Source organism: Serinicoccus sp. JS2-9, from assembly GCF_059025165.1.
Window position 1 is genome coordinate 2,470,626 of record NZ_CM180091.1, and the last position, 109,317, is coordinate 2,579,942.

The 109,317-nt window shown below is 71.5% G+C and carries 116 protein-coding genes, 1 tRNA gene, 1 pseudogene and 1 riboswitch (2 of these 119 running past the window's edge); of the genes and pseudogenes, 74 read left to right on the forward strand and 44 right to left on the reverse strand.

The window, feature by feature from the left end:
- The 5 genes in view from secD to AC5PYY_RS11930 are tightly spaced (at most 60 nt apart) and all read left to right on the forward strand, a layout consistent with a single transcriptional unit that may run on beyond the window.
- On the forward strand, positions 1–910 hold the 3' portion of the coding sequence (secD, locus tag AC5PYY_RS11910; protein WP_493897020.1) for a protein translocase subunit SecD. 842 nt of this gene lie to the left of the window's left edge; 910 of the gene's 1,752 nt are visible here — the last part of the coding sequence; its start codon lies beyond the left edge, outside the window; its stop codon occupies positions 908–910.
- Positions 880–1,167, forward strand: coding sequence for a hypothetical protein (locus AC5PYY_RS11915; RefSeq protein WP_493897021.1), 288 nt, complete (start codon positions 880–882; stop codon positions 1,165–1,167). Before secD ends, AC5PYY_RS11915 begins: the two co-directional genes overlap by 31 nt.
- On the forward strand, positions 1,167–2,381 hold the full coding sequence (gene secF / locus AC5PYY_RS11920; RefSeq protein ID WP_493897022.1) for a protein translocase subunit SecF: 1,215 nt from the start codon (positions 1,167–1,169) through the stop codon (positions 2,379–2,381). Before AC5PYY_RS11915 ends, secF begins: the two co-directional genes overlap by 1 nt.
- A 36-nt stretch (positions 2,382–2,417) precedes the next feature.
- Entirely contained in the window at positions 2,418–2,954 is a 537-nt protein-coding gene (locus tag AC5PYY_RS11925) for an adenine phosphoribosyltransferase (protein ID WP_493897023.1), read from the forward strand.
- A 60-nt stretch (positions 2,955–3,014) separates the two neighbouring features.
- Positions 3,015–5,333: a RelA/SpoT family protein gene (locus tag AC5PYY_RS11930; protein ID WP_493897024.1), complete on the forward strand. Its 2,319-nt coding sequence runs from the start codon at positions 3,015–3,017 to the stop codon at positions 5,331–5,333.
- Positions 5,334–5,336: 3 nt separating this feature from the next.
- On the opposite strand, the gene AC5PYY_RS11935 is transcribed toward AC5PYY_RS11930, so the two are convergent.
- Together AC5PYY_RS11935 and AC5PYY_RS11940 are read right to left on the reverse strand one after the other, a co-directional pair.
- Positions 5,337–6,668, reverse strand: coding sequence for a M18 family aminopeptidase (locus AC5PYY_RS11935; protein WP_493897025.1), 1,332 nt, complete (start codon positions 6,666–6,668; stop codon positions 5,337–5,339).
- A complete protein-coding gene (locus AC5PYY_RS11940; protein WP_493897026.1) occupies positions 6,668–8,371 on the reverse strand; it encodes a DUF349 domain-containing protein in 1,704 nt (567 codons plus the stop codon). Before AC5PYY_RS11940 ends, AC5PYY_RS11935 begins: the two co-directional genes overlap by 1 nt.
- Before the next feature lie 140 nt (positions 8,372–8,511).
- On the opposite strand from AC5PYY_RS11940, the gene AC5PYY_RS11945 reads away from it, so the two are divergent.
- The gene (locus tag AC5PYY_RS11945) at positions 8,512–9,222 is read left to right on the forward strand and encodes an MBL fold metallo-hydrolase (protein ID WP_493897027.1); all 711 of its coding nucleotides are present in this window, start codon (positions 8,512–8,514) and stop codon (positions 9,220–9,222) included.
- A gap of 35 nt (positions 9,223–9,257) precedes the next feature.
- Entirely contained in the window at positions 9,258–10,277 is a 1,020-nt protein-coding gene (locus AC5PYY_RS11950) for a 1-aminocyclopropane-1-carboxylate deaminase (protein ID WP_493897028.1), read from the forward strand.
- A gap of 114 nt (positions 10,278–10,391) precedes the next feature.
- Here AC5PYY_RS11950 and AC5PYY_RS11955 read toward each other — a convergent pair whose 3' ends face one another.
- On the reverse strand, positions 10,392–11,072 hold the full coding sequence (locus tag AC5PYY_RS11955) for a GTP pyrophosphokinase (protein ID WP_493897029.1): 681 nt from the start codon (positions 11,070–11,072) through the stop codon (positions 10,392–10,394).
- A gap of 76 nt (positions 11,073–11,148) precedes the next feature.
- Between AC5PYY_RS11955 and hisS the strand changes: the two genes are divergently transcribed.
- Entirely contained in the window at positions 11,149–12,546 is a 1,398-nt protein-coding gene (hisS, locus tag AC5PYY_RS11960; protein ID WP_493897030.1) for a histidine--tRNA ligase, read from the forward strand.
- Between the two features lie 55 nt (positions 12,547–12,601).
- Here hisS and AC5PYY_RS11965 read toward each other — a convergent pair whose 3' ends face one another.
- Positions 12,602–13,294: a peptidylprolyl isomerase gene (locus AC5PYY_RS11965; protein ID WP_493897031.1), complete on the reverse strand. Its 693-nt coding sequence runs from the start codon at positions 13,292–13,294 to the stop codon at positions 12,602–12,604.
- 202 nt (positions 13,295–13,496) lie between these two features.
- On the opposite strand from AC5PYY_RS11965, the gene AC5PYY_RS11970 reads away from it, so the two are divergent.
- From AC5PYY_RS11970 to AC5PYY_RS12020, 11 genes are all read left to right on the forward strand, one after another.
- Positions 13,497–13,844 carry a YerC/YecD family TrpR-related protein gene (locus tag AC5PYY_RS11970; protein ID WP_493897032.1) on the forward strand — a complete coding sequence of 116 codons (348 nt, stop codon included), beginning with the start codon at positions 13,497–13,499 and terminating at the stop codon, positions 13,842–13,844.
- A 136-nt stretch (positions 13,845–13,980) separates the two neighbouring features.
- On the forward strand, positions 13,981–14,853 hold the full coding sequence (gene hisG, locus AC5PYY_RS11975) for an ATP phosphoribosyltransferase (protein WP_493897033.1): 873 nt from the start codon (positions 13,981–13,983) through the stop codon (positions 14,851–14,853).
- The gene (hisD, locus tag AC5PYY_RS11980) at positions 14,850–16,163 is read left to right on the forward strand and encodes a histidinol dehydrogenase (protein ID WP_493897034.1); all 1,314 of its coding nucleotides are present in this window, start codon (positions 14,850–14,852) and stop codon (positions 16,161–16,163) included. Before hisG ends, hisD begins: the two co-directional genes overlap by 4 nt.
- The gene (hisC, locus tag AC5PYY_RS11985; RefSeq protein ID WP_493897035.1) at positions 16,160–17,278 is read left to right on the forward strand and encodes a histidinol-phosphate transaminase; all 1,119 of its coding nucleotides are present in this window, start codon (positions 16,160–16,162) and stop codon (positions 17,276–17,278) included. Before hisD ends, hisC begins: the two co-directional genes overlap by 4 nt.
- Positions 17,275–18,345, forward strand: a complete 1,071-nt coding sequence (gene hisB, locus AC5PYY_RS11990; RefSeq protein ID WP_493897036.1) for a bifunctional histidinol-phosphatase/imidazoleglycerol-phosphate dehydratase HisB — start codon at positions 17,275–17,277, stop codon at positions 18,343–18,345. The genes hisC and hisB overlap by 4 nt, the downstream gene beginning before the upstream one ends.
- Positions 18,342–18,950: an imidazole glycerol phosphate synthase subunit HisH gene (gene hisH, locus AC5PYY_RS11995; RefSeq protein ID WP_493897037.1), complete on the forward strand. Its 609-nt coding sequence runs from the start codon at positions 18,342–18,344 to the stop codon at positions 18,948–18,950. The genes hisB and hisH overlap by 4 nt, the downstream gene beginning before the upstream one ends.
- Before the next feature lie 35 nt (positions 18,951–18,985).
- Entirely contained in the window at positions 18,986–19,741 is a 756-nt protein-coding gene (hisA, locus tag AC5PYY_RS12000; RefSeq protein WP_493897038.1) for a 1-(5-phosphoribosyl)-5-[(5-phosphoribosylamino)methylideneamino]imidazole-4-carboxamide isomerase, read from the forward strand.
- Positions 19,738–20,535: an imidazole glycerol phosphate synthase subunit HisF gene (gene hisF / locus AC5PYY_RS12005; RefSeq protein WP_493897039.1), complete on the forward strand. Its 798-nt coding sequence runs from the start codon at positions 19,738–19,740 to the stop codon at positions 20,533–20,535. The genes hisA and hisF overlap by 4 nt, the downstream gene beginning before the upstream one ends.
- On the forward strand, positions 20,532–21,143 hold the full coding sequence (hisIE, locus tag AC5PYY_RS12010) for a bifunctional phosphoribosyl-AMP cyclohydrolase/phosphoribosyl-ATP diphosphatase HisIE (protein ID WP_493897040.1): 612 nt from the start codon (positions 20,532–20,534) through the stop codon (positions 21,141–21,143). Before hisF ends, hisIE begins: the two co-directional genes overlap by 4 nt.
- A 127-nt stretch (positions 21,144–21,270) precedes the next feature.
- The gene (locus AC5PYY_RS12015) at positions 21,271–21,534 is read left to right on the forward strand and encodes a hypothetical protein (protein WP_493897041.1); all 264 of its coding nucleotides are present in this window, start codon (positions 21,271–21,273) and stop codon (positions 21,532–21,534) included.
- Positions 21,531–22,514 carry a hypothetical protein gene (locus tag AC5PYY_RS12020; RefSeq protein WP_493897042.1) on the forward strand — a complete coding sequence of 328 codons (984 nt, stop codon included), beginning with the start codon at positions 21,531–21,533 and terminating at the stop codon, positions 22,512–22,514. Before AC5PYY_RS12015 ends, AC5PYY_RS12020 begins: the two co-directional genes overlap by 4 nt.
- A 2-nt stretch (positions 22,515–22,516) precedes the next feature.
- Here the strand turns inward: AC5PYY_RS12020 and AC5PYY_RS12025 are convergent, their stop codons facing one another.
- On the reverse strand, positions 22,517–23,149 hold the full coding sequence (locus AC5PYY_RS12025; protein ID WP_493897043.1) for a hypothetical protein: 633 nt from the start codon (positions 23,147–23,149) through the stop codon (positions 22,517–22,519).
- Positions 23,150–23,381: 232 nt separating this feature from the next.
- On the opposite strand from AC5PYY_RS12025, the gene xerD reads away from it, so the two are divergent.
- The 5 genes from xerD to AC5PYY_RS12050 all read left to right on the forward strand — a co-directional run bounded on the left by xerD (position 23,382) and on the right by AC5PYY_RS12050 (position 27,957).
- Positions 23,382–24,371 (forward strand): site-specific tyrosine recombinase XerD, encoded by a 990-nt coding sequence (gene xerD, locus AC5PYY_RS12030; RefSeq protein WP_493897044.1) that lies wholly within the window; start codon positions 23,382–23,384, stop codon positions 24,369–24,371.
- Between the two features lie 246 nt (positions 24,372–24,617).
- Entirely contained in the window at positions 24,618–25,502 is an 885-nt protein-coding gene (locus AC5PYY_RS12035) for a ParA family protein (RefSeq protein ID WP_493897045.1), read from the forward strand.
- A gap of 4 nt (positions 25,503–25,506) precedes the next feature.
- Entirely contained in the window at positions 25,507–26,361 is an 855-nt protein-coding gene (locus AC5PYY_RS12040; protein WP_493897046.1) for a segregation and condensation protein A, read from the forward strand.
- Entirely contained in the window at positions 26,345–26,998 is a 654-nt protein-coding gene (gene scpB / locus AC5PYY_RS12045; protein WP_493897047.1) for an SMC-Scp complex subunit ScpB, read from the forward strand. The genes AC5PYY_RS12040 and scpB overlap by 17 nt, the downstream gene beginning before the upstream one ends.
- Positions 26,995–27,957 carry a pseudouridine synthase gene (locus AC5PYY_RS12050; protein WP_493897048.1) on the forward strand — a complete coding sequence of 321 codons (963 nt, stop codon included), beginning with the start codon at positions 26,995–26,997 and terminating at the stop codon, positions 27,955–27,957. Before scpB ends, AC5PYY_RS12050 begins: the two co-directional genes overlap by 4 nt.
- 17 nt (positions 27,958–27,974) lie before the next feature.
- Here AC5PYY_RS12050 and AC5PYY_RS12055 read toward each other — a convergent pair whose 3' ends face one another.
- Positions 27,975–28,205, reverse strand: a complete 231-nt coding sequence (locus tag AC5PYY_RS12055; protein ID WP_493897049.1) for a PIN domain-containing protein — start codon at positions 28,203–28,205, stop codon at positions 27,975–27,977.
- An 86-nt stretch (positions 28,206–28,291) separates the two neighbouring features.
- Positions 28,292–29,419, reverse strand: coding sequence for a class I SAM-dependent methyltransferase (locus AC5PYY_RS12060; RefSeq protein ID WP_493897050.1), 1,128 nt, complete (start codon positions 29,417–29,419; stop codon positions 28,292–28,294).
- Between the two features lie 178 nt (positions 29,420–29,597).
- On the opposite strand from AC5PYY_RS12060, the gene AC5PYY_RS12065 reads away from it, so the two are divergent.
- The 9 genes from AC5PYY_RS12065 (at position 29,598) to AC5PYY_RS12105 (ending at position 37,981) form a co-directional block, all read left to right on the forward strand.
- Positions 29,598–29,732 carry a hypothetical protein gene (locus tag AC5PYY_RS12065; protein WP_493897051.1) on the forward strand — a complete coding sequence of 45 codons (135 nt, stop codon included), beginning with the start codon at positions 29,598–29,600 and terminating at the stop codon, positions 29,730–29,732.
- Between the two features lie 5 nt (positions 29,733–29,737).
- Positions 29,738–30,571 carry a hypothetical protein gene (locus tag AC5PYY_RS12070; RefSeq protein ID WP_493897052.1) on the forward strand — a complete coding sequence of 278 codons (834 nt, stop codon included), beginning with the start codon at positions 29,738–29,740 and terminating at the stop codon, positions 30,569–30,571.
- Between the two features lie 27 nt (positions 30,572–30,598).
- On the forward strand, positions 30,599–32,269 hold the full coding sequence (locus tag AC5PYY_RS12075) for a bifunctional AfsR/SARP family transcriptional regulator/alpha/beta hydrolase (protein ID WP_493897053.1): 1,671 nt from the start codon (positions 30,599–30,601) through the stop codon (positions 32,267–32,269).
- 9 nt (positions 32,270–32,278) lie between these two features.
- Positions 32,279–33,034 (forward strand): (d)CMP kinase, encoded by a 756-nt coding sequence (cmk, locus tag AC5PYY_RS12080; RefSeq protein WP_493897054.1) that lies wholly within the window; start codon positions 32,279–32,281, stop codon positions 33,032–33,034.
- A 42-nt stretch (positions 33,035–33,076) separates the two neighbouring features.
- Positions 33,077–33,940, forward strand: coding sequence for a sulfurtransferase (locus tag AC5PYY_RS12085; protein ID WP_493897055.1), 864 nt, complete (start codon positions 33,077–33,079; stop codon positions 33,938–33,940).
- Between the two features lie 3 nt (positions 33,941–33,943).
- A complete protein-coding gene (locus AC5PYY_RS12090) occupies positions 33,944–34,417 on the forward strand; it encodes a SufE family protein (protein ID WP_493897056.1) in 474 nt (157 codons plus the stop codon).
- Positions 34,414–36,003, forward strand: a complete 1,590-nt coding sequence (gene der, locus AC5PYY_RS12095) for a ribosome biogenesis GTPase Der (RefSeq protein ID WP_493897057.1) — start codon at positions 34,414–34,416, stop codon at positions 36,001–36,003. The genes AC5PYY_RS12090 and der overlap by 4 nt, the downstream gene beginning before the upstream one ends.
- A gap of 87 nt (positions 36,004–36,090) precedes the next feature.
- Positions 36,091–36,167 (forward strand) — tRNA-Pro (locus AC5PYY_RS12100).
- A 194-nt stretch (positions 36,168–36,361) separates the two neighbouring features.
- Complete coding sequence (locus tag AC5PYY_RS12105; protein WP_493897058.1) at positions 36,362–37,981, forward strand: BCCT family transporter; 1,620 nt, start codon at positions 36,362–36,364, stop codon at positions 37,979–37,981.
- A gap of 12 nt (positions 37,982–37,993) precedes the next feature.
- On the opposite strand, the gene AC5PYY_RS12110 is transcribed toward AC5PYY_RS12105, so the two are convergent.
- On the reverse strand, positions 37,994–38,272 hold the full coding sequence (locus AC5PYY_RS12110; RefSeq protein ID WP_493897059.1) for a hypothetical protein: 279 nt from the start codon (positions 38,270–38,272) through the stop codon (positions 37,994–37,996).
- 486 nt (positions 38,273–38,758) lie between these two features.
- Positions 38,759–40,009, reverse strand: coding sequence for an aspartate aminotransferase family protein (locus AC5PYY_RS12115; RefSeq protein WP_493897060.1), 1,251 nt, complete (start codon positions 40,007–40,009; stop codon positions 38,759–38,761).
- Between the two features lie 77 nt (positions 40,010–40,086).
- On the opposite strand from AC5PYY_RS12115, the gene AC5PYY_RS12120 reads away from it, so the two are divergent.
- Positions 40,087–41,595, forward strand: a complete 1,509-nt coding sequence (locus AC5PYY_RS12120; RefSeq protein ID WP_493897061.1) for an NAD-dependent succinate-semialdehyde dehydrogenase — start codon at positions 40,087–40,089, stop codon at positions 41,593–41,595.
- Between the two features lie 50 nt (positions 41,596–41,645).
- Here the strand turns inward: AC5PYY_RS12120 and AC5PYY_RS12125 are convergent, their stop codons facing one another.
- The gene (locus AC5PYY_RS12125; RefSeq protein WP_493897062.1) at positions 41,646–42,323 is read right to left on the reverse strand and encodes a GntR family transcriptional regulator; all 678 of its coding nucleotides are present in this window, start codon (positions 42,321–42,323) and stop codon (positions 41,646–41,648) included.
- 90 nt (positions 42,324–42,413) lie between these two features.
- Here AC5PYY_RS12125 and AC5PYY_RS12130 point away from each other — a divergent pair, with 90 nt between their 5' ends.
- The gene (locus AC5PYY_RS12130) at positions 42,414–45,299 is read left to right on the forward strand and encodes an FAD-binding and (Fe-S)-binding domain-containing protein (RefSeq protein ID WP_493897063.1); all 2,886 of its coding nucleotides are present in this window, start codon (positions 42,414–42,416) and stop codon (positions 45,297–45,299) included.
- A gap of 134 nt (positions 45,300–45,433) precedes the next feature.
- On the opposite strand, the gene AC5PYY_RS12135 is transcribed toward AC5PYY_RS12130, so the two are convergent.
- The 3 genes from AC5PYY_RS12135 to AC5PYY_RS12145 are packed head-to-tail and all read right to left on the reverse strand — an operon-like array spanning position 45,434 to position 49,157.
- Positions 45,434–46,675, reverse strand: coding sequence for a M20 family metallopeptidase (locus AC5PYY_RS12135; RefSeq protein ID WP_493897064.1), 1,242 nt, complete (start codon positions 46,673–46,675; stop codon positions 45,434–45,436).
- A complete protein-coding gene (locus tag AC5PYY_RS12140; protein WP_493897065.1) occupies positions 46,672–47,949 on the reverse strand; it encodes an aminotransferase-like domain-containing protein in 1,278 nt (425 codons plus the stop codon). Before AC5PYY_RS12140 ends, AC5PYY_RS12135 begins: the two co-directional genes overlap by 4 nt.
- Positions 47,946–49,157, reverse strand: a complete 1,212-nt coding sequence (locus tag AC5PYY_RS12145) for a M24 family metallopeptidase (protein ID WP_493897066.1) — start codon at positions 49,155–49,157, stop codon at positions 47,946–47,948. The genes AC5PYY_RS12140 and AC5PYY_RS12145 overlap by 4 nt, the downstream gene beginning before the upstream one ends.
- Before the next feature lie 71 nt (positions 49,158–49,228).
- Here AC5PYY_RS12145 and AC5PYY_RS12150 point away from each other — a divergent pair, with 71 nt between their 5' ends.
- The 13 genes from AC5PYY_RS12150 (at position 49,229) to AC5PYY_RS12210 (ending at position 61,076) form a co-directional block, all read left to right on the forward strand.
- Entirely contained in the window at positions 49,229–50,221 is a 993-nt protein-coding gene (locus tag AC5PYY_RS12150) for a D-2-hydroxyacid dehydrogenase (RefSeq protein WP_493897067.1), read from the forward strand.
- Positions 50,218–50,421 (forward strand): hypothetical protein, encoded by a 204-nt coding sequence (locus AC5PYY_RS12155; protein ID WP_493897068.1) that lies wholly within the window; start codon positions 50,218–50,220, stop codon positions 50,419–50,421. Before AC5PYY_RS12150 ends, AC5PYY_RS12155 begins: the two co-directional genes overlap by 4 nt.
- A gap of 75 nt (positions 50,422–50,496) precedes the next feature.
- On the forward strand, positions 50,497–51,132 hold the full coding sequence (locus AC5PYY_RS12160) for a CDP-alcohol phosphatidyltransferase family protein (RefSeq protein ID WP_493897069.1): 636 nt from the start codon (positions 50,497–50,499) through the stop codon (positions 51,130–51,132).
- Entirely contained in the window at positions 51,129–52,037 is a 909-nt protein-coding gene (locus tag AC5PYY_RS12165; RefSeq protein ID WP_493897070.1) for a DUF881 domain-containing protein, read from the forward strand. The genes AC5PYY_RS12160 and AC5PYY_RS12165 overlap by 4 nt, the downstream gene beginning before the upstream one ends.
- Entirely contained in the window at positions 52,038–52,370 is a 333-nt protein-coding gene (locus tag AC5PYY_RS12170) for a small basic family protein (protein WP_493897071.1), read from the forward strand.
- Entirely contained in the window at positions 52,371–53,201 is an 831-nt protein-coding gene (locus AC5PYY_RS12175; RefSeq protein ID WP_493897072.1) for a DUF881 domain-containing protein, read from the forward strand.
- 58 nt (positions 53,202–53,259) lie between these two features.
- On the forward strand, positions 53,260–53,649 hold the full coding sequence (gene gcvH / locus AC5PYY_RS12180) for a glycine cleavage system protein GcvH (RefSeq protein ID WP_493897073.1): 390 nt from the start codon (positions 53,260–53,262) through the stop codon (positions 53,647–53,649).
- A gap of 124 nt (positions 53,650–53,773) precedes the next feature.
- Positions 53,774–54,235 (forward strand): FHA domain-containing protein, encoded by a 462-nt coding sequence (locus AC5PYY_RS12185; protein ID WP_493897074.1) that lies wholly within the window; start codon positions 53,774–53,776, stop codon positions 54,233–54,235.
- Positions 54,232–55,038, forward strand: coding sequence for a transcriptional regulator FtsR (gene ftsR / locus AC5PYY_RS12190; RefSeq protein ID WP_493897075.1), 807 nt, complete (start codon positions 54,232–54,234; stop codon positions 55,036–55,038). The genes AC5PYY_RS12185 and ftsR overlap by 4 nt, the downstream gene beginning before the upstream one ends.
- A gap of 75 nt (positions 55,039–55,113) precedes the next feature.
- Positions 55,114–55,602 (forward strand): bifunctional nuclease family protein, encoded by a 489-nt coding sequence (locus AC5PYY_RS12195; protein WP_493897076.1) that lies wholly within the window; start codon positions 55,114–55,116, stop codon positions 55,600–55,602.
- A 152-nt stretch (positions 55,603–55,754) separates the two neighbouring features.
- Entirely contained in the window at positions 55,755–56,330 is a 576-nt protein-coding gene (locus tag AC5PYY_RS12200; protein ID WP_493899371.1) for a MerR family transcriptional regulator, read from the forward strand.
- 46 nt (positions 56,331–56,376) lie between these two features.
- Positions 56,377–56,472: riboswitch (glycine riboswitch) on the forward strand.
- 79 nt (positions 56,473–56,551) lie between these two features.
- Positions 56,552–59,440, forward strand: a complete 2,889-nt coding sequence (gcvP, locus tag AC5PYY_RS12205; RefSeq protein WP_493897077.1) for an aminomethyl-transferring glycine dehydrogenase — start codon at positions 56,552–56,554, stop codon at positions 59,438–59,440.
- Between the two features lie 109 nt (positions 59,441–59,549).
- Positions 59,550–61,076: a glutamate-cysteine ligase family protein gene (locus AC5PYY_RS12210; RefSeq protein ID WP_493897078.1), complete on the forward strand. Its 1,527-nt coding sequence runs from the start codon at positions 59,550–59,552 to the stop codon at positions 61,074–61,076.
- On the opposite strand, the gene AC5PYY_RS12215 is transcribed toward AC5PYY_RS12210, so the two are convergent.
- Positions 61,073–61,696, reverse strand: coding sequence for a histidine phosphatase family protein (locus AC5PYY_RS12215; RefSeq protein WP_493897079.1), 624 nt, complete (start codon positions 61,694–61,696; stop codon positions 61,073–61,075). The genes AC5PYY_RS12210 and AC5PYY_RS12215 overlap by 4 nt on opposite strands.
- 19 nt (positions 61,697–61,715) lie before the next feature.
- On the opposite strand from AC5PYY_RS12215, the gene AC5PYY_RS12220 reads away from it, so the two are divergent.
- Positions 61,716–62,147 carry an OsmC family protein gene (locus tag AC5PYY_RS12220; protein WP_493897080.1) on the forward strand — a complete coding sequence of 144 codons (432 nt, stop codon included), beginning with the start codon at positions 61,716–61,718 and terminating at the stop codon, positions 62,145–62,147.
- Positions 62,148–62,319: 172 nt separating this feature from the next.
- Positions 62,320–63,267: an APC family permease gene (locus AC5PYY_RS12225; protein WP_493897081.1), complete on the forward strand. Its 948-nt coding sequence runs from the start codon at positions 62,320–62,322 to the stop codon at positions 63,265–63,267.
- Here AC5PYY_RS12225 and AC5PYY_RS12230 read toward each other — a convergent pair.
- Positions 63,172–63,894, reverse strand: coding sequence for a DUF421 domain-containing protein (locus AC5PYY_RS12230; protein ID WP_493897082.1), 723 nt, complete (start codon positions 63,892–63,894; stop codon positions 63,172–63,174). The two genes, AC5PYY_RS12225 and AC5PYY_RS12230, sit on opposite strands and share 96 nt — an antisense overlap.
- A gap of 72 nt (positions 63,895–63,966) precedes the next feature.
- Between AC5PYY_RS12230 and AC5PYY_RS12235 the strand changes: the two genes are divergently transcribed.
- The 3 genes from AC5PYY_RS12235 to AC5PYY_RS12245 are packed head-to-tail and all read left to right on the forward strand — an operon-like array spanning position 63,967 to position 66,521.
- Complete coding sequence (locus AC5PYY_RS12235) at positions 63,967–65,019, forward strand: GNAT family N-acetyltransferase (protein ID WP_493897083.1); 1,053 nt, start codon at positions 63,967–63,969, stop codon at positions 65,017–65,019.
- A 39-nt stretch (positions 65,020–65,058) separates the two neighbouring features.
- Positions 65,059–65,877: an alpha/beta fold hydrolase gene (locus AC5PYY_RS12240; RefSeq protein WP_493897084.1), complete on the forward strand. Its 819-nt coding sequence runs from the start codon at positions 65,059–65,061 to the stop codon at positions 65,875–65,877.
- A 23-nt stretch (positions 65,878–65,900) separates the two neighbouring features.
- Entirely contained in the window at positions 65,901–66,521 is a 621-nt protein-coding gene (locus AC5PYY_RS12245) for an L-threonylcarbamoyladenylate synthase (RefSeq protein WP_493897085.1), read from the forward strand.
- A gap of 4 nt (positions 66,522–66,525) precedes the next feature.
- Here AC5PYY_RS12245 and AC5PYY_RS12250 read toward each other — a convergent pair whose 3' ends face one another.
- The gene (locus AC5PYY_RS12250) at positions 66,526–66,783 is read right to left on the reverse strand and encodes a metal-sensitive transcriptional regulator (protein WP_493897086.1); all 258 of its coding nucleotides are present in this window, start codon (positions 66,781–66,783) and stop codon (positions 66,526–66,528) included.
- 54 nt (positions 66,784–66,837) lie between these two features.
- On the opposite strand from AC5PYY_RS12250, the gene AC5PYY_RS12255 reads away from it, so the two are divergent.
- A complete protein-coding gene (locus tag AC5PYY_RS12255; protein WP_493897087.1) occupies positions 66,838–68,241 on the forward strand; it encodes a rhodanese-like domain-containing protein in 1,404 nt (467 codons plus the stop codon).
- A 140-nt stretch (positions 68,242–68,381) separates the two neighbouring features.
- Entirely contained in the window at positions 68,382–68,990 is a 609-nt protein-coding gene (locus AC5PYY_RS12260; RefSeq protein WP_493899372.1) for a rhodanese-like domain-containing protein, read from the forward strand.
- Positions 68,991–69,032: 42 nt separating this feature from the next.
- Here the strand turns inward: AC5PYY_RS12260 and AC5PYY_RS12265 are convergent, their stop codons facing one another.
- Positions 69,033–69,356, reverse strand: a complete 324-nt coding sequence (locus AC5PYY_RS12265) for a hypothetical protein (protein WP_493897088.1) — start codon at positions 69,354–69,356, stop codon at positions 69,033–69,035.
- Positions 69,357–69,449: 93 nt separating this feature from the next.
- Between AC5PYY_RS12265 and tpx the strand changes: the two genes are divergently transcribed.
- The gene (tpx, locus tag AC5PYY_RS12270; RefSeq protein ID WP_493897089.1) at positions 69,450–69,947 is read left to right on the forward strand and encodes a thiol peroxidase; all 498 of its coding nucleotides are present in this window, start codon (positions 69,450–69,452) and stop codon (positions 69,945–69,947) included.
- Positions 69,948–69,978: 31 nt separating this feature from the next.
- Here the strand turns inward: tpx and AC5PYY_RS12275 are convergent, their stop codons facing one another.
- Genes AC5PYY_RS12275 through AC5PYY_RS12285 form a run of 3 tightly spaced genes read right to left on the reverse strand, consistent with a single transcriptional unit; the run spans position 69,979 to position 72,125 of the window.
- Positions 69,979–71,118 carry a methyltransferase domain-containing protein gene (locus AC5PYY_RS12275; protein ID WP_493897090.1) on the reverse strand — a complete coding sequence of 380 codons (1,140 nt, stop codon included), beginning with the start codon at positions 71,116–71,118 and terminating at the stop codon, positions 69,979–69,981.
- Positions 71,119–71,158: 40 nt separating this feature from the next.
- Entirely contained in the window at positions 71,159–71,671 is a 513-nt protein-coding gene (locus AC5PYY_RS12280; RefSeq protein WP_493897091.1) for a DoxX family membrane protein, read from the reverse strand.
- 55 nt (positions 71,672–71,726) lie between these two features.
- A complete protein-coding gene (locus AC5PYY_RS12285; protein ID WP_493897092.1) occupies positions 71,727–72,125 on the reverse strand; it encodes an HIT family protein in 399 nt (132 codons plus the stop codon).
- Positions 72,126–72,494: 369 nt separating this feature from the next.
- Here AC5PYY_RS12285 and AC5PYY_RS12290 point away from each other — a divergent pair, with 369 nt between their 5' ends.
- Complete coding sequence (locus AC5PYY_RS12290) at positions 72,495–73,202, forward strand: alpha/beta fold hydrolase (protein ID WP_493897093.1); 708 nt, start codon at positions 72,495–72,497, stop codon at positions 73,200–73,202.
- Between the two features lie 21 nt (positions 73,203–73,223).
- Here AC5PYY_RS12290 and AC5PYY_RS12295 read toward each other — a convergent pair whose 3' ends face one another.
- Entirely contained in the window at positions 73,224–73,994 is a 771-nt protein-coding gene (locus tag AC5PYY_RS12295; RefSeq protein WP_493897094.1) for an SDR family oxidoreductase, read from the reverse strand.
- A 193-nt stretch (positions 73,995–74,187) separates the two neighbouring features.
- Here AC5PYY_RS12295 and AC5PYY_RS12300 point away from each other — a divergent pair, with 193 nt between their 5' ends.
- Positions 74,188–74,610 (forward strand): DUF6578 domain-containing protein, encoded by a 423-nt coding sequence (locus AC5PYY_RS12300; RefSeq protein WP_493897095.1) that lies wholly within the window; start codon positions 74,188–74,190, stop codon positions 74,608–74,610.
- 171 nt (positions 74,611–74,781) lie between these two features.
- Positions 74,782–74,958: a hypothetical protein gene (locus AC5PYY_RS12305; protein ID WP_493897096.1), complete on the forward strand. Its 177-nt coding sequence runs from the start codon at positions 74,782–74,784 to the stop codon at positions 74,956–74,958.
- A gap of 8 nt (positions 74,959–74,966) precedes the next feature.
- On the opposite strand, the gene AC5PYY_RS12310 is transcribed toward AC5PYY_RS12305, so the two are convergent.
- From AC5PYY_RS12310 to AC5PYY_RS12335, 6 genes are all read right to left on the reverse strand, one after another.
- On the reverse strand, positions 74,967–75,158 hold the full coding sequence (locus AC5PYY_RS12310) for a hypothetical protein (protein ID WP_493897097.1): 192 nt from the start codon (positions 75,156–75,158) through the stop codon (positions 74,967–74,969).
- Between the two features lie 83 nt (positions 75,159–75,241).
- Positions 75,242–75,787 (reverse strand): hypothetical protein, encoded by a 546-nt coding sequence (locus AC5PYY_RS12315; RefSeq protein ID WP_493897098.1) that lies wholly within the window; start codon positions 75,785–75,787, stop codon positions 75,242–75,244.
- Positions 75,784–76,224 (reverse strand): HIT family protein, encoded by a 441-nt coding sequence (locus AC5PYY_RS12320; protein WP_493897099.1) that lies wholly within the window; start codon positions 76,222–76,224, stop codon positions 75,784–75,786. Before AC5PYY_RS12320 ends, AC5PYY_RS12315 begins: the two co-directional genes overlap by 4 nt.
- The gene (locus AC5PYY_RS12325; protein ID WP_493897100.1) at positions 76,221–76,694 is read right to left on the reverse strand and encodes a TIR domain-containing protein; all 474 of its coding nucleotides are present in this window, start codon (positions 76,692–76,694) and stop codon (positions 76,221–76,223) included. The genes AC5PYY_RS12320 and AC5PYY_RS12325 overlap by 4 nt, the downstream gene beginning before the upstream one ends.
- 136 nt (positions 76,695–76,830) lie before the next feature.
- On the reverse strand, positions 76,831–77,091 hold the full coding sequence (locus AC5PYY_RS12330) for a hypothetical protein (protein WP_493897101.1): 261 nt from the start codon (positions 77,089–77,091) through the stop codon (positions 76,831–76,833).
- Between the two features lie 415 nt (positions 77,092–77,506).
- The gene (locus AC5PYY_RS12335; RefSeq protein WP_493897102.1) at positions 77,507–78,634 is read right to left on the reverse strand and encodes a DNA-methyltransferase; all 1,128 of its coding nucleotides are present in this window, start codon (positions 78,632–78,634) and stop codon (positions 77,507–77,509) included.
- On the opposite strand from AC5PYY_RS12335, the gene AC5PYY_RS12340 reads away from it, so the two are divergent.
- Together AC5PYY_RS12340 and AC5PYY_RS12345 are read left to right on the forward strand one after the other, a co-directional pair.
- A complete protein-coding gene (locus tag AC5PYY_RS12340) occupies positions 78,618–80,459 on the forward strand; it encodes an AAA family ATPase (protein WP_493897103.1) in 1,842 nt (613 codons plus the stop codon). The two genes, AC5PYY_RS12335 and AC5PYY_RS12340, sit on opposite strands and share 17 nt — an antisense overlap.
- On the forward strand, positions 80,426–81,712 hold the full coding sequence (locus AC5PYY_RS12345) for a hypothetical protein (protein WP_493897104.1): 1,287 nt from the start codon (positions 80,426–80,428) through the stop codon (positions 81,710–81,712). Before AC5PYY_RS12340 ends, AC5PYY_RS12345 begins: the two co-directional genes overlap by 34 nt.
- Before the next feature lie 678 nt (positions 81,713–82,390).
- On the opposite strand, the gene AC5PYY_RS12350 is transcribed toward AC5PYY_RS12345, so the two are convergent.
- Together AC5PYY_RS12350 and AC5PYY_RS12355 are read right to left on the reverse strand one after the other, a co-directional pair.
- A complete protein-coding gene (locus AC5PYY_RS12350) occupies positions 82,391–83,206 on the reverse strand; it encodes a class I SAM-dependent methyltransferase (protein ID WP_493897105.1) in 816 nt (271 codons plus the stop codon).
- Positions 83,207–83,213: 7 nt separating this feature from the next.
- Entirely contained in the window at positions 83,214–83,609 is a 396-nt protein-coding gene (locus tag AC5PYY_RS12355; RefSeq protein WP_493897106.1) for a cupin domain-containing protein, read from the reverse strand.
- 119 nt (positions 83,610–83,728) lie between these two features.
- Here AC5PYY_RS12355 and AC5PYY_RS12360 point away from each other — a divergent pair, with 119 nt between their 5' ends.
- From AC5PYY_RS12360 to AC5PYY_RS12375, 4 genes are all read left to right on the forward strand, one after another.
- The gene (locus tag AC5PYY_RS12360) at positions 83,729–84,793 is read left to right on the forward strand and encodes a YihY/virulence factor BrkB family protein (protein WP_493897107.1); all 1,065 of its coding nucleotides are present in this window, start codon (positions 83,729–83,731) and stop codon (positions 84,791–84,793) included.
- A 9-nt stretch (positions 84,794–84,802) separates the two neighbouring features.
- Positions 84,803–84,952, forward strand: coding sequence for a hypothetical protein (locus AC5PYY_RS12365; RefSeq protein WP_493897108.1), 150 nt, complete (start codon positions 84,803–84,805; stop codon positions 84,950–84,952).
- A gap of 9 nt (positions 84,953–84,961) precedes the next feature.
- Entirely contained in the window at positions 84,962–85,786 is an 825-nt protein-coding gene (locus AC5PYY_RS12370) for an aldo/keto reductase (protein WP_493897109.1), read from the forward strand.
- 154 nt (positions 85,787–85,940) lie between these two features.
- Positions 85,941–86,294 carry a single-stranded DNA-binding protein gene (locus AC5PYY_RS12375; protein ID WP_493897110.1) on the forward strand — a complete coding sequence of 118 codons (354 nt, stop codon included), beginning with the start codon at positions 85,941–85,943 and terminating at the stop codon, positions 86,292–86,294.
- Here the strand turns inward: AC5PYY_RS12375 and AC5PYY_RS12380 are convergent.
- Positions 86,286–86,617: pseudogene (locus AC5PYY_RS12380) on the reverse strand (rhamnogalacturonan lyase family protein); the annotation flags it as partial. The gene AC5PYY_RS12375 and the pseudogene AC5PYY_RS12380 overlap by 9 nt on opposite strands.
- 78 nt (positions 86,618–86,695) lie before the next feature.
- Here AC5PYY_RS12380 and AC5PYY_RS12385 point away from each other — a divergent pair.
- Complete coding sequence (locus AC5PYY_RS12385) at positions 86,696–87,538, forward strand: D-hexose-6-phosphate mutarotase (protein ID WP_493897111.1); 843 nt, start codon at positions 86,696–86,698, stop codon at positions 87,536–87,538.
- Positions 87,535–89,082, forward strand: a complete 1,548-nt coding sequence (locus AC5PYY_RS12390; RefSeq protein WP_493897112.1) for an AI-2E family transporter — start codon at positions 87,535–87,537, stop codon at positions 89,080–89,082. Before AC5PYY_RS12385 ends, AC5PYY_RS12390 begins: the two co-directional genes overlap by 4 nt.
- 73 nt (positions 89,083–89,155) lie before the next feature.
- Here AC5PYY_RS12390 and AC5PYY_RS12395 read toward each other — a convergent pair whose 3' ends face one another.
- Positions 89,156–89,338, reverse strand: a complete 183-nt coding sequence (locus tag AC5PYY_RS12395) for a CsbD family protein (RefSeq protein WP_493897113.1) — start codon at positions 89,336–89,338, stop codon at positions 89,156–89,158.
- Positions 89,339–89,480: 142 nt separating this feature from the next.
- Between AC5PYY_RS12395 and AC5PYY_RS12400 the strand changes: the two genes are divergently transcribed.
- Complete coding sequence (locus tag AC5PYY_RS12400) at positions 89,481–90,869, forward strand: MFS transporter (protein ID WP_493897114.1); 1,389 nt, start codon at positions 89,481–89,483, stop codon at positions 90,867–90,869.
- Between the two features lie 126 nt (positions 90,870–90,995).
- Here the strand turns inward: AC5PYY_RS12400 and AC5PYY_RS12405 are convergent, their stop codons facing one another.
- The 4 genes from AC5PYY_RS12405 to lnt form a co-directional block, all read right to left on the reverse strand.
- Positions 90,996–91,355, reverse strand: coding sequence for an RNA polymerase-binding protein RbpA (locus tag AC5PYY_RS12405; RefSeq protein ID WP_493897115.1), 360 nt, complete (start codon positions 91,353–91,355; stop codon positions 90,996–90,998).
- A gap of 260 nt (positions 91,356–91,615) precedes the next feature.
- Complete coding sequence (locus AC5PYY_RS12410; protein ID WP_493897116.1) at positions 91,616–92,182, reverse strand: FxsA family protein; 567 nt, start codon at positions 92,180–92,182, stop codon at positions 91,616–91,618.
- Positions 92,179–92,979: a polyprenol monophosphomannose synthase gene (locus AC5PYY_RS12415; protein ID WP_493897117.1), complete on the reverse strand. Its 801-nt coding sequence runs from the start codon at positions 92,977–92,979 to the stop codon at positions 92,179–92,181. The genes AC5PYY_RS12410 and AC5PYY_RS12415 overlap by 4 nt, the downstream gene beginning before the upstream one ends.
- Before the next feature lie 9 nt (positions 92,980–92,988).
- Positions 92,989–94,506: an apolipoprotein N-acyltransferase gene (gene lnt / locus AC5PYY_RS12420; protein WP_493897118.1), complete on the reverse strand. Its 1,518-nt coding sequence runs from the start codon at positions 94,504–94,506 to the stop codon at positions 92,989–92,991.
- 448 nt (positions 94,507–94,954) lie between these two features.
- Between lnt and AC5PYY_RS12425 the strand changes: the two genes are divergently transcribed.
- Positions 94,955–96,430, forward strand: a complete 1,476-nt coding sequence (locus tag AC5PYY_RS12425; RefSeq protein WP_493897119.1) for a KamA family radical SAM protein — start codon at positions 94,955–94,957, stop codon at positions 96,428–96,430.
- 92 nt (positions 96,431–96,522) lie between these two features.
- The gene (ybaK, locus tag AC5PYY_RS12430; RefSeq protein WP_493897120.1) at positions 96,523–97,017 is read left to right on the forward strand and encodes a Cys-tRNA(Pro) deacylase; all 495 of its coding nucleotides are present in this window, start codon (positions 96,523–96,525) and stop codon (positions 97,015–97,017) included.
- 96 nt (positions 97,018–97,113) lie between these two features.
- On the opposite strand, the gene AC5PYY_RS12435 is transcribed toward ybaK, so the two are convergent.
- Both AC5PYY_RS12435 and AC5PYY_RS12440 read right to left on the reverse strand, forming a co-directional pair.
- Positions 97,114–97,575, reverse strand: coding sequence for an Lrp/AsnC family transcriptional regulator (locus tag AC5PYY_RS12435; protein WP_493897121.1), 462 nt, complete (start codon positions 97,573–97,575; stop codon positions 97,114–97,116).
- A 10-nt stretch (positions 97,576–97,585) separates the two neighbouring features.
- Positions 97,586–97,852 carry a hypothetical protein gene (locus AC5PYY_RS12440; protein WP_493897122.1) on the reverse strand — a complete coding sequence of 89 codons (267 nt, stop codon included), beginning with the start codon at positions 97,850–97,852 and terminating at the stop codon, positions 97,586–97,588.
- Between the two features lie 37 nt (positions 97,853–97,889).
- Between AC5PYY_RS12440 and AC5PYY_RS12445 the strand changes: the two genes are divergently transcribed.
- Both AC5PYY_RS12445 and AC5PYY_RS12450 read left to right on the forward strand, forming a co-directional pair.
- A complete protein-coding gene (locus AC5PYY_RS12445) occupies positions 97,890–98,840 on the forward strand; it encodes a 5'-3' exonuclease (protein ID WP_493897123.1) in 951 nt (316 codons plus the stop codon).
- Positions 98,841–98,881: 41 nt separating this feature from the next.
- Entirely contained in the window at positions 98,882–99,532 is a 651-nt protein-coding gene (locus tag AC5PYY_RS12450) for a phosphatase PAP2 family protein (protein WP_493897124.1), read from the forward strand.
- Positions 99,533–99,558: 26 nt separating this feature from the next.
- Here the strand turns inward: AC5PYY_RS12450 and AC5PYY_RS12455 are convergent, their stop codons facing one another.
- The 7 genes from AC5PYY_RS12455 to AC5PYY_RS12485 form a co-directional block, all read right to left on the reverse strand.
- Entirely contained in the window at positions 99,559–100,764 is a 1,206-nt protein-coding gene (locus AC5PYY_RS12455; protein WP_493897125.1) for an acetyl-CoA C-acetyltransferase, read from the reverse strand.
- Positions 100,765–100,882: 118 nt separating this feature from the next.
- Positions 100,883–103,828: a DEAD/DEAH box helicase gene (locus AC5PYY_RS12460; protein WP_493897126.1), complete on the reverse strand. Its 2,946-nt coding sequence runs from the start codon at positions 103,826–103,828 to the stop codon at positions 100,883–100,885.
- Between the two features lie 15 nt (positions 103,829–103,843).
- Positions 103,844–104,743, reverse strand: coding sequence for a diacylglycerol/lipid kinase family protein (locus AC5PYY_RS12465; protein WP_493897127.1), 900 nt, complete (start codon positions 104,741–104,743; stop codon positions 103,844–103,846).
- Entirely contained in the window at positions 104,740–105,567 is an 828-nt protein-coding gene (gene tatC / locus AC5PYY_RS12470) for a twin-arginine translocase subunit TatC (RefSeq protein ID WP_493897128.1), read from the reverse strand. Before tatC ends, AC5PYY_RS12465 begins: the two co-directional genes overlap by 4 nt.
- A gap of 37 nt (positions 105,568–105,604) precedes the next feature.
- The gene (gene tatA, locus AC5PYY_RS12475; protein WP_493897129.1) at positions 105,605–105,886 is read right to left on the reverse strand and encodes a Sec-independent protein translocase subunit TatA; all 282 of its coding nucleotides are present in this window, start codon (positions 105,884–105,886) and stop codon (positions 105,605–105,607) included.
- Between the two features lie 55 nt (positions 105,887–105,941).
- Positions 105,942–106,922, reverse strand: a complete 981-nt coding sequence (locus AC5PYY_RS12480; RefSeq protein ID WP_493897130.1) for a helix-turn-helix transcriptional regulator — start codon at positions 106,920–106,922, stop codon at positions 105,942–105,944.
- Complete coding sequence (locus tag AC5PYY_RS12485) at positions 106,922–107,938, reverse strand: helix-turn-helix transcriptional regulator (RefSeq protein ID WP_493897131.1); 1,017 nt, start codon at positions 107,936–107,938, stop codon at positions 106,922–106,924. Before AC5PYY_RS12485 ends, AC5PYY_RS12480 begins: the two co-directional genes overlap by 1 nt.
- Before the next feature lie 56 nt (positions 107,939–107,994).
- Here AC5PYY_RS12485 and AC5PYY_RS12490 point away from each other — a divergent pair, with 56 nt between their 5' ends.
- The gene (locus AC5PYY_RS12490; protein ID WP_493897132.1) at positions 107,995–109,284 is read left to right on the forward strand and encodes a DUF3866 family protein; all 1,290 of its coding nucleotides are present in this window, start codon (positions 107,995–107,997) and stop codon (positions 109,282–109,284) included.
- Positions 109,281–109,317 carry the 5' end (the start) of a cation:proton antiporter gene (locus AC5PYY_RS12495; RefSeq protein ID WP_493897133.1) on the forward strand. Its footprint extends 1,307 nt past the window's final position, so 37 of the gene's 1,344 nt are visible here — the first part of the coding sequence; the start codon lies at positions 109,281–109,283; the stop codon falls past the right edge of the window. The genes AC5PYY_RS12490 and AC5PYY_RS12495 overlap by 4 nt, the downstream gene beginning before the upstream one ends.

Here is a 109,317-nt window from a genome sequence, read left to right on the forward strand (position 1 = left end):
GGCCCAGATCACGCCCGAGCTGCAGGAGCAGTTCACCGCGCTCGACTGCGCCGTCGAGGACGTCGCCTCGCAGGTGTCGTCGGCCACCCTGGACGAACCCACGGTGGCGTGCGACGCCGAGGGCGCGGAGAAATACATCCTCGGCCCGGTCGAGCTCACCGGTGGCGCGATCACCGACGCCACCGCGAGCGCGGAGACGGTCCAGGGCGGCGCGCCCACCGGCCGGTGGCAGGTCGTCCTGAGCTTCGACACCGAGGGCGGCCAGACCTTCTCGGCCGTTACCTCGCGGCTCTACGGCTACCCCCAGGACTCGGCGCAGAACCGCTTCGCGATGGTGCTCGACGGCGCCGTCATCTCCGCCCCGTCGGTCAACAGCGTCATCTCCAACGGCGTGGCGACCATCACCGGCAACTTCACGCCCGAGGAGTCCCAGACGCTGGCCAACCAGCTGAAGTTCGGCGCGCTGCCGCTGTCCTTCGAGGTGCAGACCTCCGAGCAGATCAGCCCCACCCTCGGTGGTGAGCAGCTGCGCTGGGGCGTCATCGCCGGGATCATCGGCCTCGCGCTCGTCTTCGTCTACATGCTGGTGCAGTATCACGCGCTCGGTCTCGTCGCGATCGGCTCGCTGCTCATCGCGGCCGTGCTGGCCTATGGCTCGGTGACGCTGCTCGGCTGGGCCAACAACTTCCGCCTCACGATGGCCGGGGTCACCGGGCTCATCGTCGCGATCGGCATCACGGCGGACAGCTTCATCGTCTACTTCGAGCGCATCCGGGACGAGGTGCGGGCCGGCCGCTGCGGTATGCCGTCGACACCGGGTGGGAGCGCGCGCGGCGGACGCTCATCATCTCCGACGTCGTCAACCTCATCGCCGCCTCGGTGCTCTACCTGCTCTCCGAGGCCGGGGTGAAGGCCTTCGCCTTCGCGCTGGGCCTGACGACCGTCATCGACCTGCTCGTCGTCTTCATGTTCACCCACCCGCTGGTCAGCATCCTGGCCAACACCCGCTACTTCGGCGAGGGCAAGAAGTGGTCCGGTATGGAGCCCGAGCGCCTGGGCGCGAAGCGCTCGGCCTACCTCGGGCGGGGACAGGTGCGCGAGCCCGACGTCATCGCCCCGGGGCGCCGACGGCATACCCGGGAAGAACTGGAAGGCGGTGTGGTCTGATGTCGCGCTTCTCCCGCCTCGGCAACGACCTCTACTCCGGCGCGAAGTCCTACAACATCGTCGGTCGGCGCCGCTTCTGGTATGTCCTCTCGGCGGTGCTCATCGCGGTCTCGCTCGTCGGGCTGCTGGGCCGCGGGCTCAACTTCGGCATCGAGTTCAGCGGTGGCTCCGAACTCCGCATCAGCGGCGTGAGTCAGATGGAGGACTACGAGACCCGCGCCAGCGAGGTCGTCGAGGACGTCGCCCCGGAGGGCACCATCTCGGTGACCCAGATCGGCGACGACACGGTCCGGGTCCAGACGGGTCAGCTCGCCAACGCGGACGCCGAGGCGGCGCGCGCCGACCTGGCAGCGGAGTTCGGGGTGGACGTCGCCGACGTCACCAGCTCCTTCGTCGGACCCTCCTGGGGTGAGACCGTCACCCAGCGGGCGCTCATCGCCCTGGCGGTCTTCCTGGCGCTGGTGACGCTGGTGCTGACGCTCTACTTCCACACCTGGAAGATGGCGGTCGCCGCCCTGGTTGCGCTCATCCACGACGTGCTCTTCACCGTCGGGGTCTACGCGTTGCTCGGGATCGAGGTGTCGCCGGCGTCGGTCATCGGCTTCCTCACCATCCTCGGCTACTCGATCTACGACACGATCGTCGTCTTCGACAAGGTCCGGGAGAACACCGAGCACGCGTTCGACACCAAGCGGCAGACCTTCGGGGAGGCCGCGAACCAGGCCGTCAACCAGACGCTGGTCCGCTCGATCAACACCTCCATCGTGGCGCTGCTGCCCGTCGCCGTCATCCTCGTCGTCGGCCTCGCCCTCATCGGGCCCGGCACGCTGGTCGACCTGGCCTGGGCGCTGTTCATCGGCATCGCGGTCGGGACCTTCTCCTCGATCTTCATCGCCACGCCGCTCCTGGTGCACCTGCGCGAGGGCGAGCTGACGATCCGCAAGCACGACGCCGGCGTCAAGAAGTCCCGGGCACGGCGGGAGGCCCGCTCGGGCCGGGCCGACGACTCCGACGCGGACGTCGAGGGCGATCAGATCGACGGGCTGGGGGACGCGGACGACTCGGCCGTCCCGGTCGGTGCCGGTGTCGGCGCAAGCGAGGCGACCGGTGGCGAGGGCACGAGCGGCACCCGGCAGGCGGCCCAGGGGCGACAGCTGCACCCCTACGCCCAGCGCGGCCCGCGCAACCAGCCCAAGCGCAAGCGTCGCCGCTGAAACAGGCACCTCGACCCACCCCTAGGATCGGTGCCCATGGCGACCCCTGATGCCCAGCTGGCCGACGACGTCCTCGCCGGGATGCGTGACATCCCGGACTTCCCGGAGGAGGGCGTGGTCTTCAAGGACTTCACGCCCGTGCTGCTGGACCGCGAGCTGCGCGACCGCATCGTGGACGACGCGGTGCAGCGCCGCCGGGGCGCGGTCGACGTCGTCGCCGGGATCGAGGCGCGGGGTTTCATCCTCGGCGCGATGATCGCGCACGAGCTCGGGGTCGGCTTCGTGCCGGTGCGCAAGGCCGGCAAGCTCCCCGCGGCCGTGCACAGCCAGTCCTACACGTTGGAGTACGGCACCGCGACGCTCGAGATCCACCAGGACGCCGTCTCCCACGCGGAGCGGGTCCTCGTCGTCGATGACGTCCTGGCCACCGGCGGCACCCTCGCCGCGACCTGCGAGCTCATCGAGACCTGCGGCGCCAGCGTGGCCGCGATCGAGCTCGTGCTGGAGATCGGCGCCCTGCAGGGTCGGGACAAGCTGGAGGGCTACGACCTGCACTGCCTGGTCAGCGTCTGACCGGCTCCGCCGCAGGCCAGGGGATGTGTCGCGCTCAGCCGCACCGCCTATGCTTGGTCCATGAGCGACCCTGCCCCCAGCACACCCCCCACGCGGGTGGGTGGCGGGCTGCGGCCGCGGTGGGCCCGACTCGGGGGCACCCGGGCCAGCACCAACCCCGCCCTCGAGCCGCTGCTGCGCTCGGTCAGGGCGACCCACCCCAAGGCTGACCTCGCGCTCATCGAGCGGGCCTATGCCGTCGCCGACGACATGCACAAGGGGCAGCAGCGCAAGAGCGGCGACGCCTACATCACCCACCCGCTCGCGGTGGCGACGATCCTCGCCGAGCTCGGCATGACCCCCTCCACCATCGCGGCGGCACTGCTGCACGACACGGTCGAGGACACGCCATACTCGCTGAAGCAGCTGCGCTCCGACTTCGGTGACGAGATCGCCATGATGGTCGACGGGGTCACCAAGCTCGACAAGATGACCTACGGCGACGCGGCGCAGGCCGAGACGGTCCGCAAGATGGTCGTCGCGATGGCCAAGGACATCCGGGTGCTGGTCATCAAGCTCGCCGACCGGCTGCACAACGCCCGGACCTGGCGCTACGTGTCCGAAGAGAGCGCGGCCCGCAAGGCGCAGGAGACGCTGGAGATCTACGCGCCCCTGGCCCACCGGCTGGGGATGAACACCATCAAGTGGGAGCTGGAGGACCTCTCCTTCGCCCAGCTCTATCCCAAGGTCTACGACGAGATCGTGCGGATGGTGGCCGATCGGGCGCCTGCTCGGGAGGAGATGCTCACCCGGATCCGGGCGGAGATCTCCGAGGAGCTGCGCGGCTCCAAGATCAAGGCCACGGTGACCGGGCGGCCGAAGCACTACTACTCGGTCTACCAGAAGATGATCGTGCGGGGTCACGACTTCGACAAGATCTACGACCTCGTCGGGGTGCGGGTGCTCGTCGACTCGATCCAGGACTGCTACGCCGTGCTCGGCGCCCTGCACAACCGGTGGAACCCGGTGCCGGGGCGGTTCAAGGACTACATCGCCATGCCGAAGTTCAACATGTACCAGTCGCTGCACACGACGGTCATCGGCACGGGCGGCAAGCCCGTCGAGATCCAGATCCGGACCTACCAGATGCACCGCCGCGCGGAGTACGGCGTCGCGGCGCACTGGAAGTACAAGGAGCAGAGCCCGGACGGCACGCGCACGGCCGCCGGCGCCGACGGTGGTCCGGGGATGCCGGAGGGTATGCAGTGGCTCCGGCAGCTCATCGACTGGCAGCAGGAGACCGCGGACCCGGGCGAGTTCCTCGACTCGCTGCGCTTCGAGATGGGCGCGGCCGAGGTCTACGTCTTCACCCCGAACGGCGACGTCATCGCCCTGCCGGCCGGGGCGACGCCGGTGGACTTCGCCTACGCCGTGCACACCGAGGTCGGGCACCGGTGCGTGGGCGGCCGGGTCAACGGCAAGCTGGCGCCGCTGGACTCCGAGCTCGCCAACGGCGACGTCTGCGAGGTCATCACCAGCAAGGCGCAGGACGCCGGGCCGAGCCGGGACTGGCTGACCTTCGTCAAGAGCCCGCGGGCCCGCAACAAGATCCGGCAGTGGTTCACCCGCGAGCGGCGCGAGGAGATGGTCGAGTCCGGGCGGGACGAGATTGCCAAGGTGCTGCGCAAGCAGAACGCCCCGCTGCAGCGGCTGATGAGCCACGACAACCTCACCGCCGTGGCGCAGGGGCTCAACTACAAGGACATCGAGGGCCTCTTCGCCGCGGTGGGGGAGAACCACGTCTCCGCCCAGCACGTGGTCAAGCAGCTGCTCTCGACGCTGGGCGGCGAGGACGGCACCGAGGAGGACCTCGCCGAGGCGGTCCGGCCGCGGCGCGGGCGCGTGCAGCAGACCGATCCCGGGGTCACCGTGGTCGGCGCCGATGACGTGTGGGTCAAGATCGCCAAGTGCTGCACCCCGGTGCCGGGCGACCCGATCCTGGGCTTCGTCACCCATGGCAAGGGCGTGTCGGTCCACCGCACCGACTGCACCAACGCCGAGCACCTGCGGAAGGGCTCACCGGAGCGGATCATCCCCGTCGCGTGGGCGCCGACCTCGTCCAGCACCTTCCTCGTCAACATGCAGGTCGAGGCGCTGGACCGCTCGGCGCTCCTCTCCGACATCACGCGGGTGCTCTCCGAGCAGCACGTCAACATCCTGTCGGCCTCGGTCCAGACCAGCCGCGACCGGGTGGCGCTGAGCAAGTTCACCTTCGAGATGGCCGACCCCTCGCACCTCGACTCGGTCATCCGGGCGGTGCGGCGCATCCCCGCCGTGCTCGACGCCTACCGCGTCACCGGCACGACGAGCACCGACCCGCACCGGCGCGGCACCGCCTGAGCCTTACGCGGGGGCGAGGAAGGCGGCGAGGGCGGCGGCATACCCCGCCTGGTCGAGGGTGCCGCAGATCTCCCGGGTGGAGTGCATGGAGAGCACCGGCGCACCGAAGTCGACCGTCGTCGCGCCGGTGAGGGCCGAGGTCATGGGGCCGACGGTGGACCCGCAGGGCAGGTCGGAGCGGGTGACGAAGGTCTGCATCGGGACCCTCGCCTGCTCGCAGGCGAGCGCGAAGGCCGCGGCGCCGAGCGAGTCGGTGGCGTAGCGCAGGTTGGTGTTGACCTTGAGCACCGGCCCGCCGTTCATCGCGATCGGGTGCTCCGGCTCGTGCCGCTCGGCGTAGTTGGGGTGGGTGGCGTGCGCCATGTCGCCGGAAGCGATCACCGATCCGGCGAGCGCGCGCCAGTAGTCCTCTCGGGTGCCGCCCGCGGAGAGCACGATCCGCTCCAGCCAGGCCGGCAGGAAGGTCGACTGCGCACCCCGCTCGGAGGTGCTGCCGACCTCCTCGTGGTCGAAGAGCACGATGAGCGGCACGTGCGGCCGGTCCGAGGGCTCGGCGACGGCCTGGAGCAGGGCGCGCACGGCGGCATACGACGTCGCGAGGTTGTCGAGCCGGGCCGAGGCGATGAGCTCGCCGTCCCCACCGATCCGCCGGGCCGGCGTGAGGTCGTGGGTCATCGCGTCGACACCGAGGAGGTCGTCCGGCACGACGTCGACCTGGCCGGCGAGCCAGTCGCGGAAGGTGCTGGCGCCGTCACCGCCCGGGCTCCAGTGCGGCGCCAGGTGCTGCTGGTCGTTGAGCTTCAGGCCCTCGGTCCGCACGGTGCGGTCCAGGTGGATCGCCAGCTGGGAGACCCGCAGCAGCGGGTCGTCGCAGCGCCACAGCAGCTGGCCCACGCCACCCGGGGCGTCCGCGTCGCGCACGGCGACCCGGCCGGAGAGCCCGAGGTCACGGTCCAGCCAGGAGTTGGTCAGCGCACCGCCGTAGACCTCGACGCCGAGCATCTGCCACCCGGCGCGGGTCCAGTCCGGCTGCGGCTTGATCCGTAGGTTGGGGGAGTCGGTGTGCGCTCCCACGACCCGGTATGCCGTGTGCGCCGGTCGGTCCGCCGGCAGATGGGCGGTGGACCACGCGAGGAGCGAGCCGCCCCGGCGCACGACGTAGCTGCCGGGTTCCGAGGGGGTCGGGTCGGTCTCGTCCACCTCGGTGAAGCCCGCCTCGGTGAGCAGCTCCTGGGCCGCGTGGACCGCGTGGAACGGTGAGGGTGAGGCGTCGAGGTAGCCGCACAGCCCCTCGGCGACCTCGGTGACCTGGGTGGCGAGGTCGGCCGCCGGCATCAGGCGAGGCCGCCGCGGGCGGAGTCCAGCCAGAGCTTCTTGGTGGCGAGCTCGGACTCGAGATCCTTCGCCAACGTGTCCTCACCCGCGGCCTGAGCGGCAGCGAGGTCGGCCTCCAGGCCCTGCACGGCGCGCTCCAGCTGGTCGACCATCGACTGGGCGCGGGCGTTGAGCTCGGGGTCGCTGCGCTGCCACTGCGAGTCCTCGATGTCGCGGACCTTCTGCTCCACGGCGCGGAGCCGGTTCTCGACCCGCTTGATGTCGCCGCGGGGCACCTTGCCGGCCTCGTCCCACCGGTCCTGGATCTTGCGCAGCTCGGCCTTGGCCTGGTCCAGGTGGCGCTCGTCCACGGTGATCGCCTCGGCCTCGACGAGCAGCGCCTCCTTCACGGTGAGGTTCTCGGCGTACTCCGCCTCCTCGGCGGCGACCACCTCGTCCTTGGCGTTGAAGAAGGAATCCTGCGCGGCCTTGAACTTCGCCCACAAGGCGTCGTCGTCGGCGCGGGAGGCGCGACCGGCGCGCTTCCAGTCCTGCATGAGGCGCTTGAAGGCGCCGGCCGTGGCGCCCCAGTCCTTGCTCGTGGAGAGCGCCTCGGCCTCGCGCACGAGGCGCTCCTTGGTGGCCTTGGCCTGACCGTGCTCCTCGTCGAGCTGGGCGAACCAGCTCTTGCGCATCTTGTCGAAGGCCGAGCGGGCGTGGCTGAAGCGCTGCCACAGGGCGTTCTCGACGTCCTTGTCCAGGCGGGGCCCGGAGCGCTGGTGCGCCTTCCACTCCTCCAGCAGCTCGCGGACGCGGGCACTGCCCTGCTTCCACTGGATGCTGGACGGGTCGCTGGCGGCCAGCGTCTCGGCCTCCACGACGATCTTCTCGCGCTCGACGCCGGCCTCGGCCTTGGCGACCGCGCGCTGCTCCTGCTCCATGCGCGCCTTGGTCTTCACCTCGGTCTCGAGGTGGGCGACGGTCGCCTCGAGTGCGGCGATGTCACCGACGACGTGCGCGTCGCCGATCTGCTCCTTCAGGTGGTTGAGGGACTGCCGCGCGTCGTGGCTGGAGACCTCGGTGCCGGCGAGCCGGGCCTTGAGCAGGTCGGCGCCGGCGACGAGCTCGTCGTACTTGCGGGCGAAGTAGGCCAGGGCCTCCTCGGAGCTGGCACCGGGATAGGAGCCGACCTCCCGCTCGGACCCGTCGGCGGCGATGACGAAGACGGTGCCGTCCTCGGCGACGCGGCCATGCTTCATCGACTCGCTCGGGGTCGACGGCACGGGGGGAGCGGGGGGTGCCGCCGTGGAGGAGACGCTCGAGGGGCCGGACGGTGCGCCACCGCCGGGGGCGGCGGGACGCGGGGCCGCGGGCTTGCGGGCGGCGAACATCGCCGGCGATGGGGCGCCCGGCTTCGGGGCTGGCGGCTTCGGGGCTGGCGCCACCGCGGCGGGGGTCTGGGGCTCGGGCGCCGCTTCGGACTCCGGCTCGCTCGGCGTCGCCTCGGGGTCAGCCTCGCTCTGCTCGGGCTTCGGCTCGCTCGCCTCGGGCTCCGGCTCGCTCGGCGTCACCTCGGGCTCCGCCTCGCTCTGCTCCGGCCCGGGCTCGCTCGCCTCGGGCTCCGGGGCTGCAGGGGCCATCTCAGGTTCGACGTCCTCGGTCGCCACGACCTGCGGCTCGGCGCCCTCGTCGGGCTCGGTGGTGGACGACGTCTGCTCGGACACGATGGTGGCCTCTCTCCGGGGACCGCGAGCGCGACCATCGGGGCCGCCTCGACATGACATAGGTGCTCCGACCCTACCGGGCGCTGCACCGGCACACCCGTCGGTATGGGGCGCGCCTCGCCCGTGCGTAGGCTCGAGCCATGTTCGTCCGCAGCATCGTCGCCGACGCGTTCGCCACCAACTGCTACGTCATCGCCCACGCCGAGGGCGAGGAGTGCCTCATCGTCGACCCGGGCATCGGGGTGGAGCAGCGCGTGCAGGACGTGCTGGCCGAGCACCGCCTGCGGCCCGCGGCGGTGCTGCTCACGCACGGCCACCTCGACCACGTGTATGCTGTCACACCCGTCTGCGGCGGCGACACCGCGGTGGCGGCGCACATACACACCGACGACCGCTACCGGTTGACCGATCCGCTCTCGACCATGAGCCCCGAGCTCGTCGCAGCCTTGGAGCAGCAGTTCGGCCGGCGCGCCACGTGGACCGAGCCGGAGCGGATCGTGGAGTTCGGCGCCGCAGGCGACGACCACCCGACGCTCGAACTGGCCGGCCTGCAGATCGAGGTGGCCCACGCACCCGGGCATACCGAGGGATCGGTGCTCTTCTCGACGCACGAGGTGCCGGACGGCATACCCGCCGACGAGCTGGACCGGACCGTGCTCTCCGGCGACGTGCTCTTCGCCGGCTCCATCGGTCGCACCGATCTGCCCGGCGGCGACCCGGCTGCGATGCAGCGGAGCCTCCGCGAGGTGGTGCTGCCGCTGGCGGACAGCTCACTGGTGCTGCCCGGCCACGGACCGGCGACGACGATGGCCCGCGAGCGGGCGAGCAACCCCTATCTCGCCTCGCTCTGACCCGCACCCTGCGCCCCGACGACCAGGACGATGCCATGAAGCTGCACGACTTCCCCCGCCACCCGCTCACCTTCGGACCGAGCCCCGTCCACCATCTTCGCCGCCTCTCCGAGCACCTGGGCGGGGCGCAGGTCTGGGCCAAGCGCGAGGACGTCAACTCCGGCCTCGCCTTCGGCGGCAACAAGACCCGCAAGCTCGAATACATCGTGCCCGACGTGCTGGCCTCCGGGGCGGACACGCTGGTCTCCATCGGTGGTTACCAGTCCAACCACACCCGCCAGGTCGCGGCGGTGGCGGCGCATCTTGGGCTGAGGTGCCGTCTGGTGCAGGAGAAATGGGTGCCGTGGGAGGACCCCACCAACGACCAGGTGGGCAACATCCTGCTCTCCCGGATGATGGGGGCGGACTCGCGCCTGGACCCGGCCGGCTTCGACATCGGGATCCGCGACTCGTGGAAGGACGCGCTGGCGGAGGTCGAGGAGGCGGGAGGGACGCCGTATGCGATCCCCGCCGGCGCCTCCGAACACCCTCTGGGTGGCCTCGGCTTCGCCAACTGGGCCTTCGAGGTCGCCGAGCAGGAGCGTGAGCTGGGCGTCACCTTCGACACCGTGGTCGTGTGCACCGTGACGGGGTCGACCCACGCGGGGATGATCGCCGGATTCGCAGCGCTGGAGGCGGTCACGGGGGTGCGGCGCCGGATCCTGGGCATCGACGCCTCGGCGACCTTGGAGAAGACGCGGGCCCAGGTGGAGCGGATCGCGCGGCATACCGCAGACCTCATCGACCTGGGGCGTGACCTGCGGGAGGACGAGATCACCGTCCTCGAGGGGTGGGCCGGCGACCTCTACGGCATACCCGTGGAGTCGACCATGGAGGCGATGCGCCTCGGCGCCGAGCTGGAGGCGATGATCACCGACCCGGTCTACGAGGGGAAGTCGCTGGCCGGGTTGATCGACCTGGTCTCCGGCGGGGAGATTCCGGCCGACTCGACCGTGCTCTACGCCCACCTCGGCGGGCAGCCGGCGATCAACGCCTACCACCGGCTCTGGGGCTGAGCGGACCCACCGGCGTGTCGCGCACCGGGCGTCCATGCTCTGCGGCGTGTCGCACGCCCGGGCGTGCGGTGCGCGACAAGCGCCCCGCAACAAGCGCCCCGCAGCCCGACCGTCCTAGGCCCCGTGCAGCTCGCGGTGCAGCCGCTGCATCCGCGCGTCGAGCTCGGCGGCGCTGTCGGCCGCAGTCTTGAGCTCGTCGAGGAGCCCCGCGGGGACGTTGCCGTCGTACTTGTAGTGGATCTTGTGCTCGGTGCTGGCCCAGAAGTCCATGGCGATGGTGCGCAGCTGCACCTCGACGGCGATGTCGACGCGGCCGGTGGAGAGGAAGACCGGGATCTCGACGATGGCATGCAGGCTCTTGTAGCCGTTGGCCTTGGGCTCGGCGATGTAGTCCGAGACGCGGCAGACGCGGATGTCGTCCTGCTGGGTGAGCAGGTCGAAGATGCGGTAAGCGTCGGTGACGAAGCTGCAGGTGATGCGGATGCCGGCGATGTCGGTGATTTCGCGGCGGATCGTGTCTAGGTCGAGGGAGAGACCGCGGCGCAGCACCTTCTCGCGTAGGCTCTCCGGTGACTTGACCCGGCTGGAGACGTGCTCGATCGGGTTGTAGGCGTGCATGTGCGCGAACTCGTCGCGCAGGATCTCGATCTTGGTCTCGACCTCCCGGAGCGCGAACTCGTACTCCAGCAGGAAGCGCTGCAGCTGCCCACCGATCTCCCGCAGTTGCTCCGGCGTGATCCCCTGATTCGGCGCGAGGTCGAGCGAGGGTTGGCGGGCAGCGGCAGCGGTGCTCATACCCCCATCTTGCTGCACGCGGCTGGGGTCGTCCTGTGAAGCAGGTCACAGCGCGCCGCTCGTTAGACTCTCGCGGGTGATCTCCCCGCGCACGCCCTCCGGTGTCCTCGAGCTGCTCCCGCCCGAGCAGGTGGCCTTCCAGCGGATGCTGGACGCCATCCGGTCGGGCTACGAGCGGTTCGGCTTCCTGCCGATCGAGACGCCGGTCTTCGAGCGCTCCGACGTGCTGCTCACCAAGACCGGCGGGGAGACCGAGCGGCAGGTATACTTCGTGCAGTCCACCGGCGCGTTGGAGAAGGCGCGTGGAGAAGGCGGGGACGAGTCGCTGCCGGACATGGCGCTGCGCTTCGACCTCACTGTGCCGCTGGCACGCTACGTCGCCGAGCACGAGCACCAGCTGACCTTCCCGTTCCGGCGTTACCAGATGCAGCGGGTCTATCGCGGCGAGCGGCCGCAGCGCGGGCGCTTCCGGGAGTTCTACCAGTGCGACGTGGACATCATCGGCAAGGACGAGCTGTCGGTGCGGCACGACGCCGAGGCGCCCGCGATCATCAACGCCATCTTCACCGACCTCGCGATCGGCGACTTCACCATCCAGATCAACAACCGCCGACTGTTGCGCGGGTTCTACGAAGACCTCGGCATCACCGACCCGGAGGCGCAGGCGGCGGTGCTGCGCGAGGTCGACAAGCTGGACAAGCGGGGCGCCGACTACCTCCGGACGACGCTGACGGGGGAGGGCTTCGGGCTGTCGGCGGATGCGGTCGAGCAGATCCTCACCTTCGCGGCCTCCCGGTCGACCGGGCACGACGACGCCCTGGCGCGCCTGGACGAGGTCTCGGCGGCCTCGGCAGGGAGCCAGGCGCTGGCCGACGGCGTGGCCGAGCTGCGTGAGGTCCTCTCGCTGGTCCGTGCACTGGGTGTGCCGGAGAGCAACTACTGCCTCAACTTCTCGGTCGCGCGCGGGCTCGACTACTACACCGGCACGGTCTACGAGACGACGCTGGATGAGCACCCCGAGCTCGGCTCGATCTGCTCGGGCGGGCGGTATGACGACCTCGCCGGGCAGTACACCACGTCGCGGCTGCCGGGGGTCGGCATCTCGATCGGGCTGTCTCGGCTCTTCTGGCAACTGCGTGAGGCCGGCCTCATCGACGCCTCGGTGGGGGAGTCGACGGTGCAGGTGCTGGTGCCGCAGGTCGATGCCGAGCTGCTGGACGAGCAGCTCGCGCTGGCCTCGCAGCTGCGGCACGGCGGGATCAACACCGAGGCCGTGCTGGATGGCGGCAAGCTCGGCAAGCAGCTGAAGTATGCGGATCGCGCCGGCATCCGCTTCGTCGCCCTGCTGGGCCAGCAGGAGGTCGCCGACGGCACGGTGACGCTCAAGGACCTGAGGCGGCAGGACCAGTTCACCGTGCCGCGCGACGAGGTAGTCAGCGCGTTGCGGGTGGAGCTCGCACAACCCCAGGTCTGAGTCGGGCCAGGCGGCTGCGGAGAGGATCGGTCCTGGTGCACCGATCCTCTCCGGGTCACTCCTCGACGGTCACCGAGAGGATGCTGATCGGCTGAGCCGGAGCACCATCCCCGCCGCCGCCCGTGGTGCCCGCCTCCGCGACCGCCTCGACGATCTCGAGCCCACCGGTCACCCGACCGAAGATGCTGTAACCGCCGCCCTCGACGGGGAGCTGGGTGTCGTCATACACGATGAAGAACTGACCGCCGTTGCTCTCGGGGTCGGAGGTGCGCGCCATCGCGAGCGTGCCGGGTGGGTAGAGGCCGTCGGCCGGCGCGTTCTCGATGCCGTAGCCGTAGCCCGGGTTGCCGCTGCCGGACCCGGTCGGGTCGCCGCACTGCAGCACGTAGATGCCGCTCGTCGTGAGGCGGTGGCACGGGCTGTCGGCCCAGTAGCCCTCCGACCCGAGGAACGCAAAGGAGGCGACGGTCTGGGGCGCGTCCGCGGCGTAGAGCTCCAGATCGATGTCGCCGCAGGTCGTCTCGACGGTGGCCTCGATCGTCTCGGCGTCACCGCTCATCGGCGCCGGCAGGTCGTCCTGGGTGTATGTCGTCACGTCCGATGGCGCGGCCGGCGGCTCCGCGCAGGTCGCGGCGGGCGTGTCGCCGCTCTGTGTCTCGTCATCGTCGGCGCCGGGGTAGGTGGCCTCACCTCCGCATCCGGCGAGGATGACGAGGCTGGTGACGGCAGGGAGAAGGGCGCGACGCATACGCGTATCTTCGCACCGAGTGGTGAGCAACCATGCGCGACGCTCGGTGGGGAGGAGGGCAACCATGGGCGACGCCCGGTGGGGGTGGGGGAGGGGCCGGGTGGGCGTGATAGCGTACTAGTGCGTTGCTACACCAACGCAGCGAGTTGGCCACAGCCGTGGGGCCACCCAGCGACCTCGAGAGCACGCGGAAGGAGCAGCCATGAAGCAGCGGGACGCGACCGCGCGCGACGCGCGCACCCGTACGCAGCTCACGCGGGTGCTCGCCGCGCTGGATGACCCGGCGCGCGTGGACGCCTTCCTCGAGGACCTGTGCACCCCTGCCGAGATCGAGGCGCTGGCCGACCGCTGGTCCGTGGTGCCGCTGCTCGCCGAGGGTCTGTCGTACCGGCAGATCCACGACGCCACCGGGGTGAGCGTCACGACCGTCGGGCGGATCGCCCGGTGCCTGGAGGGCGAGGGCGGTGGCTACCGCACCGCGTTACAGGCTGCCCAGACGCATCAGGCGCATCAGGACCATGAGCATCCGGTGGGTCAGCCGACCCCCTGACGCGACCTCCGCCGCTGGCCGCCCGCCGCCCCGCGTGGCCTCCGTCCGATCCGGCCTCGCCCATCCACCGTCCACCCCCATCCTGTGTCGAAAGGCCCCGATGACCCCGCCTGCCCAGCCGCGCGAACGTCTCCGCGTGGCGCTCCAGAAGTCCGGCCGCCTCGGTGAGCCGGCCCGCGAGCTGCTGGCCTCGTGCGGCCTCACCTGGCGCGAGAGCCGCGACAAACTCTTCTGCTACGGCGAGAGCCTGCCGGTCGACCTGCTGCTTGTGCGTGACGACGACATCCCCGGGCTCATCGCCGACGGTGTCTGCGACCTCGGCATCGTCGGGCGCAACGTCCTGGTGGAGCACGGCCTGGCCCGCGAGGCCCAAGGCCGCGGGGTCGAGCTCACCGAGTGGCGCCAGCTGGGCTGGGGGACCTGCCGCCTGGACGTCGCCATCTCCGACGAGCAGGAGTGGACCGGCCCGGAGCAGCTGGCGGGGCTGCGCATCGCCACGTCCTACCCCCACACCCTCGGCCGGTGGCTGCGCGAGCACGACGTCGACGCCGAGCCGGTGTTGCTCAACGGCTCGGTCGAGATCGCGCCGCGGCTGGGGCAGGCCGACGTCGTCTGCGACCTGGTGTCGACCGGGGGCACGCTGCGCGCCAACCAGCTCAAGCCGGTGACGACGATCCTCCACAGCGAGGCGGTCATCGCCGGTCCCGGCCAGCCGCTCGACGACGGCCGGCAGGAGATCGCCGACCTGCTGCTGCGCCGCCTCGACGGGGCGGTGCAGCTCAAGGAGTCGCGGCTGCTCATGCTGCGCGTCGAGCGCGAGCTGCTCGACCGGGTGCTGCCGCTGCTGCCCGGCGGCCACGAGCCGACGGTCATGGCGGTCGACGGTCGTGACGAGGTCGCGATCCAGATGCTCGTGCACGGCTCGGTCTCCTGGGCCAAGCTCGAGGACCTCAAGCGCGAGGGCGCCCACAACCTCATGGTCCTCCCGGTCGAGGGGATGCTCGCATGAACGTCCTCACCTGGGCCGACCTCGACGACGAGCAGCGGGCCGAGGCCCTGCGCCGCGGCACCGCGGCAGCGGGCCCGGAGGTCACCGCCGGCGTCGCGGACCTGCTCGCGCAGGTGAGGGAGCGTGGCGACGAGGCCCTACGCGAGCTCACCGCACGGTTCGACGGCGCAGAGCTCACCACGATCGCGGTCGACGTCGCCGACCGCGACGCCGCCGCGCGATCCTTGGATCCCACTCTGCGCCAAGCGATCTCGGAGGCCGCAGCCCGCATCCGCACCTTCCACGAGGCCGGCATGCAGCAGGGGTATGCCGTGGAGACGGCTCCCGGCGTGACGTGCGAGCGGGTGGTCCGTCCGATCCGGCGGGTCGGCCTCTACGTGCCCGCCGGCTCGGCGCCGCTGCCGAGCACCGCGCTCATGCTGGGCGTCCCGGCGCAGCTCGCCGGATGCCCCGAGGTCGTGCTGTGCACCCCGCCGCGCCCCGACGGCACCGCCGACCCGGCCGTGCTCGCGGCCGCCGCCGAGTGCGGCATCGAGCAGATCTTCCTCGTCGGCGGGGCCCAGGCGATCGCCGCGATGGCCTACGGCACCGCGTCGATCCCGATGTGCGACAAGCTCTTCGGTCCGGGCAACGCCTGGGTCACCGAGGCCAAGCGGCAGGTGAGCACGGCCGAGGGAGGGCCGGGCATCGACATGCCGGCCGGACCCTCGGAGGTCCTGGTCGTCGCCGACGCCGGGGCTGACGCGGAGTTCGTCGCCGCCGACCTGCTCTCCCAGGCCGAGCACGGCCCGGACAGCCAGGTCGTCCTGCTCACCGACTCACGGGAGCTGGCCGAGGCGGTCGCCGCGCAGGTCGAGGAGCAGGTGGAGAGCCTGCCGCGCGCCGACATCGCCCGCAAGGCGCTGGCCTCCTCCCGACTGGTCGTGACCCCCGATCTCGGCACTGCCGTCGACGTGTCCAACGACTACGCGCCCGAGCACCTCATCCTGGCCCTGCGTGACCCACGGGCCTGGGTGGAGCGGATCGACCGCGCCGGTTCCGTCTTCCTCGGCGACCACACCCCGGAGACCCTGGGCGACTACTGCTCCGGCACCAACCACGTCCTGCCGACCGCCGGCGCCGCCCGCTTCACCGGCGGGGTCAACGTCGCCGCCTTCCAGATCGCGATGACCGTGCAGCAGGCCACCCCCGCAGGCCTGGCCACCGTCGGGCCGTGCGCGGTGACGCTCTCCGAGGCCGAGGCGCTGCACGCCCACCAGCGGGCGGTGACGCGGCGCCTGGCTCGCACGCACGCCGAGGCCGCGCCGTGACCGGCGGGGACTCTGACCTCGCGGGCTTCCCCGCCGAGCTGGTCCGGGAGGACCTGCGCGACTTCGCCGGATACTCCTCGGCACGGGTCAGCGCCCCCGACCTCGGGGAGCCGCGGATCTGGTTGAACGCCAACGAGTCCGGCACTCCCAGCGCCGCGGACGGGAGCGGCGCCTGCCGCCGCTACCCCGCGCCCCAGCCGGCGCCCCTCGTCGAGGCCTTCGCCGACCTCTGGGCCACCACCCCCGACCGGGTCGTCGTGGGGCGCGGCAGCGACGAGTGCATCGAGCTGCTCATCCGGGCGCTGTGTCGACCCGGCGGCGACGCGGTCGTCGTCACCTCTCCCACGTTCGGGATGTATGCCGTCTCGGCCCGGTTGCACGGCGTCCCGGTGATCGACGTGCCCCAGATCGACGACGAGCTCACCTGGCGGGTCGACACCGCCGCCGTCGCGACGGCAGCCCGGCAGAACGGTGCCCGGATCGTCTTCCTGGCCTCACCCGGCAATCCGACCGCCTCAGTGGTGCCACTGCGCGAGATCGCCTCTCTCGCAGAGGATCTCGCAGACCAGGCCGTGGTGGTGGTCGACGAAGCCTATGGTGAGTTCGCCGCCCAGCGCTCGGCCGTGACCCTGCTCGAGGAGCACCCGACGCTCGTCGTGCTGCGCACCCTCTCCAAGGCGCACGCCCTCGCCGGCGCCCGCGTCGGCATCGCGCTGGCCCACGCAGACCTGGCCGCCGTGCTGCGCCGGGTGCAGGCGCCATACCCCCTCCCCGCACCCGTGACCGAGCTCGCCCTGGAGGCGCTCGGCACGCAGGCCCTGCACGCCACCGAGCAACACGTCGGCCAGGTCCTGCGGCTGCGCGACCAGGTGGGGCGTCTGCTGCGCGACCTCGACGGCGTCGAGGCGGTCTACGCCAGCGAGGCCAACTTCTTCCTCATCCGGTGCGACGACCCGGACGCGCTGCTGCATACCCTGCTGCGGGCCGGGATCGTCGTGCGCGATATGAGGCACCTGCCCGGCCTGCACGACGCGCTGCGCGTCACCATCGGCAGCGCACCCGAGATGGAGGCGCTGCAGCGCGCCGTCACGACCCCCGAGGAGAACCCCGCATGAGCACCCGCCCGATCTGCTTCGTCGACCGCGACGGCACGATCCTCCACGAGCCGGCCGACCACCAGGTCGACGCGCTCGACAAGGTGCGCTTCGTCGACGGCGTGATCCCGGCGCTGCTGCGGATCCAGGACGCGGGCTACGACCTGGTGATGGTGAGCAACCAGGACGGCCTGGGCACCGACAGCTTCCCCACGGAGGACTTCGAGGGGCCGCAGGAGTTCATGCTGCAGGTCCTGGAGAGCCAGGGAGTGCGCTTCAAGGACGTCTTCATCGACCCCCACCACGGCGGCCCGGACGCGCCGTGGACCCGCAAGCCGGGCATCGGCATGGTCGTGCACCTGCTCAAGGACCGCTCGGTGGACTGGGGCCGCACGGTCATGGTCGGCGACCGCGACACCGACCGCGAGTTCGGCGACAACCTCGGCGTGCGGACCTACCTGCTGCCCGGCGACGCCTGGGGCCAGATCGCGCACGAGCTCGCCGACCGGCCGCGCACCGCGCACGTGGAGCGCGCTACCTCCGAGACCCGGATCAGCGTCGACGTGGACCTCGACGCCACCGGCGGCAGCGAGATCTCCACCGGGATCGGCTTCTACGACCACATGCTCGACCAGCTCGCCAAGCACGGCGGCTTCCGGATGCGGGTCGCCTGCGAGGGCGACCTGCACATCGACGACCACCACACCGTCGAGGACGTCGCGCTGGCGGTCGGCGAGGCGATCCGCACCGCGCTCGGCGACAAGCGCGGCATCGGCCGCTACGGCTTCACCCTGCCGATGGACGAGGCGCAGGCCACGGCCGCGCTGGACCTGTCGGGGCGCCCCTTCTTCGCCTACGACGGCAGCTTCGACCGGGAGGCCGTCGGTGACTTCTCGACCGAGATGGTCGAGCACTTCTGGCGCAGCTTCGCCGACGCGATGCGCTGCACCCTGCACCTGTCGGTCACCGGCAGCAACACCCACCACATGATCGAGGTCGGCTTCAAGGCGGTCGCGCGGGCGCTGCGGATGGGCATCGCCCGCCAGGGCGACGCGAGCGAGCTGCCCTCCACCAAGGGCGTGCTGTGAGCCTCACCGTCGCCCTCGTCGACGGCGGAGGCACCAACATCGGGTCGGTCAGCTACGCGCTGGAGCGGCTCGGGGCGACCTCCCGGCTGACCGCCGACGCGGGCGACATCCTCGCCGCGGACCGCGTCATCCTGCCCGGCGTCGGCGCTGCGGGGGCGGGCATGCGCCGGCTGCGCGAGCTCGGACTGGTTGACGTGCTCACCCAGGTGCAGGCTCCGCTGCTCGGGGTATGCCTCGGCATGCAGCTGCTCTTCGACCGCTCGGAGGAGGACGGTGGCGTGGAGACGCTCGGGCTCGTCCCCGGTGAGGTGGTCGGCATACCTCCACGTCCGGGCGTGCGGGTGCCGCACATGGGGTGGAACACCCTGACCGACCTGGCCGACGACCCGATCCTCACCGGTATCGAGGCGGGGGAGCGCGCCTACTTCGTGCACTCCTTCGCGGCGCCGACCGGGCCGCATACCCTCGCCTCCACCGAGCACGGCACCCCCTGGACCGCCGTCGTGCGCTCCGGCCTGCGCTGGGGTGCGCAGTTCCACCCGGAACGTTCAGCAGGGCTCGGCGCGCGACTTCTGCGAAACTTCCTGACGGAGGTCGACCGATGATGGTCGACGACCACACCGATACCGGAGTGATTCCCGTGAGCAACACCGGAGCGTTCACCGTCTACCCGGCGATCGACGTCCGCGGGGGCGCGGTCGTGCGGCTGCACAAGGGCGACTACGACCAGGAGACGCGCTACACCGACAACCCCCTCGCCGTCGCCGAGAACTACGCCCGCAGCGGCTCCGCGTGGCTGCACCTGGTCGATCTCGACGCGGCCCTAGGTGGGGGCTACACCCTGATGGCCACGCTCACCGAGATCGTCGAGACGACCGGGCTGCGGGTGCAGACCGGGGGAGGGGTGCGCAGCGCCGACGACGTGCAGCGGCTGCTCGACGCCGGTGCGGACCGCGTCGTCGTCGGGTCGCTGTCGGTGCGCGAGCCCGAGACGGTCGTGGGGTGGCTGGAGCGCTTCGGCCCGGAGCGGATCACCGTGGCGCTCGACACCCGGATCGGCGAGGACGGCACGTGGGTGCTGCCGACGGCCGGGTGGACGGCGGTGGGTGAGCAGGAGCTCACCGACACGCTGCACCGCTATCACGGGTCCGGGCTGGCGCACGTCCTGTGCACCGACATCGGGCGCGACGGCACCCTCGCCGGGCCGAACTTCCACCTCTACACCATGCTCACCCGCTCCAACCCGGCGTTGCAGATCCAGGCCTCCGGCGGGGCGCGCTCGGTCGACGACGTGCGCGCGGCCAAGAAGCACGGCTGCGCCGGGATCATCCTCGGCAAGGCGCTGCTCGAGGGGCGGCTCACCGTGGGTGACGCGGTCCGGGAGGAGACGGTATGACGCTCGCGCGCCGCATCATCCCCTGTCTCGACGTGCGCGAGGGGCGGGTCGTCAAGGGCACCCGCTTCCGCGACCACCGGGACATGGGCGACATCGTCGAGCTCGCCGGGAGATATGCCCGGGAGGGCGCCGACGAGCTCGTGTTCTACGACATCACCGCCAGTCCCGAGGGGCGCGGTGTGGACGTCGGCTGGGTCGAGCGGGTGGCACGGGCGATCGACATCCCGTTCTGCGTCGCGGGTGGGATCCGGTCGGTGGAGACGGCGCGCGCGGTGCTGCACGCGGGGGCCGACAAGGTGTCGGTCAACACGCCCGCGACGCAGCGGCCCGAGCTGGTGGGCGAGCTCGCCGACGCCTTCGGGGTGCAGTGCGTGGTCGTCGGCGTCGACAGTCTGCGGGACGACGACGGGCGCTGGCGGATCCGGCAGTTCACCGGCAACCCGGACGCCACGCGGGCGCTGGAAGTGACAACGCTGGACTGGGTGCGGCGGGTCACCGACCTCGGCGCCGGGGAGGTCGTGCTCAACTGCATGGGCTCGGACGGGGTGCGGGAGGGCTATGACCTGGAACAGCTGGCCTCCGTCCGGTCGATCTGCGAGGTGCCGCTCATCGCCAGCGGCGGCGCGGGTGCGGCGCAGCACTTCGTCGATGTCTTCGCCGAGGCCGACGTGGACGGCGCGCTGGCGGCGACCGTCTTCCACAACGGGTCGGTGCCCATCCCGGAGCTGAAGCGGACGCTGGCCGGCGCCGGGGTCGAGGTGCGCCTCGTCGAGCCGCAGGAGAGCGCGGCATGATCGCCGACGTCGAGGTGAGCGACGTCGACTTCTCCAAGACCGACGGGATCATCCCCGGAGTGGTGCAGCACGCGCATACCGGGCAGGTCCTTATGGTCGGGTTCCTGGACGAGCAGGCGCTGACGACCACCCTGGAGACCGGGCTCGCGACGTTCTACAGCCGCAGCCGGGGCGGGCAGTGGACCAAGGGTGAGACGAGCGGCAACGTGCTCCGCGTCGAGGCGGTCGAGCTCGACTGCGACCGCGACACCCTGCTGCTGCACGCCATACCCGCCGGGCCGACGTGCCACACCGGTGACGAGACGTGCTTCGGCGTGGGCGCCCGCCCGGGGTCGTTCGTGCACGAGCTCGACGGGCTGGTGCAGGGGCGGCACGAGGAGCGACCCGAGGGGTCCTACACCACGCGGCTCTTCGACGGCGGGGTGCGGCGGATCGCCCAGAAGGTCGGCGAGGAGGGCGTCGAGACGGCGTTGGCCGCCGTGGCCCAGGACGACGAGGCGCTGCTGGGCGAGTCGGCGGATCTGGTCTATCACCTGCTGGTGCTGCTGCGCTCGCGCGACCTCGGGCTCGCGGACGTCGAGCGGGTCCTGCGGGAGCGGCACGGCTGAGATCCCGGTGGCGTCGGCAACCCTTGGCGACGCTCGGTGGGGGTGTGAGCAACCATTCGCGACGCTCGGTGGGATTCGTGAGCAACAAAGGTTGACACGTGGTGGTCCGTCAACGTAGGTTGACGGCGTGTCACACGATCGCACCGAGACCAACGAGGTGATCCAGCGGGCCGCGAGGTCCGAGGATCCGGCCACGGGGCTGCGAGCGGTCGCGCGACTACGTCAGATCACGGATGCGATCGAGCTCGAGCAGGTCGAGGCGGCGCTGCGGTCCGGGATGACCTGGGCCGACATCGCCGAGTGCCTCGGCGTCTCACGGCAGGCCGCCCACAAGCGGCTGCGCCATCGGGTCCCGCTGGAGCTGACCCGGAGCAGGAGGGACCGATCATGAGCTGGAGCAGTAGCGTGTTGGTGTCGCAGGGGGCGTGGCAGGAGTGCGCTGCGCTCGGACACCGGGAGATCGACGTCGAGCACGTGCTGCTCGCGACGATGCAGGACGACGCCGTGGCGCGGTTGCTGCTGCGGCACGGGGTCACCCGCGAGGGGACCCGCCAGGCGATCGACGAGGTCGTCCGCGGCGAGGTGGGCGAGCTGGGGCTGGACGTCGAGGCCGCCGGGCCGACCCGGCGTCGCGACCCGGGCCGCCTCGGCAGCGAGTCCGTGGGCACCGTGACGATGAGCGACCGTGCGATGCAGGTCGCCGGCGGCAACAAGACCGTCAATCAGGTGCTCGCCGACCTCATCGAGGAGCCCGGGGGCACGGTGTCGCGACTCCTTAAGGCTCAAGGCGCTGACCCGGCTGCTGTGCTCCGGGAAGCGGGCCAGCTCGCTGCGCAGCAGCCCGAGGGCGACGGCGCCGACGTGACGAGGTTGCCGGGTCTGGAGCTGCTCGAGGGCGAGGTGGGCACCGCGGTCCACCGCAGCCAGCTGTATGCCGCGCCCCTCGCGACGGTGTGGGAGCGGTGCGCGACGGCTCAGGGCACCCGTGAGTGGTTGAACGCCGGACAGACCGCAGAGGTCGTGTCCGACGACGAGCTCACCCTGCCCACCGAGGGCATCAGCGGCACCGTCACCCGGCGGCGACTCATGGTGCAGGAGCCGACGGACGGCACCCCCGGGGTGGTGCTGTGGCAGTCGACCGTCGACATCGCAGGGATGGGCCGACGCCACAGCGGGCCGGGCGGGTGGCACCACCTCACCGTGACTCCGGAGGGCGATCACGCTACGCGGGTGGACCTGGTCTCGGGCGGGATCCACGGCCGCCCGGGGTGGCTGCGCAAGGTCATCACGAGGTTCGGCCAGCGGGTGGGCGCGCGCAGCGCGCTGCACCACCTGGGGCTCGAGGTCGAGGGCGACCAGCAGGCCGGGTGACCTCAGCCCGCCGACGGGCGACTGCGTAGGCCGACCTCGGCGAGCTCGAGGTCGGCCAGCGCGCGGAGGTCCGCGGGATCACCGGAGCGCCAGGCGGCCACCGGGTCGTCGAAGACCTCCTGCAACTCTCGCGGACGCTGATGCACCAGGGCGCGCAGGGCGAGGAGCTCCTGCGACTGCGGGTCGTCGAGCTCGCGCCCGAGGGAGCGCGCCCGCTGGATCCACGCCCAGCGGAGCACCAGCCAGAGCAGGACCACGAGGAGAATCGGGGTGCCAGCGGCGAGGAGACTGACCAGCCACGCGACCGTGGTCACGCCTGACTCGAGGCGGTCGCCGGCGCTCACCAGGTCGGTGCCTACGCCCGCCGCGCCGGTGAAGGGCGACTGCAGCTCGTCCCCGACGAGCGGGATGCCCGTCACCCGGTCGGCGACGTCGTTCATGCGCGACTCCATGCCGGTCCCGGCCGAGCGCAACGGGTCGGCGGGCGCGGCCAGGGTCATGACGAGCCCGTGCACCCACCGCCCGACGACCACCCACAGGACGACCCAGCCCAGGACGAAGAGGTCTGCCGCGACCTGGCGGCTGCGGCGGAGGGGAGCATCGGCATACCAGCGCATGGGCACATCCTCACGCATCCCGACCCACCCCATCCCGAGCGGCCGCGCGATATGCCGGGACTGGCCGCTCGGTTTGCTGTGACTGGCCGCACGGTCTGTCGTGACTGGCCGCACGGTCTGTTGTGACTGGCCGCGCGATATGCCGGGACTGGCCGCACGGTCTGTTGTGACTGGCCGCGCGGTATGCGTGCGAAGTGTTCGGGCGAGAACAGTGATGGGGCCGATGAGTCGCGTGGGACATCATGGGAGCGTGTCCGAGATCCCTGCTCCGACGTCGGCCGATGAGGCGCGTCCCCAAACCCCGCTCGCGCGGGCAGCGGGCGACTGGCTGGACCACCTGCGGGTCGAGCGCGGACGCTCCGAGCACACGTTGCGGGCCTACCGTCGCGACCTCGACCGCTACCTCGCCTTCCTCGCAGGTATGGAGATCACGTCGCCGGGTGCCGTCCGCGAGGTCCACATCACCGACTTCCTCGCCCACCTACGTGCGGGCGACGAGGAGCACCAGCCCCTGGCGGCGACCTCAGCGGCGCGGGCTGTCGTGGCGGTGCGCGGACTGCATACCTTCCTCGCGGTCGAGGGGGAGGTCACCGACGACCCGGCGCGGGAGGTCGCCCCACCCACGCCACCACGGCGGCTCCCGAAGGCGCTGTCGGTGGCCGACGTCGACCGGCTGCTGCAGGCGGCGTCGGTCGGGGACACCCCTGCAGCCCTGCGCGACCGGGCGCTGCTGGAGCTGCTCTACGGGTGCGGCGCCCGCGTGAGTGAGGCGATCGACCTCGATGTAGACGACCTCGACCTGGCGGCGGACGCTGAGGACGAGCTGCCCGGGGTGGTGCGGCTCTTCGGCAAGGGGAGCAAGGAGCGGGTCGTGCCGATGGGGCGCTACGCCCGTGAAGCGCTGGACGCCTGGCTCGTGCGGGGTCGTCCGGAGCTCGCCCGCCGGGGGAGGGGCACACCGGCGGTCTTCGTCAACACCCGGGGCGGGCGACTGTCGCGGCAGTCGGCGTGGACCGCGATCAAGCGCACCGCGGAGCGGGCGGACCTGCGCGGCGAGATCTCACCGCATACGCTCCGGCACTCCTTCGCCACACACCTGCTGGACGGAGGCGCCGACGTGCGCGTCGTGCAGGAGCTGCTCGGGCACGCGTCGGTCGCGACGACGCAGATCTATACCCACGTCTCCACCGAGCACCTGCGGGAGGTGTATGCGCAGGCGCACCCTCGAGCGCGCGGCTGAGCTCATGAGGCTGCCGGAGTGGACGGGCGAGGCTGCTGGAGCGAGCAGGCGAGGCTGCCGGAGTAGACGGACCGGGCTGCTGGAGTGGATAGAAGAGGCTGCCAGAGCGAGCAGACCAGGCTGCTGGTCGGAGGTTCGACCTCAGGTCGAGGTCAAGACCGCTGGTGGCGGGCATGGGGCACAGATTAGGGTCGGAGGCGATCGGCGGGACGCCGACCACGACACGACTGATCTGGAGACGCCAACGTGACTCACGACCGGCTGCCCGGCACCGAGACCTCGGGCGTGGGCCAGGAGGGACCCACCGGCCGTCCACTTCCGGACTTCCCCGTCCCCGAGCCGCTGACCAGCCACGGCCCGGCGCGCATCATCGCCATGTGCAACCAGAAGGGCGGCGTCGGCAAGACGACGACCACGATCAACCTCGGGGCGGCGCTGGCGGAGTACGGCCGCAAGGTCCTCATGGTCGACTTCGACCCGCAGGGTGCCCTGTCCGTCGGGCTCGGGGTGCGCACCAACGACCTGGACGTCACGATCTACGACCTGCTCGTGGAGCGCGGCCACGACGTCCGCGACGTCATCCAGTCGACCAGCGTCCCCGGCATCGACCTGCTGCCGGCCAACATCGACCTGTCGGCCGCCGAGGTTCAGCTCGTCGGCGAGGTCGCGCGCGAGCAGATCTTGGCACGCACCCTGCGCCCGGTCCTCGACGACTACGACGTCATCTTCATCGACTGCCAGCCCTCGCTCGGCCTGCTGACGGTCAACGCCCTCACCGCGGCCCACGGCGTCGTCATCCCTCTCGAGACCGAGTTCTTCGCGATGCGCGGCGTCGCGCTGCTCATCGAGACCATCGAGAAGATCACCGACCGGCTCAACCCGCGGCTGGAGATCGACGGGATCCTGGCGACGATGTACGACGGCCGCACCCTCCACTCCCGCGAGGTCGTGCGCAGCGTCGTCGACCACTTCCAGGACCAGGTCTTCCACACGGTCATCAGCCGCACGGTGAAGTTCCCCGATGCGACGCTCGCCGCCGAGCCGATCACCACCTACGCCAGCACGCACGCCGGTGCCGAGGCATACCGTCAGCTGGCCCGCGAGCTGACCGCCCGCGGCGGCGCCCCCTGAGCGTATGAGCGAGGCGACCCCGGGTGGGGTCCTCACCGCCACGCGGAGCGGCTTCGAGGTGCACCTCGACGTCTTCTCCGGTCCGTTCGAGCTGCTGCTGGGCCTCATCGCCAAGCACAAGCTCGACGTCACCGAGATCTCGCTGGCGCGCGTCACCGACGAGTTCGTGGCTTACCTGCGCGCCGCGCAGGAGGCCGAGACGGAGTGGGACCTGTCGCAGGCCAGCGAGTTCGTGCTCATCGCCGCGACCCTGCTCGACCTCAAGGCGGCCCGGCTACTGCCCGGGGCGCGGGAGGACGACGAGGAGGACCTGGCGCTCATCGAGGCCCGCGACCTGCTCTTTGCCCGGCTGCTGCAGTATCGCGCCTTCAAGCAGGTCGCCGACGAGCTGCGGCTGCAGATGGAGGGCAAGGGCCGCATCTTCGCGCGGGACGTCGGTGTCGAAGAGCGTTTTGCCTCGCTGCTGCCCGAGCTCATCCTCACCGTGACCCCGAACCAGCTGGCGATGATCGCGGGGCGCGCGATGATCCCCAAGCCCCCGCCGACCGTGGGGGTCGACCACCTGCACGCCGCTCAGGTGTCGGTTCGCGAGCAGGCCTCGATCGTCGTGGCCAGGTTGAGGGACCGGGGGACCGCCACCTTCCGGGAGCTGGTCGCCGACGCCGACTCGACCCTCGTCATCGTGGCGCGCTTCCTGTCGCTGCTGGAGCTCTTCCGCGACACGGTCATCGCGATCGACCAGGAGGAGGCGCTCGGCGAGATCGCCGTGCGCTGGACCGGGCCGGATAGTGGCCCGGTGGGCACCGCCATCGGCGCCGAGTTCGACGAGGAGGAGGTGGCCGATGAGCCAGCACAGTGAGCCCGAGGATGTCGCGCAGCACCGGGAAGCGCAGGGGTCGGGCGAGCAGGAGCAGGTCGCCTTCGACATCAACGACTTCCCGGGGGGCGCGCGGTCGGCGGTGGAGGCCGTCCTCATGGTCATCGACGAGCCGGTCACCGAGGAGCAGCTCGCCAGCGCGCTGGAGCTGCCGGTCGAGGACGTCGGCTCAGTGCTCGACGAGCTGGCCCAGGAGTATGCCGAGGGGCAGCGCGGCTTCATGCTGCGCCGCCTGGGGGGAGGATGGCGGATCTACAGCCGCCCGGAATACGCGCCGGTGGTGGAGAAGTTCCTCCTCGGTGGGCTGCAGGCCCGCCTCACCCAGGCGGCGCTGGAGACGTTGGCGGTCATCGCCTATCGGCAGCCCATCAGCCGGGCCCGGATCGGCGCCATCCGTGGCGTCAACGTCGACGGCGTCGTGCGGACCCTGCTGGCGCGCGGCATGGTCACCGAGGCCGGGCACGACCCGACCTCGGGTGGTGGCGCGGTGCTCTACGGCACGACCGACCTGTTCCTCCAGCGCATGGGGCTCGACAGCCTCGACGACCTGCCCGCGCTGGCCCCCTATCTCCCCTCGGCCGAGGTGCTCGAGGAGCTCGCATCGGAAGGACTCGCATGAGCAACGGCAAGCAGCAGGGCCGCTCCGGCCAGGGGCAGGGACAGGGACGGGGCGGAGGCCGCTCCGGTGGCCGGCGTGCCGGTGGCGGCCGAGCCGGTGGACCCGGTCGACGCGGCCCCGGAGTCCCCAGCGAGGGCGGTGGGGTCGGACCCCGTCGCGCCGGAGGCTCCCGCCCGCCCCGCCGCCGCCGCCCCTCGACCCCGCCGGACCCGGCGAGCCGCGACGTGCACAGCCCTGACGGCATACGCCTGCAGAAGCTGCTCGCCGGCGCGGGCTTCGGCAGCCGCCGCGCCTGCGAGAAACTCATCGAGGAGGGCCGGGTCGAGGTCGACGGCCAGGTCGTCATCGAGCTCGGCGTGCGGGTCGACCCCGCGACCCAGGTCGTCCACGTCGACGGAGACCGCGTGGTCGTGGACACCGACAAGGTCTACCTCGCCTTCAACAAGCCCGCCGGAGTCGTCTCCACGATGGAGGACGAGGAGGGCCGCCCGTGTCTCACCGACTACGTCGGCCACCTCTCGCAGCGGCTCTTCCACGTCGGTCGGCTGGACGTCGACACCGAGGGGCTGCTCCTGCTCACCAACGACGGCGACCTCGCCAACAAGCTCCAGCACCCGTCCTACGGCGTGCCGAAGACGTATGTCGCACAGGTCCATGGGGTCGTCGGTCCCGGCATCGGCAAGCAGCTGCGCGACGGCGTGCAGCTCGAGGACGGACTGGCGAAGGCCGACTCGTTCAAGCTGGTCGACGACATCCCGGGCCACTCCATCGTCGAGATCGTGCTCCACGAGGGCCGCAAGCACATCGTGCGCCGGATGATGGAGGAGGTCGGCTACCCCGTCGAGGCGCTCTCGCGGGTGCAGATCGGCCCGATCAAGCTCGCCGAGCTGCGCCCGGGGAAGTACCGCGCGCTGTCGGCCGAGGAGGTCTCCCAGCTCTACCGCGCCGCGGGCGAGTAGCCCCCGCCGCGGCGGGATCAGGTGTCGGGCTGGAGCAGGCGCTCCGTCGGCTGACCTGTCAGCCCGGCGATGAGCTCGAAGTCCTCGTCCTTGTCCAGGTGAAGCACCACCAGGCCGCTGAGCTCGGCCGTGGCCGCGACGAGAAGGTCAGGGAGGGAGGGGGCCCGGTGGTGTCCCCGCTCGGCGAGCAGCCCTTGGACCTGCACGGCACGATCCTCGATGGCGGGCGTCAGGTAGGCGACCAGCATCGAGGCCCGCCGCGTCGGTCCCGTGGGAGTGGTGAACAGTCACGACTCCCACGGGACCTGCTGCCGAGCAGTCGGCAGGGCCGGCGTCAGCCCACCAGCTGGTAGAACCGGAACAGGTCGTTGTCGATGTCCAGGATGTCGAGGTCGGCGAAGCCGGCCTCCCGGGCATACCCGCGCAGCGTGTCGGGGCGCATCACGGTGCCGGTCGCCACGGAGCCCGGGTGGGACATGCCGTCCGGCAGGCAGATGAACATCGACATGCCGTACATCAGCCGCTCGACCTCGTCGGCCACTCCCACGAACTCCTCACCGACCTTCTCGTCCATGACGACGACGGGGGCGCCCGGGGCCGCGGCCGCGCGCATCGCCCGCAGCACCGAGACCGGGTCGGGCATGTCGTGCACGCACTCGAAGGCGAGCGCCAGGTCGACGTCCTGCCCGGCCAGGTCACCCGCGTCGGCGTGCCGGAAGGTCACCCGGTCGGCGACGCCATATTCCTGCGCGTGCTCCCGGGCGGCCAGCACGGAGGCCTCGTCGACGTCGACGCCGACCACCTGGGCCTGCGGGAAGCCCAGGGCGAGCGCGATGGTGGACCAGCCCTCGCCGCAGCCGACGTCGAGCGCCGTGCCACCGCGCTGCAGCGCCTCGGCGGCGCCCGGGATGCCGGGGATCCAGTCCTGCGCCAGCGACGTGAGGAAGAGGGCGCGGTTGGCGTCGCCCTGACCCGTCCGCATGCTGGCGCCGTAGGTCTTCCAGGAGACGCCGGTGCCGGTGCGGTAGGCCTCCAGCAGCGGCTCCAGCTGCGCGGCACCGCTGGCGATCACCCGGGCGAAGGGAGTGAGGTATGCCGTCGCCTCGCGGTCGGCGAGCACCGTCGCCTTGGCGGCGGGCAGGAAGAAGCGACGCTCGCGCGCCGGGAGGACGGGCGAGTCCACCTCGAGGATGCCGCTGGCGCACTGCTGCTCCAGCCACTCGCGGGCGTAGCGCTCGTGCATACCCGTGCGCTCGGCCAGCTCCTGGCTCGTGAGCCACCGCTCGGCGAGCGGCTCGTAGAGCCCGAAGTGGTCGCCCACGGCGATGGTGAGGACGTCGAAGGTGCCGAGCATGGCGCCGAAGAGGCGGTCGGAGAACTCGGTCGTGAGCTGCTCGTCGCCTTCGAGGTGGTGGTCCTCGGCGGCGACGGCGGCGGTGCGGTCCAGGTGATCGATGGTCATGAAGGTTCCTCTCGGTTCACGGTGGGCGTCGATCGACGCCGACCGCAGTGAGCATCCCGAGGCGCGGTCTCGGCGCGCTGTCGTCGCGCTGTCAGCCGAGCGCGCCGTCGCGACAGCCGGATGTGAGCGCCCGGGCGCACCGTGGAGCCGCACACCTCACCACAGGAAGGGGCCCGCCATGACCGCCCTGCTCAGCCGGCTGTTCCAGACCCTCGCCCGGACCCCGCACCGCTTCGGCCACGTCGCGGACCGGAGCGTGCGGCCGCACCACGACCTCACGCACGCCTCGCTGTCGGTCGGACAGTTCCGGTGACCTCGATGTCCACCACGCGCGCAGACCCGCAGGGCGGCCCGGCTCACGCCGAGCACCTCACGACCGGCTGGGAGCGGGACGTCGCGGTGGGCGACACGCTGCAGCGGACCTACCTGTTCCACTGGGCGGACTACTGCGAGGCGTATGCGCTGGCCGGCGGGGGCCGGTCCTGGTGGACCGGCGCCTTCCACGCTGCGGATCCCGGTCACCCCACCAGCTACTTCGCCAGCGCGACGCTCCTGGCGCCGCTGGCGGGGCCGCACGTGCTGGACGCGATCGAGGACTTCTACCGGGCCGAGACGGGAGAGGTGATGCTGTGGAGCGCCTGGCCGCTGCCCAGCGCGGCCCTCGCCGCGCGGGGCTGGCAGCTGGTGGGCCACCCGCCGCTCATGGTCCGGGCACCGCACGCCCCGGCGCCCGCGGCCCGGACCCTCGACGTGCGTCGCGTCGACGACACCGCGGGTCTGGCCGACTGGGAGCGGGTGGCCGTCGAGGGCTACCCGCTGCCCGAGGTCGCGGGGCAGCCGGTCGGCAGCCTGGCCCATCCGTCCCTGCTCGGGGACCAGCGTTGCGCCTTCTGGGTGGGCTACGACCAGGGCCGGGCCGTCTCGCTCGGCACGAGCTTCACCGCGCGGGGGATCACGAGCTTCGCCTTCGGGGTCACCCTGCCGCACGCCCGTCGACGCGGGCACTGGACGGCCCACGCCCGCGCCCGCATCCAGGCGCACCCGGACCGCTGGCTCGCCGGCGTCTTCAGCGACGACGCCCGTCCCGGCGCGGAGCGCATCGGCTTCCTGCCGGTCCAGCGGCTCTCGCTCTACTGCCGGCCCGGGGTCTGAGCGGCGATCGGGACTAGGCTGGTGTGCATGCTCAGGGTCTTCGGCCCGACCCGGATCGACGGTGCCGTGTCCGCCCCCGACCTCGGGTCCCGGCGGCAGCGGCAGGTGCTGGCCGCCCTCGCGTCCCGGCCCGGCCGGATGGTCCAGGTCGAGCTGCTGGCCGAGTGGATGTGGGGCGAGGACACCCCGGCCGACCCCAGCGCCGCCCTGCAGACCGTCGTGCACCGGCTCCGGCGCGCCCTCGGGGGCGCGGTGCGGATCGAGACGCGCGGCACGGCATACCTGCTGCATCCTCCCGAGGACGGCATCGACGTGGTGCGCTTCGAGGAGCACGTGCGCACCGCCCGGACCGCCGACCCGCACGAGGCGGTCGAGCACCTGCTCGCGGCACGCGAGCTGTGGACCGGCGAGCCCTACGCCGACCTGGACCACCCCGACCAGCTCGCCGAGCGGGCGCGGCTGCGCGGCCTCGCGACCGAGTGCCGCCGGCTGCTCACGACCGCCTTCCTCGTGGTCGGCCGCCATCCCGAGGCGGTCGCCCTCGCCGAGGAGACGCTCGCCGAGCACCCGCACGAGGAGGGAGCGCTCGCGGCGGTGATGACCGGCCTGTACGCCGCCGGTGACCAGGTGCGCGCCCTGCAGCGCTACGCCGAGCACCGGGACGCGCTGCTCGACGACCTGGGCCTGGACCCCACGCCCGAGCTGCGCGACCTGGAGCAGGCGATCCTGCGCCAGGACCTCGAGCTTCCGATGGTCGCGGCGCCGCGCCCGCGCGAGGCGACGAGCGAGGAGGCGCCCCGCCACCGGCCGCCGATCACGCAACGGATCAGGTTCTGCCGCGGCCGCGACGGGACCCGGCTGGCCTACGCGACCTCGGGGCACGGGCCGCCGCTGGTCAAGGCCGCGACCTGGCTGACCCACCTCAACGAGGACTGGGACAGCCCCGTGTGGCGGCACTGGCTGGTCGGCCTGAGCACCGACCACACCCTGCTGCGCTACGACGAGCGCGGGTGCGGGCTGTCGGCCTGGGGCGTCGACGACATCGGGCTGGAGGCCTGGGTCGACGACCTCGAGGCGGTCGTCGACGCCGAAGGGCTCGACGTCTTCCCGCTCCTGGGGCTCTCGCAGGGCGCCGCGGTGGCGATCGAGTATGCCGCGCGCCACCCCGAGCGGGTCAGTGCCCTCGTGCTCTACGGCGGCTACGCGCGCGGCCGGGACGTGCGCGCCGCGGGCGAGCGCGAGGCCCGGGAGGCCGCGCTCCACATCGACCTGGCCCGGGTCGGGTGGGGCACCGACGACCCGGCCTTCCGGCAGGTCTTCACCAGCCAGATCATCCCGGACGGCACTCAGGAGCTCTGGGATGCCTTCAACGCGCTGCAGCGTCGCACCTGCGAGCCGGAGACCGCCGCCCGCTTCATGGAGGCCTTCGGGCGGATCGACGTCACCGCGGCCGCGGCGCAGGTGCGCTGCCCGACCCTGGTCATGCACTCCCGCGACGAGGTCCGCCAGCCGGTGCAGATGGGTCTGGAGCTCGCCTCGCTCATCCCCGGCGCGCGGTTCGAGGTGTTGCCCAGCCGCAACCACCTGCTCACGGCCCAGGAGCCGGCGTGGTCGGACTTCCTCGAGCACACCCGCGCCTTCCTGGCCGGGGTGGCGGCGCAGGGGCACCGGCCGGGCAGCAGCCGCACGAGCCGTTAGGCTTGGCCGGTGCAGTCCAGCCCCCTCACCGTCGCCATCGACGGGCCCTCCGGGTCCGGCAAGTCCTCCGTCTCCAGGGCCGTCGCCCGGGAGCTGGGCCTGGGCTATCTCGACACCGGGGCGATGTATCGTGCACTCGCCTGGCACTGCCTCGCGCAGGGCGTCGACGTCGACGACCAGGCGGCGGTGGCGAGGGCGGCGCGGGACCTCCCGCTCGACATGCCGACCGACCCCGACGACCAGACTCTGCGCGTCGACGGCACGGACATCACCGGCGCCATCCGCGAGGATCGCGTCACCGAGCAGGTCTCGGCCGTGGCCACCAACCTCGACGTCCGGGCCGAGCTGCGCCGCCGCCAGCGCCAGATCATCGACGCCGAGCGGGAGGCGCGTGGGGGCGTCGTCGCCGAGGGGCGCGACATCACCACCGTCGTCGCCCCCGACGCCGAGCACCGCATCCTCATCACCGCCTCGGAGGAGGCCCGGCTGGCCCGCCGCTCCACCGAGCTGCACGGTGGAGCCGACGCCGACCAGGTGGCCGCCACCCGCGACCAGGTCGTGCGACGCGACCAGCAGGACTCCACCGTGAGCGCCTTCATGGAAGCAGCCGACGGGGTCGTGACGTTGGACACCTCAGACCTCGACTTCGACCAGGTCGTCGCGGCCGTGCTGGCCCTGGTGCGCGGCGAGGTCGAGCCGGATGAGCACGGCCACGACCCGGAGCACGCGCCCGACCTGACCACCCCCGACGGCGACCCGATCTGACCGCCCAGCACACGACATACCCGAGACGACGCAGGAGCACCGATGAGCACCGAGACCTCCGAGAAGATCTCCGCCTACGCCCACCCCGAGCGGCTGGTGACGACCGACTGGCTCGCCGAGCACCTGGACGACCCGCAGGTGGTCGTGCTGGAGTCCGACGAAGACGTGCTGCTCTACGACACCGGCCACATCCCGGGCGCCCGCAAGCTGGACTGGCACACCGACCTCAACGACCCGGTCACCCGCGACTACGTCGACGGCGAGCGCTTCGCGCAGGTTATGGGTGAGCGCGGTGTCGGCCGCGACACCACGGTCGTCATCTACGGCGACAAGTCCAACTGGTGGGCGGCCTACGCGCTGTGGGTCATGACCCTGTTCGGCCACGAGGACGTCCGCCTGCTCGACGGCGGCCGCGCCGCCTGGATCGCCGAGGGCCGCGAGATGACCACCCGTGCGCCCGAGGTGACGGAGGCGTCATACCCGGTCGTGGAGCGGGACGATGCGGGCGTGCGCGCGTTCAAGGCCGACGTGCTCGACCACATCGGGCAGCCGATGGTCGACGTGCGCTCCCCGGGGGAGTACTCCGGCGAGTTGCTGCACATGCCCGACTACCCGCAGGAGGGCGCCATGCGCGGCGGCCACATCCCGGGCGCGAAGTCGGTGCCGTGGGCGCGCGCGGCCAACGAGGACGGCACCTTCAAGTCCCGCGAGGAGCTCGAGGCGATCTACCTCGAGGAGCAGGGACTGACCGCCTCCGACGAGGTCGTCGCCTACTGCCGCATCGGCGAGCGCTCGAGCCACACCTGGTTCGTGCTGACCCACCTGCTGGGCTTCGAGAACGTGCGCAACTACGACGGCTCCTGGACCGAGTGGGGCAACTCGGTCGGGGTGCCGGTGGAGCGCTGAGGTATGCCGGAGAACAATGACCTGCCCGAGGGGCTCGCCGAGCTGGCCGAGGACTTCCACGCCGTCACCCAGAGCGAGCGGCTGCAGCTGCTGCTGGAGCTGAGCAACGAGCTCCCGTCGCCGCCGGAGCGCTACTCCGGCGCGCTCGACACGATGGAGCGGGTCGACGAGTGCCAGTCGCCGCTCTTCCTCGCCGTCGAGGTGGACGACGACGCCGACCGCACGGTGCACCTCTTCTTCGACGCGCCGCCCGAGGCCCCGACCACCCGCGGCTTCGCGGGCATCCTGCACGAGGGCCTGGATGGCATCCCTGCGCAGGCGGTGCTCGACGTGCCCGACGACGCGCCCTACCGCTTCGGCCTGGCCGAGGCGGTCTCGCCGCTGCGGATGCGGGGCATGGTCGGCATGCTCGGTCGGATCAAGCGTCAGGTGCGGCTGCGCGCCGAGGCGCTGAGCGCGGCAGGAGGCACGGTATGACGCCGCGCGAGCAGGGCGCTCCCGACGGCGTGGACGAGGGGAGCCTCGGGGGCGACGCTGGTGACGGCGTCGACGTCGAGTGGACCGTCGGGCCGGACCCGGACGCCGGGCCGGTCTCGCCCGAGGATCTCGCCGCGACCGAGCAGGACGAGGCGCTGGAGACCGCGCTGCGGGCCGGCCTGGACGACTTCGAGCTCTCGGAGGAGGACCTGGCGCTCGTCGAGACCGGCGAGCTGCCCGAGGGCGAGGAGGACGAGGAGGCCACCCGCCCCGTCGTCGCCGTCATCGGACGCCCCAACGTCGGCAAGTCGAGCCTGGTCAACCGCATCCTCGGCCGTCGTGAGGCGGTCGTGGAGGACGTGCCCGGGGTGACCCGCGACCGCGTCGCCTACGACGCCGACTGGTCCGGTCGGCGCTTCACCCTCGTCGACACCGGCGGGTGGGAGGTCGACGCGACCGGCATCCACCTGCGGGTCGCCGAGCAGGCCGAGGTCGCCGTGCAGCTGGCCGACGCGGTGATGTTCGTCGTCGACGCGACGGTCGGCGCCACCGACACCGACGAGCAGGTCGTGCGGCTGCTGCGCCGGTCCGGCAAGCCGGTGGTCCTCGTCGCCAACAAGGTCGACGACCAGCGCTTCGAGGCCGACGCGGCGATGCTGTGGAGCCTCGGGCTCGGCCAGCCCTGGCCCGTCTCGGCGCTGCACGGGCGCGGCTCGGGCGACGCCCTCGACGCGCTCCTCGAGGTGCTCCCGGAGAAGTCCACGGTCGGCGGGGCATACCGCCGCGGTGGTCCTCGCCGGGTGGCCCTCCTGGGGCGCCCCAACGTCGGCAAGTCCTCGCTGCTCAACAAGCTGGCGGGGGAGGACCGCGTCGTCGTCGACGACGTCGCCGGCACGACGCGCGACCCGGTCGACGAGCTCATCGAGCTGGGCGACGACGGTCGGGTATGGCGTTTCGTCGACACCGCGGGCATCCGCCGGCGGGTGCACCAGACCAAGGGCGCCGACTTCTACGCCTCGCTGCGCACCCAAGCCGCGCTGGAGAAGGCAGAGGTCGCGATCGTGCTCGTCGACGTCTCGGAGCCGATCGCCGAGCAGGACGTGCGGGTGATTCAGCAGGTGGTGGACGCCGGCCGCGCACTGGTCGTGGCGTACAACAAGTGGGACACGCTGGATGAGGAGCGGCGCTACTACCTGGAGCGCGAGATCGAGCGCGACCTGGTGCAGATCCAGTGGGCGCCGAGGGTCAACATCTCCGCCTCCACCGGGCGCAACGTCGCCAAGCTCGTGCCGGCGCTCGACATCGCCCTGGAGTCGTGGGACCGGCGCATCCCGACGGCGCGGCTCAACGCCTTCCTCGGTGAGGTCGTCGCGGGCCACCCGCACCCCGTGCGGGGCGGCAAGCAGCCGCGGATCCTCTTCGCGACCCAGGCCGACACGCGGCCGCCGAAGTTCGTCATCTTCGCCTCCGGCTTCATCGAGGCGGGCTACCGGCGCTTCCTCGAGCGGCGGCTGCGCGAGCAGTTCGGCTTCGTCGGGACGCCCATCGAGATCTCCGTCCGGGTGCGGGAGAAGCGGCGTCGCTGAGGGCCCTCGGGCCGCCTCGGCCGGTTGGGTCGGGGCGGTGCCGGTGGGGTAGCATTTCCCAGGTTGCCGCCCCGGCGGTGACAGCCACGGGCTGTGGCGCAGTTTGGTAGCGCACTTGACTGGGGGTCAAGGGGTCGCAGGTTCAAATCCTGTCAGCCCGACCATCGGATGTCCTCGGACATCGCACGGGGCCGGACCGACATCGCGCGGGTCCGGCCCTTTCGCATGGTCCCTGGTCGGCCCGGGGCGCTCGATCCGGAGGGGGCTGTGCGGGAGGCTGTGTCTCAGGCCTAGCCAGCAGGTGAATGTCTCGCTAGGGTCGATTGTCGACAAGTAGACAGCTACCCTGGGATTCCACGTGGACGCTCTCGCACGACGACTCGGCCTGAAGACCAACCCCCAGATCTTCTTCACCTCAGCCGGCCTGATGGTGGTCATCCTCATCCTGCTGCTGCTCTTCCCCGGAGGCATCGGCGAGGGTTTCGCCGCGGCACGCTCGTGGGTGACGACGAACCTCGGCTGGTTCTTCATCCTTGGTGTCACCGCCTGGCTGATCTTCCTCATCTGGATCGCGATCAGCAAGTACGGCGAGCTGCGCCTGGGCAAGGGCGACGAGAAGCCGCGCTACTCGCGGCTGTCGTGGTTCACCATGCTCTTCGCCGGTGGCATCGGCACGGTGCTGATGTTCTGGGGTGTGGCGGAGCCGATCTCGCACTTCAGCGCGCCGCCGTTCCCGGGCGTCGAGCCCTACAGCGCCGCAGCCGCCGAGGACGCGATGAACATCGCGCTCTACCACCTCGGACTGCATACCTGGACGATCTTCACCCTCCCGGGGCTGGCCTTCGGCTTCTTCATCTACCGCTACGACCTGCCGATGCGGGTGAGCTCGGTCTTCTACCCGTTCCTCAAGGAGCGCATCCACGGGCCGATCGGCAAGAGCATCGACGTCTTCGCGGTGCTCGGTACGCTCTTCGGGCTCGCGGTGAGTCTCGGCCTGGGCACCTCGCAGATCAGCGCGGGGCTCTCGGAGCTCACCGGCGTCGGCGACGGGGTTGTCGTCAAGGTCGTCGTCATCGCGGTGCTCACAGCGGTGGCCACGGTGTCGGTCGCGGTCGGGCTCGACAAGGGCATCAAGCGGCTGTCGAACCTCAACATCGCTATGGCGGTGGGCATGATGCTCTTCGTCCTCTTCACCGGCGGGGCGACTGTCTTCCTGCTCCGCGAGCTGGTGGAGAGCGCCGGCAACTACCTCGCGGCGCTGCCCGAGCTGTCGTTCTGGAACGACGCGCTGGCCAACGAGACCACCGAGGACGGTTGGGGCTGGCAGGCCGGGTGGACCGTCTTCTACTGGGCCTGGACCGTGACCTGGGCGCCGTTCATGGGCGTCTTCCTGGCGCGGATCTCGCGGGGCCGGACGGTGCGTGAGTTCATCGGCGGCGTGCTGGTCGCGCCCTCGCTGTTCACCCTCGTCTGGTTCGTCATCTTCGGGTGGTCGGCGATGAACATCGACGGCATCGGTGGCGACGGCGGACCGATCTCCACCGCGGTCGGCGAGAGCGTGCCGTTGGCGATGTTCACCTTCTTCGAGAACTTCCCCTGGACCCCGCTGCTGCAGGGCCTGGTGGTCGTCATCGTCGCGCTCTTCTTCGCGACCTCGGCGGACTCGGCGGCGCTGGTCGTCGACATGCTCTGCAGCGGTGAGGACGAGGAAGGCCCGGTCGGCCAGCGCGTCTTCTGGGCGGTCTGCCTCGGCGCGCTGGCGGCGCTGCTCATCGTCCTCGGCGGCGACGAAGGGCTCAACGCCCTGCAACAGGTCATCACCGTCATCGGACTGCCGATCTTCATCCTCGTCTTCGCGATGATCCCGGCGCTCTTCGCCGGACTGCGGTCGGAGAAGCTGCGGGTCACTCGTGGGGACGACGACATCAGCCCGAAGAAGCACATCCACCGGCAGTCGGAGGAGACGACGGACGCGTGAGGGCGCGGCGGCTCAGCCGTCCCCTCCTGCCGGCGTGGGCACGACGTCGGTGACCTCACCCTCGGCGTCCCAGGACACCAGCTCCTGGGACGGGCCGGAGGGCAGAGAGTCCAGGACGGCCACCGTGACGTCCAGCGAGTCGACGACCCAGATCTGCGCCACCTGCGGTGGATCGCCCTGGCTGACGAGGGCGGCACGTTCGGTGCCCCGGTGCACAACCCACGCGTAGATCTGCTCGTCGCACCACGCGAGCGTCGCTTCGCGGGTGAAGGCCAGATCGACCGCGCACAAGGGAGCCGTCGTCAGTGCGCCTCGACGAACGCAGAGAACTCCGCGTCGCGCCGCACCCGGGATGAGGACTGCATACCTGTCTTGACACACGAGCGGCGCCCACGGTTCTGTCCGCCGCCGTCACGGCATACCGGCTCGTGGTGGGTGACGGTGGATCATGGCGGGATGAGGTGGGCGAATGACCCTACGCCGCCTCAGTCGGCGTCCTGGGGCGACTGGCGTCGGCGCCGCTGGCCGCCCTCGGTCTGACGTCGACTCTGGTGCCGGTCGGCCAGAGCGTTCACGTGAACGCCAGGGCCGATCGGGTCGGGCGTGTCGTCGGCCCCAGCGTTCACCTGAACGCTAAGGCCGATCGGGTCGGGCGTGTCGTCGAGAGGCCGAGGCCACCATGCGCGACGCCCGGTGGGGTGTGGGGCAACCAGTCGCGACGCCCGGTGGGGTGTGGGGCAACCACTCGCGACGCCCGGTGAGGTGTCGGCGGTGTGTTCAGAGGACGTCGGCGAGGGCCTTGCTCCACAGGTCGCCGGCCTCGTCCACCTGTTCCTGCGTGACCACGAGGGCGGGGATGAAGCGGACGACCTGCGACCAGGCGCCGCAGGTGAGCAGCAGCAAGCCGTGCTCGGCCGCTGCCTGCTGGGCCCGCGCGGCGGTGGCGCCGTCCGGCTCGCCGTCGGGGGTGCGGAACTCCGAGCCCAGCATGAGGCCGAGCCCGCGCACGTCGGTGATCTGGTCGTGCTCGTCGGCGGCGCCCTGCAGCCGCCCGCGCAGCTGCTCGCCGCGGGAGGCCGCGGCCTCGACGAGTCCCTCGCGCTGCATGACGTCCAGGGTGGCGATGGCGGCGGCGCAGGCCACCGCGTTGGCGCCATAGGTGCCGCCCTGCGACCCGGGCCAAGCCTTGCTCATGAGCTCCTCGGAGGCCGCGATCCCGGACAGCGGGAATCCGGAGGCGATGCCCTTGGCCGTGATGAGCACGTCGGGAGCCACGCCGAAGTGGTCGTGCCCCCAGAACCTGCCGGTGCGGCCCCAGCCGGTCTGGACCTCGTCGACGACGAGCAGGATGCCGTACCGGTCGGCGCGCTCGCGCAGGCCGGCGAAGAACTCCGCAGACGCGGGCACGTAGCCACCCTCGCCCAGCACCGGCTCGACGAGGAAGGCCGCGGTGTCCTGCGGGGAGCTGACGGTCTGCAGCAGGTAGTCCAGCTCGCGCAGCGCGAAGGCGGTGGCCTCCTCCTGGCTCCAGCCGTAGTGGGTGGGGCTCGGGAACGGCGAGATCGCCACCCCCGGCATGAGCGGCGCGAAGCCGGAGCGGAACTTCGTGCCCGAGGTGGTGAGCGAGGCCGCCGCCACCGTCCGGCCGTGGAAGCCGCCGTGGAAGGCGATGATGTTGGGGCGTCCGGTGGCCTGCCGGGCCAGCCGCAGCGAGGCCTCCACCGCCTCGGACCCGCTGTTGACGAAGAACATCGAGTCCAACCCCGCGGGGAGCACCTCGGACATCCGCTCGACGAGGTCGAGCAGGGGACGGTGCATGACCGTCGTGTACTGCGCGTGGATGATCTTGCCGATCTGCTCCTGCGCGGCCGCGACGACGTCCGGGTGCGCGTGGCCGGTGCTCGTCACGCCGATGCCGGCGGTGAAGTCGAGATAGCGCCGATCGTCCTCGTCGAAGATCAGCGCGCCCTCGCCACGGGCGGCGATGACGGGGGTGGCCTGCTTGAGCAGAGGGCTGAGGTGCGCCACGGTCGATCCTTTGCGGTGCGGTTGCTAGATTGTCGACAATCTGAACGTACCTCATCCGAAGGGTCCAGGAGGCAGCGATGACGACGCAGGCGACAGGCAGCACGACCAGCGATGCAGGGGCGCAGGACGCCCTTGAGGGGGTGCCGACCGACCTCTTCATCGGGGGAGCGTGGCAGCCGGCGAGCTCCGGCGAGCGCTTCGACGTCGTCGACCCGGCGACCGGGCACGTGCTCACCACCGTCGCGGACGCCACCCCCCAGGACGGTATGCGTGCGCTCGAGACGGCGGCCGCGGCCCAGGCCGAGCTCGCCGCGACCTCTCCGCGGCAGCGCTACGACTGGCTGCTCGCGGCATACCAGGCCGTCATGGACCGCGCCGACGACCTGGCGCGCGTCATGACGCTCGAGATGGGCAAACCGCTGGCCGAGGCCAAGGGCGAGGTGACCTACGCGGCGGAGTTTCTGCGCCACTTCGCAGGGGAGGCGCTGCGGATCGACGGTGGATACCAGACCAGCCCCGACGGGAAGGCCCGCTTTCTCGTCATGCGGCAGCCGGTCGGACCCTCGCTGCTCATCACCCCGTGGAACTTCCCGATGGCGATGGGCACCCGCAAGGTCGCGCCGGCCCTCGCCGCCGGCTGCACGAGCGTCGTCAAGCCGGCCCACCAGACGCCGCTGTCGATGCTCGCCCTCATCGAGATCCTGCACGAGGTGGGAGTGCCCGCCGGTGCCCTCAACGCGGTCCCGACCACGCACGCCGGGGAGGTGATGGAGCCGATGATCCGCTCCGGCCCGGCCCGCAAGCTGTCGTTCACCGGCTCCACCAAGGTCGGCAAGGTCCTGCTCGAGCAGGCCGCTGAGCGGGTGCTGCGCACGTCGATGGAGCTGGGCGGAAACGCGCCCTTCATCGTCTTCGACGACGCCGACCTCGACGACGCCGTCGCCGGGGCGATGGCTGCGAAGATGCGCAACATGGGGGAGGCCTGCACCGCCGCCAACCGGATCTACGTGCACGAGGGCGTCGCCGAGGAGTTCGGCCGGCGGCTGGCCGAGCAGATGGGCGGGCTGCGCGTCGGGCCGGGCACCGAGGACGGCGTACAGGTCGGCCCGCTCATCGACCAGGCGGCCCAGGACAAGGTGGGTGAGCTGGTCCAGGACGCCGTCGACGGGGGAGCGGAGGTGCTCACCGGCGGCCAGACGCCGCAGGGCGAGGGCTACTTCTACCCGCCCACCGTCCTCACCGGCGTCTCGCCGGACGCGCGGATGGGTCGGGAGGAGATCTTCGGCCCGGTGGCCCCGCTCACGCCCTTCGCGACGGAGGAGGAGGTCGTACGGCTGGCCAACGACACCCCTTTCGGGCTCGTCTCCTACGTCTACACCCGCGACCTGGACCGGTCGCTGCGGATGGCCGAGGCACTCGAGACGGGCATGGTCGGGCTCAACCAGGGCGTCGTCTCCAACCCGGCGGCGCCGTTCGGCGGGATCAAGGAGTCCGGGCTCGGGCGCGAAGGGGGTTCGGTCGGGATCGAGGAGTTCCTCGAGGTGAAGTACGTCGGCATCGCCGGACCGAAGCCGGCCACCGACTGAGCCGGAGGCGCTGCCGGCTGAGGCGAAGCCCGGCTCCCGCTCAGAGGTGCTCAGACGGGTTCGGCCGGGCCGCCCTCGGGCGAGCCGGTGAGCCGCTGCACCGCGTCGCGCATGTGATGCACCAGCAGCTCGTCGGTATGCCGCGGGTCGCCCGCGGCGAGCGAGCGCGCGATCTCGCGGTGCTCCCCGACGCGGGCCTCGTCCACGGCATAGGTCGGCTCCAGCAGGTGGATGCACATGCGCGTCTCGGTGAGCAGCGTGGCGTGGATGTGGGACAGGTGCGGACTGTCGGCGTGGTCGACAAGCACCTGGTGGAAGTGGATGTCGGCCGTGCTGACGGCGCGGACGTCCTGCGTCGCGGCGGCGCCGGCCATGTCGTCGACGACGGTAAGCAGCGCCGTGGAGGCCCCCGCCGCGTCGGTCTCGTGGATGCGAGCGCCGGCGGCGCGCTCGACGGCTGAGCGGGCAAGGTAGAGATCGCGGACCCGGTCGTCGGTCATCTCGATGACGAAGAGTCCACGGTTGCGGTGCGCGACGAGCAGCCCCTCCTGGGTGAGCCGCTGCAATCCCTCGCGCAGCGGGCCGCGGCTCACGCCCAGCCGCGCGGCATACTCCACCTCGCCCAGCTGGCTGCCGGGCAGGATCTCGCCGCTGGCGATCGCCTCGCGGATGCGGGCGGCGACCAGGCTCGGCGTGGACTCGCGCTGCACCGGTTGCAACGCACTCATCGGTGCCCCTGTCGTCGGTGACGGGTCCGGCGGTGGAGCCGGACCGTGGTGTGCGTAGATTGTAGACAATCAGATCGGAGGGCGTGCTCGATGCGGTATGACGTGGACCGGCTCCGGCGCTCGCTGGCGGCCCAGGTGCGGGGCGAGGTGCGCGGGGACGCGCTTGGGCGGGCGCTGTATGCGACGGACGCGTCGAACTACCGGGTCGTGCCGGACCTGGTCGTCGTGCCGCGCGACGAGGAGGATCTCGTGGCCGCGCTCGGTCTGGCGCGGGAGGCGGGAGCTCCGGTCGCGTTGCGGGGCGCCGGGACGTCGATGGCCGGCAACGCGCTCGGCGGGGTCGTCGTCGACACCTCGCGGCACCTGGACCGGATCGTCGAGCTCGACCCGGTGGCCCGGACGGCGACGGTGCAGCCCGGCGTGGTGCTGGGGCACCTCAATGCGGCGGCGAAGCGGCACGGGCTGACCTTCGGCGCCGACCCGTCGTCGGCCAGCCGATGCACGCTCGGCGGGATGATCGGCAACAACGCCTGCGGCGCGCACTCGGTCGCGTGGGGCACGACCGCCGACAACGTGCGGGAGCTGCGGGTGCTGAGCGCGGCAGGGGAGCGAGCGCGCGTCGTGGCGCGGGTCGATGACGTTGCGGCACAAGGGGATCCAGGGTGGGTCGACCCGGTGCTGGCCAGGCTCCACCAGGAGCTGGCGGCGCTGGGGGAGCGGCACGCGATGCTCATCGAGCGGCGCTTCGGCACCTTCAGCCGGCAGATCTCGGGGTATGCGCTGCAGCACCTGCACCCGGAGCGCGGCGTCGATCTCGCGCGGCTGCTCTGCGGCAGCGAGGGAACGCTCGCCACCACGCTGGAGGCCACGGTGGCGCTGGCGCAGGTGCCGCCGGCGGTGGTCCTGCTGACGCTCGGCTTCCCCGACGCGGTCTCCGCCGCCCGGAGCGTCCCGACCGTGCTGCCGCACGAGCCGCTGACGATGGAGTCGATCAACGCGACGCTGGTGGAGCGGTTGCCGGCCGACACCCGCCGGGCGGCGGAGGCGGCCGGGCTGCCCGAGGGGCAGATGTGGCTGCTCGTCGAGCTCGGCGCCGAGGACGAGGCCGCGGCGCGCGCCACGGCGGCGACGGTGGCGGAGGCGGTGCGCGACGCCATACCGGGCAGCACGGCGGCGGTCGTCACCGACCCGGCCTCGCAGGCAGTGCTGTGGCGCTGCCGACGTGACGGGACCGGGCTGGCGACGCGGCGGGCGGACGGTGCCGAGGCGTGGGCCGGGTGGGAGGACGCGGCGGTGCCTCCGGCGCGGCTGGGCGACTACCTGACGGGGCTCGACGAGCTCATGGGGCGGTTCGGCTACTCCGGGGCGTCCTACGGGCACTTCGGCGAGGGCTGCATGCATATGCGGATCGACTTCGACCTGGTGAGCGACGACGGGGTGCGCGACTACCGCTCCTTCGTCGAGCAGGCGACCGAACTCGTGGTATCCCTCGGGGGGTCGGTCTCGGGCGAGCACGGCGACGGGCGGGCGCGCGGCGGGCTGCTGGAGCGGATGTACGGCGCCGACGCGACCGCGCTCTTCGCCCAGGTCAAGCGGGTGTGGGACCCGCACGGGCAGCTCAACCCCCGGGTCATCGTGGACCCGCCGCCGGTGGACGAGGCGCTGCGCCAGCACGGCCACGCCGCCGGCTTCGACGGGCAGACAAGGCTGGCCTTCAGCCAGGACGCAGGGAGCTTCGCGCAGGCGCAGCGGAGGTGCGTGGGGGTGGGCAAGTGCGTGCAGACCTCCGGTGGCGTGATGTGCCCGAGCTATCAGGTGACGCGGGAGGAGCAGCACTCGACGCGCGGACGCGCCCGCGTGCTCTTCGAGATGATGGAGGGCGACGTCATCACCGACGGGTGGCGGGCCGAGGAGGTGCGCGACGCGCTCGACCTGTGCCTGTCGTGCAAGGGCTGCGTGGGGGACTGTCCGGTCAACGTGGACATGGCGACCTACAAGGCAGAGTTCACGCACCAGCACTACCGGGGGCGGCCGTGGGCGCGGCCCCGCTCGCACTGGTCGATGGGGTGGCTGCCGGCGCTCGCGCGGGCGGCGGCGGTGGCACCGGGGGCGATCAACGCGGTGAGCGCGTCACGGGGCGCTGGGGTGCTGAAGCGCCTCGGCGGCGTGGCCGGGGACCGGGAGATCCCGCGCTTCGCGCGGCAGTCGTTCCCCGCGTGGTTCGCGCGGGAGCACACCCCCGCCCGGGGTGAGGGGCGGGTGCCGGTGCTGCTCTGGCCGGACACCTTCACGTCATACCTCGCGCCGGAGGTGGGCCGTGCGGCGGTCGCGGTGCTTGAGGACGCGGGGTTCGCGGTGCACCTGCCGCAGGGTCAGGTGTGCTGCGGGCTGACCTGGGTGTCGACCGGGCAGCTGGGCGTCGCGGCGCGGGTGCTGCGCCACTCGCTCGGAGTCATCGAGCCGGCGCTGCGGGCGGGGGCGACGGTCGTGGGGCTGGAGCCGAGCTGCACGGCGCTCTTCCGGCACGAGGCGGTGGAGCTCTTGCCGGGGGACGAGCGCGCGGCGTTGGCGAAGTCGCAGGTGCGCACGCTCGCCGAGACGGTGCGCGACCTGGCGCCGTCGTGGGAGCCGCCGCAGCTGGACCGGGATGCGCTGGTGCAGGTGCACTGCCATCAGCACGCGGTGCTGGGCTTCGAGGCCGACCGGGAGCTGCTGCGGCGCGCCGGGGTGCGGGCCGAGGTGCCGGACTCCGGCTGTTGCGGCCTGGCCGGCAACTTCGGCTTCGAGGACGGGCACGAGGAATTGTCGCGGCAGATCGGCGAGCGGGTGCTGGCGCCGGCCGTGCGGGCGGCGCCGTCCTCGACGGAGGTGCTCTCGGACGGCTTCTCCTGCCGCACCCAGATCGCCGACCTCACCGAGCGCCGCGGCCGCCACCTCGCCGAGCTGCTGGCCGACGGCATACTCCCGAGGCCCTGACGCCCCCTTGTCGCACCGGACGCACGTTCGTCACGTGGTGGCGTGACTGGCGCACGCTCGGTGCGTGACGAACGCGCGCTCGGTGCGTGACGAACGCGCGCTCGGTGCGTGACTAACGCGCGCTCGGTGCGTGACTAACGTGCGCTCGGTGCGGCGGTGGGGCTGTCCGGGCTGTTCGGGGTGTGCGGGCTCGTGTGGAGGAGGTGGAGGATCGTGCGGGCGTAGCCGCGGGCGGCAGTGACGAGCTCGTCGATCGCGACCGACTCGTCCGGGCGGTGCGCCTGCTCGGCGACCGAGCCGGGGCCTTGCACCACGACGGGTATGCCCCACTCACGCGCCACGAAGCCGCCGTCGCAGGCGGCGGTCCAGCCGGCGAGGGGAGCGGGGCCGCGCCCGGCACCGTTCATCGCGTCGTCCACCACCGTGACGAAGCGGTCGTCCGGGGCTGTCTCGAAGCCGGGCATGTCCATCGGCGAGGTCACCGTCCAGGTCAGCCCGCGCGACCCGAGGTCCAGCGCCGCCAGCCGCTCGCGCAGAGCCTCCACCACCGCCTCCACCGGCTCGCCGGGCAGCAGCCGGCGGTCCACCTCGATCCGGCACAGGTCGGGCACGGCCGACCCCGACGTCCCGCCCTCGATGACACCCACGTTGACCGTGGCCGGGCCGACCAGGGCGTGGGCGTCCCCGCGCAGCTCCTCGTGCCACCGCTCCAGGTCGGCCACCACCAGCGCGGCACCACCGATCGCGTTGCGGCCGTCCTCGGGCCGCCCTGCGTGCGCCGCGACCCCGCGCACCTCGACGTGCAGATAGCAGGCTCCCCGCGCCGCGACCACCGTCGCCAGGTCGGTCGGCTCAGCCACCACGCAGCCCAGCACCTCCGGCCGTGGCCCGGCGACGAACGCGCGGATGCCGATGCCGTTCTGCTCCTCGTCGCACAACGCGTCCAGATGCACCGGCCCGGACGGCACGACGGCGGTCTCCCGGACGGCGGCCATCGCGAGCAGCACGGCGGCGAGCCCGCCCTTCATGTCCGCGCTGCCGCGCCCGACGAGCCGGCCGTCGACCAGGTCGCCGGCATAGGGGTCGCCGGTCCAGTCCGCGGCATCGCCGGGAGGCACGACGTCGGTATGCCCGAGGAAGAGCAGGCCGGGCCCGTCGCCGCCGGGTAGGGTCACCCGCACGTTGGGTCGGCCGGGTGCCACCTCGCGCTGCTCCACCTGCAGGTGCAGCTCGCGCGCCAGGTCGGCCAGCACGGCGGCGGTGGCTGCCTCCTCACCCGGAGGGTTGGCGCCCGGGGCGCGGACCAGGGCCTGGGCCATCAGCGCCACCCGCTCGGCGGTGACCTTGTGCAGCGCCGCCACCTCGGCCGGGATCATGCGCCCTCCGGCCCCCGACCACCCTGGGCGTCGACGGCGCGCGCCAGACGGGCGACGCCCTCGCGGATCCGGTCCGGCGGCGTCGAGGCGAAGCAGAGCCGCAGGTCGTGCGGGAAGCGTCGCCCCGGCGAGAAGGCGTTGCCCGGGATGTAGGCCACGCCCTGCGCCAGCGCCGGCTCGAAGAGCGCCTCGGTGTCCACGCCGTCGTCGAAGGACACCCACAGGAAGAAGCCGCCCTCGGGGTCGGTCCAGGTCGCGCGGCCGGTGAAGTGCTCGGCGAGCGCCTCCTGCATGGTCTCCTTGCGGCGGCGGTACTCCTCCCGCTGGGTCGCGAGGTGGTCGTCCAGATGACCCCCGGCCAGGAACCCCGCGACGAGTCGCTGCGCCGGAAGGTTGGTGCAGGTGTCCATCGACTGCTTGGCGTGGATGAGCAGCTGCTGTAGCGACGGGTCCGCGTCCACCCAGCCCACGCGCAGGCCCGGCGCGATGATCTTGGAGAAGGTCCGGACCGAGAAGACCAGCGTGTCCCCCTCGGCCAGCTCGTGCAGGCTGGGCACCGGATCTCCGGCGAAGCGCAACATGCCGTAGGGGTCGTCGTCGAGCACCACGCTGCCCCAGGACCGCGCCAGCTCGAGCAGCTCCTGCCGTCGCTCCAGGGACATCGAGGTGCCGGACGGGTTCTGGAAGGTCGGGATCGTGTAGATCACCTTCGGGGTCCGCCCGGCCTGGTCGACGGCCTCGCGCAGCGCGGCGATCGACATCCCCTCCTCGTCCACGGGGATCTCCGCCAGCTCGGCCTGATAGGCCAGCGCCGTCGCGCTGCCGTTGGTATACGTCGGAGACTCGACCGTGACGAGGTCACCGGGGTCGATGAAGAGCTTTGCCGCCAGGTCGAGTCCCTGCATACCGCCCGCCGTGATGGTCAGGCGTTCGTCGGTCGTGGCGTCGGTCGTGCCCGCGAGCATCTCGAGGAGCGCCTCCCGCAGGGCCGGGTCGCCCTCGGTGGCGGCGTAGTCGAAGGCACCGGCGCTACCCAGCCCCTCCCGGCCGACCTCGCCGAGCCGCTCCCACGGGATCGCCTCCGCCGCGGGGCTGCCCATGGCGAAGCGCACGATGTCGTGCGTCTGCTTGGCGAGCAGCGAGGTGCTGGAGTCGATGACCGAGCCGACGAGCTGGTCGGCGCGCGCGGCCAGGGGCAGGGCGGTCGAGCGGGTGGCCGGACCCGCGGGCTGCGGTATGTCGGTCGTCGGCTCGTGCGTCGAGGCGGTCGTCATGGGTGGATCACCAATCCTTGGTCGAGGGGGGCGAGGAGTTCGGGGCCGGAGGCGGTGACGTGGACCGACTCGGAGGTCTCATACCCCCAGCGGTCCATCCACATGCCGAGGATCAGGTGGAAGCACATGCCAGGAGCGAGGACCGTCGTATCCTCGGCGCGCAGGCTCACCGTCCGCTCGCCCCAATCCGGGGGGAAGCCGATGCCGATGGAGTAGCCGATGCGCGAGTCCTTGCTCAGCCCGTGGCGCGCCAGCTCGGCGCTGAACGCCCCGTGGACGTCAGCCGTCGTGGCGCCCGGGTGCATCGTCTCCAGGGCGCGGTCCAGCGCCCGCGCGGTGGCCTCGGCCGTCTCGGCCAACCGGCGCGGGGGAGGGCCGAGGCTGACGGTCCGGGCCAGGGGCACGTGATAGCGGCGATGCACGCCGGACAGCTCGATCGTCGTGGCCTCACCGCGGCGCAGCGGCTCCTCGACCCAGGTGAGGTGGGGGGTGCCGGCGGTCTCGCCGCTGGGCAGCAGGGGCACGATCGCGGGGTAGTCGCCGCCGAGCGCCTCGGTGCCGTGGCACTGGGCCCGCTGGATCTCGGCCACGACGTCGCACTGCCGCCGCCCCTCCCGGAGGGTGTCGATCGCCACCATCATCGCCTGCCGCGTCACCTGCCCCGCGGCGCGCATGAGCGCGATCTCGGTGTCGGACTTGACCACCCGCAGCCAGTTCACCAGCTCGTGGCTGTCCACCAGCTGGGCCTCCGGCAGCGTGCGGGCGAGGGCGAGGTAGGCGCGGGGCGAGGTGAAGTGCGCGTCCAGCTCGAGCGCGACCACCCCGCCGGCGGCGGGCAGGGCTCCGACGTCGCGACCGCGCTCGGCGATCCACTCGAAGGGGTGGATCTCGCGGCGGTGCACGTAGTGCTCGGGATAGCCGTGGATACGCTCGGACGGCAGGGTGGCGGTGTGGTGCCCTCCCTTGGCGTCCATGGCCCGCAGCATCAGGTGCGCCTGCCCGGTCACGGGCACCAGCAGGGCCTGGGGCATGTAGAACGACCAGGCGTTGTAGCCCGTGAGGTAGTAGAGGTTCGCCGGGTCGGTGACGACCAGGGCGTCCTGGCCCCGAGCGGCCAGCTCGGCCTGCACCCGCTCCATCCGCTGCTCGTGCTCTGGTCGCAGCGTGTGCGGGTGCGCCGTCTGCTCCGCGGCCGTGATCTCGCCCATGTCCACCGCCCCCACGATGCCCGACGGAGCGGATTGTTGACAATCCGACACGGCCTTCCTACCGTCGCGATGTGACCGCACCCCGCCCGCGCACCGTGGTCCTGACGGCACCCGACCTGGCCCCGCCGCCGCAGCTGGAGGGTCTGGCCCAGGAGCTGGAGCTGGTCGTGGTCGAGCCGGCCGGGCTGGCAGGCGCCCTCCCCGGGGCCCGGGCGCTCTTCCTCTGGGACTTCTTCTCCTCTGCGCTGGAACAGGCGTGGCCGGCCGCCGACGCGCTGGAGTGGATCCACGTCGCCGCCGCGGGCGTCGACACGCTGGTCTTCGACGGCCTGCGGGAGTCCGAGGTGGTCGTCACCAACGCGCACGGGGTCTTCGACCGGCCCATCGCCGAGTTCGTCCTCGCCAGCATCCTCGCCCACGACAAGCGGCTGCACGAGAGCATGCGGCTCCAGCGCGAGCACGTCTGGGCGCACCGGGAGACCCAGCTCCTGCGGGGCAAGCGGGTGCTCGTGATCGGGACGGGCGGCATCGGACGCGAGATCGGCCGGCTCCTGCAGGCCGTGGGCTGCGAGGTCCGTGGCGCCGGGCGGCGCGAGCGCGTCGACGACCCCGATCTGGGCGAGATCGTGCGCAGCGACGCCCTCGTCGACCACGTCGGGTGGGCCGACCACGTCGTCAACGCCGCCCCCCTCACGCCGCAGACCGCCGGTCTCGTCGACGCCGCGGTCCTCGCGGCCATGGCGCCGCACGCCCACCTCGTCAACATCGGGCGCGGCGCGAGCGTGGTCCAGGACGACCTGGTCACGGCACTCTGGACCGGCCAGATCGCCGGGGCCAGCCTCGACGTGTTCACCGAGGAGCCGCTCCCGGCCGACTCGCCGGTGTGGGACGTGCCCGGGCTCGTCGTCTCGGCCCACCTCAGCGGCGACGTCGTCGGCTGGCGGGACACGCTCGCCGACCAGTTCGTCGGCAACGCGCGCCGGTGGCTCGCGGGGGAGCCGCTCACCGGCGTCGTGGACACGCGCCTGGGCTACGTCCCCGGCCCGTCCGGAGGGCAGGTATGACGTCGGCGCTGCCGCCGACGTCCGGCCTGAGGGCCGGGGTGCTCGCCCCGGCAGCGCGGTCCGGCACCGGGTTACTCGTCCTCGCCGTCTGGCTCGCGGGTCGGCTGCGACCTGCCGACCACGGACCCGCCGACGGGATCGCCGCCGGTGACCAGGCCGCGGTCGAGGACGTGGTGGACCGCCCGGAGCGCTGGCACTGAGAGGCGGGTCACCGAGCCCACCAGAAGCGGCCCGTCTGCGCGGGAGGGCGGGGAGTCACGCCATACACTCGGCCTATGAGCACTGGGCAGGGGGATGCGTCCGGCGCGATCGAGGAGCAGCGTGTCCTGCCCCAGACCGATCGCCTCTGGACGGTGCCCAACCTGCTCTCCATGCTGCGGCTGCTGCTCGTCCCCGTCTTCGTCTGGACGTTGATCGAGCGCGAGCTCGGCTGGGCCGGCCTGGTGCTCGTGGTGGCGGGAGCCTCCGACTTCGCGGACGGCAAGATCGCGCGCCGCTACGGCCTGACCAGTCGTCTCGGCTCCGTGCTGGACCCCATCGCGGACCGGCTCTACATGGCGGCGACGGTGCTGGGTCTGGCCGTCGTCGGCGTCATCCCCTGGTGGCTGGTGCTCGTGCTCTTCGGCCGCGAGGCCTTCATCCTGGCGATGTATCCCGTCGTACGTGCGGAGCGGCTCCCCGTCCCGCCGGTGACCTTCATCGGCAAGGCCGCCACCTTCAACCTCTTCGGTGGCTTCCCGCTGCTCCTGCTCGGGCACGTCGACGGCTGGTGGACGACCGCGTGCCTCGCGGCGGGATGGGCGTTGATCTGGTGGGGGACCGTGCTCTACTGGGTCACCGGCCTGGTCTACGGCTGGCAGGTCGCGCACATGGTGCGGCAACGGCGGCGCGAAGGGACGGCGAGCGTATGAGGTGGCCGCGCGGCACCGCGGAGCGCGACCCCAACCCGGCGGCGTCGATGGCGCTGCTGGACGAGGTCCTGGACCCGCCGCTGGGCCCTGGCTACCACTCGGCGGCCGAGGACCGGGTCGCCGCCGGTCTGCCCGCGTCCTCGGGGACCCGCACCTGGCTGATGTTCGCCACCTCGGTCGTCGTCGGCATCATCTGCACCGTGGCGGCCGTCACCCTGCGCACCCCCGACCCGGCCGCGGCCGAGGGCCGCGAGCAGGTGATCGCCCGCATCGAGGCGGCCCAGGAGGTCGGCGACGAGCAGAGGCTCCTGGTCGAGCAGCTGCGGGCGGAGGTCGGCGCGCTGGAGCAGCAGGCCCTGGCCACCGAGGGCACGGGCGACCAGATCGCCGCCGCCGCCGTGCAGGCCGGCGCCATCGCCGTGCGCGGCCCGGGGGTGGAGGTGACCCTCGCCGACGCGGAGCAGGTGCCCGATGCCGCGCCGGGGGAGGAGGCGGACCCGGAGCGGGTCAACGCCCGCGACCTGCAGCTCGTCGTCAACGGGCTCTGGCTCGCGGGGGCGGAGGCCGTCTCGATCAACGAGCACCGCCTCACCAGCACCTCCGCGATCCGCTTCGCCGGCCAGGCGATCATCGTCGACTTCCGCGGCCTCACGCCGCCCTACGTCGTGCGCGCCATCGGCGATCCCGACGCGCTGGCCCGCGAGACCAGCTCCGGGCTCACCGGTGCCTACCTGGCCGAGCTGCGGCAACAGCTCGGGCTGCAGGCCGAGGTGAGCTCCTCCGACGCGATCACCATCGGCGCCGCCGAGCGGCTCATCACGCGCGTCGGCGCCGTCGCCACTCTCGACCCTGGGAGCGAGCCCACCCCCGGACTCCCATCCCCCGATCCGCTCGAGGAGCGCTGAATGGTCCCCGTCATCGGTCTGCTGGTCGGCATCGTCCTCGGCCTGTTCCTCAGCCCGGAGGTGCCGATCTGGCTGCAGCCCTATCTGCCGATCGCCGTCATCGCCGCCCTCGACGCGGTCTTCGGTGCCGCGCGGGCCTCCCTCGAGGGCATCTTCAACGACCGGGTCTTCGTCATCTCCTTCCTCTCCAACGTCGTCGTCGCCGCCCTCATCGTCTTCCTGGGCAACCAGCTGGGCGTCGGGGCGCAGCTGTCCACCGGGGTCGTGGTGGTGCTCGGGCTGCGCATCTTCTCCAACGTGGCCGCCATCCGGCGTCACCTGCTGGGGGCCTGAGTGGCGGACCGATCCACCCCGGACCGCGAGGTGCCCGAGGAGCCCACGCCGCCCCCCAAGGTCGGCCGCTTCGCCCGGCTGCGGCGTCGCGCCGCGCCGACACGCGAGGAGGCGCGGGGGCGGCTGCGTGACTTCCGCCGGTTCAACCCGGACCGCGGCCAGCTGGTCGCCGCGCTCCTCACCGCCCTCCTCGGCCTCGCCCTCGTCGCGCAGGTCCGGGTCACCGAGGAGGCAGGCCTGCAGCAGCTGAGGCAGACCGAGCTCGTGGCGCTGCTCGACGACGTCACCAGCCGGGTGGATTCGCTGCGCTCGGAGGTGCAGCAGCTCGAGGAGGACCGGTCGCGGCTGCTCGGGGACGAGGGCGACGTGGCTGCGGCCGAAGCGGCCCAGGAGCGCCTCCAGTCCTACCAGATCCTCGCGGGCACGGTGCCCGTCTCCGGCCCGGGCATCACCATCCTCGTCGACGACCGGGGAGCCGTCGTCACCCAGACCATGCTGCTGGACGGTGTCCAGGAGCTGCGCGACGCGGGGGCCGAGGCGATCCAGGTCGGGTCCGTGCGCGTCGTGGCCTCGAGCTACGTCACCACCGACGCGGACGGCCAGGTCCTCGTCGACGGCGAGCCCTTGGGCAGCCCCTACACGATCGTGGCGATCGGCGACTCGCACACGCTGGCCGGCGCGATGGCGATCCCCGGCGGCTTCTCCGACGCCCTGCGGGGAGCCGGGGCGAGCGTCTCGGTGGTGGAGGCGGACGCGGTGGTCGTGCGGGCGTTGCACGAGCCGATCGAGCCTCGTTACGCTCAGCCTGTGCCCTCGTCCGAGGTTCCCTAGGGCGGGCACAGGCCACTGCCGTCCGAGCGTCGGCGCACCGGTTACCCCGAGGAGAGCGATGAGCAGCCTGCAGTACCCCGATGACCTGCGCTACACCAGTGACCACGAGTGGGTGCGCGACGTCGGCGACGGGGTGGTGCGCGTGGGCATCACGTCCTACGCCCAGGATGCGCTCGGCGACGTCGTCTACGTCTCCCTCCCGTCGGCCGGCGACTCGGTCGCCCCGGGGGACTCCTGCGGCGAGGTGGAGTCGACCAAGTCGGTGAGCGACATCTACGCCCCGCTCGCGGGCGAGGTCGTGGCCGTCAACGAGGCGCTGGACGCCACCCCGGAGCTGGTCAACACCGACAGCTACGGCGAGGGGTGGATGTATGAGCTCCGACTCGCCGACATGTCCGTCCTGGACGACCTCATGGACGCCGAGACCTACCAGGCCCAGCTGGACTGAGCTGGCCGACCCGCTGACCTGCATCGTCCGTCAGCGGTCTGCCGTAGAGTTGGGGAGACCGGCGGCCTGGGGCCGCCGGTCGTCCACATCGTCCACCACCGACGCACACCAGGAGGCCCGCACCGTGAGTGGCGAGAATCGTGACCGCGAGCACCACGACCGGGGCACCGACCCGACGACCGCGCGGCTGCCCGGCGGCGTCGACCTGCCCGCGGCGGAGTACACCTTCGACGACGAGGCGCCGCGGCTGTCTCCCGAGGACCAGCGCACGGTGGACGCGCTGCGTCCGGGCACCGCCCTGCTCATCGTGCTCCGCGGCCCCAACACCGGCGCCCGCTTCCTGCTCGACGCCGACGAGGTCTCCTCCGGTCGGCACCCCAAGAGCGACATCTTCCTCGACGACGTCACCGTCTCGCGTCGGCACGCCGTCTTCGTCAAGGACGGCGAGGGGTATGCCGTGCGCGACGTCGGCTCGCTCAACGGCACCTACGTCAACCGGCAGCGCATCGACGAGTCCGCGCTGACCCAGGGTGACGAGGTCCAGATCGGCAAGTTCCGCCTGGTCTACTACCGCGGTCGCTCGTGACCTCAGCGGCATCCGAGGAGACCGGGGGCGCCTCGGGGGTCGGGGGGACCGGGGGGATGTCGATCGGCGACGTGGTGCGTCAGCTGCACGGCGACTTCCCGGACCTGACGCAGTCCAAGATCCGCTACCTCGAGCAGGAGGGCCTGGTCAGCCCGGAGCGGCGCGCCTCCGGCTACCGCCTCTTCTCCGAGGCGGACGTGGCCCGGCTGCGCTTCATCCTCACCGCGCAGCGCGACCGCTTCTGGCCGCACAAGGTCATCAAGGACGCGCTCGACCGGCTCGACCAGGGTCTGGACGTGCCCGGTCTCACCTCGCCCGGGGCAGACCCGCAGGGTATGCCGTCCGCCGCCCCCGAGCGGGACGATCCGGAGGGTCAGAGTGGTCGGCATGCTCCGGTCAGCGACCTCAGCGCGGCGGCCCTGCGACGTCGCCGCGCGGTCCGGCTCTCCCCGTCAGAGCTGCGTGAGAAGACCGGCCTGGACTCCGCCGCCTACGGCCAGCTCAAGGCGTTCGGGCTGCTGCGCACCGACTCCAGCGGCAAGCACCACGCCGACGACATCGACGTGGCCGAGGCCGCGGCGGCCCTGGCCCGATACGGGCTCGAGGCGCGCCACCTGCGGTTGTTCCGGGTGGCGGCCGACCGAGAGGTCGGGCTCACCCAGCAGCTCCTCGAGCCGCTGCGGCGGCGCCGCGCCCGGGGCGCCTCCGGGCCGGACCCGGCCGAGGCCGAGGCGCAGCTGCTGGCGCACAGCCTCGCGCTGCACGTGGCGCTCGTGCGCTCCGGCCTCAACCAGTCGCGCTGAGGGTGGCGCCGGCACCAGCTCCCGGCCACCCGTCCACCTGACGCCAGGGCGCCCGCACGGGGTACCGTGAGGAGGGTGAGAGAGCTCGACGTCCTCGGGGTCCGGGTGGAGATGCCGAACAACAGCCCGATCGTGCTGCTGCGGGAGCGGGAGGGACAGCGTTATGTCCCGATCTGGATCGGCGCCCCCGAAGCGACGGCGATCGCCTACGCGCAGCAAGGCGTGGAACCGCCCCGTCCTCTCACCCACGACCTCATGGTGACGATGGTCGAGGCGCTCGGGCGCCGGCTGGAGAAGGTGCACATCACCGAGTTGCACGAGGGTGTCTTCCACGCCGAGCTGCACTTCGACGGTGAGACCGTGCTGTCGGCGCGGCCGTCGGACGCGATCGCGCTGGCGCTGCGGTCGGCCACCCCCATCCTCACCACGGAGGAGCTGCTGGACGAGGTGGGCGTCCAGATGGCGGTGGAGGACGAGGACGAGGTGGAGCGCTTCCGGGAGTTCCTCGACCAGGTCTCCGCCGAGGACTTCGAGCACGAGCAGGGCGAGGGAGAAGAGCAGTGAGTCTCGGCGTGGCGGCGTGACCGAGGGTCGGTCGCGGCATACCGTCAGTTCGTGAACCTCAGACACATGAGTCACATGAGTCACAACAGCGAGGAGGGCCGGTGAAGGCTGGCGCAGACGCACCCGGTGGGACCACGGGTCGGGCGGGGGCCGTGGACCACGGCGCCGGAGACGACGCGAACCATGCCCCCTCGCAGGGCCTGCTCTTCACCGACGACACCGCGGCTCTGGACGACGGCATCGGCTACCGCGGCCCGACGGCCTGTGGCGCGGCCGGCGTGACCTACCGGCAGCTGGACTACTGGGCCCGCACGGGCCTTGTGGAGCCCTCGGTGCGCAACCCCAGCGGCTCCGGCACGCAGCGGCTCTACAGCTTCCGGGACATCCTCGTCCTCAAGATCATCAAGCGGCTGCTCGACACCGGGATCTCGCTGCAGCAGATCCGGATCGCCGTCAACGCGCTCCGCGAGCGCGGCGTGCAGGACCTGGCCCACATCACGCTCATGAGCGACGGCGCCAGCGTCTACGAGTGCACCAGCGACGACGAGGTGATCGACCTCGTCCGCGGCGGCCAGGGTGTCTTCGCCATCGCCGTCGGCAGCGTCTGGCGCGAGGTCGAGGGTCAGCTGGCCGAGCTGCCCAGCGAGCGTGCCGACGTCGACGTGGTCACCGTGGACCACCCGGGTGACGAGCTCTCCCTGCGGCGACGCGCCCGCAAGACCTCCTGAGGGGCGCGAGGCCGGCGACGGGCCCTGCTAGATTGGCGTCTGCCATCGACGTCGCGTGGGAGAGTCCTCGCCGCGGTCGGCGAGGCGCCGAAGGGGCATACTCCCCACCAAGCTCTCAGGCGCCCGGGACCACGCGGATCAGGCAACTCTGGAACGTCCCGCCGCGGCGGGGCCGGCAGAGGGGGAGGTTCTCGTCACCTGCCTGAAGGAGCCTGCCACCCATGAGTTCCCGCCAGCCGCACGCCGACTTCGTCGCCCGTCACGTCGGCCCCCGCGAGGACGACGTCGCCCAGATGCTCGAGCTGCTCGGCTACGACAGCCTCGAGTCGCTGGTCGAGGCGGCCGCTCCGGCCGCGATCCGCTCCGAGCGGCCGCTCGACATCGAGGCGGCCCCGAGCGAGCAGGCGGTCATCGCCGAGCTGGCCTCCTTGGCTGCCAAGAACCGCGTCGTGACGCCGATGATCGGGCTGGGTTACTACGGCACCCAGACGCCGCCGGTCGTGCTTCGCGGCGTGCTGGAGAACCCGGCCTGGTACACCGCCTACACGCCGTACCAGCCGGAGATCTCCCAGGGTCGGCTGGAGGCGCTGCTCAACTTCCAGACCGTCGTCACCGATCTCACGGGGCTGGCCATCGCCGGCGCCTCGATGCTCGACGAGGGCACGGCGGCGGCCGAGGCGATGGCCCTGATGCGGCGCACCAGCAAGGTGGGTCAGGACGCGGTGCTGCTCCTCGACGAGCACCTGCTCCCGCAGTCGCACGCGGTGATCGCCGCCCGCGCCGAGGCGGTCGGCTGGGACGTCGTCGCGGCGGACCTGACGGGCGTCGCCGACGAGCGGTCGTTGCGCGCCGCCGCCGGTGACCGCGACGTCTTCGGCGTGATCGTGCAGTATCCGGGTGCGGACGGGCAGATCCGCGACTGGACCTCGCTGACCGAGGCCGCCCACGCGGCAGGGGCCCTGGTCACCGCGGCGGCCGACCTGCTCGCGCTCACGCTGCTCGCGCCGCCCGCGCGCTGGGGTGCCGACGTCGCCGTGGGCAGCACCCAGCGGCTGGGGGTGCCCCTGGGCTTCGGCGGCCCGCACGCGGGCTATCTGGCCGTCCGTGAGGGGCTGGAGCGCACGCTGCCCGGTCGCCTCGTCGGGGTCTCCAAGGACGTCGACGGCGCCCAGGCCTACCGGCTGGCGCTGCAGACCCGGGAGCAGCACATCCGTCGCGAGAAGGCGACCTCCAACATCTGCACCGCCCAGGTCCTGCTCGCCGTCATGGCGTCGATGTATGCCGTCTGGCACGGGCCCGACGGGCTGCGTCGGATCGCGCTCCAGGTGCACGGCGCGGCCCGCGCCCTCGCCACGGCGCTGACCGGGGCTGGCCTGGAGCTCGCCGTCGACACCTACTTCGACACGCTCACGGTGCGCGTGCCGGGGCGCGCGGGCGAGGTGCTCGCGGGCGCGCTGGAGCGGGGCATCAACCTGTGGCGGGTCGACGACGACACGGTGCTGCTGTCGACCGATGAGCTCACGACCGCGGCCGAGCTGACGGCGGTGGCCGAGGCCTTCGGCCTGGACGCGGCCGCGGTGCCCGACGTCGAGCCCACCGAGCCGGACTGGGGCTCGCTCGCTCGCACCGAGGACGAGGCATACCTGACGCATCCGGTCTTCTCCAGCCACCGCAGCGAGACGGCGCTGCTGCGCTATCTGCGCTCCCTGTCGGACAAGGACTACGCGCTGGACCGCGGCATGATCCCGCTCGGCTCCTGCACCATGAAGCTCAACCCGACCACGGCGATGGAGTCGGTGACCTGGCCCGAGTTCGGCACCCTGCACCCCTTCGCCCCGGCCGACCAGAGCGCGGGATACCGCGAGCTCATCGACCAGCTGTGCGCCTGGCTGGTCGAGATCACCGGCTACGACGAGGTGTCGCTCCAGCCCAACGCCGGCGCCCAGGGCGAGTTCGCGGGGCTGCTGGCCATCCGGAAGTACCACCTGGACCGCGGGGACGACCAGCGCACGATCTGCCTCATCCCCGCGAGTGCCCACGGCACCAACGCGGCCAGCGCGGTCATGGCGGGCCTCAAGGTGGTCGTCGTCAAGAGCACCGCCGAAGGTGAGGTCGACCTCGAGGACCTGCGCGCCAAGATCGACACCCACCGCGACCAGCTCGCGGCGATCATGGTGACCTACCCCTCCACGCACGGGGTCTACGAGGAGACGATCACCGAGCTGTGCGAGCTCGTGCACGAGGCCGGCGGCCAGGTCTACGTCGACGGCGCCAACCTCAACGCGCTGCTGGGGATCGCCCGGCCCGGTGAGTTCGGCGGTGACGTCAGCCACCTCAACCTGCACAAGACCTTCACCATCCCGCACGGCGGCGGGGGGCCGGGCGTCGGTCCGATCGGCGTCCGTTCCCACCTCGCGCCCTACCTGCCCAATCACCCGCTCGATCCCGAAGCGGGGCCGGAGACCGGGCCGGGGCCGATCTCGGCCGCCCCCTTCGGCTCGGCCGGCATCCTGCAGATCCCGTGGGCCTACATCCGGCTCATGGGCGGTGCGGGCCTGACCCGGTCCGGGCAGGTCGCGGTGCTGTCGGCCAACTACATCGCCGCGCGGCTCCACGAGCACTTCCCGGTCCTCTACACCGGCGACCACGGGCTGGTCGCGCACGAGTGCATCCTCGACCTGAGGGGCCTCACCAAGAGCACGGGGGTCACCGTCGACGACGTAGCCAAGCGGCTCATCGACTACGGCTTCCACGCCCCGACCATGTCGTTCCCGGTCGCGGGCACCCTCATGGTCGAGCCGACCGAGTCCGAGGACAAGGAGGAGATCGACCGGTTCATCGACGCGATGATCGCGATCCGCGCCGAGATGGACCAGGCTGCCGAGGACGGCGTGGAGCGCAGCGTCCTGCGCGGCGCGCCGCATACCGCGCTGGCCCTGGCGGGGGAGTGGGAGCACGACTACGACCGGATGACCGCCGCCTACCCGCCCGGCGTGCGCGCCGACCGCAAGTACTGGCCGCCGGTGCGCCGGATCGACGGGGTCTACGGCGACCGCAACCTGGTCTGCGCGTGCCCGCCGCCGGAGGCCTTCGAGGACGACGGCGCCTGAGCCACCCGGGGCCGCGGCGGGGCCATCGGGCTGACCTCGCGCCAGGCTCGGTCCGCGGCGCGCGGGGCACCTGGTGGTGAGCCAGGCCACAGTGTGTGAGGATTCCGGCATGGGCCAAGAGGTGAGTCGTAGCGAGTTCACGCGGGAGCAGCGTCTGGCGTTCCGACAGAAGGTCCGCAGCGACCTCGACTGCTTCGAGCAGATGCTGGAGGGCAGCCGCTTCGACTTCACCCGTCCGCAGATGGGGCTGGAGATCGAGCTCAACCTCATTGAGGAGGGCTCTCTCGCGCCGGCCATGCGCAACCGGGAGATCCTCGACGAGCTCGATGAGGAGGACTTCCAGACCGAGGTCGGGCGCTACAACATCGAGATGAACGTCCCGCCCCGGCCGATGGCCGGCGACCAGGCGGTGCGCCTGGAGCGATGGCTGGCGCAGTCCCTGCGCCGCGCCGGTGACGCGGCGCGCAGCCGTTCGGCCCGGGTGGCGGCCACCGGGATCATCCCGACGCTGTCGGCCGAGCTCTTCGACGAGCCGTGGCTCTCGGACGGCGTGCGCTACGCCGCCCTCAACGACTCGCTCATCCGGGAGCGCGGCGAGGGCTTCGAGCTGGAGATCGAGGGGCCGACGGGGGAGTCGGTGTCGAGCTATCACGACACCATCGGACCACTCTCCGGCTGCACCTCGGTGCAGCTGCACCAGCAGGTGACGCCACAGGACTTCCCGGTCTACTGGAATGCCGCGTCGGTGATCTCCGGCCTGCAGATCGCGGTCGGCGCCAATTCGCCCTACCTGTTCGGCAAGCGGCTGTGGGCCGAGACGCGGATCCCGCTGTTCACCCAGATGACCGACACCCGCTCCATCGAGCTCAAGCACCAGGGCGTGCGCCCCCGGGCCTACTTCGGGCGGGCCTGGATCACCTCGATCTTCGACCTCTTCGAGGAGAACGTCCGCTCCTTCCCGGCGTTGCTGCCCGAGACCTCCGACGAGGACGCCCAGGCGGTGCTCGCGGCCGGTGGTGTGCCGCAGCTGTCCGACCTCAAGCTGCACAACGGCACGGTATGGCGCTGGAACCGGCCGATCTACGACACCAGCCAAGGCGTGCCGCACCTGCGGGTGGAGAACCGCGTGCTCCCCGCCGGCCCGACCGTCGTCGACATGGTCGCCAACGCCTGCTTCTACTACGGACTGCTCGAGGCCTTCACCACCAGCGGGCGGCCGATCTGGACCAAGATGTCCTTCGCCGACGCCGACAAGAACTTCTGGGACGCCTCCAAGCACGGGATCACGGCGACGCAGAAGTGGCCTGGGCTGGGGCGCATCCCGGCCGTCGAGCTCATCGCCGACCACCTGCTCTCGGTCGCCGACGACGGGCTCGCCGCCCTGGGTCTACGGCGCGAGGTGCGCCACCACTACCTCTCGATCATCGAGGGCCGCTGCCGGGCGGGGACCAACGGCGCCAGCTGGCAGGTCGCGGTCACCGAGGCCTACGAGGACGCGGGGCACTCCCGCGACGAGGCGCTGCGGCGGATGTTCGACCACTACCTCGACCACTCCGAGGACAACCTCCCCGTGCACACCTGGGAGGTGCCGACGGTGGAGGTCGCGAGCGACGGTCCTTCCTCCGCCTCCACCTAGCGCTGGTTCCAGGCCTCGAGCGTCGGCTGCTCACGGTGGTGGCCCAGGACGGCGACCGAGCCGACCTCGAAGGTCAGGTGCTGCCCGAAGCGCGGCGCCTGGCGCAGGTAGACGCTGGTGAGGATCCGCAGCGCGTGCCCATGCCCGACCAGCGCCACGTCACCGTCGAACAGGTGGGGCCAGACCCGCTCCAGCACGACGCTGGCGCGGGCCGCGACCTGCTCCACCGTCTCACCCGGGGTGTCACCCGGGATGATCTGGTGGTGGAAGACGTTCCACCGGTAGCCGAGCTCGGCCCGGATCTCCGGGGTGCTGCGGCCCTCGTAGCCGCCGTAGTCCCACTCGCGCAGGTCGTCGTCGATCTCGTCGATGCTCAGGCCTGCCAGCTCTGCGGTATGCCGTGCCCGCTGCAAGGGCGAGCAACGCACGTGGGCGAAGGTGCGGTCGGCCAGCACCTGCCGCAGGCCCGCAGCCGCCTCCTCGCCCTCGGGCAGGAGGGGGAGGTCGGTGAGCCCGGTGTGCTGGCCGGACTTGGACCATTCGGTCTGCCCGTGGCGGATGAGGATCAGGTGGTGGGGTGGGATGGCCGGGCCGGGGATCTCGGTCGTCTCGTCGCTCATCCCTGGCACACTACGGGCTATGGCCGACGACCCGCAGCGTACCGTGTCCCTCACCCGCACCGGGCCCGGGCAGTTCGAGGCGCGCAACGCGCGCGGGGGCACGATCCCCGTGGGCAGCGGCGCCGGACCCGCCGGTGACGCCTTCACCCCGGTCGAGCTGCTCCTCGTGGGGGTCGCCGGCTGCTCCGGGATCGACGTCGATCTGCTCACCTCCCGCAAGGCCGAGCCGACCTCGTTCGAGATCTCGGCCGCGGCGGACAAGCTCCGCGACGAGGACGGCAACCACCTGGGCCCGGTCACCGTGACCGTCCAGGTCACCTTCCCCGAGGGGGTGGACGGCGACGCCGCGAGGGAGCGGCTGCCCGAGGCCGTGGCCATGTCGCGCGACCGGCTCTGCACGGTGTCCCGCACCGTGGCGCTGCCGACGCCGGTCTTCTTCGAGATCAGCTGAGTCCTCCGGCGCTGGCAACCGCGGCATCAGAGCCCTTCTGAGGAGACATGGACGGCGACACCCTGCGCCGAACACTGGGCCTGCCCGACGCCGTCACCGTCGGCCTGGGGGCCATGGTGGGGGCGGGGGTCTTCGCGGTCTAGGGCCCCGCGCGTCCTGCGCGGCGATGGCCATGACCGCGGCAGCCTATCTCGCGCCCGGGGCCGAGCGGGTGGCTGCCGTGGTCTCGGTCCTGGCCGTCACCGGCCTGAACCTGTGCGGTGTCCGACGCTCCGCCGGGGTGACCCGCGTGGTCCTGACCGTCGTCGGCGCCGTCCTGCTGGGCGTCGTGGTCGCCGCCTGGTGGCCGGGGAGCGCTGCGGCCGTGTCGCTCGAGGGGCTGGTCCTCGTCGGAGCCGGGTCGGATCCGACCGGGATCCTGCAGAGCGCGGCTCTGCTCTTCTTCGCCTTCGCGGGGTATGCCCGGATCGCCACCCTGGGGGAGGAGGTGCGGGACCCGGCCCGCGTCATACCCCGCGCCGTGGTCATCGCGCTGGGCTCGGTCCTCGTGCTCTACCTGCTCGTCGGCATCAGCGTGCTGCGCGTGCTCGGGGTCGACGACCTGGCGGGGTCGACGGACGCGGTGGCACGGACGGCGGCCGTGGCCTGGGGCGACGGGGGCTGGGTGTGGTTGGTGCGGCTGGCGGCCGGTCTGGCCGCGCTGGGCGCATTGCTCAACCTCGTGCTGGGGATCTCGCGCACCACGGTGGCCATGGCGCGTGACGGTCGGCTGCCGCGGGTGCTGTCGCGGCTGGCCGGACCGGGCCGGGTGCCGAGGATCGCCGAGCTCGCGGTCGGGGGCGTCGTGCTGGCGGTCGTGCTGGTCGCCGACCTGCGCGGCGCGATCGCGTTCTCGAGCTTCGGGGTGCTGCTCTACTACGCCGTGGCCAACGCCGCCGCGCTGGGCCTGGCCCGCGCGGAGGAGCGGCGTGCAGGGGTCATCGTGCCGGTCATCGGGCTGGTGGGGTGCCTGGGGCTCGCCGGGTCACTGCCGCTCGCCGCGGTCACCGGTGGGCTCCTGCTGGTCCTGGCCGGACTCGTCGGCTACGTCCTGACCGGGCGCCGGCACGCTGCGCGGTGAGCGCTCGCCCGACGCGGCCGAGGGGGGTGTGGCGCGGGGCTGCTCCGAGGGGCCGGTATGCAGGTGCCCGGCGTCGCGCAGGTGCTCCTGCACCCGGTGGGCCCCCTTGACGCCGAGCAGCGCGCGGGGGTGGATCGGCTGTCCCGCCCGCACCACGGAGATCTGGCCGTTGGGTTCGAGCACGACCAGGGCGGCCTGGGTGAGGTGGCTGATCCCGGCCTGGCGCAGCGAGCTCCAGAGCATGGGCATCGTCAGACCGTAGGTCCGCAGCGTGTCGGTCTGCACCTTGCCGGCGGCCACCAGCACGACTGCCCGGGCGCGGGACTGCTCGTCGAGCTGGGGGAGCGGCAACCGGCGCAGGTTGCGGAAGAGGACCTCGAGCATGGCCAGCGTCCCCAGGGCGATCAGCCCGCCGGTGAGCGTCGGGACGTGCCCCATCGTGGAGCGGCCCACGATCGCGCCGAGGACGGTGACGATCGCCAGGTCGAGGCTGCGCGGGCTGGAGTAGAGGCGTTGCCCCCACAGCCGCAGCACGGCGCCGAAGACGAAGTAGATGGTGATCGTGCTGAGCAGCACCGCGACCGCCCCCGCAGGGGTGATGCCGATGTAGTGCCACAGGTCACGCATGGGGGACATGGTGACAGATGGGTCGCCGGAAACTGATGGTGGTCTGTCGGGGGCCTGTGGCATCTTGAGGGCGTGGACGAGCAGACGCAGCAGGAGCAGGACACCCGACCGGCACCGACGTCGGCGGTGACCGAGCCCGTCGAGGGGGAGCGGACGGCATACCGCTGGAGCCCGATCACCGAGGACGACGTGCAGGCGTGGGCGGAGCTGGTCAACCACCTCGCGGTCGTCGACGGCACGGAGGACTTCTACTCCGCCGAGGACCTGCTCGAGGAGTTGCGCGGTCCGGGGACCGACCCGGCGCAGGACACCTGGGCCGTGTGGGCGGGTGACACCCTCGTGGGTTACGGCGCCCTGGCCGTCCCCGAGACCACCGACCACGAGGGCACGGCACGGGCCTACCTCGACGGCGGCGTCCATGCCGACCACCGGGGCCGCGGCCTCGGCACCGCCCTCCTGGAGCGGCTGGAGACGCGTGCCCGTGAGCTGCTGAAGCAGCGACACCCGGGCCAGGGCGCCTATCTCTCGGCCGGCGGCGGGCTGGACGGCTCGGGGTCGCGCGAGCTGTTGGGCGATCACGGGTATGCCGTGGTGCGCTACTTCAACCTGCTCGGGCGCGACCTCTCGGCACCACCGGTGGTGACCGAGCCCGAGGGCGTCGAGCTCCGCACGCCGATGGACGAGGACGAGGAGCCGGTGCGGCGGGCGCACAATGCCGCCTTCCGCGACCACTGGGGCTCGGGGGAGAGCGACGCGCAGCGGTGGCACGAGCGCTGGGTGTCACGCAGCGCGCGCCCCGCCATCTCGACGATCGCGGTGGGGCGCGGCGGCGACCTGGACGGGCAGGTGCTGGCCTACGTGTTGGGCGCGCAGTGGGTGGATCGTGAGGCCTACGTCGCGATCCTCGGCACCATCGCCCAGGCCCGTGGCCGTGGGATCGCGGCGGCCGCCCTGGCGCGGACGATCGGGCTCGCGGCGGCGTCCGGTGACTACGACGTCATCGAGCTCGACGTGGACTCCGAGAGCCCGACGGGCGCGACGCGCCTCTACGAACGGCTGGGCTTCACGCTCAAGCACCAGACGGCGGCGATGCGCAAGCCGGTGACGGCCACGCCGGCCCGCTGACCGGCGGCAGAGGCCGCCTGCCGGTGCGTGGCGGCTAGGGTGGCCGCCGTGACTGCCGCCACGCCCGCCACCGGCCCGCTCGCCCAGACCGTCGTCGGTGACGATGGCCCGGTGGTGGTCTTCTGCCACGGCCTCCTCGGGCGAGGCCGCAACTTCACCGGGATCGCCAAGGGGCTGCAGCCGGACTTCCGGTGCGTCCTGCTGGACATGCCCGACCACGGATCCTCGCCGTGGACCCAGGCCTTCGACTACGGCACGGCTGCCGACCTCGTGGTGCAGCAGCTGCGGGCGCTCGGTGCCGAGGAGTCGCCGGTCCAGCTGGTCGGGCACTCGATGGGCGGAAAGATCGCCATGACGGCGGCCCTGCAGGCGCCGGAGCTGCTCGACCGGCTCGTCGTGGTCGACATCAGCCCGACCGGATCGGCCGACGGCAGCAACTTCGAGCACCTGCTCGACTCCCTGCACCGGATCGACTTGTCGACGCTGACGAGCCACCGCGAGGCGCACCAGCGGCTGGCGCAGGACGTGTCGTCGCAGACGCTGCGCGGCTTCCTGCTGCAGAACCTGCGGCGCGACGGTGAGGGCGGCTTCGCCTGGCAGCCGAACCTCGAGCTGCTGCGCCGCGATCTCGGGGCCGTCATGGGCGACGTCCCCCACGAGGGTCGCCGCTTCGAGGGGCGGGTGCTGTGGATCGCCGGCGCGGACTCGCCCTACGTCGGCGAGGCCGACGAGCAGGTCATGCGCCAGCTCTTCCCGCGGACCGTCCAGGTGACGATCAAGGACGCCGGCCACTGGGTGCATTCCGAGCAGCCGGAGGCCTTCACCGCGACCCTGCGACACTTCCTCGCCCCCCGCTAGTCCCGGTGGCTAGAGTCGGGGGCATGGCGCGCTTCCTCGACATCCATCCGGTCGATCCGCAGCCGCGGCTGGTGCAGCAGGTGGCGGCGTCGCTGCACGACGGCGGTCTGGTGGCCTTCCCCACGGACGCCTGCTACAGCCTGGGGGCACGGCTGGGTGATCCCGACGCCAAGGCCCGGATCGTCGCAATCCGTCGGGTCGACGAGCGGCACCACTTCACCCTGATGTGCGCCGACTTCGCCCAGCTGGGCCAGTTCGTACACCTGGACAACGCGGTCTTCCGTGCCGTGAAGGCCGCGACGCCGGGCTCCTACACCTTTATCCTCCCGGCCACCAAGGAGGTGCCCAAGCGGCTGCTGCACCCCAAGAAGAAGACAGTCGGGGTGCGCATCCCCGACACGCCGATCTGCCGGGCGCTGCTCTCGGAGATGGGTGAGCCGCTGCTCACGAGCACGCTGCTGCTGCCGGGGGAGGAGGAGCCGCTCGGCTACGGCTGGGAGGTCAAGGAGCGGCTCGACCACGCGGTGGACGTCGTCGTGGATGGCGACCAGACGGGTCACGCGCCGACGACCGTCGTCGATCTGTCCGAGGGGTATGCCGAGGTGGTCCGGGTGGGAGCGGGAGACCCGTCGCCCTTCGAGTGAGCGCTCAGGCGAGGGAGAGGAAGAGCTTCTCCATCTTGGCCACGTCCACCTCGCCGTCCGCCTCGTCCATGCACTGGCGCAGCCCGGTCGCGATGATGCTGTAGCCGGCGCGGTCCAGCGCCTTGCTCACGGCGGCCAGCTGGGTGACGACGTCCTCGCACTCGCGCCCCTCCTCGAGCATCCTGATGACCGCCGCCAGCTGCCCGTGGGCGCGGCGGAGCCGGGTGATCGAGGGACGGACCGAGTCGGGCGAGAGTTCCACCTCATCAGGGTACCCCCGGGGGCATAGGAACGAGACTTTGATACCCTGGGGGGTATGCAGACACGCTCAGCCAGCCAGGCCTCGCCGGACCCGGAGTGGCGGACCGCACCTTCGGTGCACGTCCTCGAGACGCCGTCGCTGGGGGACCGGAGCTATCTGGTGCACGACGGCGAGGTGGCTTTCGTCGTCGACCCGCAGCGTGACATCGACCGGATGCTCGCGCTGGCCGAGGAGCACGGGGTCCGCATCACCCACGTCTTCGAGACCCATATCCACAACGACTACGTGACCGGGGGGCTCGCCCTCGCGCAGGCGACGGGTGCGGCATACCACGTGAACGCCGACGACGAGGTGTCCTTCGAGCGGGAGCCGGTCCGTGACGGCGAGGTGGTCGAGGTGTCCCCGACGCTCCGGCTGCGCCCGATCCATACGCCGGGCCACACCTTCACCCACCTGTCCTACGCGCTGGAGGGGGAGCACCCGGTCGTCTTCACCGGCGGATCCCTGCTCTTCGGCTCGACCGGCCGCCCGGACCTGCTCGGCGAGGAGCACGCCGAGAGCCTGGCCGGCCACCAGCACGCCTCCGCGCACCGGCTGGCCGACGAGCTGCCGGACGCCACCCGCGTCATGCCGACCCACGGCTTCGGCTCCTTCTGCTCGTCCACCCAGGCCGACGGCGACGTGTCGACGATCGGTCAGGAGCGCTCCCACAACCCGGTGCTGCGGCAGTCGAGGGACGACTACGTGCGGGAGATCCTCGACGGCCTGGACGTCTATCCGGCCTACTACGCCCACATGGGGCCCGCCAACGCGGCCGGTCCGGGGCCGGTCAGCCTCGACCTCCCGTCGGCGGCCGACAAGGACGTGCTCCGGGAGCGGCTGCTCGCGGGGGAGTGGGTCGTCGACCTGCGCAACCGGCAGGCCTACTCGGCCGCCCACGTCCCCGGCACCGTCAACATCGGGCTCGACGGTCAGTTCTCCACCTGGCTCGGCTGGGTGCTCCCGTGGGGATCTTCCATCACGCTGCTCGGCGACACAGTTGACCAGGTGGCGCAGGCCCAGCGCGAGCTGGTGCGGATCGGGATCGACGAGCTCGCGGGCCAGGCGACGGGCGAGCCGCAGGAGTGGACCGACGGTGAGCTGGCGAGCCTGCCCCGAGGGACCTTCGCGGACCTCGCGCAGGTGCGTCACCACCGACCCGTCACCGTGCTCGACGTGCGCAACCCCGCCGAGCACGCCGCCGGGCACATCGAGGGCGCCCTCAACATCCCCCTGGGGGACATGGTCGGGCGGATCGCCGAGGTGCCGGGCGGTGAGGTGTGGGTGCACTGCGCCGGCGGGTATCGTGCCTCCGTCGCCGCGTCCGTCCTCGCGGCTGCCGGTGGCCGCCGGGTCGTGGCCGTCGACGACGGCTTCGACCACGCCTCGGAGGCCGGCCTGCCCCTGACCGACGCCTGACTCACCCCTGACCCCCTCGTCGGAGGCGGACCCCTGTCCCGCCCCCCGAGAGGCCATTCCCGGACTCCGGGAAAGACTGCCTACCCCCTGCCGCCGGTGCTGACCTGCACCGCGCCCCTGACAAGGAGAACCCCGTGACCATGACTGCCACCACCCATCCCGTCGCCCTGTCCGCCGCAGAGGCGCGGGCGTGGCTCGAGCAGGACGCGGCCATCCGCGTGCTCGACGTGCGCACCCCCGGCGAGTTCGCGGCCGGACACCTCCCCGGGTCGTTCAACATCCCGCTGACCCTGCTGCAGGAGCACGTCCAGGCCGTCGCCGACCACCTCGGTGAGGGTGCCGCCGTCGTCCTGGTATGCCGTTCGGGCGTCCGCTCGAGCACGGCCGCGGACGCGCTCGCGCGGATCGGTGGTGAGGGGCTGCACGTCCTCGAGGGCGGGGTGCAGTCCTGGGCCGCGGCCGGAGGCGAGCTGCGTCAGACCGACGGGCCGTGGGAGATGGAGCGTCAGGTGCGCCTCGTCGCCGGCGGCATCGTGCTGACCTCGGTGCTCGCCAGCGCTGTGCTTCCGAAGGCCAAGTGGGTGGCCGGCGGCATCGGTGGAGGGCTGACCTTCGCGGCGCTGAGCGACACCTGCGCCATGGGCCAGGTGCTGTCGAGGATGCCGTGGAACGCCGGCTCGCGCGCGCAGCTGGAGGACGTCCTCGACCGGATCGGCACCGCGGCGGGCGAGACCGCGGTGACGCGGTGAGCTGCTCCTCGCGCGCTCAGCCGCTCTTCGCGGGTCCAGCCGCTACTCGCGCGTCCAGTCGAGGCGACGCTCACCGACCTGCTCGTTGACGTCGTCCTCGATGTAGGTGCGTCGCTCCTGCGTCGGGGCGTCGACCTCGAAGCGCAGCCCCGCCGGGCGCTCACCCTCCTGCTCGTGGACGGTGATCTTGACCTGACCGCCCTCGCGGAAGGGGATGACGTAGCCGTTCTGCTCCCGCAGCGAGCCGCGGTGCAGCTGGGCCTCCTCCATGTAGGACTCCAGCCGCTGGGCGGGGTCGGAGACCTCGAGGAAGGCCGTGCTGCGCTCGTGCCCCGCGTGGGGCACCGCCTCGAAGGTGTTGGGCATGTCGGCTCATCTTCCTCATCGTCGGGGGATGGTGCGCCACCATCATGTCAGAGGGAGTGCGGCTCCTCGGGAGACAGGTGATAGACAGGGCCCATGGCCACCACTGCGCTCACGGGAAACCCCGTCTCGACCACCGGAGAGGTGCCCGCCGAGGGCTCGACCGCCCCGGACTTCCGCCTGGCCGCGAGCGATCTCAGTGACCTCGCGAGCCAAGACCTCCGAGGCCGGCGGGTCGTCCTCAACATCTTTCCCAGCCTGGACACCGGGACCTGCGCCGCGTCCGTGCGACGCTTCAACGAGCTCGCAGCCGGGCTGGAAGGGACCACCGTCGTCTGCGTCAGCGAGGACCTGCCGTTCGCCCAGGCCCGCTTCTGCGGGGCCGAGGGGATCGAGCACGTCGTGACCGGGTCGGCCTTCCGGAGCACCTTCGGGCAGGACTACGGGCTAACCCTGGCCGACAGCCCGATGGCCGGGCTGCTCGCCCGTGCCGTCGTGGTCCTGGACGAGGAGGGAAAGGTCGTCCACACCGAGCTGGTGCCGGAGATCGCCCAGGAGCCGGACTACGACGCGGCGATGGCTGCCCTCGGGTAGGACAGGGCCGGACGCGGCGGCGCAGCCCTGGTCAGTCGCGCGCCAGCAGCACGGCCACCTCGTGGTGCCGGGTCTGCGGAAACATGTCGAACAGCCGGGCCTGCGCGACGCCGTAGGACGGCATCTGCGCCAGGTCGCGCGCGAGACTCGTCGCCGAGCAGCTGGAGTAGACCACGTGGGGGACCCGCGATCCCTCGATCCAGCCTGCGAGCTCGGCGCCCAGGCCCCGGCGCGGCGGGTTGACCACGAGCAGGTCCGGACGGTCGGCGGCGGCCGCGGTCACGGCATACCGGGTCGCGTCGCTGGCGACGAACGTGGTGTCGCCCAGACCGGTCTCGCTCGCGCTGCGCCGGGCGCTGCGGATCGCCTCCGGCGACACCTCGACCCCGGTCACGGATCGACCCGGGCTGGAGGTATGCAGCGCGAAGCCCCCGACGCCGCAGTAGAGATCCCAGACGCGGTCGGGGCCGGCGCCCTCCACCCAGTCCGAGACCTGGCGGTAGAGCCGGGCGGCGACGGCCGTGTTGGTCTGGAAGAAGCTGCGGGTGCCGAGGTGCAGCGTCAGTCCGCCGACCCGCATCAGGAGCGTGCCGTCGTCGGTGAGCAGCTCCTCGTCGTCGCCCTCGAGCACGGCCTTGTGCTCCGGCTGCAGGTTGAGGCTCGCGACCCTCAGGCGCGCGCCGACGAGGTCGACGCGGGCGCGCGCCAGCAGCTCCTCGACCCGGCGCCGCTGGCCGGGGGAGCGGAGCACGAAGCGAGTCATCAGCTCGCCGTCGGGGGAGTGGGTGAGCAGGATGTGCTTGAGCTCGCCCTGCCGCGTCGGGACGTCGTAGGGCGTCAGCCCGGAGTCGGCCAGCAGCACCGCCAGCGAGGCGACGGCGTCGCGCAGCCCGGGCTCGTGAATGCCGCAGTGACGCAGGTCGACGCCCTGGCCCGCCGCATCCAGGATCCCGACGGTCGGCGCACCCCGACGACCGCCGACCACGAGCTTGGCCTTGTTGCGGAAGCTCGACTCCTCGCTCGCCACCGGAGCGTCCCAGGCCCGCGGCGCGACGCGAGCCGCCAGCACCGCGGCGACAGCAGCCTGCTTGTCGGTCAGCTGCGCGGCATACCCCTGGCCCATGAGCGTGCACGAGCGACAGACCCCGGCGTCGAAGTAGTCGCACTGCACCGGGCCAGCCTAGAGGGGTGCGGCTGACGTCGCGGTGCGGTCAGGGACGCCCGCCGGTGCGGAGGCTGTCGACCGACAGCCGACCGGCTCCGGTGAAGGCGAGGGGGAGCGCCAGGCCGAGATAGAGCAGCGCGCTCTCCCCGGTGAGCGACCCCTCGTCGGTCAGCAGCGCGTAGTCGAGGCGCAGATAGACCATGAACACCCAGATGGCCGCCATGAGCGCGGCGAGCAGGAAAGCCGCCGGCCGGGTGAAGAGGCCGACGGCCAGGAGCACGGGGAGCCCGACGAGGGCGAGCATGACGACCCAGGCGACGACGTCGGGGGCCTGACCGCCGATGACGTTGCTGCCCACCTCCTCGGTGAAGGCGGGCATGTCGACGGCGGCATGGGCCCCGCGGGCGATGAGCGGCAGGGTGGCCAGGCGCAGGAGCAGCAGGCCGAAGTCCAGGCCCCGACCGTGCGCCTCGACCGGCCCGGTGACGGCGAAGCGATCGCCGTCCCAGGGATCGTCGACCTCGCGGTGATAGTCGTCCTCGGAGGCGCTGGAGCCCATGGCTCCACTGTCCCAGGCCCCGGGTGGGTGCGCGGGCTGTCGCGGCGGCGTGTCCTCAGGCCGGGCCGAGCGCCTCGCGCAGTGCGGCCGCGTCGGCGTCGAGGTCCTGCTGGTCGCGCGGTCCCTTGCGGGTGAGGTCGAAGTCGTCGGGGTCGGAGGTCGGGAAGACGTGGAGGTGCGCGTGCGGCACCTCGAAGCCCTGGACGATCATGCCGACCCGCTCGGAGCCGAAGACCTTCTGCTGGGCACGGCCGATCGTGGCGGAGACCTCCATGAGGTGGGCCAGCGTCGCCCGCGGCAGGTCGACCCAGTGGTCGATCTCCTCGCGCGGCACGACCAGCACATGGCCAGGGGTCAGGGGCTCGATGTCGAGGAAGGCGGCGCAGACCTCGTCGCTCCACACGACGTGGCCAGGGATGTCGCCCTCGATGATCTTGGTGAAGATGGTGGCCATGACGAAAGCCTAGTCAGCCCGGGCCCCCGTCGCAGGCTGCACCGCCCAGCGCAGCGCGGCCGCCAGGGGAGGGGCGGTCCGGGCGGGCGGGGGCCGAAGAGCTCGGCATCCGCCCAGCCGGCGTGCCCCAGCCGGCGCCGGACCATCACGACCTCGGCGTGGTCGACGAAAACGCCCACCCGTCGGGTGCCCGCGGCGATGACCTCGGCGGCGTGCGCCACGTTGGTCGCTCTCGCCCTTAACCAGCAGCACGCTTGGGCCGGGGTCCATCCGACGTTTCTCGCACCTGGCGGGTGGCGAGGTGCGCGATTTTGGGGCGTCTGCCGGTCGCGGACGGGGACTGTCCGTCGCAGGTGCGAGGCTGGCCCCATGACGACTCAGATGGTGCTGGTGCCGGGATTCTGGTTGGGCGCGTGGGCGTGGGAGGAGGTGGGCCGCCTGCTCACGCAACGGGGGTATGCCGTGGCCGCGCTGACCCTGCCGGGGCGGGGGAGTGACGACACGGGGCGGGCGGGCGTGACGCCGCAGGACCAGGCCGATGCGATCGTCGCGGCGCTGGACGCCGCGGCGGACCGGCGGGTGCTGGTCGCGCACAGCGGTGCGGCGATCCCGGCGACGCTGGTGCTGGACCAGCGGCCCGAGCTGGTGGATCACGTCGTGTGGGTCGACACCGCGCCCTCGGCGCCCGGCGCCGCGATGGACGCCGACTTCGCGGGGGAGGCGCTGCTGCTCTCGGACCGCTATGACGACGAGCTGGAGCAGGGCTCGATGCGCGGCCTCACCGACGCGCAGCTGACGACCTTCCAGGAGCGGGCCGTGCCCGAACCCGGGCTGGTCGTGAGCACGCCGGTCGAGCTGACCAACGATGCCCGGCACGACGTGCCGGCGACGGTGATCTGCACGTCGTTCCCGAGCCACGAGTTCCGCAGCTATGCCGAGCAAGGGGTGTCGTTCCTGGCGGCGCTGCCGGACTACCGAGCGCTGACCTACGTGAATCTACCGACCGGGCACTGGCCGATGTGGTCCACGCCCGCCGAGCTGGTCGAGGTGCTGGCGAGCAGTGTCGAGGCCGGCTGAGCGCGACGGCTCCGGGGCTTCTCAGGACAGCTCGGTGAGCCAGTCGGCGAAGCGTCGCGGATCGGTGCGGACCTCGCCGCGGGGGAGGAGTGCCCGGTCGCGGAAGCTCGTGCTCAGGGGGAAGGGGGCACCCAGGACCCTGAGGCCCGGCTGAGTCCGTGCCGCGAGCGCCCGGGCCATCACCGCGGCGCTCAGTTGCTCCTCGCCGGCCAGTCGGTGGCGCGCAGGGGGCGTGGCGGGCGGTGGGCCGGCGTGGACCACCTCGGCCAGGAGCGTCGCGGCAGCCGCGGGATGCACTGGTTGGAGCGTCATCGCCGGGACCACGGCCACCAGGCCGAGCCGTGCCTGGACCAGGAACTGGCGGGCGAGCGAGAACCAGGCGGTGGTCGAGACGACCGACACGGGCAGGCCGCTCGCGAGATAGGTCTCCTCGTGGGCTGCCTTGCCCGCGTAGTAGCCGAGCGCCAACCGGACTGCCTGATCGGTGACGTTGAGGATCGAGAGGACCACGACGTGCGGCACGCGGGCAGCCCGGGCGGCGACCGAGGTGTGCTCGGCCACGGCGGTGAAGAAGTCCACGGCGGGGCCGCGACGCACGGCGGCGATGTTGGTGCAGTCGACGACCGCGTCGGCGCCCTCGAGGGCGTCCGCGAGGCCGGCACCGGTGGTGGCGTCGACCCCCGTGGCCCGGGAGGCCGGCACCACCTCGTGACCGCGCGCCCGCAGCTCGCGCGCCGCGAGCGTCCCCATCTCACCACCGGCACCGAGGAGCACGACCCGTCGTGACGTCATACCTGTCAGTGTGCACCCTCACGCGGTGGGAGACCTCGCACGAGCGGTGCGATGGCTGCGGCTGCATCCGGCCGTGCTGCGAAGGCGCTCCCTGCCCGGTGAGCGGACGGATCGTCGGTGGGGCCTTTCTACCGGAAACGCTAGAGCAGCAGGGAGTGCCCGCGGAAGTGGGGAGACGCTGCAAGAATGCCGTGTGGCTCTGATCTGGTACGACGGCTGGCAGATGGAGTGCTGCGGGGACCCGTTCGCCATGGGTGACGTCGTCGAGTGGACGCTCGACGACCATCCCGATGTGGCCTGGCTGGGCGCCGCGGTCGGCGAGGAACTCGCCCGGCAGATCGCGTATGCCGAGGAGCACCACGAAGACGGCGGACCTGGGACCACCCGCCGCGCACGTGGCGCAGTGCGGACGATCCGGTGCGCGTTCTGCGACTTCGGCCGCATCGTGGACGGTGACGACGCGAGTCATCCGGTGCCCGGGACGGCCGCACTCGTCGCGGCGGATCGGGTCGATGGCACCGAAGGCCGGGGGAGCGGCGCGAGTTGGCCCGCCGGTTCATCGGGTATGTCGTGGAGCTGGATGTCAGGTGAGCATCTATCTGTCACCAATGACTAGGAGAAGTGCCAAGTAGTTGCGAACAAGCGGCGAGCCTTCGCTTCGGAAGTAGTTGGCATGATCCGATCCAGTGCCGGCCTGCTCCTAACTACCCCATCACGAACGTCATAGAGAGGCAAGGGAACATGAGCAGGCAACGCTGCGGAAACTAGAGAAATTGGATACAGGCGCATGCAGAATTCCGTCACTAGCCAGCCATCGCAGCAGGCGCTGATCTCCGCAATCTTCGACGCAGCCGAGCGCGCGACGAACACCCTCACCCACCTCGTGCCCGGCCTCGACCGGGATCGTGCCGACTACGCGCTGGCGTCGCTGCTGTTGGAGGAGGCGTGGGTCAGCAGGCGCTGACGCTTACCTCAGTCGCGAGGAGCCGCTCCAGCGTCCGCGAAACCGTCGAAGGCCCGGATGTCCCGCTCGGGCTCGGGGAGGCCGTCACGGCATCGCTGGGCCGCGATGCGGCGGTCCTCGCGCTCCTCGGCCTCGAATACCTTGCCTAGTGCCTCCAGGTCGGCTTGGAGGGTGTCGTCGGGGTTGTGCTGCTGGTGCATGACGGTCCCTCCGTGGATCGGGCTTGCCCTACTGGGTGCTATCGAGGTTAGGCAGACATTCGTACGAGTGACTGCTCTGCCGGTCAAGCCAGACAGACACGAAGCAGAAGGATCACCCCTACGACGAGCAGGGAACCGTAGAAGGGCGTGATCGCCCAGGATTTCCACACCGAAGAGTCAGGAACCCAGTCCGAAGGAATCCAGCCCGAGAGGAGCGACTCCTTCTTCGCCTTCACGACCTGCTGCCCCGCAGCCGCATCCTCCGCCTCGTCAGGGGTGATGTCACGCTCGGGCTCCGGCGTCTGCTCGCAGCGCGCTACCTCGCGCGGGTCGAGGCTGAACAGGGGTATACCCTTCTTGCGCGCCACGGCGTCATAGAGGGCTCGGTACGCCTTCTCCCTATCCAGGTAGTGCATGTCCAGAAACATGAAGAGCAGCACCGCACCGAGACCGAGCGCGATCACGGACCAGGCGTTCTGTGTCATGCCGTAGCCGTAGGTGGCGGTGATCACGGGGAGCAGCCAACTCTTGGTGCTCGTGGACGCCGCAGACATGCGCGTGACGACGGCCTGGATGAAGTCGAGATGCTTGTGCAGGTCCTCGCGGGAGGGACCGTCGTTGTCCGTCACGGCTTGATCGATCTGCACGCCGTGCGGACGCGCATCAGAACGTCGTCCTTCTCTTCCTCGCTGTAGTCCGTCTCCTCCGGCCAGATCGGTCCCATCCCATCGCCGTCCCAGCGAGGAACGAGGTGCACGTGGAGATGGAAGACCGTCTGTGTCGCCGCCTCTCCGTTGGACTGGATGACGTTGAGGCCGTCGGGGTGAACCGCTTCCCGGATCGCCCCAGCCAGGCGCACGGTGGCGCTTGCCAGATGACCTGCCGTCTCCTCGGAGAGTGACCAGATGTCTGGAACGTGCTCTCGGGGCACGACCAGGGTGTGACCAAGAACGGCGGGCTCGGTCGGGAAGAAGGCGACGACGTGCTCGTCCCGGTAGACCTCCCGAGCATCCGGGTCGTCTCGCTGGACGATCTCGCAGAAGGGGCAGTCCTCGGCCCCGCTCACGGCCTGACCTTGCCCTGCGACGACCACCACTCCAGGTTGTCGACCAACTTCTTGTACGTCGCCTTGGAGTCGATCTTGCCGTCCCACGTAAGAGTGGTGGGGTCGAAGACGGGGATGGCGGAGGTGCCGCTGAACGGGCTTGCCCCTGCGCGATCCACGGTCCCCATGGACGAGAGCCCGTGAATGCGGACTCCGAGAAGCGGCTTCTTGTCGGCCCACGCCTTCTCGATCTCGTACTTCACCCACCGTCGAGTTGCCGTCTCCTGACCGATGAGAACGATGACCGCCTTCTTGTAGGCCATCTCCTTGTGAATCCAGTTCTTGATCGCCAGCTCGCCCTGACGGCGAACCTGCTCCCAGCCCTGCGCGTTTAGCAGCGGCTGGCCTTCGAGCGCGTTGATGTTTCGGACGAGTTGGACGCGGTTGACGTCGCGTTCGTAGTGGAATGAGTAGAAGACTGACTTGGCCATGGCGGCTCCCTTCCTCGTGGTCCCGGTGTGCTCGGGCTCACGAACAGCTCTAGCAGGCGGGTCCGACACTGCTGGGCACCGCCGTGAGGGGTGGGGTGCAGCGGACGCTTCCCCTCGCGGCTGCACCCCGCCTGACCTACTTGACCCGCATCTCGATGCGGGTGCCCTCGCTGATGTGCGTCGCGTACTCGGTCAACTCAGGATCGGAGATCGAGCCCCCGACCCGGGACCACTCGCGCCGAAGCACGGGCTTGATCTCGGAGACGGGCCGACCCTTGTAGCGACGGAGGAGGGAGTCGAACATCTTCTGGTAGTCAGAGGCGATGTCTTTCAGAGCAGGCTTGACGGCCTTCTCCAGTTCCTTCTCCCAGCCGGGACTCATCTTGAAGTTGGCCATGGCTCACACCCGCTGACTGATCGTCGTGTTCGGGTGGCGCTGGGCCGTGGACTCCTTGACGAACCGTCCGGTGATCGTGGAGCGGTGGACGGTCGTCTTGTTGGACGTGCCCCGACCGACCTTCTCGGTCGAGGTCGTCCTAGGGCTCCGACGTGCGGTCGAAGCCTTCACGAAGCGCCCCGTGCGGGCGCTCCTACTCGCGGTGCGTGCCATGGGCTCGCCTCCGTTCTGGGCCTTGGCCCATTTGCGAGCACTGCGCATGGAGCGACTAGAGTCGGAGTCCTAGTTCGCCAACTAAACACCAGGCCCTGAGCGCTCCACCCCGGAGTGTTCGGGGCTTCGGTGCTCTTGGGGAGAAGTCTAGTTGCTGCTAATGACAACGGTGTAGTCCCGCCTGTGGACAGGGGCGGGGGGTTTAGACCGATCCGACCTCCGGAAGGGTGACATCCGGCTCTGGAGTCTGCTTCCGCTGGCCCTGCATCGAGGACACCTTGCCCTCCGCCACCGTCAGGTACTCCTGCGAGGTGTCCAGGCCGATCCCGCGCCTACCCATCGCCAGCGCCGCCACGACCGACGTGCCAGAGCCGACGAACGGATCCAGAACCACTTCGCCAGGGGAGGTGGACAGGCCGATGCACCGGCCCGGGAGCGCCAACGGGAACTGAGCCCCGTGGCCATCCCCACCGCTGGAGGTGGGGATGACCCACACGTCCGAGAGTTTCGCGGTCTCCAACAGTGGGTTCCGGCCCCCGAGGGCCGTGAAGAGGCGTCCGTAGGCTTCCTTGTCGAACTTCGGAGTGCGCTGCTTAGTCAGGTGGATCACGTACTCCAACTGGCGGGAGACGCGAGACTTCTGAGGCTCGGGGAGAGTCGCGGTCTTGGCCCACGTGATGGTGCTCTTGACGTAGAGGCCAAGGCGAGAGGCCCGCTGGGCTATCAGGGCCGGGATGCCGACCTGCTCGCCATCCTTCAGGTAGGCGTGGCCCGCGCTGTAGCGCCGGTACTCGTGCTCGCTCCAGACCTTGTAGTGCTCTCCGCCCTGCATGGCCCGCAGAGCCTCCACCGCGTTGCCCCTGATCTGGGTGCGGGTGTTGAAGGTGTCCATGACGTTCCACCAGATCGAGCCGTCATCGGTCAGCACCCGGGACAGGGCATGGATGATCTCGACGGTGTGGCGCACGAAGCCCTCAGGCGTCTGCTCGTGCCCGTAGGGGGCAACTTCCCCATCAGCCCACGCGATGGCGCGGGCCTCCTTGTAGACGCGCATGGCCCAGTAGGGCGTGGAGGTGACCACGCACTGCACCGAGGCGTCGGGCAGGGTCGCGACGAGGGACAGGCAGTCCCCATGCACCAGGTCGTAGCGCTCCGGTATCACGAAGTCGCGCTCCGGCTCATCCGGCTGCTCGCGCATGAGGTAGTCGATCACCCGTGACCGGGGGACGAAGGTCTCCCCGAAGGCGTCCTGGTCGAGCAGGGACAGCACGTCGGAGATAGACAGGCTGTGGTTGTGCCCAACGACCCGCCGTATGAAGGCGGCGTTCATGCCCACGAGGGGAGCCACGTCAGCCACCGAGAAGCGGGCCTGCGAGTCGAGGTACCGGCTGCGATCCAGACTCGCTACGGGGGTGCGGGGCTGGATGGTACGCGAGATCGACTTCGACATGTGCCCAACCGTAGCGGCGGCAACCAACAGTCCTGGGGAGGTGAGGGGAACGAGTTGGGTAGCCTACGAGATGGAGACCAACAGTAGGGGAAAGAGGGCGAGGATGCCGCGAATCGGACAGGCGACCATGGAGGCCGCCCTGGCCTACTTCCACGACAAGGAGCGTGTGCAGACGAAGGTCTCCTCGGCGTGGGAGGCATTCTTGACCGGGCGCGTCTTCGCAGCACGTGGCGTCACCTCTCCCGCAGTAGCCGATGCGAACGCCGTGGTTGCCGAACTGTTCGTCTTGGACCCCTTGCTCGACCAGGGCCGACTGAAGCCGTTCCGCTACGGCTGGAACCGGAGTGACCAGTCCGGTCGAACGACCGTGTGGAACCAGACCACCCGGCAGCACGGGAACCTCTCCGAGTCGCTCTTCAATGGGGCCGACATCCGCAACGGCCTGCTTCCCAACGCCGCGAACGTCCTTATCGGCTTCTCTCCCGACAAGCCCTCCAAGGAGGCGATGACTGCATTCTTGGTTCGGGAGACAGACTTCCCGAGTGCGGCCACGTGGACTGACGCTCATAGCCACGCTGAGGGACTCCTCGGCATGACCCCGACCGAGTACGACACGATCACCGACGCTGCCACCACCCTCAAGGTGCCGCTGATGTCGTCTCCTGAGTGGTCGTTCGCAGCGCTACCGGCCTCTCTGAAGCCCACAGCCACCACGACCGTCCAAGCACCGAGCAACAGCCCTCAATGGTCGCCTGCACCCGGGACGGCCGAACTCGTCATTGAGGACCGCACCAAGCGGATGATCCGTCGAGCGGTGGCCAAGTTCCCCTTCATCCTGTTCGTCGGCCCTCCCGGGACAGGGAAGAGTCGGCTGGTCAACTGGATCACCCGTGAGGTCGCGCTGGACCCGGAGTCGTTCGGGTTCTCCGCGCTCTTCGACCCACAGACGATGTGGCGTACCCCCGACGAGTCATGGTCGGCTTTCGACCTCATCGGTGGACTCGCCCCCGACGCCGATGGTGCCCTGAAATGGTCGCCGGGCATCCTCCTCAATGCCGTCAGCGAGGATCGCTGGCTCGTGCTTGACGAGACCAACCGTGCGGACATGGACAAGATCATGGGTCCACTTCTGACGTGGCTCTCGGGCCAGAGCGCCGAAGTGGGCCGAGACGCCGCTCACGAAGGTGCAGCCATCACTATCGACTGGGGCACGCAGCCTGAGTCCGAGGTCAAGGAGGGAATCTACTCGGCTGGCACTGCGTGGCGGCTCTTCGGAACCTACAACCCAGCCGATGCCCAGCGGGTCTTCCGCATGGGGCTTGCGTTGTCCCGACGCTTCGTGGTCATCCCGATCCCGGCCCTGGACCCCGACTCATTCCAGACCCTGCTGGGGACCAAATACGAGGACCTGGAGCAGGAGGTGAGCGATGCCGTTGCGGGGCTCTACTCCGCCCATCACTCTGATGCCCACACTCAACTCGGCCCCGCCATCTTCCTGCGTATCGTGGACTACATCCTTGGTGACCCGGGTGATGCGACACAGGCCGAGCTGCTTGCCGAGGCGTACGTGATGAACCTCGGCAAGCATATCGCGGCCTACGACGACGCCGTGCTCGATGCCCTCGGGCAGAGAATCACCGATGAGGGCGCGATTGGCGAGGACGAGTGGGCATGGATCAAGAGTCATCGCCACACGCTCGGCTGACCGACCTCGCTGTCCCGCTTGAAGGTATCGAGACCATCCTGTCGGGGTGGTCGGGCAAGGGCAGCCTGTACGAAGCCATGGCAGCCGTTTCGGAGGACAACACGACTGAGCGGGCATGGAGCGAGCAGGACATCAGAAGCCGAGCAGACCACATTCTCGTTGAGCACGTCCGCGCACACCTCGACAAATGGCCGCGTTCGGTCGATGAGTGGCTACCGCACCTGCCGGTTGCCTCGCGGGCAGAGGTGCTCGTCTCCTCAACGCCCCATGGTCGTGTCGACTGGCGTGAGACCTCGCGGCGGTTCGGGTGGCCTGCCCGTTCCTACGTCACGCGCAGACGCCACCGAGAGATCGCTGATGTCACGGTCACCACGCTGGCGTGGACCGTCGAGCGACTAGAAGAGGTGATCCGGCAGGCGAGGAAGGGCAGGATGCTGCCCGAGGTAGAACCTGCACTGGATGAGCCCCTCAGCGCTGCACGAGAGGCCCTCGCACTCACGGAGATGCCCGAGACCCTGCCTCGCCCCGACAGGCACGATCTGGAGGCTCTCACCACCTCTGGGCGACCGTGGTCTTACGTCGAGGCCGTGACGAGCAAGGTCGTCCGCTCCGAGACGGACCTGATGTGGTTCGCGGAGCAGATGCTGTCTCCGGACGCCGATCTACGTTGGCGGCTGTTCCACCTTGCCTCGCTCGGACATCTGCTCTCAGCCCTCCGCAAGCACCAGGCCCGCATCTCATGGCGGGCACCGATGGGTGCCGGTTCCACAGGGCCTCACTTTGTGGCGCACCTTCCGGACGGCACCAACGTTGACGTGTGGTTCGAGACCGCAGGGGCCAACAAGTACTACAGCGGAGCGTCACCGGGTCTGTACTCGGAGACGGTCAAGCCGGTCCATGGTGCAGAACGCGGCATCGGTGCGGACCTTGGCCTCTACATCCCCAGCCGAAGGCACGCGATGCTCCTCGAGGTGAAGTTCTCTTGGTTCGGTCCTTACATCTCCCGCAACGGCTTCCACCAGGCTGCCGCCTACGTGCTTGATGCTGGGGACCACTGGGAGCGCGTGTGGTCTTACATCCTCGGCCCCGAGGAGCGAGTCTCCGGTACGTCACGGGTTGCCGTCCCACAACGCCACGGTGACGCCGCCTTGGGAGCGACCAGCATCGCAGGGCTGGACGAACTGATCTCCGACTTCCTGAGCACTGCCTCCGACACCGACGATGATGCTAGTCCAGAGGAGGATGCCTCGTAGAGGGGCTAGGTGCTGTCGTTGAACGCTTGTATCACCGCCAGCGACTGGGCGCGGCGCTGCTCGGCCTTGGACGGGGCCTGCGCGACCTTGCGTCCGAGGACCGTCGGTAGCGCTCTCTGCCCTCGACCAAGAGTGCGGGAGCGTTCATCTGCCCTTGGGGTTCCCCGCCCTGACGCGCGGCCTTCTCGATCCACTCCTCGATCTGGCGAGGACTGCGGAACCCTTCGCTCTCCCACATGCCCAGCCCGACGAGGACCATCCCGGGGCTGTAGCCAGCCCTCAGCGCGTCGTGGATGCCAGCAAGCAGGGTCCGAGCCTTGACAACGGGCGCACCTGCCTCGACCATCACCTCGCAGTACGCATCAAGGACGGCCTGGGCGGACCCAGGGGAGGGGGCCGTCTCGGTTCCGGTTGGGAGTGCCACGACGATCCCACCTCCGCCATGTCTTCCCGTTTCTGTCTTCTCGTCAACCCCCCCCCGTCCGGGTAGCGGCCAGCGCTACCTCTACCGTCGTAGCCGTCACTACCGCAGAGGTAGCAACCAGTGCTGAGTAGAGGACGAGGTGACACTGGACCTCGTCAGCCGGGATGATGTTCCTCCGGCGCGCTTTACATAATGTGACTTATCGGCGTTTCTCGACAGTGTGCAGCAGCAGGTCTTCCGCCGTCACGACGCCGTCACGACAGCGGCACACGCCTGGCCGTGTGCATCACGATGTCCGCCCGGACCTCGACGACCGCCGGGAGGACGGCACGCACGCGGCGAAGCACCTCGGTCCGGTCGGTCTCGTCGAGGCTCAGGTAGGCCGACACGGTCGACAGGTAGCCGATGTAGTCGTCGGGACTCAGCTCCAGTGATCGAGCCACCACCGCCTGCCGCACCTTTGTGAACAGGTCCGAACGCTCCAGCTCCGTGCCCGGCCACTGCAGCTGATCGCCCTCTGGGGTACCGTCCGGTGACGGCACCTGGTCGCTGTCGATGTCCGACCCGCGCGCTCTCCGGACCGCTGCCGCCACCGCCGGATCCGCCAGTCGGACAGGGCCGCCGAACGAGGCGAACAGCCCTCCCGGACGCAGCAACGCGGCGACCCGCTCCCACCGCCCTGCAGGAGGCGTCCAGTGCAGGGACGCCGCGGCGTACACCAGATCGAACGGGCCGATCGTGCCGAGGTCTTCCAGCGTGCCCTCGACCGTGCCCACCGTCGGCAGCTGGCGGCTCAGCTCCCCCAGCATCGCGGGGTCCGGATCGGTCGCGATGACGGCGATCCCGCGTGCGGCGAAGACTCTCGTGGCCTTACCCGTGCCCGCCCCGATCTCCACGGCTGTCCGCACGTGGCCGGCCGCCGACCCGAGTACGAGGTCGACGACGCGGTCGGGGTATCCCGGACGGTACCGCTCGTACGCCGCTGCGGCGGCGCCGAAGGTGCGCGACCGGGGACGCGGATCGGCGGTCACGACGTCCTCCGGTGGTCTCGGCGCGGGATCTGCGGACACGGGCCCCCTACTCCCCCGCCGGACCGTCGACGTTGATGGTCGGTGCGCCGCCGCCACAGCGCACGATGACGGCACGAGATGGCGCATCCCCGGGGTTCGACTCCCGGTGCACAGCACCGGCGGGGACCCGGAGGAAGTCGCCCGGTCCGGCCTCGACGACGTCCGCTCCCCCGGGTCCGGACTCCAGCCGGAACACGCCGGACACGATGTACAGCGTGGTCTCGTGCTCCCCGTGATGGTGCCAGCCGGTCACCGCCCCGGGCTCGGTGTCGACGGTGCCGGTCCACATCCCGTCCGAGTGCTCGGCCATCCGGCGGCTCATCCCGGGCGTGGGGTCCGCCGGTTCGAGCGAGCCGTCGGCGATCCGTCGGCAGGGGACGGCGGCGCGGTGGGAGTCGGTCATGCCCCCCATCCCACCGGCACGGCGGCCCCTTTGTCCAGCGCCCGGCACCCGACCTGGGCGGGATCAGGCAACAGGCGGTATACCGTGTCGCTGCGACGATGAGGAGGAGGGCGGGTGAGATGGGCGACCAGGCGGACGAGGTGGAGCGCAACGTCTTCTGGCGAGCGGTGCACCGGGTGGACACCTCCCGGCCGGTGCGCGCGTTCGTGCGCTACCTGCTGGTGCGCGGCAACCTGTCGGCCGGCGGCGTCACCATCTCCGCCCTCGTCTCGCTCACCGCGCTCGTCACCATCATGGTCAACGGGTTCAGGGCGACCCTCGGCCGTCAGCCCGAGCTGTTCGACCGGGTCATCGAGGCCATCAACACGGCCTTTCCCGGGCTGATCGACGACGGCAGCAACGGCGGCATCATCGACCCCGAGCGGCTGGTCCTGGAGCGTTCCCTGACCCTGGCGACCCTGATCTCGGTGCCGGTGCTGCTGTGGACCGCGACCAACGTCATGACCGGGCTGCGCAACAGCATCCGCTCGATGTTCGGGCTCACGGGTGCGCCGTTGCGGCCGATCCGGGGCAAGGGGTGGGACGCGGTCGGGGTGCTGCTGCTCAGCCTGGCCGTGCTGGTCTCCTCACTGCTGCTCAGCGGGTCGACGGGGCTGACGCGCTCGTTGCTCGAGGAGCTGAACGTGAGCGGCGGCCTGAGCGTGCTCTTCATCCGGATCGCCGCAGTGATGGCCGCCTTCGTGGTGGACGCGGTGGTGTTCTACCTCCTCTTCCGGGTCGCCGCGAAGGTGCGCATGCCGTCGCCTGACGCGCTCAAGGGGGCGCTGCTCGGGGCGACCGGCTGGGGGCTGCTGCGCCTGGCGGGCACCCAGGTGATCGGCAGCTGGGACAACCCGCTCTTCGCCTCCTTCGCGGTCCTCGCCACGTTGCTGGTCTGGCTCAACCTGGGCCTGCGGTGGGTGCTCTTCACCGCGGCCTGGACTGCCAACCCGCCGCACACCAACCTTCCGGTGGTGCCGAACGAGGTCCATGCCACCGAGACGCCGAACTACGTGACCCAGAGCGCACCGCATACCCTCGCCTGGCCGCACCACGAGGTCACCGGCACCCTCATCCCGCACAACGGCGTCGTGGGTCACGACGACGCAGCCGCGGCATTCAGCGACCAGCAGCGCGACTCCTGAGGTCAGGGCATGAACGCCGCCACCTTCAGCATCTACACCGTGCTGCTGCTCGACTACGGACTCAAGATCTGGGCGATCGGCGATCGACAACGTCTGTCGGCTCACCGCTGCCCTGATGTGACCCGCCTCGCCGCGCGCAACCGGCTCCGGCTCGCCTAGCGTGGGCGGATGCATACTCTCCGCGACGGCACCCCGCTCCCCGACGTCGGCTTCGGCACCTATCCCCTGGCCGGCGAGGAGGGCATCGACGCGATCGTCTCCGCCCTCGAGGTCGGCTACCGCTACCTCGACACGGCGGTCAACTACGGCAACGAGGCCGAGGTCGGCGAGGCGGTCCGCCGCAGCGGTCTCGCGCGGGAGGACGTCATGCTGGCGACCAAGATCCCCGGTCGGGCCCACGAGCGGGACCGGGCGATCGCCAGCATCGAGGAGTCGCTGCAGCGACTCGGGGTCGAGCACGTCGACGTGGCCCTGGTGCACTGGCCCAACCCCTCGGTCGGGCGCTACGTCGAGGCGTTCGAGGCGTTGCTGGAGTGCCGCGAGCGCGGACTGGTGCGGCACGTGGGCACGAGCAACTACACCGCAGCGCACCTGCGCGAGCTGGTCGCGGCCACCGGTGAGGCGCCGGTCCTCAACCAGATCGAGTGCCACCCGCTCTTCCCGCAGAAGGAGATGCTCGACGTCCACGAGGAGCTGGGCGTCCTCACCCAGGCCTGGAGCCCGCTCGGCAAGCGCGAGGCGCAGTATGACGCCGCTCCCGTCGTCAGCGCCGCGCAACGTCTCGGGGTCTCCCCCGCCCAGGTCATCCTGCGGTGGCACCTGGAGCGGGGGGTGATGCCGCTGCCGAAGTCAGGAACGACGGAGCGACAGCAGGCCAACCTCGACGTCGCGGCCCTCGCCCTCGACCCAGAGGAGGTCGAGGCCATCACGGCCCTGGGCCGCCCCGATGGTCGGCTCTTCGACGGCGACCCGGAGACGCACGAGGAGATGTGACCGGGGAATTCGACCACCGGAATCATCGCCATGGCACCGATTCCCGTGGTCGAATTCGGAGTGGGCGTCCACATCGTCGGCTCGGGGACTCCCGTCGTCCACAGATCCGGGCGACGGACTCCCCCGACCGTCCTGGAGGGGGCAGGGTCGGGACATGGCGACGACGACGGCGGCACCGGCCAACGAGGTGCAGCTCACCGGGAGGGTGAGCGGAGCTCCTGTTGAGCGGGAGCTCCCCAGCGGTGACGTGATCGTGCAGCTGCGGGTCGTGGTGCCACGGCCTCAGCCTCGGGGGCGCAAGGACGCCCCGGGCTCGCGGCAGCGCGTCGATACCATCGACGTCAGCTGCTGGACCTCCCGGTCCCGGGCCGCCGGGCTGAGGCTGAGCGACGGCTCGGGCGTGCACGTCAGCGGCGCCCTGCGACGCAGGTTCTTCCGCACCGGGGCCGGTGCCGCGTCGCGCTACGAGGTCGAGGCCTCGACGGTGCGCGCCGTGACCCTGACCTGAGGCGAGTCCTGGTCTGCGGTGACCCAGACCTGAGGCGGGGCCGGCCTCGTGGACGGTCCAGATCTCCATCCCGGCACGCTGCGGGTCGAGGTCGGCGACGTGCATGGCGTCACCGTGCCCGAGCCGGACGTACTCCCCCGGGGCCGCGTTGCCCTCGGGCAGGGTGTCGAAGGAGGAGTAGAGCAGGCGGCCATCGTCGTCCGGGTGTAGTAGCCGTGGGCGAAGACCGCCGAGGGCTGCTCCCCGGCGAGGTAGGCGACACCGCCGTGAAAGCGGTCCACCCGGTTGCCCGGCTCGATCCGCGACATCGCGTAGTCGCCCCAGCCCTGACGCCTCGTCAAGGTCAACCGTTGCGGCCACTGCGCGGGCACGCGGCCCTCCTGGCCGCGTAGCCTGGGTCCATGTCCTCCACGGCACCGCTCACCCCGCGTGTGGTCCAGCGCGCAGAGTCACGGGTCGTGGCCTACGACCACGGCGCCCACCTCGCCAGCTGGACGGTCCATGGCGAGCCCGTCGTCTGGCTCAGCGAGCGTGCCGTCCTGGACGGATCGCGGGCGATCCGCGGCGGTGTCCCGATCTGCTTCCCGTGGTTCGCCGCCGGACCGGACGGTGCCCACTCCCCCAGCCACGGTCCGGTGCGCACGACCGCCTGGGTGCCGGACGACACCCTCGAGCAGGAGGTCCTGGCCTGGCGTCTGAGCAGCGCGGAGGTCGCGGGTGCGCCCGAGGCCGAGCACCTGCCAGGCGCCTTCGAGCTGAGGTATGCCGTGTCCCTGCCCGACGCGTCGCAGGCGCTGTCGGTGGCGCTGCAGATCACGAACCCCGGCACGGATCCCCTGCGCGTCGAGGCGGCGCTGCATACCTATCTGGCCGTCGCCGACGTGACCGGGACGACCGTAACCGGTCTCGACGGTGCCGACTTCCTGGACAAGGTGCGCGGGCTGCGCCGTCGTCAGGATGGGCCGGTGCGCCTGGACGGGGAGACCGACAACGTCTACGACTCGCCGGGGACGCAGGACCTGGGGGTCGAGGACGGCCAGCGGACGATCCACCTGCACCCGGTCGGTGCCACTCAGACCGTGGTGTGGAATCCCGGTCCACGCGCCGCCGCCGAGATGAGCGACCTCGACGACGAGGAGTGGCGCGACTTCGTCTGCGTCGAGGCCGCAGCCACCGGTGCCCGGGCGCTCACCATCCCGCCCGGCGGGTCCCACGTCCTGGCCTGCGCCATCGTGGTCCCGTGACACGCAACGACACGGGCAGGACGACCGTGCCGGACGATCAGGGTCGGCCGGACGGGGCGCACGCGTCGGGCCCAGACCCGGCGGAGCGCGAAGAGGGCGTCCCGGCCGAGCCGACGCCCGGTCCCTTCGGTCCGGACGGCGAAGGGCATGGTGCGCCGGTCGACCAGACCGATCCGGACGACCCCGTGACCCAGGCAGCGGCCGAGGCCGAGACCGTCGACCGCGGTGCGCTCATCCTCCAGGGACTGCGTGGCGCGGCGGCGTGGTCCTGGCGGTTCCTCCTCGTCGTGGCGGCGCTGTTCGTCGTCTTCTACGTCCTCAGCGAGATCTGGGTGGGTGTGCTGCCGATCATCCTCGCGCTCATCGTCAGCTCGGTGCTGTGGCCGCCGGTGCGCTGGCTGCGCGGGCATCGTTGGCCCGCGGGCCTGGCCTCCGCGACCGTCTTGCTGGGTGCGCTGGCCGCCTTCAGCGGCATCATCGCCCTCATCGCCCCGGGCGTCGGCAGCCAGGCCCGGCAGGTCGCCGACAACACCGCGGCGGGCCTCGATATCGTCCTGGACTGGGTGGCGGGGCCTCCTCTTAACCTCGAGAACGAGCAGCTCAACGACTACGTCGCCCGAGGCACGACGTGGCTGGAATCACGGGCCAGCGACCTCGCCGAAGGTGCCCTGTCGACGATCTCCGCGGTGGGCTCGATCCTCATCACGTCCGTGCTCGTGCTCGTGCTGACCTTCTTCTTCCTCAAGGACGGCGCCGGCTTCCTCCCGTGGATGCGCAAGACGGTGGGCCGGAGCGCCGGGCTCTACCTCACCGAGGCGCTGGCCCGGGTCTGGGTGACCCTCGGCGGCTTCTTGCGGGCCCAGGCGGTCGTGGCCGCGGTGGACGCGACCTTCATCGGCCTGGGGCTCGTGCTCCTCGACATCCCGTTGGCCTTCGCGCTGGCCGTGATCACCTTCTTCCTGGCCTTCATCCCCATCGTCGGCGCCTTCGTCGCCGGGGGGCTCGCAGTCCTCGTGGCCTTGGTCACCCAGGGCTGGGTGGTCGCGCTCTACGTCCTGCTCATCGTCGTCGCGGTCCAGCAGGCCGAGAGCACCTTCGTGGCGCCACTCATGCACGGCCGCGTCATGTCGATGCACCCCGTCATCGTGATCCTCGGCGTCGCCGCCGGCGGCACCCTCTGGGGTGTGCTCGGGGCCTTCCTCGCCGTGCCGGTGCTGGCCTCGGTGCTGACCCTCGTGCGCTACGGGAGCGAGCATCTCGACCTGCGCACCGGTGCCGTCCACGTCGACGACACCCGCAACGTGACCCCGGAGGGCAGGCGCGCCGCCGCCCTCGCCGAGAGCTCGGCACCGCTGTTCCAGCTGCGCGCGCAGCAGGCATACCGGCAGGCGCAGGACGAGCGCGGTGCCGCGCGGGTGGCCATGGTGGAGCGGACGAGCGAGCTGGCGGCGTCCTTCCGGGACCGCTTCCTCTCGCCCATCCTGCGGCGGGACAAGGACGAGGGCCAGGACGAAGGGTCGGAGCGGGGCGTCCCCCGCGACTGACGCCAGAGAGCCCCGGCCCGCGCGGGCCGAGGCTCTCCAGGACGGTCGCGGCAGCGACCGCGGTGCGAGGGGACTACTTGGTGGCGTCGTTCCAGGCGTCCTTGGCGTTCTCGCCGGCCTGCTTCACGTTGGCGCTGGCCTGGTCGCCCTTGCCCTCGGCCTCCATCCGCTCGTCGTCGGTGGCGTCGCCGACGGCCTCCTTCGCCTTGCCCTTGGCCTCGTCGGCCGCGTTCGAGATCTTGTCACCCATACCCATGGTGGGCTCTCCCTTCGTGAGGTGGTCAACTCCCTCACTCTCGGTCCACCCACGGCGGACCGCAAGCCGAACCAGCACCGTGGTCTGCCTCGTCGCCCACGGTTCCCCACCGGAGTGGTGACCCGGCCCTACGATGGGCGCCATGACGACGACGCCGGTGCAGCGGGCCGATCCCTCGGTGGAACGCACCCGGGCTCACCAACGTGCCTTCGGGTGGTACGACTGGGCCAACTCGGCCTACGTCACGACCACGGGCACCGTGCTCATCTCGCCCTACCTCACCGCCCTGGCGAGGGCCGATGCCTGCCCCGACCTGGCCGACGGCGAGCGCTGCGAGCAGATGCTGTCGGTCCTTGGCGTCCCGGTCGCCGTGGGCTCGGTGGCGCCCTACACGATCACCGTGGCAACGTTGGTCTCCGCTGTCGTCCTGCTCTTCGTGGGCGCGATCGCCGACCGACACCCCCGCCCGACCTGGCTCCTGGGCGGCCTGGCCTGGGTGGGCGCCGCGGCCGCGAGCGCGATGTTCTTCCTCGAGGGGAGCAACTGGGAGCTGGGCGTGGCGCTGGTCGTCGTCGCCAACATCTGCCTCGGGGCGTCGACCGTCGTCTATGACGCCCTGCTCGTGCGGGTCGCGGCGCCGGACGATCGCGACCGCGTGTCCTCCCGTGCCTGGGCGATGGGATATCTCGGCGGGGGGATCCTGCTCGCGCTCAACCTGGTGCTCATGCAGGTGCACGAGACGGTGGGCATCTCCTACACGATGGCGGTCCGCCTCAACCTGCTCTCGGCGGGCCTGTGGTGGGCTCTGTTCACGCTCATCCCGGTCATCGGCCTGCGCCGTCTCCGGGGCACGACGGCCGCCCCGGTGGAGCGCTCGGCCGGGGTCGTGGGCGGCACGCTCTCCCAGCTGCGGACGACCTTCGGCGAGCTGCGGCACTACCCGCACACCCTGCTCTTCCTGCTCGCCTACCTCTTCTTCAACGACGGGATCCAGACCGTCATCAGCTCGGCAAGCCTCTACGGCAGTGAGGCCCTGGGCTTCGACACCAGCCAGCTCATCATCACCATCCTGCTGGTCCAGTTCGTCGCCGTGGGCGGCGCCCTCGTCTTCGGGTGGGTGGCCGGACGGATCGGGGCCAAGAAGTCGGTGCTCGGCGGCATCGTGCTCTGGACCGCCGTGGTCGCCTTCGCCTACGTCGTGCCGGCCGGCGCCTTCACGGTATGGCTCGTGTGCGCGGTCTTCATCGGCACCGTCATGGGCGGCACCCAGGCGCTGTCCCGCTCCCTCTACTCCCAGTTGGTGCCGAAGGGCAAGGAGTCGGAGTTCTTCAGCTTCTACCAGGCCATGGAGCGCGGCACGAGCTGGTTCGGGACGCTCGCCTTCGGGATCACCTACCAGCTGACCGGGTCCTATCGACCGGCGATCCTGGTGACCATCGCCTTCTTCGTCGTCGGCGGTCTCATCCTCACCCGGGTCAATGTCCGGCGCGGGATCGAGATGGCGGGCAACGAGCAGCCCACGATCGTCTGACCCCGACGGCCTGGATGCCCCCCGGGCGGCCCGAGCACGAGCACGACGTCACCGACGCCGCCCTGGCACGCGAACGGGGCGGGACACGTGTCGTGTCCCGCCCCGTCGGCGTGATGTGGTGGCGCGTCAGGCGCTGCGCTTGCGGCGCGGCTTCTCACCGCGCATCTCACGCAGCAGCGCCAGACGCTCCTCCAGCAGCTCCTCGAGCTCGGGCACGGAGCGGCGCTCCAGCAGCATGTCCCAGTGGGTGCGCTGGGGCTTGGTCGCCTTGGCCTCCGGCTCGGGGCCGTTCTCGAGCTTGGCGTCCAGACCGCAGCGGCACTCCCACAGCGGCGGGATCTCCGCCTCGACCGAGAAGGGCAACTCGCTGACGTGCCCGTCCGGGCAGACGTAGCGGCTGATCGTACGTTCGCTGAAGGTGACGCCCTCGTCGCTCTCGAACGAGAGCCAGCTGAGGTTCGTTCCGCGCAGAGACCTCTCTGCCATGTGTTGCACTCCCATCGTGTCGTGTTCTAGACACGCCTGTGATCTGGTCTGGTGGTCTGGTCCGGTCCGTCGGTCCGGGCCGACGGCGCGCCGTCTCCGCGTAGTCCAACGCGTCGCATGCGCCCCATGTTCCCCACTGCTCGCGCCTCGGACGGAAGGCACAAGCCGGACCGTCGCGGTGCCGCAGGGGGTGACATTTCAGTGTAGCGGCGATCGGCCGCACCCGGCTACTCGAGGTTCGGGCGGCCCCGACCACGGCGTCAGCCGTCGAGTCGGCCGCGAGAGTCCTGCTGCCACGGTGGCGCCTCGTCAGCCACCACCTCGCCCTCGATGACCTGCCCCCGGCCGGGCGAGGGACGACGCTGGGCACCACTGCGCCCGCTGCCGGAGACGGCGCTGAGAGCCTGGCCGGCGACCAGTGCCTGGAACAGCCGTCGCGCGACTGGACGGGTGAAGGGCAGGACCAGCAGGAGAGCCAGGACGTCGCTGACGAAGCCGGGCAGGAGCAGCAGCACGCCACCGACCATGAGCAGGATCGCGTCGGTGACCTCATCGCCCGGCATCCGCCCGGAATTGAGCGCCTGCTGCAGCGCTCGGTAGGTCCGGCTCGTCTCCCGACGAGCCAGCCAGGTCCCGACCACCGCGACCGCGATGATCAGACCGAGCGTCCACCAGAGCCCGATGGCCCGCCCGACCAGGACCAGGACGGCGATCTCGACGACGGGCAGCAGCACGAGGGCCAGCAGGACCCAGCGCAAAGCGCCGCCGCGCCGTGGGCGCCGCGTCGCGGTGGCGGCGCTGGCGTGGGGACGGGGGTTGCCGGTCACGTGACCTCCTCGAGGTGCTGCCAACGAGAACGCCCCCTGCTCCCCAGGTGTTCCCGCAGCTGCGCCACCCGCCGGCGCACACCCCAGATCCCGACGCGCAGGACGGCCTCCCGCACGATGGCGTCGTTCATCTTGGAGCTGCCCTCGGCGCGCTCGACGAAGGCGATGGGGACCTCGGTGACGCGCAGCCCCTGCTCGACGGCGCGGACGGTCAGGTCGATCTGGAAGCAGTAGCCCTGCGAGGCCACCTCGGCGTCCAGGAGCTGCCGCAGCGACTCCAGCCGGTAGACCCGGAAGCCGGCGGTCGAGTCGTGGACCGGCATGCCCAGAGCCAGCCGGGCGTAGGTGTTGGCACCCATGGACAGTGCCCGCCGGTGCAGCGGCCAGTGATGCACCGAGCCACCACGGATCCACCGGGAGCCGATGACGACGTCGGCGCCGGCGTCGGCGGCCTGGAGGAGGGCCGGCAGCTGCTCGGGCTGGTGCGAGCCGTCGGCATCGATCTCGACGACGGCGTCGTAGCCGCGCGCCTCGGCCCACGCGAAGCCCGCGAGATAGGCCGGGCCGAGCCCCTGCTTGCCCGGACGGTGCAGCACCTGCACCCGGTCGTCGTGGGAGGCGAGCTGGTCGGCGAGACGCCCGGTGCCGTCCGGGCTCGCGTCGTCGATGACCAGCAGATCGGCGTCGGGGACCGCCGCACGCACCCGCCCGATCATCTTCGGCAGGCTCTGCACCTCGTTGTAGGTCGGCATGCAGACGCAGACGCGGCGTAGCGGCGCACGCTCCGATCCGGTCATCGCGTCAGCCTAACCGGCGCGCCGGTGCCCGGTCACGAGCCCGAGGAGCACGACGACGAGGGCGGCGGGCACGACCCACGGGCCGGTGTGCAGGGCCGGGGTCTGCTGGTTGCGCAGCGGGAGCGTCCCCTCCAGGAGCGCCTGGGTGAACAGCTCGGTGGGCTGGTCGACCGCACCGTCCGGTGTGATGAGCCCAGAGATGCCGACGTTGCTGATGTGGACGACCGACCGGCCGTACTCCACGGCCCGCACCCGGGACGCGGCGATGTGCTGCGCGGCCTCGTCGCCCTCGCCGAACCACGCGTTGCTCGTCGGCACGACGAGCAGGTCCGCCCCGCCGTGCACGACGTCGCGCACCGCCTGGTCCACCACCACCTCGAAACAGATGCCGAGCCCCAGCCGGACCTCCCGGCCGTCGCGCAGCGCCACGTCCATGACGCCGGGCTCGCTCCCGGCCTCCCAGTCGGGGATGCGGTCCACCCAGTCGGACAGGTGCCGCATCACCGGGCGCAACGGCATACGCTCGCCGAAGGGGGCCAGGAAGATCTTCTGGTAGGTGTCGTCCAGGCCCTCCCCCGGCTGCATCTCGAGCACGAGGTTGCGGGGGGCGTCCTGCGCGTTGCGAGAGGTCGCGCCCAGCACGACAGGAGCGTCGATGTCGTCGGTCGCGGCCAGGATCTGCTTGGTCGCGACGGCACCGGAGGTCGGGCTGAGGGGGTCGAGGTCGCTCGCGCCCTCGGGCCACAGCACCAGGTCGGGGTATGACGTCTCCCCGGCCCGGACCGAGGTCGCCAGGTCGTGGGTGAGGTCGGTGTAGCGGGTCAGCATGGTGCCGCGCTCGGCGGACAGGGTGCGGGTGAAGTCGGGAGGGAGATCGCCCTGCACGGCCGCCACCCGCAGGTTCTCGCCGTCGGTCGGGCGCGGGATGAGCAGCGGGGCGAGCACGAGCGCCGCCGCGGTGACGAGCAGCCCGGCGGCGCGGACGGGGCGTCGGGCATCGGCGTCTCCCCGAAGGAGCTGCCCGGACCGGGCGAGCAGTCCCCCGACGAGTGCGACCACGAAGCCGAGCCCGGCGACGGCGAGCAGGCTGGCGACCCCTAGCATCGGGCTGTCGGCCTGGCTGAAGCCGAGTCGTGCCCACGGGAAGCCGCCGAACGGGGTGACCGAACGGGCATACTCCATGAGCACCCAGGCGGCCGCCCCCACGACGGGCCGCACGGCGCCCGATCGCTGGAGGAGGGCGAGCAGACCCCCGAGCGCGGCCGGGTAGAGCGCCGAGGCGAGGCTCATGGCGAGCCACGGCGTGGCGCCGGCGTAGGTGCTGGCCCAGACGAACATCGGGGTGTACCACGTGAGTCCGAGGAGCAGCCCGGCCAGCAGGCCCGTCCGGAGCGAGGCACCGGCCGTGGCGAGGGCGAGCGCGGCGCAGCCGAGGGGGGCGAGCGGCCACAGGTCGAAGGAGGGGAAGGCCAACCAGAGCAGCGCTCCGCCGACGGCGGCGACGATGAGGCGGACGAGGGTCGGCACGCCCTGGAGCCTACGCGGCGCCTCCCCCCGGACATGGCCGGACCCCGGCACCTTTGGGGCCGGTTCGTGACTGGCTGGCGGCCGTCACGAGACCGTTGTCTACTCGGTGCACGGGGTCCTGGCTCCCCTGCTGGACGCGGTGGGCGTCGAAGGGACCCGTCGAACTTAGGACGCCGCCCCTTTGGTGTCAACATGGCTCTGACCTGCGACGACGCGAGAGTGCGCAGGTCAGGGCGGGGGTCGACGACCGACTCTCGGCCCGACTTTCTGCCCGTGGCGGCGTGTCGTCGCCGACACGCCGCTCGCCTCGGGGAAGGGTGTTCTCGGTGGGACAAGAGCGCCGTGAAACACGAGGGTGACGCACGATCATCCTGCCAAGTGCCAGTTCTTCAAGACATCATCCTGCAAAGCCTGGCTTTTGCAGGATGCCATCCGTAGGATGCGTGCCATGAGCGCACCGATCGAGCAGCCCTATGTCTACCGGCGACGCGAGCTGGTGGAGCCCGACTGGACCCGCTTCCCCGGCTGGGCGGACGTCACCGAGGCCCAGTGGCGGGACGTCCAGTGGCAGCGGGTGAACTGCGTCAAGAACATCGCCCAGCTCCGCACCGTCATGGGCGACCTGCTCACCGACGCGCTCTACGCCGACCTCGAGCGGGACCAGGCGGAGCGGGCGACGATGTCGATGCTGCTCCCGCCGCAGATGCTCAACACGATTGTCAGCGAGCCGACCTGGGTCGACGGTCGGATGCCCGCCGCCGGGGAGGAGTTCACCGCCGCGTTCTACGCCGACCCGGTGCGCCGCTACATGCTGCCGGTCTTCTCTGATCGCCGGACCGACTGGTCCTCGCACCCCTACGCCACCCGCGACAGCCTGCACGAGCACGACATGTGGGTCGCCGAAGGACTGACCCACCGCTACCCCACCAAGGTCCTGGCCGAGATGCTGCCGACCTGCCCGCAGTACTGCGGCCACTGCACCCGGATGGACCTCGTGGGCAACTCCACCCCGACCGTCACCAAGCTCAAGCTGGCCGGGAAGCCGGTCGACCGGCATACCGCGATCCTGGACTATCTGCGCGCCACCCCCGGGGTGCGTGACGTCGTGGTCTCCGGTGGCGACGTGGCCAACATGCCGTGGAAGAACCTCGAGGCATGGCTGGACCAGCTGCTCGAGATCGAGAACATCCGGGATGTCCGGCTCGCGACCAAGGCGCTCATGGGGATGCCGCAGCACTGGCTCGCCCCGGACACCGTGGAGGGCGTGGGCCGCGTCGCCCGCAAGGCCCGGGAGCGCGGCGTCGGCCTGGCCATCCACACCCACGTCAACGCCGCTCAGTCGGTGACCCCGCTGGTGGCGGAGGCGAGCAAGGTCATGCTCGAGGCCGGCATCCGGGACGTGCGCAACCAGGGTGTGCTCATGCGCGGGGTCAATGACACCTCTGCGCAGCTGCTCGACCTGTGCTTCGCGATGGCCGACGAGGCCATGATCACGCCGTACTACTTCTACATGTGCGACATGATCCCCTTCAGCGAGCACTGGCGGGTCTCGCTCGGGCGCGCGCAGCACCTGCAGCACTCCATCCTGGGCTACCTGCCCGGTTTCGCCACGCCGCGGATCGTGTGCGACGTGCCGTTCGTCGGCAAGCGTTGGGTGCACCAGGTCGACACCTACGACACCGAGCGGGGCATCTCCTACTGGCGCAAGAACTACCGCACGTCGATCGAGGGCGAGGACATCGACGTGACCAGCGCCGAGTACGTCTACTACGACCCGATCGACACCCTTCCCGCCAGTGGACAGGACTGGTGGCGTGAGCACGCGCTGGAGGTGCACGACGGCGCCGACGCCGCCGCGCAGGAGGAGAAGGCTGCCGCTGCTGCTGCCGTCTCGCGGCGGGCCTCGGTCGACCAGCTCACCTGATCCTTCCTTCCCCCACCGGGCGTTGCGGGTGGTTGCTGACGACCTCACCGAGCGTCGCCAGTGGGTGCTGCGGCACGGCATACCCTGGTCCGGTGGCGAGGAAGAAGCAGTCCGCCGGCACCCCCGCGACGCTCGCGCTGGATCGTGCGGGGATCAGGTATGCCGTCCGCGCCTACGAGCACGACCCGGCGACCGCGTCCTACGGGCTCGAGGCGGCCGAGGCGCTCGGCGTCGACCCGGCGCAGGTCTTCAAGACACTGCTCGTGCAGGGACCGGGTGAGCTGGGCGTCGGGATCGTGCCGGTCGACGGGCAGCTGGACCTCAAGGCGATCGCGTCGGTGCTGGGCCTGAAGAAGGTGGCCATGGCCGACATGGCGGTGGCAGAGCGGGTGACCGGGTATGTCGTCGGTGGCATCAGCCCCATCGGCCAGAAGCGAGCGCTCACCACGGTGCTGGACGCCTCCGCGTCAGACCACGAGACGATTCTCGTGAGCGGGGGGCGTCGAGGGCTCGACCTCGAACTGGCGCCCGCGGACCTGCTCGCCGTGACCGGCGGCACGTCGGCCGCCATCGCCCGGCGCTCCTGAGCAACCCTTCGCGACGCCCGGTGGGGTGCCGAGCAACCCTTGGCGACGCCCGGTGGTGGGGTGACGAGCAACCCTTGGCGCCCGGTGGTGGGGTGATCAGTCCGGTGGGAGGCCCTGCGGCAGGCTGCCGAGGCGGTCCTCCCACGGCGTGGAGAGCACGATCGTGGTGTTGGTCGAGCAGGAGCCCTCCTGCCGGATCCGGGCGAGCAGCTCCTCGAGATCCTGGGGTCGCGACACCCGGATGAGCAGCACGTAGTTCTCGTCCCCGGCGACCGACCAGCAGGCCACGATCTCCTGGATGTGGGCCAGCCGCTCGGGGATGTCGTCGTCGTCGGACGGGTCGAACGGCGTCACCGACATCAGCGCGGTGAGCGGCAGGCCGACGGCGGCGTAGTCGACGACCGCGCGGTAGCCGGAGATGATCCCCCGCTCCTCCAACCGCTTCACCCGCTGGTGCACGGCCGAGGTGGACAGCCCCACCTGGCGTCCCAGGTCGGCGAAGCTGATGCGCCCGTCCTGTGCCAAGACCTGGACGATGTGGCGATCGAGCGGCTCCATGCTGGCCAGCCTAGTCGTGGTCCTCCGTCGATCCGGGGTGCGCCGTCGGCTGTGTCCGCGCCCGCCCACCGGCCCACAGCATCGTGCCCAGCAGGACGAGCGTCAGGATGATCGTCGGCACGGCCAGGCGCACGATGGTGCCGTAGTCGGGTCCGGGAGGACGCTCGAGCGGATTCTCGCCGAGGTAGCTCCCCCACAGCGGGCCGGCGAGGACGACCGCGCAGACCACCAGCGTGACGACCAGCACCCACCAGGGGGCACGAGCGGCTCTGGACATGGGAGCACGATAGCCCGGGCCACTAGGGTGTGGCTCCATGACGCCCTCGGTCGCCCCGCCGCAACTGCTGCTCCTCGACACCGCCTCGCTCTACTTCCGCGCATTCTTTGGGGTCAAGGACCTCCGCGAGGCCCCCGACGGGACGCCGACCAACGCGGTGCGGGGGCTCGTCGACATGGTGGCCACGCTGGTGAACCGCTTCTCCCCCACCCACCTCGTGTGCTGCTGGGACAACGACTGGCGGCCGGACTTCCGGGTGCGGGCGATCCCGTCCTACAAGGCGCACCGGCTGGTCGAGGGCGAGGACGGCTCCACCAAGGAGGAGTCTCCACCTGAGCTCGAGGTCCAGGTGCCCATCATCCGGCGCGTCCTGGACGCGGTCGGCATCCCGATCCTCGGGGCCGACGGGTATGAGGCGGACGACGTCATCGGCACCCTCACCGCGCGGCACCGGGGGCGGCTCCCGGTGGGCGTGGTGACGGGTGACCGTGACCTCTTCCAGCTGGTCGACGACGAGGCCGGGGTGACGGTGATCTACACCGCCAAGCAGGGGGTGCGGGACGCCGAGGAGCTCCACCAGGGCGACCTGCACGCGCGCTACGGCGTCCCTACCGGCTCGGCCTACGCCGAGATGGCGATGCTGCGCGGCGACACCTCGGACGGACTGCCCGGCGTCAAGGGCATCGGCGACAAGACGGCTGCCGCGCTCATCGAGCAGTACGGCACCCTCGCCGCGCTGCGCGAGGCGGTCGACTCCGGCGATCCCGCGATCAAGGGGGCGCGACGCACCAACCTCGAAGCTGCGACGGCATACCTCGACGCCGCTCCCGAGGTAGTGCTGGTCGCCGCTGACGCCCCCGTCGCGGACGTCCCGCTGACGCTGCCGCGTGAGCTGGCGGACCCGGGCACGCTGCACCAGCTCATCGAGACGTACGACCTGGGCAACCCGGTCGGTCGCCTCCTGGCCGCCCTCTCGATCACGCCGTAGGCACAGCCCGGGCACAGGCGAGCGCCGTAGGCTCGCAGGCGATGACCACCTCCCACGCCGCCGACCCGCTGGTCCCGTCCGCCGAGCCTCAGGCGGGCCGAGGCCGGACCTGGGCGCTGCTCATCGTGCTGGCGCTGGCGGGCTTCGTCGCGACCTACGTCCTGGCCGTGCTGACCGAGGCGGGGCAGCGGGTGGACAACGCCGTCATGGACGGAGCCACGGTCTCGGGTAGGGAGTATCTGCAGCTGTCGCGCGGCGTCCCGGACCCCTATCTGCTGGTCGGGATCTGCGCGGTGCTGGCGCTGCTCGGGGCGCTGCGTCATCGGCGCACCGGGCTCGCCGTCGCCGTGGCGGTGGGCCTCCTGGTGGTCTCCATCCAGGTCCTCAAGGCCGTCCTCCCCCGGCCTCAGCTGGCCGACCCGTGGGTCATGGCCAACTCGCTGCCCAGCGGGCACACCGGAGCTGCTGCCGCCGTGGCGATCGCGCTGCTGCTCTGCAGCCCCCGGTCGTTGCTCGGGTTCTCGGCCACGATCGGGGTCATTCTCACGGCTTACATGGGGGTGGTCGTGGTGCTGCTCGGCTATCACCGACCCAGCGACGTCATCGCCTCGGTGCTGCTCGCCGTCGCGGCCCTGGCCCTCGGCCTTCTCGTGCGCGGGCGCGCATCGCCGGACCCGGCTCCGCCCCGCTGACCAGGGGAGGTGATCACGCGGGCTGATCAGGCCCGCTCGAAGACGGCGGCCAACCCCTGGCCGCCCCCGATGCACATCGTCTCCAGGGCGTAGCGCCCGTCCCGTCGGGGCAGCTCGTGCGCCAGGGTCGCCAGGATCCGGGCCCCGGTCGCGCCGACGGGGTGACCCAGCGAGATCCCCGACCCGTTGACGTTGAGCCGCTCCCACCGGTCCGGGTCGGCCAGACCCCACTCGGTGAGGACGGCCAGGGCCTGGGCGGCGAAGGCCTCGTTGAGCTCGATGAGGTCCATGTCGGCGAGAGTGAGCCCGGCCCGCTCCAGCGCGGCGGCGCTCGCGGGCACCGGGCCGATGCCCATGGTCTCGGGTGCCACCCCGGCGACCGCCCAGGAGCGCAGCGTGAGGGCGGGAGCGAGACCGCGCTCCTCGGCGTGCTCGCGCGTCGTGACGACGCACAGCGCCGCGGCGTCGTTCTGCCCGCTCGCGTTGCCTGCCGTCACGGTGGCCTCCGGATCCTGCCTCCCCAGGATGGGGCGGAGACCGGCGAGCGTGTCGAGGTCGGTGTCGGGACGGATGTGCTCGTCGGTGTCGACCGTGGTGGTGCCCTTGCGGGTGGTGACCTGGACGGGGACGAGCTCGTCGGCGAACCTCCCCTCCTGCTGGGCCGCCGCGGCCGCCCGGTGCGACCGGACGGCGAGCGCATCCTGGGCCTCACGGGTGATGCCGTAGTCGCGGCGGAGGTTCTCGGCGGTCTCGATCATGCCGCCCGGTATGGGGTGACGCGCACCTCCGGCGGTGGACCGCGCCCTGGCGAGCCGGTCGGTGAGCTCCACCCCCGCCCCCCTGACGCCCTGCCGCAGGAGCGCGTAATGCTCGACCTGACTCATCGACTCCGCTCCCCCGGCGACGACGAGGCGGCTGGCGCCGCTCGCGACCTGGGAGGCGGCGGTGAGGACCGCCTGCAGGCCGGAGCCGCAGCGGCGGTCGAGCTGCATACCCGGGGCGCGGTCCAGCCCCGCGTCAAGGGCGACGAGGCGGCCGAGGGCCGGGATCTCGCCGGAGGGGTTGGCGTTGCCGAGGATGACGTCGTCGACGTCGCCGTCCCCGAGGCCCGTGCGCTCCAGCAGCGTGGTGAGGACCTGGGTGGCCAGATCGGCCGCGGAGAGGCTGGCGAGGCTGCCGAGGAAGCCTCCGACGGGGGTGCGCAGCGGTGAGCAGATGACGATGTCGGTCATGCATCCAGCCTAGCGAGACCCCCTTCGACACCGGACGCACGTTCTCACGCCCGGGCTGGTCGGGGACGAACGCGCGCTCGGTGCGTGACGAACGCGCGCTCGGTGCAGGGAGGTCTGGCTAGTCGAGGCGGTCGGCGGCGACGACGCCGCGGAGGATGGCGTCGGTGGCCTTGCGGGCGGTGCGGGCCAGCTGCTCGTCGGAGGCGTGCGCGATCTGGCCCAGGAGGTCGACGACCTGCTTGGCCCGGCGCACGAAGTCGCCCGCCGAGAGGTCGCCCGCCCGCAAAACCTCCTCCAGGCCGCGGCCCGAGGCCCAGCGGTGCATCATCCAGGTCATGCCCGGGTCCATCTCACGGTCACCGGTGAGCTCCTGGGTCAGTTTGGCGGCCTGCACCTCGCGCCAGATCGCCCCCATCTCGCCGAGTGCCTCGGCGACCTCCACGCTCGGGGTCGGCGGCTCCCCGGACTCATCTCCCCGCGGCTCATGGATCAGCGCCGAGACCACGGCGGCCAGATCGGCCGGCGTGAGCCTGCTCCAGGTGCCGCTGCGGATCGCCTCGGCGACGACGAGGTCGAGCTCGCTGTAGATCCGGCGCAGCCGCTCGCCCTCGGCGGTGACCTGCTGACCGTCCGGGCTGAGATAGCCCATGGCGCAGAGCAGGTCACAGATCCGCTCGAAGGTGCGGGCGACGGTGTTGGTCCGGGTGGCCACCCGGCGCTGCAGGTCGTCGGTCTCCTTGCGCAGCTGCCACCACCGCTCGGACCACCGGGCGTGGTCCTCCCGGTCCGGGCAGGCGTGGCACGGGTGCGCCTTCAGCCGGGCCCGCAGGTCGTCGATCTCATGGGCGGCACTGCCCCCGAGGACCTCCGCCCCGGCGCCCTGACCGGCCCGGGTGCGTTCCGCGCGGGGGTGACCGGGGATGGGCTCGCGGACGGTGTCCCGCAGCGCTGCCGCGAGTTCCTTGCGAGCCTTGGGGCTGCGCTCGTTGAAGCTCTTGGGGACCTTCAGCTCGCCGATGACCTCCGGCTCGTCCCGGAAGCCGGCGATCGTGAGCCGCTGGACCCGCCCGTGGGAGGTCACCACGGTCGGCTCGGGGGATGCCGCACTCCCCCGCACCGGCTTGACCACGACGGCCATCGTCCCCTTGCGGCCCCCGTCGAGATGGATCACCTGACCGGCCGACAGCCCTTCCAGGGCCGCGGCGATGTCGCTGCGCCGTTGCGCCTGACGCCGCCTGGACTGCTTCTTCTCCAGCTCGGAGAGCCGGTGCCGCAGCCGGCCGTAGTCGCGGAAGTCGCCGCGGTCGCAGGCCATCGCCTCGGCATACCCCTCCAGCGCCTCCTGGTGGTGCCGGATCTGGGTGGTGAGGCCCACGACCGACCGGTCGGCCTGGAACTGCGCGAAGCTGGCCTGCAGCAGGTCGTGGGCGCGCTGCCGGCCGTACTGCGCCACGAGGTTGACGGCCATGTTGGAGCTGGGCCGGAAGCTGCTGCGCAGCGGGTAGGTGCGGGTCGAGGCCAACCCGGCCACATCCATCGGGTCGACCCCACGGCGCCAGAGGACGACCGCGTGTCCCTCGATGTCGATGCCGCGCCGCCCGGCGCGGCCGGTGAGCTGGGTGTACTCGGCCGGCGTGACCGGGGCGTGGGTCTCGCCGTTGAACTTCACCAGCTTCTCGAGCACCACGGTGCGGGCCGGCATGTTGATCCCGAGCGCCAAGGTCTCGGTCGCGAAGACCGCCCGCACCCGTCCGGCGGTGAAGAGCTCCTCGACGACCTCGCGGAAGAGCGGCAGCATCCCGGCGTGGTGCGCGGCATACCCGCGGGCCAGCCCCTCGAGGAAGTCGTGGTAGCCGAGCACCCCCAGATCGGCCGGATCGATCTCGGCCACCCGCGCCGAGACGAGGTCGCGGATCGCCTGCCCCTGGTCCTCGGGGATGAGGCGCACGCCCCGACCGAGCAGCTGCTGGACCGCGGCGTCGCACCCGGCCCGGCTGAAGATGAAGGTGATGGCCGGGAGGAGCCCGTCGCGATCGAGCCGTTCGATGACCTGAGCGCGGCTCGCCACGCCGCCGGGCAGCGCGCCGCGGGCGAAACCCTCGTCACCCCCGGTGCTGTAGCCGCGCGCGTCACGGTAGCCGCGGCCGCGGGAGTTGGTGTTGCTGCCGCGGTCGTGCCGGCGGCCGCCGCGCCCAGCCCCGCCACGACCCCCGCTGCGTGGCTCACCGCGTCGGCCGCGCGGGCCACCGGCGTCGTCGCGGCGCCAGCCACCCTCGGCCCGGTTCGCCCGCTCCGCCGCCGAGATCGCCTGCAGCAGCTCCGGGTTGACCCGGGTGGTGCCGTCGCTGCCCGGCACGGCCCGGGTCCCGTCCGTGACGAAGAGGTCGTAGAGCCGCTGGCCGACCATCATGTGCTGCCACAACGGCACCGGCCGGTGCTCGGAGACGATGACGCGCAGCGAGTCGGGGTTGCCCCGGCCGCGTACCTGCCGGAGCCAGTCGCCGAACTCCTCGGCGTTGCTCACCGTGGCCGAGAGCGAGATCACCTGCACCGACTCCGGGAGGTGGATGATGACCTCCTCCCACACCGCGCCGCGCCAGCGGTCGGCCAGGTAGTGCACCTCGTCCATGACGACGAAGCCGAGGCCCTCGAGCGTGGGGGACGCGGCATACATCATGTTGCGCAGGACCTCGGTCGTCATGACGACCACGGGCGCCTCCCCGTTGATCGAGGAGTCGCCGGTGAGCAGCCCGACCTGGTCGGCGCCGTGCCGGGCGACGAGGTCGTGGTACTTCTGGTTCGACAGCGCCTTGATCGGGGTGGTGTAGAACGCCTTGCGCCCGGTCTCGAGCGCCAGCGCTACCGCGAACTCGCCGACCACCGTCTTGCCGGCACCGGTCGGGGCCGCGACGAGGACGCCGGCGCCGTCCTGGACCGCCTCGATCGCCTCGAGCTGGAAGGGGTCGAGCTCGAAGCCGAGGGAGGCGGTGAAGCGTCCGGCAGGTGTGGCCTGCCAGGCCGTCCGCGCGCGAGAGGCGGCGTAACGCTCTGCGGGGCTGGGCATGTGACCCAGGCTACGTCAGCCGGGGACCACGACCCGCAGGCTCGAGGGGTCGGTCTCGACGGTCAGGGGCAGCGGCGCCACCGGCTCGCCGTCCGCGTGGGCGGCCAGGTCGGCCGGTCCCTCGACGTGCACGCTCTGCGCCCGGCTGATCCGCACCGCCGGATGAGAGGTATGCCGTCCCGCCCGGACCGCGCGCAGCACGCCGAGCGCCTCGGCCGGGGTGACCGGGCGGACCAGGACGAGGTCGAGGAGCCCGTCGGCAGGGTCGGCGTCGGGCGCGATCGGCAGGCCGCCCCCGAAGAACGGCATGTTGGCCGGCACGAGCACGAGCGCCTCCAGCTCCTGCGCCGGGCCGCCGTCGACGGCGAGTCGGAACCGCAACGGGGGCTGGCGGCGCAGCAGCGCGATCTCGACGAGGGCCGACAGCGTGTAGGACACCGAGCCCAGCGCGCGTGGCCAGCCGTCGGCCCGTCCCGCGATCCGGGCGTCGAGCGCGCAGCAGACCGAGGCCAGTGCGTGACGATCCAGGTCAGGCAGGTGCAGGGTGTCCACGGTCCGCGTGCGGTGCGCGCGGAGGGTCCGCAGCGCCGCATCCGCGTCGCCCAGCGGCAGCCCGAGGGAGCGGGCGTTGTCGTTGCCGGTGCCGTCGGGCAGGACCGCCAGCGCCGTGCGGCTCCCGGCGCACACGTCGGTGCCCATGCTCACCGCGCCGTCTCCTCCGGCGACGACGAGCACGTCCAGACCGTCGGCCACGAGGGCTCGGCACGTCGATCGGGCCTCGTCCACGTGTGCGGCGATGACCTCGACCACCTCGTGGCCGTCCCCGCGCAACTCCGCCACGGCGCGTTCCGCGAGCGCGACGCTCCTCCCGCGCGTGACGCCGGCCCGCCTGCCGTGCGCCACGGCATACCTCATGAGAGCGGGGTCGCCTCGTCCGGCGAGAGCCCGGCGTAGCGGTCGCCACCCTTGCGCCGGCGCAGCCGCTCGAGGAAGAAGGCGAAGGCGACCGCGCACCAGTACAGCGCGAAGACGGGAGCCGCCATGAGCAGCATGCTGAAGGCGCTCGGGTCGGGGGTCATGAAGGCGGAGAAGACGAGGATGCCGAAGAGCACGACGCGCCACCCCCGCAACATGATCCGCGCCGGGAGGATCCCGATCTGGTTGAGGGCGACGAGCACCACCGGAAGCAGGAACGCGATGCCGAAGGCGAGGCAGAAGTAGAGGACGAGGGTGAGGTACTGGCTGGCGTTCTGGATGTTGCTGAAACCCTCCGGCGCGAAGCTGAGGAGGATGGCGTAGAGCCGCGGGAAGGTCGAGGCCGCCATCCCGGCCCCGGCGAAGAACAGCGGGATGGAGACGAAGAAGTAGGCCAGGGCGATGCGCTTCTCCTTGCCCGTCAGCCCGGGCAGGAGGAAGGCCCAGATCTGCCACAGCCAGATCGGGCTGGCCAGCGCGATCCCTATGAAGAGGGCGACCTTGACCTGCATGGTGAAGGCGTCGGTCACACCGGCGAAGTTGAGGCTGATGATGCGGTCGCCCTCGCTGTTGCGCACCGCCTCGACGGGAGCCGAGATGAAGTCGATGACCGGGGCGTACCAGTACCACCCCACGACCGACAGCACCGCGATCGCGATGATGCTGATGGTCAGCCGGTTGCGCAGCTCACGGAAGTGCTCCGCGAGCGCCATCCGACCCTCGGGGTCCTTGGTGCGCTTCGGGGCGCGGCGGGTGCGGGCCACGTGGGGGTATGCCGTGCCGGCGGGCGTCGGTGGGCGCTCAGGCGCCGCTGGTGCCGTCGCCGCTGCCCTCGCGACGCTTCATCGCGTCGTACTCGGCGCGGGCGGTGTCGCCGCTGTCGCTGCGCTCGTCCAGGGCCGGCCGCTCGGCGTCCTTCTCGGTCTTGCGGGCCTCGCCCTCGTCCTTCATCTGGTCGACCTCGGACTTGAAGACGCGCATGGACTCGCCCATGGAGCGGGCCATGTTGGGGAGGTTCTTCCAGCCGAAGAGGAGGACGAACGCGACGATGAGGACGACGACGTGCCAGGCCTGGAGACGCATGAGTTCCTGCTCTCTCGGGGTATGCCGCAGGTCGCGGCGGTGTGCGCCACCCAGTCTAGCGGTCGGCACCGTCGGTGGGGTTCCCCGCCAGCGCGGCGGTGGCCGCGTCGCGGACCGCGGTGACCACCGTCGCGGGCTCGAGCACCCGCACTCCCCCGCCCTCGCGCAGCACCAACCGGATGAGCCAGTGCGGGTCGGCGACCCGCAGTCGCATGAGCACGGTGCCGTCCTCGGCAGGCTGCACCTCCTCGGCCGGGATCTGCTCGGAGACCCAGGCCGAGCGGGGCTCGAGGTGCAGCGTCACGACCTGGTCGTCGGGGTCGGGGCGGTAGACGCCGCTGGCGACCGGGCGCGCGGGAAGCTCCTCGGGCGCGGTGGCTCCGGTGTCGAGCACCTCGAGCGCCTCGATGCGGTCCAGCCGGAACAGCCTGATGTCGTGGGCGCGGTGGCACCAGCCCTCGAGGTACCACCGACCGTCGACCGAGAGGACCCGCAGCGGGTCGACGTCGCGCTCGGTGGTCTCGTCGCGGCTGGCGGAGGTGTAGCGCAGGTGGAGCCGGCGCCGCTGCGTGAGGCCGGTGCGGATCCGTCCGGCCAGCTCCTCGTCGACCGGCTGCTCCAGGTCGACCCGCACCTGGTCGGTGGATCCACCCGTCTCGCCGGCGGCGGCCTCGAGCTTGGCCAGGGTGCGGTCGATCGCGTCCCGCTCGGCCAGCCCCGGGGTGGCCGCGAGGGCGCGCAGCGCCACCGTGAGCGCCAGCGCCTCGTCGCGGCCCAGCCGCAGCGGGCGGGCGATGGTGTCAGCGTTGCCGACGAAGACCCGGCCGTCCTCCCAGGAGGCCTCGATGAGGTCGTCCGGATAGTGCCCCGGCAGGCCGCACAGGAAGAGCACCTGCAGGTCGTCGACGACCTGCTGCTCGGAGACGCCCAGCTCGGCGGCGGCCCGCGCCAGGTCGATGCCCTGCCGGTGCAGCAGCCACGGCACCATCGTCAGCATCCGGGACAGGCGCGAGGTCGCGCTCTCGTAGGTCGCCATCAGACCGCCCCGCCCCCGTGCGCGGCGAGCACGTCCGCGAGCTGGTCGCGCACCAGCTCTCGCAGCTCGTCCGGCTCGAGCACCTGCACCTGGGGCCCGGCCGCGCTGATCTCGCGGGCCAGCCGACGCAGCGAACCGGCCCGCAGCTCCAGGTCGTCCCACCCCTCCTGCGGCGCGGGCACCGACTCGCCCTCGCCCCGCGCCCGCAACGACGCGGCGGCGCCACGCCGCACACGGAGGCGGACGCGCTGCCCGCTCTCGGGTGTCTCGCCCGCGCTGCGCCGGATCATGGCGACGGCGTCATGGTCGGAAGGGACGTCATACCCTCCGGAGCGGCCGGCTCGCGCGACCCGGCCGAGCACGCGGTCGAGACGGAACACGCGCGGGGCGTCGCGGTCGAGGTCATGCCCGGTGAGATACCACCGGCCGTGCCAGCTGGTGAGTCCCCACGGCTGCACGCGGCGACTGGTGACCTGAGCGCCGCCGGACCCGCGGTAGTCGAAGGTGAGCGGTGTGCGCGACAGCACCGCGTCGCGGACCGGCTCGAAGGCCGGGTCGGGGGTATGCAGCAGCGGCTCGATGCCGGCGACGCTCGCCTCGTCCCGGACCAGCCCGGCCGCGTCGAGCTTGCGCAGGGCCTGGGCCGCCGGACCCGCGAGGCTGGCCTGGCTCCACGCGCGCGCCGCGAGACCGAGCACGGCGAGCTCGTCAGGGGCGAAGTCGATCTCCGGGAGGGCGTACTCCCGCTCGTCGATGCGATAGCCGGGCTCGTCGTCGAAGAAGGGGTCGATCGGCTCGGTGCGCAGCGGGATGCCCAGCGCCCGGAGCTCGTCCTTGTCGCGCTCGAACATCCGCTCGAAGGCCTCGGGGGTGCTGTCGGCGTAGTCCGGCACGGCCTGGCGCAGCTTGGCGCGCGACAGCGGCTGCCGGGTGTGCAGCAGGGCGATGACCAGGTTGAGCAGCCGCTCGGTCTTCGCCGCGGCCGGGCTCGGCCCCGAGGTGGTGCTCTTCGCCATGCCGACGAGGTTACCGTCCGGTCGGCCCCGATCCGGCATCTGCGAGGCTTGGCCCCGTGATCCGGTGGCGTCAGGGCGAGGTGGTGGCGCTGCTGCCTGGTTGGGAGGGCGCGAGCATCCTCGAGGTGTCCGTCGCGGGGGTGGCTGAGCCGGTGCGGGCGGTGGCCTACCCCGAGCTCGTCGGCCAGCCCGAGCCCGGCGACCGGGTGCTCCTCAACACGACCGCGCTGGACCGCGGGCTGGGCACCGGAGGGTATGCCGTCGTCGTCGCCCTGCCGGACCGGCCGGAGGCCTGGCCCGACGATCGGGGCGAGTCTGTGCCCGGGCACCTGGTCAAGGCGCGCTACACCCCGCTGCAACCGATGGTCCTGGGCGTGGACGACCCGGAGGGTGCGCACCACGCGCTCCTCCGGGATGCCGACGACCTCGACGGCCTGCCCGTGGTGGCCACCGACCTGCACTCGGCCCTGCCGGCGGTGCTGGCCGGGATCCGGGCCGAGCGGTCGGACGCCCGGGTGGCCTACGTCATGACCGACGGCGGGGCGCTGCCGCTGGCCTGGTCGCGGACCGTCGCCGGGCTGCGGGAGGCGGGCTGGCTGGCCGCGACGATCACGGCCGGTCAGGCCTTCGGGGGTGACCTGGAGGCGGTGACCGTGCACACGGCGCTGCTGGCCGCCCGACACGTCGTCGGCGCCGATGTGGCAGTCGTGATCCAGGGCCCGGGCAACCTCGGCACCGAGACCCGCTGGGGCTTCTCCGGAGTGGCGGCGGGTGAGGCGCTCAACGCAGCCGCCGTCCTCGGCGGCCGGCCGGTCGCGGCCCTGCGCGTCTCCCAGGCCGACGCCCGCGAGCGGCACCAGGGTCTGTCCCACCACAGCGCCACCGCCTTCGGCCGGGTCCTCGCCCACCCCGCCGACCTCGTCATCCCCCTCCCCGACCCCCACCCCGACCCCCACCCCTCACCCGACCGAGAGCCTGGTGTGCCCGATCCGGCAGCCCCGTCTGCTCACTCCGAGAGCCTCGTCCGTCCTGTCCGAGAGCCTGGTCTGCCCGGTCCAGCAGCCTGGTCTGGTCACTCCGAGAGCCGGCGGCGTTGCCTCGACGCCGTCCGAGCCCAGGCGCACGACCTCGTCGCGTCCGCCCCACACCTCCGTCCCGTCGAGGTGCCGACGGAGGGGCTGCTCCAGGAGTTGCGCCAGGCCCCCGTCGCCCTGAGCACCATGGGCCGAGGCCTTGAGGACGACGCGGCCAGCTTCCTCGCCGCCGCCGCTGCCGGCCGGCACTCCGCTCGCCTGCTGCGCTGCTCCGACCCGGACGTGGCGTCCGATAGCGGGGGTGAGCGATGACCTCCGATCTCGTCTATCTGCTCGGCGGTGTGG

Coding starts and splice junctions, on each gene's coding strand:
- secF (WP_493897022.1), top strand. CDS start 1,167: ATGTCGCGCTTCTCCCGCCTCGGCAACGACCTCTACTCCGGCGCGAAG.
- AC5PYY_RS11925 (WP_493897023.1), top strand. CDS start 2,418: ATGGCGACCCCTGATGCCCAGCTGGCCGACGACGTCCTCGCCGGGATG.
- AC5PYY_RS11930 (WP_493897024.1), top strand. CDS start 3,015: ATGAGCGACCCTGCCCCCAGCACACCCCCCACGCGGGTGGGTGGCGGG.
- AC5PYY_RS11935 (WP_493897025.1), bottom strand. CDS start 6,668: ATGCCGGCGGCCGACCTCGCCACCCAGGTCACCGAGGTCGCCGAGGGG.
- AC5PYY_RS11945 (WP_493897027.1), top strand. CDS start 8,512: ATGTTCGTCCGCAGCATCGTCGCCGACGCGTTCGCCACCAACTGCTAC.
- AC5PYY_RS11950 (WP_493897028.1), top strand. CDS start 9,258: ATGAAGCTGCACGACTTCCCCCGCCACCCGCTCACCTTCGGACCGAGC.
- AC5PYY_RS11955 (WP_493897029.1), bottom strand. CDS start 11,072: ATGAGCACCGCTGCCGCTGCCCGCCAACCCTCGCTCGACCTCGCGCCG.
- AC5PYY_RS11965 (WP_493897031.1), bottom strand. CDS start 13,294: ATGCGTCGCGCCCTTCTCCCTGCCGTCACCAGCCTCGTCATCCTCGCC.
- AC5PYY_RS11970 (WP_493897032.1), top strand. CDS start 13,497: ATGAAGCAGCGGGACGCGACCGCGCGCGACGCGCGCACCCGTACGCAG.
- hisD (WP_493897034.1), top strand. CDS start 14,850: ATGAACGTCCTCACCTGGGCCGACCTCGACGACGAGCAGCGGGCCGAG.
- hisB (WP_493897036.1), top strand. CDS start 17,275: ATGAGCACCCGCCCGATCTGCTTCGTCGACCGCGACGGCACGATCCTC.
- hisF (WP_493897039.1), top strand. CDS start 19,738: ATGACGCTCGCGCGCCGCATCATCCCCTGTCTCGACGTGCGCGAGGGG.
- hisIE (WP_493897040.1), top strand. CDS start 20,532: ATGATCGCCGACGTCGAGGTGAGCGACGTCGACTTCTCCAAGACCGAC.
- AC5PYY_RS12020 (WP_493897042.1), top strand. CDS start 21,531: ATGAGCTGGAGCAGTAGCGTGTTGGTGTCGCAGGGGGCGTGGCAGGAG.
- AC5PYY_RS12025 (WP_493897043.1), bottom strand. CDS start 23,149: ATGCGTGAGGATGTGCCCATGCGCTGGTATGCCGATGCTCCCCTCCGC.
- AC5PYY_RS12040 (WP_493897046.1), top strand. CDS start 25,507: ATGAGCGAGGCGACCCCGGGTGGGGTCCTCACCGCCACGCGGAGCGGC.
- scpB (WP_493897047.1), top strand. CDS start 26,345: ATGAGCCAGCACAGTGAGCCCGAGGATGTCGCGCAGCACCGGGAAGCG.
- AC5PYY_RS12050 (WP_493897048.1), top strand. CDS start 26,995: ATGAGCAACGGCAAGCAGCAGGGCCGCTCCGGCCAGGGGCAGGGACAG.
- AC5PYY_RS12055 (WP_493897049.1), bottom strand. CDS start 28,205: ATGCTGGTCGCCTACCTGACGCCCGCCATCGAGGATCGTGCCGTGCAG.
- AC5PYY_RS12060 (WP_493897050.1), bottom strand. CDS start 29,419: ATGACCATCGATCACCTGGACCGCACCGCCGCCGTCGCCGCCGAGGAC.
- AC5PYY_RS12065 (WP_493897051.1), top strand. CDS start 29,598: ATGACCGCCCTGCTCAGCCGGCTGTTCCAGACCCTCGCCCGGACCCCG.
- AC5PYY_RS12070 (WP_493897052.1), top strand. CDS start 29,738: ATGTCCACCACGCGCGCAGACCCGCAGGGCGGCCCGGCTCACGCCGAG.
- AC5PYY_RS12075 (WP_493897053.1), top strand. CDS start 30,599: ATGCTCAGGGTCTTCGGCCCGACCCGGATCGACGGTGCCGTGTCCGCC.
- AC5PYY_RS12085 (WP_493897055.1), top strand. CDS start 33,077: ATGAGCACCGAGACCTCCGAGAAGATCTCCGCCTACGCCCACCCCGAG.
- AC5PYY_RS12090 (WP_493897056.1), top strand. CDS start 33,944: ATGCCGGAGAACAATGACCTGCCCGAGGGGCTCGCCGAGCTGGCCGAG.
- der (WP_493897057.1), top strand. CDS start 34,414: ATGACGCCGCGCGAGCAGGGCGCTCCCGACGGCGTGGACGAGGGGAGC.
- AC5PYY_RS12120 (WP_493897061.1), top strand. CDS start 40,087: ATGACGACGCAGGCGACAGGCAGCACGACCAGCGATGCAGGGGCGCAG.
- AC5PYY_RS12125 (WP_493897062.1), bottom strand. CDS start 42,323: ATGAGTGCGTTGCAACCGGTGCAGCGCGAGTCCACGCCGAGCCTGGTC.
- AC5PYY_RS12130 (WP_493897063.1), top strand. CDS start 42,414: ATGCGGTATGACGTGGACCGGCTCCGGCGCTCGCTGGCGGCCCAGGTG.
- AC5PYY_RS12135 (WP_493897064.1), bottom strand. CDS start 46,675: ATGATCCCGGCCGAGGTGGCGGCGCTGCACAAGGTCACCGCCGAGCGG.
- AC5PYY_RS12140 (WP_493897065.1), bottom strand. CDS start 47,949: ATGACGACCGCCTCGACGCACGAGCCGACGACCGACATACCGCAGCCC.
- AC5PYY_RS12145 (WP_493897066.1), bottom strand. CDS start 49,157: ATGGGCGAGATCACGGCCGCGGAGCAGACGGCGCACCCGCACACGCTG.
- AC5PYY_RS12155 (WP_493897068.1), top strand. CDS start 50,218: ATGACGTCGGCGCTGCCGCCGACGTCCGGCCTGAGGGCCGGGGTGCTC.
- AC5PYY_RS12160 (WP_493897069.1), top strand. CDS start 50,497: ATGAGCACTGGGCAGGGGGATGCGTCCGGCGCGATCGAGGAGCAGCGT.
- AC5PYY_RS12165 (WP_493897070.1), top strand. CDS start 51,129: ATGAGGTGGCCGCGCGGCACCGCGGAGCGCGACCCCAACCCGGCGGCG.
- AC5PYY_RS12170 (WP_493897071.1), top strand. CDS start 52,038: ATGGTCCCCGTCATCGGTCTGCTGGTCGGCATCGTCCTCGGCCTGTTC.
- gcvH (WP_493897073.1), top strand. CDS start 53,260: ATGAGCAGCCTGCAGTACCCCGATGACCTGCGCTACACCAGTGACCAC.
- gcvP (WP_493897077.1), top strand. CDS start 56,552: ATGAGTTCCCGCCAGCCGCACGCCGACTTCGTCGCCCGTCACGTCGGC.
- AC5PYY_RS12210 (WP_493897078.1), top strand. CDS start 59,550: ATGGGCCAAGAGGTGAGTCGTAGCGAGTTCACGCGGGAGCAGCGTCTG.
- AC5PYY_RS12215 (WP_493897079.1), bottom strand. CDS start 61,696: ATGAGCGACGAGACGACCGAGATCCCCGGCCCGGCCATCCCACCCCAC.
- AC5PYY_RS12220 (WP_493897080.1), top strand. CDS start 61,716: ATGGCCGACGACCCGCAGCGTACCGTGTCCCTCACCCGCACCGGGCCC.
- AC5PYY_RS12225 (WP_493897081.1), top strand. CDS start 62,320: ATGACCGCGGCAGCCTATCTCGCGCCCGGGGCCGAGCGGGTGGCTGCC.
- AC5PYY_RS12230 (WP_493897082.1), bottom strand. CDS start 63,894: ATGCGTGACCTGTGGCACTACATCGGCATCACCCCTGCGGGGGCGGTC.
- AC5PYY_RS12245 (WP_493897085.1), top strand. CDS start 65,901: ATGGCGCGCTTCCTCGACATCCATCCGGTCGATCCGCAGCCGCGGCTG.
- AC5PYY_RS12255 (WP_493897087.1), top strand. CDS start 66,838: ATGCAGACACGCTCAGCCAGCCAGGCCTCGCCGGACCCGGAGTGGCGG.
- AC5PYY_RS12260 (WP_493899372.1), top strand. CDS start 68,382: ATGACTGCCACCACCCATCCCGTCGCCCTGTCCGCCGCAGAGGCGCGG.
- AC5PYY_RS12265 (WP_493897088.1), bottom strand. CDS start 69,356: ATGCCCAACACCTTCGAGGCGGTGCCCCACGCGGGGCACGAGCGCAGC.
- tpx (WP_493897089.1), top strand. CDS start 69,450: ATGGCCACCACTGCGCTCACGGGAAACCCCGTCTCGACCACCGGAGAG.
- AC5PYY_RS12280 (WP_493897091.1), bottom strand. CDS start 71,671: ATGGGCTCCAGCGCCTCCGAGGACGACTATCACCGCGAGGTCGACGAT.
- AC5PYY_RS12285 (WP_493897092.1), bottom strand. CDS start 72,125: ATGGCCACCATCTTCACCAAGATCATCGAGGGCGACATCCCTGGCCAC.
- AC5PYY_RS12290 (WP_493897093.1), top strand. CDS start 72,495: ATGACGACTCAGATGGTGCTGGTGCCGGGATTCTGGTTGGGCGCGTGG.
- AC5PYY_RS12295 (WP_493897094.1), bottom strand. CDS start 73,994: ATGACGTCACGACGGGTCGTGCTCCTCGGTGCCGGTGGTGAGATGGGG.
- AC5PYY_RS12305 (WP_493897096.1), top strand. CDS start 74,782: ATGCAGAATTCCGTCACTAGCCAGCCATCGCAGCAGGCGCTGATCTCC.
- AC5PYY_RS12310 (WP_493897097.1), bottom strand. CDS start 75,158: ATGCACCAGCAGCACAACCCCGACGACACCCTCCAAGCCGACCTGGAG.
- AC5PYY_RS12325 (WP_493897100.1), bottom strand. CDS start 76,694: ATGGCCAAGTCAGTCTTCTACTCATTCCACTACGAACGCGACGTCAAC.
- AC5PYY_RS12330 (WP_493897101.1), bottom strand. CDS start 77,091: ATGGCCAACTTCAAGATGAGTCCCGGCTGGGAGAAGGAACTGGAGAAG.
- AC5PYY_RS12340 (WP_493897103.1), top strand. CDS start 78,618: ATGAAGGCGGCGTTCATGCCCACGAGGGGAGCCACGTCAGCCACCGAG.
- AC5PYY_RS12335 (WP_493897102.1), bottom strand. CDS start 78,634: ATGAACGCCGCCTTCATACGGCGGGTCGTTGGGCACAACCACAGCCTG.
- AC5PYY_RS12345 (WP_493897104.1), top strand. CDS start 80,426: ATGGATCAAGAGTCATCGCCACACGCTCGGCTGACCGACCTCGCTGTC.
- AC5PYY_RS12355 (WP_493897106.1), bottom strand. CDS start 83,609: ATGACCGACTCCCACCGCGCCGCCGTCCCCTGCCGACGGATCGCCGAC.
- AC5PYY_RS12360 (WP_493897107.1), top strand. CDS start 83,729: ATGGGCGACCAGGCGGACGAGGTGGAGCGCAACGTCTTCTGGCGAGCG.
- AC5PYY_RS12365 (WP_493897108.1), top strand. CDS start 84,803: ATGAACGCCGCCACCTTCAGCATCTACACCGTGCTGCTGCTCGACTAC.
- AC5PYY_RS12370 (WP_493897109.1), top strand. CDS start 84,962: ATGCATACTCTCCGCGACGGCACCCCGCTCCCCGACGTCGGCTTCGGC.
- AC5PYY_RS12375 (WP_493897110.1), top strand. CDS start 85,941: ATGGCGACGACGACGGCGGCACCGGCCAACGAGGTGCAGCTCACCGGG.
- AC5PYY_RS12385 (WP_493897111.1), top strand. CDS start 86,696: ATGTCCTCCACGGCACCGCTCACCCCGCGTGTGGTCCAGCGCGCAGAG.
- AC5PYY_RS12395 (WP_493897113.1), bottom strand. CDS start 89,338: ATGGGTATGGGTGACAAGATCTCGAACGCGGCCGACGAGGCCAAGGGC.
- AC5PYY_RS12400 (WP_493897114.1), top strand. CDS start 89,481: ATGACGACGACGCCGGTGCAGCGGGCCGATCCCTCGGTGGAACGCACC.
- AC5PYY_RS12405 (WP_493897115.1), bottom strand. CDS start 91,355: ATGGCAGAGAGGTCTCTGCGCGGAACGAACCTCAGCTGGCTCTCGTTC.
- AC5PYY_RS12415 (WP_493897117.1), bottom strand. CDS start 92,979: ATGACCGGATCGGAGCGTGCGCCGCTACGCCGCGTCTGCGTCTGCATG.
- AC5PYY_RS12425 (WP_493897119.1), top strand. CDS start 94,955: ATGAGCGCACCGATCGAGCAGCCCTATGTCTACCGGCGACGCGAGCTG.
- AC5PYY_RS12435 (WP_493897121.1), bottom strand. CDS start 97,575: ATGGAGCCGCTCGATCGCCACATCGTCCAGGTCTTGGCACAGGACGGG.
- AC5PYY_RS12440 (WP_493897122.1), bottom strand. CDS start 97,852: ATGTCCAGAGCCGCTCGTGCCCCCTGGTGGGTGCTGGTCGTCACGCTG.
- AC5PYY_RS12445 (WP_493897123.1), top strand. CDS start 97,890: ATGACGCCCTCGGTCGCCCCGCCGCAACTGCTGCTCCTCGACACCGCC.
- AC5PYY_RS12450 (WP_493897124.1), top strand. CDS start 98,882: ATGACCACCTCCCACGCCGCCGACCCGCTGGTCCCGTCCGCCGAGCCT.
- AC5PYY_RS12455 (WP_493897125.1), bottom strand. CDS start 100,764: ATGACCGACATCGTCATCTGCTCACCGCTGCGCACCCCCGTCGGAGGC.
- AC5PYY_RS12460 (WP_493897126.1), bottom strand. CDS start 103,828: ATGCCCAGCCCCGCAGAGCGTTACGCCGCCTCTCGCGCGCGGACGGCC.
- AC5PYY_RS12465 (WP_493897127.1), bottom strand. CDS start 104,743: ATGAGGTATGCCGTGGCGCACGGCAGGCGGGCCGGCGTCACGCGCGGG.
- tatA (WP_493897129.1), bottom strand. CDS start 105,886: ATGCGTCTCCAGGCCTGGCACGTCGTCGTCCTCATCGTCGCGTTCGTC.
- AC5PYY_RS12480 (WP_493897130.1), bottom strand. CDS start 106,922: ATGGCGACCTACGAGAGCGCGACCTCGCGCCTGTCCCGGATGCTGACG.
- AC5PYY_RS12485 (WP_493897131.1), bottom strand. CDS start 107,938: ATGGCGAAGAGCACCACCTCGGGGCCGAGCCCGGCCGCGGCGAAGACC.